95 protein-coding genes (2 of these 95 only partly in view) are annotated in these 112471 nt (G+C 64.7%); 31 read left to right on the top strand and 64 right to left on the bottom strand.

Annotated features, from left to right (window positions below):
* The 12 genes in view from MRBLMS1_RS25665 to MRBLMS1_RS25610 are tightly spaced (at most 16 nt apart) and all read right to left on the bottom strand, a layout consistent with a single transcriptional unit that may run on beyond the window.
* Window positions 1-418 carry the beginning of a glycosyltransferase gene (locus MRBLMS1_RS25665; RefSeq protein ID WP_485882974.1) on the bottom strand. The gene continues 2018 nt to the left of window position 1, outside the view, so only the first 418 of its 2436 coding nucleotides appear in the window; it begins with the start codon at window positions 416-418; its stop codon lies beyond the left edge, outside the window.
* Window positions 415-1632 (bottom strand): TIGR04063 family PEP-CTERM/XrtA system glycosyltransferase, encoded by a 1218-nt coding sequence (locus tag MRBLMS1_RS25660; RefSeq protein WP_485882972.1) that lies wholly within the window; start codon window positions 1630-1632, stop codon window positions 415-417. Before MRBLMS1_RS25660 ends, MRBLMS1_RS25665 begins: the two co-directional genes overlap by 4 nt.
* A 3-nt stretch (window positions 1633-1635) precedes the next feature.
* Complete coding sequence (locus MRBLMS1_RS25655; RefSeq protein ID WP_485882970.1) at window positions 1636-3597, bottom strand: XrtA/PEP-CTERM system amidotransferase; 1962 nt, start codon at window positions 3595-3597, stop codon at window positions 1636-1638.
* Window positions 3598-3607: 10 nt separating this feature from the next.
* Window positions 3608-4810 (bottom strand): TIGR03088 family PEP-CTERM/XrtA system glycosyltransferase, encoded by a 1203-nt coding sequence (locus tag MRBLMS1_RS25650; protein WP_485882968.1) that lies wholly within the window; start codon window positions 4808-4810, stop codon window positions 3608-3610.
* Window positions 4800-6371, bottom strand: coding sequence for an exosortase A (xrtA, locus tag MRBLMS1_RS25645; protein WP_485882966.1), 1572 nt, complete (start codon window positions 6369-6371; stop codon window positions 4800-4802). The genes MRBLMS1_RS25650 and xrtA overlap by 11 nt, the downstream gene beginning before the upstream one ends.
* Window positions 6368-7660: a TIGR03087 family PEP-CTERM/XrtA system glycosyltransferase gene (locus MRBLMS1_RS25640; RefSeq protein ID WP_485882964.1), complete on the bottom strand. Its 1293-nt coding sequence runs from the start codon at window positions 7658-7660 to the stop codon at window positions 6368-6370. Before MRBLMS1_RS25640 ends, xrtA begins: the two co-directional genes overlap by 4 nt.
* A 14-nt stretch (window positions 7661-7674) precedes the next feature.
* The gene (locus tag MRBLMS1_RS25635) at window positions 7675-8757 is read right to left on the bottom strand and encodes a FemAB family XrtA/PEP-CTERM system-associated protein (protein ID WP_485883336.1); all 1083 of its coding nucleotides are present in this window, start codon (window positions 8755-8757) and stop codon (window positions 7675-7677) included.
* Window positions 8757-9608, bottom strand: coding sequence for an XrtA system polysaccharide deacetylase (locus MRBLMS1_RS25630; RefSeq protein WP_485882962.1), 852 nt, complete (start codon window positions 9606-9608; stop codon window positions 8757-8759). Before MRBLMS1_RS25630 ends, MRBLMS1_RS25635 begins: the two co-directional genes overlap by 1 nt.
* Window positions 9605-10765 carry a non-hydrolyzing UDP-N-acetylglucosamine 2-epimerase gene (gene wecB / locus MRBLMS1_RS25625; protein ID WP_485882960.1) on the bottom strand — a complete coding sequence of 387 codons (1161 nt, stop codon included), beginning with the start codon at window positions 10763-10765 and terminating at the stop codon, window positions 9605-9607. Before wecB ends, MRBLMS1_RS25630 begins: the two co-directional genes overlap by 4 nt.
* A 9-nt stretch (window positions 10766-10774) precedes the next feature.
* Window positions 10775-12304 carry a TIGR03016 family PEP-CTERM system-associated outer membrane protein gene (locus MRBLMS1_RS25620; RefSeq protein ID WP_485882958.1) on the bottom strand — a complete coding sequence of 510 codons (1530 nt, stop codon included), beginning with the start codon at window positions 12302-12304 and terminating at the stop codon, window positions 10775-10777.
* A complete protein-coding gene (locus MRBLMS1_RS25615; protein WP_485882956.1) occupies window positions 12288-13121 on the bottom strand; it encodes an XrtA-associated tyrosine autokinase in 834 nt (277 codons plus the stop codon). The genes MRBLMS1_RS25620 and MRBLMS1_RS25615 overlap by 17 nt, the downstream gene beginning before the upstream one ends.
* A 16-nt stretch (window positions 13122-13137) precedes the next feature.
* Window positions 13138-14667 (bottom strand): XrtA system polysaccharide chain length determinant, encoded by a 1530-nt coding sequence (locus MRBLMS1_RS25610; RefSeq protein ID WP_128141549.1) that lies wholly within the window; start codon window positions 14665-14667, stop codon window positions 13138-13140.
* Between the two features lie 254 nt (window positions 14668-14921).
* Between MRBLMS1_RS25610 and MRBLMS1_RS25605 the strand changes: the two genes are divergently transcribed.
* Together MRBLMS1_RS25605 and MRBLMS1_RS25600 are read left to right on the top strand one after the other, a co-directional pair.
* On the top strand, window positions 14922-15545 hold the full coding sequence (locus MRBLMS1_RS25605; RefSeq protein WP_034748384.1) for an XrtA/PEP-CTERM system exopolysaccharide export protein: 624 nt from the start codon (window positions 14922-14924) through the stop codon (window positions 15543-15545).
* A gap of 201 nt (window positions 15546-15746) precedes the next feature.
* The gene (locus MRBLMS1_RS25600; RefSeq protein WP_485882953.1) at window positions 15747-16493 is read left to right on the top strand and encodes an N-acyl amino acid synthase FeeM domain-containing protein; all 747 of its coding nucleotides are present in this window, start codon (window positions 15747-15749) and stop codon (window positions 16491-16493) included.
* Window positions 16494-16497: 4 nt separating this feature from the next.
* Here the strand turns inward: MRBLMS1_RS25600 and MRBLMS1_RS25595 are convergent, their stop codons facing one another.
* Genes MRBLMS1_RS25595 through prsT form a run of 3 tightly spaced genes read right to left on the bottom strand, consistent with a single transcriptional unit; the run spans window position 16498 to window position 22535 of the window.
* Window positions 16498-17274 (bottom strand): S1 family peptidase, encoded by a 777-nt coding sequence (locus tag MRBLMS1_RS25595; RefSeq protein ID WP_485882951.1) that lies wholly within the window; start codon window positions 17272-17274, stop codon window positions 16498-16500.
* Window positions 17271-19748: a hypothetical protein gene (locus MRBLMS1_RS25590; RefSeq protein WP_485882949.1), complete on the bottom strand. Its 2478-nt coding sequence runs from the start codon at window positions 19746-19748 to the stop codon at window positions 17271-17273. Before MRBLMS1_RS25590 ends, MRBLMS1_RS25595 begins: the two co-directional genes overlap by 4 nt.
* Window positions 19749-19751: 3 nt before the next feature.
* Window positions 19752-22535: an XrtA/PEP-CTERM system TPR-repeat protein PrsT gene (gene prsT, locus MRBLMS1_RS25585; protein WP_485882947.1), complete on the bottom strand. Its 2784-nt coding sequence runs from the start codon at window positions 22533-22535 to the stop codon at window positions 19752-19754.
* Between the two features lie 241 nt (window positions 22536-22776).
* Here prsT and MRBLMS1_RS25580 point away from each other — a divergent pair, with 241 nt between their 5' ends.
* Together MRBLMS1_RS25580 and MRBLMS1_RS25575 are read left to right on the top strand one after the other, a co-directional pair.
* Entirely contained in the window at window positions 22777-24105 is a 1329-nt protein-coding gene (locus MRBLMS1_RS25580; protein ID WP_456150973.1) for a nucleotide sugar dehydrogenase, read from the top strand.
* On the top strand, window positions 24105-25391 hold the full coding sequence (locus MRBLMS1_RS25575) for an SDR family oxidoreductase (RefSeq protein WP_485882944.1): 1287 nt from the start codon (window positions 24105-24107) through the stop codon (window positions 25389-25391). Before MRBLMS1_RS25580 ends, MRBLMS1_RS25575 begins: the two co-directional genes overlap by 1 nt.
* Before the next feature lie 99 nt (window positions 25392-25490).
* Here MRBLMS1_RS25575 and MRBLMS1_RS25570 read toward each other — a convergent pair whose 3' ends face one another.
* From MRBLMS1_RS25570 to MRBLMS1_RS25560, 3 genes are read right to left on the bottom strand one after another with little or no spacing between them, the layout of a single operon-like run.
* Complete coding sequence (locus tag MRBLMS1_RS25570) at window positions 25491-26981, bottom strand: SpoVR family protein (protein WP_485882942.1); 1491 nt, start codon at window positions 26979-26981, stop codon at window positions 25491-25493.
* Window positions 26978-28195, bottom strand: coding sequence for a DUF444 family protein (locus tag MRBLMS1_RS25565; protein WP_485882940.1), 1218 nt, complete (start codon window positions 28193-28195; stop codon window positions 26978-26980). The genes MRBLMS1_RS25570 and MRBLMS1_RS25565 overlap by 4 nt, the downstream gene beginning before the upstream one ends.
* A gap of 2 nt (window positions 28196-28197) precedes the next feature.
* Complete coding sequence (locus tag MRBLMS1_RS25560) at window positions 28198-30153, bottom strand: serine protein kinase (RefSeq protein WP_485882938.1); 1956 nt, start codon at window positions 30151-30153, stop codon at window positions 28198-28200.
* 258 nt (window positions 30154-30411) lie between these two features.
* Here MRBLMS1_RS25560 and MRBLMS1_RS25555 point away from each other — a divergent pair, with 258 nt between their 5' ends.
* Window positions 30412-31593 (top strand): S1 family peptidase, encoded by a 1182-nt coding sequence (locus MRBLMS1_RS25555; RefSeq protein WP_257620420.1) that lies wholly within the window; start codon window positions 30412-30414, stop codon window positions 31591-31593.
* 167 nt (window positions 31594-31760) lie between these two features.
* Window positions 31761-32093, top strand: a complete 333-nt coding sequence (locus MRBLMS1_RS25550) for a hypothetical protein (RefSeq protein WP_139088933.1) — start codon at window positions 31761-31763, stop codon at window positions 32091-32093.
* Between the two features lie 83 nt (window positions 32094-32176).
* On the opposite strand, the gene MRBLMS1_RS25545 is transcribed toward MRBLMS1_RS25550, so the two are convergent.
* The 7 genes from MRBLMS1_RS25545 to MRBLMS1_RS25515 form a co-directional block, all read right to left on the bottom strand.
* Window positions 32177-33613 carry a catalase gene (locus tag MRBLMS1_RS25545; RefSeq protein ID WP_485882935.1) on the bottom strand — a complete coding sequence of 479 codons (1437 nt, stop codon included), beginning with the start codon at window positions 33611-33613 and terminating at the stop codon, window positions 32177-32179.
* A gap of 282 nt (window positions 33614-33895) precedes the next feature.
* Window positions 33896-34600 carry a tetratricopeptide repeat protein gene (locus tag MRBLMS1_RS25540; RefSeq protein ID WP_485882933.1) on the bottom strand — a complete coding sequence of 235 codons (705 nt, stop codon included), beginning with the start codon at window positions 34598-34600 and terminating at the stop codon, window positions 33896-33898.
* A 56-nt stretch (window positions 34601-34656) separates the two neighbouring features.
* Window positions 34657-36753: a bifunctional 2',3'-cyclic-nucleotide 2'-phosphodiesterase/3'-nucleotidase gene (locus tag MRBLMS1_RS25535; protein WP_485882931.1), complete on the bottom strand. Its 2097-nt coding sequence runs from the start codon at window positions 36751-36753 to the stop codon at window positions 34657-34659.
* Between the two features lie 89 nt (window positions 36754-36842).
* Window positions 36843-37292: a TlpA family protein disulfide reductase gene (locus MRBLMS1_RS25530; protein ID WP_485882929.1), complete on the bottom strand. Its 450-nt coding sequence runs from the start codon at window positions 37290-37292 to the stop codon at window positions 36843-36845.
* Window positions 37289-37756 carry a DUF3299 domain-containing protein gene (locus MRBLMS1_RS25525; protein ID WP_485882927.1) on the bottom strand — a complete coding sequence of 156 codons (468 nt, stop codon included), beginning with the start codon at window positions 37754-37756 and terminating at the stop codon, window positions 37289-37291. The genes MRBLMS1_RS25530 and MRBLMS1_RS25525 overlap by 4 nt, the downstream gene beginning before the upstream one ends.
* A gap of 12 nt (window positions 37757-37768) precedes the next feature.
* Complete coding sequence (locus MRBLMS1_RS25520; protein WP_485882925.1) at window positions 37769-38947, bottom strand: FtsX-like permease family protein; 1179 nt, start codon at window positions 38945-38947, stop codon at window positions 37769-37771.
* Window positions 38944-39606, bottom strand: coding sequence for an ABC transporter ATP-binding protein (locus MRBLMS1_RS25515; protein ID WP_485882923.1), 663 nt, complete (start codon window positions 39604-39606; stop codon window positions 38944-38946). Before MRBLMS1_RS25515 ends, MRBLMS1_RS25520 begins: the two co-directional genes overlap by 4 nt.
* Before the next feature lie 136 nt (window positions 39607-39742).
* Here MRBLMS1_RS25515 and MRBLMS1_RS25510 point away from each other — a divergent pair, with 136 nt between their 5' ends.
* Genes MRBLMS1_RS25510 through MRBLMS1_RS25495 form a run of 4 tightly spaced genes read left to right on the top strand, consistent with a single transcriptional unit; the run spans window position 39743 to window position 43335 of the window.
* Window positions 39743-40969, top strand: a complete 1227-nt coding sequence (locus MRBLMS1_RS25510) for a GTP-binding protein (protein ID WP_485882921.1) — start codon at window positions 39743-39745, stop codon at window positions 40967-40969.
* A 19-nt stretch (window positions 40970-40988) separates the two neighbouring features.
* On the top strand, window positions 40989-41987 hold the full coding sequence (locus MRBLMS1_RS25505; protein ID WP_456149710.1) for a CobW family GTP-binding protein: 999 nt from the start codon (window positions 40989-40991) through the stop codon (window positions 41985-41987).
* The gene (locus tag MRBLMS1_RS25500) at window positions 41984-42772 is read left to right on the top strand and encodes a HoxN/HupN/NixA family nickel/cobalt transporter (RefSeq protein ID WP_485882918.1); all 789 of its coding nucleotides are present in this window, start codon (window positions 41984-41986) and stop codon (window positions 42770-42772) included. Before MRBLMS1_RS25505 ends, MRBLMS1_RS25500 begins: the two co-directional genes overlap by 4 nt.
* 44 nt (window positions 42773-42816) lie before the next feature.
* A complete protein-coding gene (locus tag MRBLMS1_RS25495; protein WP_485882916.1) occupies window positions 42817-43335 on the top strand; it encodes a GNAT family N-acetyltransferase in 519 nt (172 codons plus the stop codon).
* 5 nt (window positions 43336-43340) lie between these two features.
* On the opposite strand, the gene MRBLMS1_RS25490 is transcribed toward MRBLMS1_RS25495, so the two are convergent.
* From MRBLMS1_RS25490 to MRBLMS1_RS25450, 9 genes are all read right to left on the bottom strand, one after another.
* The gene (locus tag MRBLMS1_RS25490; RefSeq protein ID WP_034787417.1) at window positions 43341-43766 is read right to left on the bottom strand and encodes a Fur family transcriptional regulator; all 426 of its coding nucleotides are present in this window, start codon (window positions 43764-43766) and stop codon (window positions 43341-43343) included.
* 103 nt (window positions 43767-43869) lie between these two features.
* The gene (locus MRBLMS1_RS25485; protein WP_485882914.1) at window positions 43870-45210 is read right to left on the bottom strand and encodes an alpha/beta hydrolase; all 1341 of its coding nucleotides are present in this window, start codon (window positions 45208-45210) and stop codon (window positions 43870-43872) included.
* 108 nt (window positions 45211-45318) lie between these two features.
* Window positions 45319-46197, bottom strand: coding sequence for a proteasome-type protease (locus MRBLMS1_RS25480; protein WP_034748331.1), 879 nt, complete (start codon window positions 46195-46197; stop codon window positions 45319-45321).
* Window positions 46198-46288: 91 nt separating this feature from the next.
* A complete protein-coding gene (locus MRBLMS1_RS25475; protein ID WP_128141526.1) occupies window positions 46289-47098 on the bottom strand; it encodes a transglutaminase family protein in 810 nt (269 codons plus the stop codon).
* On the bottom strand, window positions 47098-48042 hold the full coding sequence (locus tag MRBLMS1_RS25470) for an alpha-E domain-containing protein (RefSeq protein ID WP_034748325.1): 945 nt from the start codon (window positions 48040-48042) through the stop codon (window positions 47098-47100). The genes MRBLMS1_RS25475 and MRBLMS1_RS25470 overlap by 1 nt, the downstream gene beginning before the upstream one ends.
* A complete protein-coding gene (locus MRBLMS1_RS25465; protein WP_485882912.1) occupies window positions 48036-49490 on the bottom strand; it encodes a circularly permuted type 2 ATP-grasp protein in 1455 nt (484 codons plus the stop codon). The genes MRBLMS1_RS25470 and MRBLMS1_RS25465 overlap by 7 nt, the downstream gene beginning before the upstream one ends.
* Before the next feature lie 173 nt (window positions 49491-49663).
* On the bottom strand, window positions 49664-50791 hold the full coding sequence (locus MRBLMS1_RS25460) for a sensor histidine kinase (RefSeq protein ID WP_485882910.1): 1128 nt from the start codon (window positions 50789-50791) through the stop codon (window positions 49664-49666).
* Between the two features lie 82 nt (window positions 50792-50873).
* Window positions 50874-51749, bottom strand: a complete 876-nt coding sequence (locus MRBLMS1_RS25455) for a hypothetical protein (RefSeq protein WP_485882908.1) — start codon at window positions 51747-51749, stop codon at window positions 50874-50876.
* Window positions 51750-51848: 99 nt separating this feature from the next.
* The gene (locus tag MRBLMS1_RS25450) at window positions 51849-54056 is read right to left on the bottom strand and encodes a TonB-dependent receptor (RefSeq protein WP_485882906.1); all 2208 of its coding nucleotides are present in this window, start codon (window positions 54054-54056) and stop codon (window positions 51849-51851) included.
* Window positions 54057-54288: 232 nt separating this feature from the next.
* Between MRBLMS1_RS25450 and MRBLMS1_RS25445 the strand changes: the two genes are divergently transcribed.
* Both MRBLMS1_RS25445 and MRBLMS1_RS25440 read left to right on the top strand, forming a co-directional pair.
* Window positions 54289-54966, top strand: coding sequence for a hypothetical protein (locus MRBLMS1_RS25445; RefSeq protein WP_485882905.1), 678 nt, complete (start codon window positions 54289-54291; stop codon window positions 54964-54966).
* Between the two features lie 258 nt (window positions 54967-55224).
* Complete coding sequence (locus MRBLMS1_RS25440) at window positions 55225-56175, top strand: 2-hydroxyacid dehydrogenase (RefSeq protein WP_485882903.1); 951 nt, start codon at window positions 55225-55227, stop codon at window positions 56173-56175.
* Window positions 56176-56190: 15 nt separating this feature from the next.
* Here the strand turns inward: MRBLMS1_RS25440 and MRBLMS1_RS25435 are convergent, their stop codons facing one another.
* From MRBLMS1_RS25435 to MRBLMS1_RS25415, 5 genes are all read right to left on the bottom strand, one after another.
* Complete coding sequence (locus MRBLMS1_RS25435) at window positions 56191-66723, bottom strand: LysM peptidoglycan-binding domain-containing protein (RefSeq protein ID WP_485882901.1); 10533 nt, start codon at window positions 66721-66723, stop codon at window positions 56191-56193.
* A gap of 67 nt (window positions 66724-66790) precedes the next feature.
* Window positions 66791-68290 carry an endonuclease/exonuclease/phosphatase family protein gene (locus MRBLMS1_RS25430; RefSeq protein ID WP_485882899.1) on the bottom strand — a complete coding sequence of 500 codons (1500 nt, stop codon included), beginning with the start codon at window positions 68288-68290 and terminating at the stop codon, window positions 66791-66793.
* Complete coding sequence (locus MRBLMS1_RS25425; protein WP_485882897.1) at window positions 68287-71964, bottom strand: hypothetical protein; 3678 nt, start codon at window positions 71962-71964, stop codon at window positions 68287-68289. Before MRBLMS1_RS25425 ends, MRBLMS1_RS25430 begins: the two co-directional genes overlap by 4 nt.
* Window positions 71965-72145: 181 nt before the next feature.
* Entirely contained in the window at window positions 72146-72523 is a 378-nt protein-coding gene (locus MRBLMS1_RS25420; protein WP_456149721.1) for a hypothetical protein, read from the bottom strand.
* 458 nt (window positions 72524-72981) lie between these two features.
* Entirely contained in the window at window positions 72982-73527 is a 546-nt protein-coding gene (locus tag MRBLMS1_RS25415) for a hypothetical protein (RefSeq protein WP_485882895.1), read from the bottom strand.
* Window positions 73528-73608: 81 nt separating this feature from the next.
* On the opposite strand from MRBLMS1_RS25415, the gene MRBLMS1_RS25410 reads away from it, so the two are divergent.
* Window positions 73609-74799, top strand: a complete 1191-nt coding sequence (locus MRBLMS1_RS25410) for a low temperature requirement protein A (protein WP_485882893.1) — start codon at window positions 73609-73611, stop codon at window positions 74797-74799.
* 7 nt (window positions 74800-74806) lie between these two features.
* Here the strand turns inward: MRBLMS1_RS25410 and MRBLMS1_RS25405 are convergent, their stop codons facing one another.
* Window positions 74807-75337, bottom strand: coding sequence for a GNAT family N-acetyltransferase (locus MRBLMS1_RS25405; protein ID WP_485882891.1), 531 nt, complete (start codon window positions 75335-75337; stop codon window positions 74807-74809).
* Window positions 75338-75428: 91 nt separating this feature from the next.
* On the opposite strand from MRBLMS1_RS25405, the gene MRBLMS1_RS25400 reads away from it, so the two are divergent.
* Window positions 75429-75998 (top strand): helix-turn-helix domain-containing protein, encoded by a 570-nt coding sequence (locus MRBLMS1_RS25400; RefSeq protein WP_485882889.1) that lies wholly within the window; start codon window positions 75429-75431, stop codon window positions 75996-75998.
* A gap of 13 nt (window positions 75999-76011) precedes the next feature.
* Here MRBLMS1_RS25400 and MRBLMS1_RS25395 read toward each other — a convergent pair whose 3' ends face one another.
* Window positions 76012-76905 (bottom strand): LysR family transcriptional regulator, encoded by an 894-nt coding sequence (locus tag MRBLMS1_RS25395; protein WP_485882887.1) that lies wholly within the window; start codon window positions 76903-76905, stop codon window positions 76012-76014.
* A 63-nt stretch (window positions 76906-76968) separates the two neighbouring features.
* On the opposite strand from MRBLMS1_RS25395, the gene MRBLMS1_RS25390 reads away from it, so the two are divergent.
* The 3 genes from MRBLMS1_RS25390 (at window position 76969) to MRBLMS1_RS25380 (ending at window position 80476) form a co-directional block, all read left to right on the top strand.
* Window positions 76969-78465, top strand: a complete 1497-nt coding sequence (locus tag MRBLMS1_RS25390; RefSeq protein ID WP_485882885.1) for an MFS transporter — start codon at window positions 76969-76971, stop codon at window positions 78463-78465.
* Window positions 78466-78557: 92 nt separating this feature from the next.
* Complete coding sequence (locus tag MRBLMS1_RS25385; protein WP_485882884.1) at window positions 78558-80126, top strand: EAL domain-containing protein; 1569 nt, start codon at window positions 78558-78560, stop codon at window positions 80124-80126.
* Complete coding sequence (locus MRBLMS1_RS25380) at window positions 80123-80476, top strand: hypothetical protein (RefSeq protein ID WP_485882882.1); 354 nt, start codon at window positions 80123-80125, stop codon at window positions 80474-80476. The genes MRBLMS1_RS25385 and MRBLMS1_RS25380 overlap by 4 nt, the downstream gene beginning before the upstream one ends.
* Before the next feature lie 3 nt (window positions 80477-80479).
* Here the strand turns inward: MRBLMS1_RS25380 and MRBLMS1_RS25375 are convergent, their stop codons facing one another.
* Window positions 80480-81832: a serine hydrolase domain-containing protein gene (locus MRBLMS1_RS25375; RefSeq protein WP_485882880.1), complete on the bottom strand. Its 1353-nt coding sequence runs from the start codon at window positions 81830-81832 to the stop codon at window positions 80480-80482.
* A gap of 141 nt (window positions 81833-81973) precedes the next feature.
* The gene (locus MRBLMS1_RS25370) at window positions 81974-82897 is read right to left on the bottom strand and encodes a VirK/YbjX family protein (RefSeq protein WP_485882878.1); all 924 of its coding nucleotides are present in this window, start codon (window positions 82895-82897) and stop codon (window positions 81974-81976) included.
* A gap of 188 nt (window positions 82898-83085) precedes the next feature.
* Here MRBLMS1_RS25370 and MRBLMS1_RS25365 point away from each other — a divergent pair, with 188 nt between their 5' ends.
* The 5 genes from MRBLMS1_RS25365 to MRBLMS1_RS25345 are packed head-to-tail and all read left to right on the top strand — an operon-like array spanning window position 83086 to window position 85660.
* Window positions 83086-83694, top strand: coding sequence for a hypothetical protein (locus MRBLMS1_RS25365; RefSeq protein WP_485882876.1), 609 nt, complete (start codon window positions 83086-83088; stop codon window positions 83692-83694).
* Between the two features lie 30 nt (window positions 83695-83724).
* Window positions 83725-84159 carry a DUF1801 domain-containing protein gene (locus tag MRBLMS1_RS25360; protein ID WP_485882874.1) on the top strand — a complete coding sequence of 145 codons (435 nt, stop codon included), beginning with the start codon at window positions 83725-83727 and terminating at the stop codon, window positions 84157-84159.
* Window positions 84156-84707, top strand: coding sequence for a hypothetical protein (locus MRBLMS1_RS25355; RefSeq protein ID WP_485882872.1), 552 nt, complete (start codon window positions 84156-84158; stop codon window positions 84705-84707). Before MRBLMS1_RS25360 ends, MRBLMS1_RS25355 begins: the two co-directional genes overlap by 4 nt.
* A gap of 3 nt (window positions 84708-84710) precedes the next feature.
* Window positions 84711-85172 (top strand): GNAT family N-acetyltransferase, encoded by a 462-nt coding sequence (locus MRBLMS1_RS25350; RefSeq protein ID WP_485882870.1) that lies wholly within the window; start codon window positions 84711-84713, stop codon window positions 85170-85172.
* Window positions 85169-85660, top strand: a complete 492-nt coding sequence (locus MRBLMS1_RS25345) for a DUF3592 domain-containing protein (protein ID WP_485882868.1) — start codon at window positions 85169-85171, stop codon at window positions 85658-85660. The genes MRBLMS1_RS25350 and MRBLMS1_RS25345 overlap by 4 nt, the downstream gene beginning before the upstream one ends.
* A 269-nt stretch (window positions 85661-85929) precedes the next feature.
* On the opposite strand, the gene MRBLMS1_RS25340 is transcribed toward MRBLMS1_RS25345, so the two are convergent.
* The gene (locus MRBLMS1_RS25340) at window positions 85930-86946 is read right to left on the bottom strand and encodes a DNA-binding protein (RefSeq protein ID WP_485882866.1); all 1017 of its coding nucleotides are present in this window, start codon (window positions 86944-86946) and stop codon (window positions 85930-85932) included.
* A 221-nt stretch (window positions 86947-87167) separates the two neighbouring features.
* Here MRBLMS1_RS25340 and MRBLMS1_RS25335 point away from each other — a divergent pair, with 221 nt between their 5' ends.
* Window positions 87168-88187: a tyrosine-type recombinase/integrase gene (locus tag MRBLMS1_RS25335; RefSeq protein WP_485882864.1), complete on the top strand. Its 1020-nt coding sequence runs from the start codon at window positions 87168-87170 to the stop codon at window positions 88185-88187.
* Window positions 88188-88227: 40 nt separating this feature from the next.
* On the opposite strand, the gene MRBLMS1_RS25330 is transcribed toward MRBLMS1_RS25335, so the two are convergent.
* The 5 genes from MRBLMS1_RS25330 to MRBLMS1_RS25310 all read right to left on the bottom strand — a co-directional run bounded on the left by MRBLMS1_RS25330 (window position 88228) and on the right by MRBLMS1_RS25310 (window position 91550).
* Window positions 88228-88767: a hypothetical protein gene (locus MRBLMS1_RS25330; protein WP_485882862.1), complete on the bottom strand. Its 540-nt coding sequence runs from the start codon at window positions 88765-88767 to the stop codon at window positions 88228-88230.
* A gap of 162 nt (window positions 88768-88929) precedes the next feature.
* Window positions 88930-89355 carry a GNAT family N-acetyltransferase gene (locus MRBLMS1_RS25325; RefSeq protein ID WP_485882860.1) on the bottom strand — a complete coding sequence of 142 codons (426 nt, stop codon included), beginning with the start codon at window positions 89353-89355 and terminating at the stop codon, window positions 88930-88932.
* Window positions 89352-89804, bottom strand: a complete 453-nt coding sequence (locus MRBLMS1_RS25320; RefSeq protein ID WP_034748275.1) for a PaaI family thioesterase — start codon at window positions 89802-89804, stop codon at window positions 89352-89354. The genes MRBLMS1_RS25325 and MRBLMS1_RS25320 overlap by 4 nt, the downstream gene beginning before the upstream one ends.
* Window positions 89805-89837: 33 nt before the next feature.
* The gene (locus MRBLMS1_RS25315) at window positions 89838-90329 is read right to left on the bottom strand and encodes a MarR family winged helix-turn-helix transcriptional regulator (RefSeq protein WP_083292554.1); all 492 of its coding nucleotides are present in this window, start codon (window positions 90327-90329) and stop codon (window positions 89838-89840) included.
* A 45-nt stretch (window positions 90330-90374) separates the two neighbouring features.
* The gene (locus MRBLMS1_RS25310) at window positions 90375-91550 is read right to left on the bottom strand and encodes a citrate synthase family protein (RefSeq protein WP_485882857.1); all 1176 of its coding nucleotides are present in this window, start codon (window positions 91548-91550) and stop codon (window positions 90375-90377) included.
* A gap of 91 nt (window positions 91551-91641) precedes the next feature.
* Between MRBLMS1_RS25310 and MRBLMS1_RS25305 the strand changes: the two genes are divergently transcribed.
* Window positions 91642-92184, top strand: a complete 543-nt coding sequence (locus tag MRBLMS1_RS25305) for a GNAT family N-acetyltransferase (protein ID WP_485882855.1) — start codon at window positions 91642-91644, stop codon at window positions 92182-92184.
* Window positions 92185-92206: 22 nt separating this feature from the next.
* Window positions 92207-93262 (top strand): NAD(P)/FAD-dependent oxidoreductase, encoded by a 1056-nt coding sequence (locus MRBLMS1_RS25300; RefSeq protein ID WP_485882854.1) that lies wholly within the window; start codon window positions 92207-92209, stop codon window positions 93260-93262.
* Here the strand turns inward: MRBLMS1_RS25300 and MRBLMS1_RS25295 are convergent.
* The 4 genes from MRBLMS1_RS25295 to MRBLMS1_RS25280 all read right to left on the bottom strand — a co-directional run bounded on the left by MRBLMS1_RS25295 (window position 93218) and on the right by MRBLMS1_RS25280 (window position 96486).
* Window positions 93218-93724, bottom strand: a complete 507-nt coding sequence (locus tag MRBLMS1_RS25295) for a hypothetical protein (protein WP_485882852.1) — start codon at window positions 93722-93724, stop codon at window positions 93218-93220. The two genes, MRBLMS1_RS25300 and MRBLMS1_RS25295, sit on opposite strands and share 45 nt — an antisense overlap.
* Window positions 93725-93829: 105 nt before the next feature.
* Window positions 93830-94060, bottom strand: a complete 231-nt coding sequence (locus MRBLMS1_RS25290) for a DUF6434 domain-containing protein (protein WP_485882850.1) — start codon at window positions 94058-94060, stop codon at window positions 93830-93832.
* On the bottom strand, window positions 93996-95468 hold the full coding sequence (locus tag MRBLMS1_RS25285; protein WP_485882848.1) for a KAP family P-loop NTPase fold protein: 1473 nt from the start codon (window positions 95466-95468) through the stop codon (window positions 93996-93998). The genes MRBLMS1_RS25290 and MRBLMS1_RS25285 overlap by 65 nt, the downstream gene beginning before the upstream one ends.
* A gap of 136 nt (window positions 95469-95604) precedes the next feature.
* Window positions 95605-96486 carry a LysR family transcriptional regulator gene (locus MRBLMS1_RS25280; protein WP_485882846.1) on the bottom strand — a complete coding sequence of 294 codons (882 nt, stop codon included), beginning with the start codon at window positions 96484-96486 and terminating at the stop codon, window positions 95605-95607.
* Between the two features lie 97 nt (window positions 96487-96583).
* On the opposite strand from MRBLMS1_RS25280, the gene MRBLMS1_RS25275 reads away from it, so the two are divergent.
* Complete coding sequence (locus tag MRBLMS1_RS25275) at window positions 96584-97168, top strand: GNAT family N-acetyltransferase (RefSeq protein ID WP_485882844.1); 585 nt, start codon at window positions 96584-96586, stop codon at window positions 97166-97168.
* Window positions 97169-97296: 128 nt separating this feature from the next.
* On the top strand, window positions 97297-98787 hold the full coding sequence (locus tag MRBLMS1_RS25270; protein WP_485883334.1) for an MFS transporter: 1491 nt from the start codon (window positions 97297-97299) through the stop codon (window positions 98785-98787).
* Window positions 98788-98791: 4 nt separating this feature from the next.
* On the opposite strand, the gene MRBLMS1_RS25265 is transcribed toward MRBLMS1_RS25270, so the two are convergent.
* The 3 genes from MRBLMS1_RS25265 to MRBLMS1_RS25255 form a co-directional block, all read right to left on the bottom strand.
* A complete protein-coding gene (locus MRBLMS1_RS25265) occupies window positions 98792-99844 on the bottom strand; it encodes an alpha/beta hydrolase (RefSeq protein WP_485882842.1) in 1053 nt (350 codons plus the stop codon).
* A gap of 28 nt (window positions 99845-99872) precedes the next feature.
* The gene (locus tag MRBLMS1_RS25260; protein ID WP_485882840.1) at window positions 99873-101312 is read right to left on the bottom strand and encodes an alpha/beta fold hydrolase; all 1440 of its coding nucleotides are present in this window, start codon (window positions 101310-101312) and stop codon (window positions 99873-99875) included.
* 85 nt (window positions 101313-101397) lie between these two features.
* Window positions 101398-103695, bottom strand: coding sequence for a heavy metal translocating P-type ATPase (locus tag MRBLMS1_RS25255; protein WP_485882838.1), 2298 nt, complete (start codon window positions 103693-103695; stop codon window positions 101398-101400).
* 97 nt (window positions 103696-103792) lie between these two features.
* On the opposite strand from MRBLMS1_RS25255, the gene cadR reads away from it, so the two are divergent.
* The gene (cadR, locus tag MRBLMS1_RS25250; RefSeq protein WP_034748257.1) at window positions 103793-104224 is read left to right on the top strand and encodes a Cd(II)/Pb(II)-responsive transcriptional regulator; all 432 of its coding nucleotides are present in this window, start codon (window positions 103793-103795) and stop codon (window positions 104222-104224) included.
* Window positions 104225-104234: 10 nt separating this feature from the next.
* Window positions 104235-105317: a hypothetical protein gene (locus tag MRBLMS1_RS25245; RefSeq protein ID WP_485882835.1), complete on the top strand. Its 1083-nt coding sequence runs from the start codon at window positions 104235-104237 to the stop codon at window positions 105315-105317.
* Here the strand turns inward: MRBLMS1_RS25245 and MRBLMS1_RS25240 are convergent.
* The 7 genes from MRBLMS1_RS25240 to MRBLMS1_RS25210 all read right to left on the bottom strand — a co-directional run bounded on the left by MRBLMS1_RS25240 (window position 105311) and on the right by MRBLMS1_RS25210 (window position 110290).
* The gene (locus MRBLMS1_RS25240; protein WP_485882833.1) at window positions 105311-106864 is read right to left on the bottom strand and encodes a methyl-accepting chemotaxis protein; all 1554 of its coding nucleotides are present in this window, start codon (window positions 106862-106864) and stop codon (window positions 105311-105313) included. The genes MRBLMS1_RS25245 and MRBLMS1_RS25240 overlap by 7 nt on opposite strands.
* Before the next feature lie 69 nt (window positions 106865-106933).
* Complete coding sequence (locus MRBLMS1_RS25235; protein ID WP_485882831.1) at window positions 106934-107401, bottom strand: cache domain-containing protein; 468 nt, start codon at window positions 107399-107401, stop codon at window positions 106934-106936.
* A gap of 239 nt (window positions 107402-107640) precedes the next feature.
* Entirely contained in the window at window positions 107641-108078 is a 438-nt protein-coding gene (locus tag MRBLMS1_RS25230) for a hypothetical protein (RefSeq protein WP_485882829.1), read from the bottom strand.
* A gap of 7 nt (window positions 108079-108085) precedes the next feature.
* Window positions 108086-108472: a hypothetical protein gene (locus MRBLMS1_RS25225; protein WP_128141487.1), complete on the bottom strand. Its 387-nt coding sequence runs from the start codon at window positions 108470-108472 to the stop codon at window positions 108086-108088.
* Between the two features lie 111 nt (window positions 108473-108583).
* Window positions 108584-109135, bottom strand: coding sequence for a DUF4142 domain-containing protein (locus MRBLMS1_RS25220; protein ID WP_070301693.1), 552 nt, complete (start codon window positions 109133-109135; stop codon window positions 108584-108586).
* A 100-nt stretch (window positions 109136-109235) separates the two neighbouring features.
* On the bottom strand, window positions 109236-109889 hold the full coding sequence (locus MRBLMS1_RS25215; RefSeq protein ID WP_485882827.1) for an SMI1/KNR4 family protein: 654 nt from the start codon (window positions 109887-109889) through the stop codon (window positions 109236-109238).
* Window positions 109886-110290, bottom strand: a complete 405-nt coding sequence (locus tag MRBLMS1_RS25210) for a MerR family transcriptional regulator (protein WP_051990904.1) — start codon at window positions 110288-110290, stop codon at window positions 109886-109888. The genes MRBLMS1_RS25215 and MRBLMS1_RS25210 overlap by 4 nt, the downstream gene beginning before the upstream one ends.
* A 154-nt stretch (window positions 110291-110444) precedes the next feature.
* Between MRBLMS1_RS25210 and MRBLMS1_RS25205 the strand changes: the two genes are divergently transcribed.
* Window positions 110445-111239 (top strand): SDR family NAD(P)-dependent oxidoreductase, encoded by a 795-nt coding sequence (locus MRBLMS1_RS25205; RefSeq protein ID WP_456149751.1) that lies wholly within the window; start codon window positions 110445-110447, stop codon window positions 111237-111239.
* Window positions 111240-111242: 3 nt separating this feature from the next.
* Here the strand turns inward: MRBLMS1_RS25205 and MRBLMS1_RS25200 are convergent, their stop codons facing one another.
* Window positions 111243-112151 carry a LysR family transcriptional regulator gene (locus MRBLMS1_RS25200; protein WP_485882824.1) on the bottom strand — a complete coding sequence of 303 codons (909 nt, stop codon included), beginning with the start codon at window positions 112149-112151 and terminating at the stop codon, window positions 111243-111245.
* Window positions 112152-112252: 101 nt separating this feature from the next.
* Between MRBLMS1_RS25200 and MRBLMS1_RS25195 the strand changes: the two genes are divergently transcribed.
* Window positions 112253-112471, top strand: the start of a protein-coding gene (locus tag MRBLMS1_RS25195; protein ID WP_485882822.1) for an amidase. Its footprint extends 1221 nt past the window's final position; only the first 219 of its 1440 coding nucleotides appear in the window; its start codon is at window positions 112253-112255; its stop codon lies off the right edge, out of view.

The following is a 112471-nucleotide window of genomic DNA, read 5'->3' as shown; positions in this document are numbered from 1 at the left end:
TGGCACTGGCGCGGCGCAGGCTGAACGCCACCAGGCGCGGCGAGCGGGCCAGGAAGGCTGCCGCTTCGCCGCCCCGGTAGTTGAGCAAGGCAGGCTTGCCTTTCAGGCTGGCGATCCACAGCGCGGGCGCGGCCTGCAGATGCCAGGACCAGCCGGAATTGGCCATGATGTGGAACAGGTCGACCGTATTGGCCGTGCGCCACAAGCGCCACAGCAGCAGGGGCAGGCGCAGCGCGGCGCGCAGGTAGCGGATGCGCGCCAGCCACGGCGGCAGATGCGGACCGTTGACGGCCAGCAGCTGCACTTGTGCGCCGTCCTCACGCAGCTTGTGCGCCAGTTGCGCCGTTTGATTCGCCATGCCGCCGGCCGGCGGCGGCAGCGGACCGACCAGCGCGATGCGCAGCCCCGTAAAGATCATGGCGCCGCTCCCGCCGCTTCCGCCGACACTCGGGCATACACGGGCGCATAGCGGCCCACGCTGGCGCCCCAGCTGCGCTCCGTCTCGACAAACGCGCGCGCCTGCTGCCGCAACGCCGGCCAGCTGGCGGGCGCCTGCAGCAGGGCCAGTATGGCTTGCGCCAGCGCCTCGGTGTCGCCGGCGCGAAACAGCATGCCCGTCTTGCCATGGTCGACCAGTTCGCGGTGGCCGCCCACGTCGGACGCCACCACGAGACGGCCCTGCGCCATCGCCTCTAACGGTTTCAAGGGCGTCACAAGCTCCGTCAGGCGCATCGGCAGGCGCGGATACACGCAGATGTCGACCAGCTGATAATAGGCGGCCACCTGCGCATGCGGCACTCTGCCCGCGAACACCACGGCGTCGGCTATGCCCAGCTGCTCCGCCAGCGCCCGCAGCGCCGCATCCTGCGGTCCGCCGCCGGCCAGCAGCAGCCGCAATGCCGGCTGCGCCGCCAGCATCCGCGGCATGGCGCGCAGCAGCAGGGCCAGTCCCTCGTAGGCGTAGAACGAGCCGATGAAGCCGATGACAGGATGACCATCCAAGCCCAGCGTGTGGGCCAGTGCTGGATTATCAGAGACATTGAAATCGCCCGCATCGACGGCATTCGGAATCACGGTGATTTTATGCGCGGGCACGCCGCGCGCGCACAGCTCGCGCCGCAAGCCGTCGCAGATGGTGGTGACGGCGTCGGCGCGGCGCAGCGCGTAGGTTTCCAGCGCGCGCGTGAGCCGGTAGCGCAAGCCGCCGGGCCGGCTGCTGCCATGGTCGGCGGCCGCGTCTTCCCAGAAGGCGCGTACTTCATACACGACCGGGATGCCCAGCGCGCGGCCCGCGTTGAGGGCGGCGATGGCGTTCAGCGCGGGCGAATGCGCATGCAGGATGTCCGGTTTGAGGCGTTGCGCCAGCCGGCGCAAGCGCATGGCCAGGCCGATGATGACGGCCACTTGCCGCAGTACGGGCAGGCGCGCCCACCAGCGCGCATCGGGCGCCGTGCGGTAGAAATGCCAGCCGTCGACCAGCTGCTGCGCGCCATCGGACGGCCCCTGCTTGGCACTGGTGAGCTGCGTCGTGTGCCAGCCCAGCGCGCGCTGCTGCCGCAGGATGGCCAGGGTGCGAAACGTGTAGCCGCTGTGCAGGGGCAGCGAGTGGTCGAGGATGTGCAGGATGCGCATGGCTTAGCCTGGGACGGTGGCTGCTACCGGGACGGCTGGGGTCAGACCCGCCGGGTCTGACCCCTTTGCAACCTGGCGCAAAAACGCTTCGAACATCAGCAGCGACCATAACGGCGCGCTGTAGTCGCGCCGCCCGCTCGCGTGCTGATCGAGCAGCAGGCGCACGTAATCCATGTCGAACAGGCCGCATTGCGCCAGGGTGGGACCCAGCAGCCGCTGTTGCAGGCGCTGGCGCAGCGGACCGCGCAGCCAGTCGGCCAGCGGCACGGAAAAGCCCATCTTCTGGCGGTACAGCAGGGTATCGGGCAGCAGCGGGCGCAGGGCTTTTTTCAGCAGGTATTTGCCTTCGCCGCGCCGCAGCTTGAACTGCGGCGGCAAGCCCGACATCCACGCCACCAGTTCATGGTCGAGCAGGGGCGAACGCACTTCCAGCGCATGCGCCATGCTGGCCCGGTCGACTTTGGTGAGGATGTCGCCAGGCAGATAGGTTTTCAGGTCCAGGTACTGCACCTGCGACAGCGGATCTTGCGCGGGGCTGGCCAGCGCGTGGCGGCGCAGCACTTCCACGGCGCGGTAGCCTTGCAGGCTGCGTCGCAGTTCGGGGCTGAACAGGCGCGCGCGCATGGCGTCGCCCAGCAGGCTGACGCCGTGAAAATATGCGTCCGTCGTATCGCGCGCCAGGCCCTCGAACGTCGTCTTGGCGCGCAGGAAGCGGGGCGCCCAGTCGGCCTTCGGATACAGCCGCCCCAAGGTGCCGAACAGCGACTGGCGCAAGCCGGCCGGCAGCAGCGGGTCCATCGCCTTGCGCACTTTTTCCTCGCGCGTGTGCAGGCGGTAGCGCCGGTAGCCGGCCAGGCTTTCATCGCCGCCGTCGCCCGACAGGGCCACCGTGACGCGCTGGCGCGCCAGCTGGCAGACGCGGTAGGTGGGCATGGCGGAGCTGTCGGCGAACGGTTCGTCGTACAGATTGGCCAGCAAGTCGATCAGTTCGAAGTCGTCCTGCTCGACCTGGCGCGCGTGGTGCGCCGTGCCGTAACGGCGCGCCACGAGGTCGGCGTAGCGCGCCTCGTTGTATGCGGGGTCGCCGAACGAGATGGAACAGGTGTTGACGGGCGTGGTACTGACGCCGGCCATCAGCGCCACGACGGCGCTCGAATCGACGCCGCCCGACAGGAATGCGCCCAGCGGCACTTCGGCCACCATGCGGATGCGCACGGCTTCGCGCAGGCGTGCCAGCAGTTCGTCGGCCGCCTGCGCCTCGCTGGCGGGGGGATTCGGCACGAAGGGAATGTCCCAGTACGATTGCGGCGCGGGCAGCGGCTGGCCCGCGCGGATGGACAGGGTATGTCCGGGCGGCAGCTTGCGCGCGTGCTGGAAGATGCTGCGCGGCTCGGGCACGTAGCCGTAGGCGAAATACTCTTCCACCGCCAGCGGGTCGAGCGCGCGCGGCATGGCCGGATGTGCGAGCAGGGCTTTGAGTTCGGAGCCGAACAGCAGGGTGCCGTCCTGCGCCTCGCCGTAGTACAGCGGTTTGACGCCGAGGCGGTCGCGCGCGAGGAACAGCAGGTGGCGGCGGCGATCCCACAGGGCGAAGGCGAACATGCCGCGCAGGCGCTGCACGCATTGTTCGCCCCATTGTTCCCACGCGTGGACGATGACTTCCGTGTCGCTGCTGGTGCGGAACTGGTGGCCGAACTGTCGCAGTTCCGCCATCAGGTTGCGGTAGTTGTAGATTTCACCATTGAAGACGATGGCGATGCTGCGGTCGGCGTTGAACAGCGGCTGCTGGCCGCTGGCCAGGTCTATGACCGACAGGCGCCGGTGCGCCAGGCCCAGGCCCGGCTCGCGGTGCAATCCGCCTTCGTCCGGCCCACGGTGGCGCAGGCTGTGGTTCATGCGCGCCAGCAGCAGCACGTCGATGTCGCGCTGGCCCTGCAAATCAAAGATGCCGCTGATGCCGCACATGGAAGGCCTTTCAGGGAGTGGTGGACAGGGGAGAAGGCTGGCGCGCGCCCGTCAGGCGGTCGTACACGGCGAGGTAGGCGCCGGCCATGGCGGGCAGGCTGTGCTCGGCCAGCACCTGGCGCCGCCCGCGCGCGCCGTGACGGGGGCCCAGTTCGGGCATGCTGTAGTAGTCGAGCATGGCGTCGGCCAGCATCTCGGGCGAACCGGGCGGCACCAGGGTGCCGCTCCAGCCCGACTGCACCAGTTCCGCGTTGCCGCCCACCTGCGTGGCGACGATGGGCAGCCCCGTCGCCATCGCTTCGAGGATGGTGTTCGAGCTGCCTTCGGCCAGCGAGGGCAGCACGAACAGGTCCATCGTGCGCAGCAGTTGCGCCACGTCGTCGCGCGCGCCGGGCAGCCAGGCAAGGTGCGCCACGCCGGCTTGCTGCAGCAGCTCCAGGCAAGCCTGGCGGCACGGCCCGTCGCCGACGATGATCAGGCGCAGGCGCGCGCGGGCGCCCGGCTGCGCCAGCAACAGCAAGAACGCGCGCACCAGCGAGGCATGGTCCTTGACGGCCGCCATGCGGCCCACGCTGCCGATGACGAAGGCGCCGTTGCACAGGAAGCCGGGCGGGCCCACGGCAGCCGGCGGCCCCAGGCGGGGGTGGAATTGCACGCTGTCGACGCCGTTGCCGATGTGCGACACCTGCGCGGGCGCCGCGCCGATGGCGTCCACCAGCCAGTGGCCCAGGTCGGCGCTGACGGCAATGAAGTGCTGCACCAGCGGCAGCATCAATTTGCGCAGCAGCCGGTATTTGCGGCGGGTGCCGTGCAAGTCGCTCATGTCGCGCCCGTGTTCGCCATGCACGCGCAGGCGCACGCCGGCCAGGCAGGCCAGCAGCTGCGCCTCGAGACAGCCCAGGTTGCGCGTGTGCACCACTGCCGGCCGCAGCTGTTTCAGCACGCGGTACAGGTGCAGGTAGTGGCGCCAGTCCTTGCCTTCGCGCTTGTCCAGGCTGATCACATCGACACCGGGCGTGGTCAGGCGCAGGCGAAATGCGGTGGCGTTCTTCATGCAGACGATGGCGTGTCGGTAGCGCTCAGGCGGCAAATGGTTGATCAGGTTGACGAGGCCGTTTTCCAGCCCGCCCACGTCGAGCTGGTGGATCACGTGCACGATCAGGGGGGCGACGCTGGCCGCTTCCGTGTCGCAGGTATCGAAGTCAAGGGCCATGCGGCAGCTCCTGCAAGCGTTGTTCGATGACGGGCAGCGCCGCCTGCAGGAACGCTTGCAGGCGCGCGCGCGGCGGCGGCGCCAGCTCGTCGTAGGCGGCAAAGACGATGATGTCGGCGCCATCCTGGCGCCTGGCCAGCAGCTTGGCTTGCGCCAGCAGCAGTTTCACCAGCATGGGTCTGGCCGTGACGATGCCGCCCTGGCGGTAGACGCGCCACACGAGCAGCCGTTCGCCGCCATACGCCAGCACGCTTTCGCGCACGGCCTGCTCGCCGCTGGCCAGCTTGACGTGCCGCACGCGCTGCGCCAATGGCATCCAGCGGGGGCCATACGGCAAGGCCTGGTGCGTCAGCAGCTCGGCGTCGCGCGCCTGGCGCGCATACCAGTGCAGTTGCAATCCCACCGGCGCGTCGCCGTCCTGGCGCGCATAGGTGGCGGCAAACCGCGCGGGCGTGCCCGCATACGGTACTTGCCAGTCGGGTACCGCGTCGTGCAGGCGGTGCCAGGCGGGCGGATCGGGCAATGTCAGCACCATGGCAGGCAGCGTGGCGCCATCATCGCGCTGGCTGGCCAGCGCCAGTGCCGGCCACAGGGCCGCCAGCAGCAGGCAGGCGACGCCGGCGCGCACGACGGCGCGCGGGTTGGCCGCGCCGGTGCTCAGGCGCACGGGGCGAGCTGACGGCACGCCCCGTGGTGGCGGCAATTCGCGCCAGCGCGCGGCCAGCCAGAACAGCAGCAGCGCCACCAGGCCGAAGAACAGCCAGCCATAGATCAGGTGGTCGACACCGACGGCCAGGCGCATGTCGCTCAGGTGGCCCAGCATCACGATCAGGTAGGCGCGCACGCCATTGGCGAGGATGGGCACGAGCAGGGCGGCGGCCATGACGGCCACGCGCCGCCGCGTGCTGTGGCAGTTGACATGGGCGAACAGGGCACCCAGGGCCAGCGCGGCGATCAGATAGCGCAAGCCGCTGCACGCCTCGACCACCGACCAGTTGCCGGTGGGCAGAGAAAAATTGCTGCCATCGCGAAACACGGGCACGCCCGACCATTGCAGCGCGGTGACGGTGAAGGCGGCCGTGAAGTCGATCAGCGGCTCGATGAAGACTTCGCCAAACGGCACGGCGAGAAACAGATACGCCAGCGGAAATGCCAGCAGGCGCACGGCCGGCCAGCCGAGGATGGCCAGCACGCAGGCGGGCAGCATGGCCGTGGCCGCATATTGTTCCACCACGGGCACGTTGGCGGCGTCGGCCAGCAGCCAGGCCAGGCCCAGCACGCCCAGCAGCAGCAAGCCCTGGCGCGACGGCCGGGGTGCCAGCGCGGCCAGGCGGGCGCGCTGGCGCCAGGCCAGCCAGCAACTGATGGGCACGATCAGGAAACCGTGCGCGAACGTTTGCGAGCGGGCCCACAGTTCCGCCATCGACCAGAAAGTGGCGTGGTACAGCAGCACGACGGCGGCCAGGGACAGCAGCAGCGCCGCCAGCGCGGCCTGGCGCCGGTGCTGCGGCAAGACGGCCGCATCCGGCAAGCGGGCCAGCTGGTCGAGCTGCAAGCTCATGTGGACGGCTCCCGCACGGGCTGCAAAGGCGTGGCGGCGCTGGCGGCAGCCTCGGAATTGGCTTCGGCTGGCAGGCCCAGCATGGCGCCCAGGCCGCGCAGATTGCGTTCCCAGTCGTAATCCTGCAAGACCAGCTGGCGCGCCGCCGCGCCGATGGCCGCGCCGCTCCCCTCGGCCGCGCCACTTTGCGCATTGCGCAGCACGCGCGCCGCATGGTGGATGAATTCGGCGTCGTCGCGCGCCAGCAGCAATTCCAGACCCGGCTGGGCGGCGATGCCTTCGAGCGCCTGCGGCGTGGCCAGCACGATCTTGCCCATCGCCATCGCTTCGAGCACCTTGTTTTGCACGCCGCGGGCGATGCGCAGGGGCGCCACAGCCAGCGCCGCGCCGGCCAGGTAGGGACGGATATCGGGCACCTTGCCCGTCACCACCACACCAGCTACTTTGGCTAGCGCCGTCACGGCGGGCACGGGCGCGCTGCCGACGATATAGAACTGCAGCTGGGGAAACTGGCGCCGCAGGGCGGGCCAGACGTGGCGCACGAACCATTGCACGGCGTCGACGTTCGGCCAGTAATCCATGGCGCCCGTAAACACCAGCGCCTGCACGCCCGCCGGATACACGCCAGGCTGGGGCGGCATGGGCGTGAAATACGCCGTGTCGACGCCGTTGTTGAAGTAGCCCGTCTTGCGCCGCGCCATCGGGGCGCACTGGCGGAACAGGGCCGCCTCGGCCGGCGAGACGAAGCTGGAGGCCGTGAACTGCTGGGCGATATGGCGCTCGTACTGCAGCAGCAGCTGCGCTTCGCGCCGGTACAGCTGTGACATGGGCCAGGGCTTGCTGTCGCCGTACTGGCGCCATTTGTCGGAATCGACGTCGACGAAATCGATCACGCGGTGCAGGGCGCGGCCCGCGCTGCCGTCGATGTATTGCGCCATGGGCCCGGAAAAGGCCAGCGCATGGCGCACCTTGCCGCCGGACAGCAAGCCGTCGACCCATTGCAGCAGGCGCGCATCGCGGTAGTACTGCACGCTCATGGCCTGGCGCGACAGCAGCGCCTGCATGGCGCGCCAGCGGGCCGGGCCGCGCCGCAAGTCGATGAAGCGCGTGCTGGCGCACAGGGCGGCCACGGTTTTCGCGTGCTGCCAGTCGTCGTCATCGTCGATGAAGCAGCCCAGGTGCACGCGGAAGTGCCGGCTCAGGTATTGCAGCATGTGCCACGAGCGTATCTTGTCGCCCTTGTTGGGCGGATACGGCAGGCGGTGGGCGAGGAAGAGCAGTTCGCGCATGGTGGGTCCTTTGCTTAGCCCAGTTGCCGCACGATGTGCGGCCCCAGCAGGTTGGCCAACGGCAGCGGCAGGCGGCGCCAGGCGCGGATGAACAGCGCGTATTTCGGATTCAGGGGATTGACTTCCGGCAAGGCCTTCGCGCGCACGAGTTTGTAGGCATATGGCAGCGGCTGCGGCGCAAAGCCCCAGTTCTTCTTGAAGTCGTAGGCCCCGGTTCCCAGCTTGCTGCGGCCGAAATCGAACAGGCGGTAGCCGCGCGCGCAGGCGCGGCGCATCGTTTCCCAGTACATGAAATCGTTGGCGCCCGTGCTGCGCGCCAGCACGCTGCCGCCGCCGTAATATGGCAGCACTTCATCGCGGAAATAGAACAGCAGCACGCTCGCTTGCGCCTGCTGGCCGTGGTAGACGGTGAGGATGTCGCAGGCGTCACCAAACACCGTGCGCAGCAGGGAAAAATGGCGGCGCGCGAAGACGGGCGTGCCCAGCCGGTGCACGCTGGCTGCGTAGATCGGGTAGAAACGGCTGATGTCATAGTCGATGGCGCTGTGCAGGCCGGCCGCCATGGCCTTGCGCACGACGGCGCGCTGCTTGCGGGGAATCGCCAGCAGATTCTGTTCCGCGTCGGGGAGCAAGGGGCGGCGGAAGGTCGCGTACAGGGGTTTCTGCCGCCAGGAATCGTCCAGCTTTTCCTGCACCTCACGCCAGCGGTATTCCAGATGCCCCACGCCGAGGCGCCGGGCCAGTGCCAGCGCGGCACTGTCGAGCGCCTGGCGCACGGCCGCGCTGCCGCCGGCGATGCCGCCGTACACGCAAAAGGGCAGCGACACGAGCGCGGAGCCGAACACGCGGCTGCGCAAATGCGCCAGCGGCAGCACGCCGGCGATGCGGCCATCCTGTTCCGCGTACAGGAAATAGCTGTCGTGTTTGAAACCTTGCTCCATGATGGTTTGCCAGCCGGCCCGGTGAAAGAAGGTCGCTTCCGGACACGTGTCGACAAAGGCGTCCCAGCGCGCATGCTCGTGCGGCTGCAGAGGCAGCACGGCGATGGCGGTGCTGGTGGACTGTGCCTGGTCGGGAGCAAGGCTGGCCTCGTGCATCATGTGCTTTCCAGAAAAATACGGTCCATGCGGTCCCAGGCGAAGTCGCCCGTCAAACGCCCCAGCCGTGCTTCCATGCGCCCCAGGTTCAGATAGTGGCGAAAGCGCGTCCTGGCGCTGAGGCCTGGCGGGCGTGGCTGGCCGGGATCGAGTTCCCAGGGATGAAAATAGAATATGCCAGCTTGCCCGTCGCGCGAATTGATGCGTCGCAAAAGCCAGCGCGACAGTGCATACGGCATCAATCTGAAGTAGCCTCCGCCGCCGGCCGGCAAGTTGCGCCCGCGCAGGCGCACGGTGCTGACGGGCAATTCCAGCACGCCGTGCGGGCCCCGTGGCCGCCAGGCGAAGCGGGGCGCATCGGGCATGCCGTAGTGGTCGTGGCGGATTGGGTAGATGCTGGAACTGTAGCGGTAGCCCGCTTCCTGCAGCACGTCGAAAGCCCACAGGTTGGCCGCGCCGATGGAAAAGCTGGGCGCCCGGTAGCCGCGCACGGCCAACCCAGTCAATTGCTCGAGGATGCTCTTGCTGCGGCGCACGTCGTCGGCGAACTGCGCGGCCGACTGGTCGCTGGCGCGCAGGTGCGCATAGCCGTGGCTGGCCACTTCGTGCCCGGCGTCGGCCACGCGGCGCAGCATGGCCGGATAGCGCTCGGCGATCCATCCCAGGGTAAAGAAGGTGGCGTGGATGCGCCGGCTGTCGAGCAGCAGCAGGATGCGCTCGATATTTGCCTCGACCCGGCATTCCAGGCGGGGCCAGTCGGCGCGCGCGATGTGCGGCGCGAAGGCGGACACCTGAAAGTAATCTTCCACGTCGATGGTGAGCGCGTTGCGCAATATCAGTGGCGGCGTCACGGCGTGCCCCGGCGCGCCGCCAGCCAGGGCGCGATGACGGCGGCGATGCGCGTGGCCGCGTGGCCGTCCCACAGCGGCGGAATGCGGCCCTGCTTGCCGCCAGTCTCCAGGATGTCCCGCGCCAGCGCCAAAATGGTGGCCGGGTCCGTGCCTGCCAGCGTGTTCGTGCCTTCGGTCACGGTGACGGGCCGCTCCGTATTGTCGCGCAGGGTCAAGCAGGGCACGCCCAGGGCCGTGCTTTCTTCCTGCACGCCGCCCGAATCCGTCAGCACCAGGCGCGCGTCCTGCATCAGTCCCAGCATTTCCAGGTAGCCCAGCGGCGGCAGGCAGACGATGGCATGGCGCGCCAGCAGCGGTTCCAGGCCCGCCAGACGCAAGCCGGCCAGGGTGCGCGGGTGGATGGGAAACAGCAGTGGCAGTTGCTGCGACAATTGCCCCAGCGCCCGCAGCAGCGCTTCCAGTTGCCCCGGCGCATCCACATTCGATGGCCGGTGCAGGGTCAACAGGCCATACGCGGCCGGGCAGGCGTGGCCGTGGGCGCGCAGGGTGGCGGCAGGCGGTACGGCGCGCGGCAGTTGCCGCCGCAGGCTGTCGATCATGACGTTGCCCGTGAAATGGATGCGTTCGGGGGCGATGCCTTCGCGCAGCAGGTTGGCGCGCGCGCCTGCCTCGCTGGTCAGCAGCAGGTCTGACAGCTGGTCCGTCAGCACCCGGTTGATTTCCTCGGGCATGCGCCGGTCGCCGCTGCGCAAACCCGCCTCGACGTGGATCACGGGCATGCCGCGCTTGGCCGCCACCAGCGCGCAAGCCAAGGTGGAATTGACGTCGCCCACCACCAGCACGGCATCGGGCGCCAGCGGCGGGTGCGCGTCGAGCACGGCGTCGAAGCGGCGCATGATCTCGGCCGTCTGCTGCGCGTGGTTGCCGGAACCGACGTCGAGGCAGATGTCGGGCGGGCGCAGGTCCAGGTCCGCAAACAGCTGGCCATTCATGGCCGTGTCGTAATGCTGGCCCGTATGCAGCAAGGTCACGCGCACGGCGGGCGCCTGGCGTGCCAGGGCGGCCAGGATGGGCGCCATCTTCATCAGGTTGGGGCGCGCGGCCACCACGCACAGCAGGTGCGCCGGCGCGGCGGACGCAAGAGAGGGGTCGGACATGCGGGCTCCTTAGAATTGCATGGTGAGCGTGGCGCTGACGCCGTTTTCGCGGTAGTCGCCGCCGCGGTTGCTGGCGTGCCGCGTATGGCGCACGTCGATGCTGGCCGTCATGTTCTGCTGCAGGATGCGCGTGTAGCCGGCCGTCATGGTGATGTTGTTGTCGCGCCGGGGCACGCTCAGCGAGCGCACGCTGGCGTAGCCGGCATTGACATTCACGCTGGTGCGCGAACTGGCTTGCCAGCTCCAGCCCACATTGCCGCTGATCTGGCGCGTACGGTCTTCGCTGCCGAATTCCACGCCGGGCAGCAAGCCGCTGTCGATGCCGCTGGCCGTTTGCGCCGTGCGGTCGACGGCCGTGATGCCGGCGATCATCGTGCTTTTCGCCGTGGCGCGCGCCATCGTCAGCTTCAGCTGCTTTTGCAGGAAATAGCGATGGCTGAAGTAATTGATGGCGCCCCGTTCCGGCCCCAGGCTGTTGGCGTAGCGCAGGAAGGCATCGATGCGCAGGCGCCGGTCGCGCGCATTGGGAAAGATGCCGCGCCACAATTGATCGAGCAACTGGCCCGCGTCGCGGTTGCCCAGGCGCGAAAACTGCGTCGGCATGGTGGTGATGTTTTCGCTGTAGTTCAGCTGCCAGTTGGTATGGCGTTGCAGGAACGTGGCGTCCAGGCTGTAGGTGGTGCCAAAGAAGCGCTTGCCGGTGCTGAAGGCGACGCTGGTGCGCGGCGACGGCGTCCACACGCCGCCCAGCGACCAGAAGCGGCCCTCGGGCGCCTTGCCGCTGGCCGAGATATAGCCTTCCTTTTCCATGCCGCCGCTGGCCGTGGCCGACCATTTGCTGCTGAACGGATAGCGCAGACCCACGCTGCTGCGCTGCATGCGCACGGGCGCCAGCTTGCTGTCCTGCGTGCGGCGCACGTCGTGGCTGGCGTTCCAGGTCCAGCCGGAGCCGCGCGGCTCGCCGCTGAGCAGCAATTCCATTTCATCGCTGTGCACGGACAGCAAGTCGCCGCCGCTGTCGACCGTGTTGCGCGTGTAGCGCAACTCGGCCGTGGCCAGGTCGCGGAAACGGTGGCGCAGATACGGGCTGATGCCCGTGGTGCGCACGGTGCTGGCATTTTCCGTGTCGGGCAGGTCGTCGATCAATTGGGGGCCGAACGGCGAGATGTTGCGCCGGCTTACGCTGGCGTTGGCATCGATGAAGAACCAGTCCTTGACCAGTTCGGCGTCGGCCGAGGCCTGCAGTTCGTGGTTGTCGGTATCGGCCCGTTGTCCGGACAGGTATTTATGCCAGCTGTAATCGAGGTGCACGCGCAGGCGGGGGCCCGTGCCGATGAGGGCGATGGCGGGCGCGATTTCCGTGATGAAGTCCGATTGCGCCTTGCCGGGCGGCGCGCGCAAGGCATTGTCCGTATAGCTTTCGCGCAGGCGCAGCGACGGTTTTGCCAGCCAGTCGATGGCACTGGCCGGCATGGGTAGCAGCAGGGACAGCAGCAGCGGCAGTGGCAGCGCCCTGCGGCGGCTACTCGTAATGGCCATAGCCGTAGTAGTCGTTGCCGGGGAACGATTTGGTCTTGTTGTAGATCAAATGAATGTGTTCGCACGACTCGATCTGCCGCAGCGCTTCCTTGACGGCGTGCTGGGTCGTCGTTTCCGCTTCGACCACCATCACCACTTGGCCCATTTGCCCCACCAGCGCGTGCGCTTCGCTGGTGATCAGCAGGGGCGGCGAATCGAAGACGACGATGCGGTCGCCATAGCGGCTGGCGATCTCGGCCAGCAAGCGGCTCATGGCGCGGCTGGCCAGCAATTCCGTCGCGTGCTTGTTGCTGCGCCCGGCGGGCAGGATGCTCAGATTGGCCACGTTGGTTTTCAGGATCACGTCGGCCATGGCCAGTTGCGGGTCGAGCAGCACGTCCATCAGCCCCGGCTCCGGCGGCAGGCCCAGCACTTTCAGCACGGACGGGCGCGCCACGTCGGCATCGACCAGCAGCACCGTGATATCGAGTTCCATGGCGATGCTCATGGCCAGGTTGACGGCGCAGTAGGTCTTGCCTTCGCCCGGCATGGCGCTGGTGACGACGATCAGGTTGCCGTGGTGGATGGCGTCGCTGCCGCTGGCGCGCGCCTGGCGCAGCAGCGGGCGCTTGATGATGCGGAAATCCTCGGCCACGGCGCTGCGCCCGCCATCGTGCGTGAGCATGCCTTGCTCGGTCAGGCGGGCCAGGTTCAGGGCGCGGTAGCGGGGCGACCGGGCCGCGTCCGCGCCATCCGTACCGTTCACCTTATAAGGCACGCTGGCCTCGGCCACGCCGAGGATCGTGGGTTCGTGCTTGCCGCTGTCCTTGCTGCTCATCGTCGCTCCCTTGGATCTAGAATTTCAGCAGCGCGGCCGTCATGACCCCGCCGTACAGGACGAACAGGCTGCCCAGGCAGGCGCCAAAGCCATAGCGGGCGCGGCGGCGGCGTACCTGCTGCAGCGGCGTCCAGTTCATCGATACCGTGCCCAGCACGTTCAAGCCCGTGGCATCGCGCAGTTCGGAGGGGCTGAGGAAGGTGGGGCGCACCTGGCTGATGAGCAAGGCCGTGGCGACGCCGGCCACCAGGGCCGCGCCCAGCGCCGCGCTGAACAGCAGCGGGCGGTTCGGGCCGACGGGCGCATATTGCACCGTGGGCGGGTCGATGATCTTGAAGGCCATCATGTCGGTGGTGGAACTGAGTTCACCCGACAGCTTGGCCGCTTCGCGCCGGCCGATCAGCTTTTCATAGTTTTCCTTGTTGATGATGTAGTCGCGGTTGAGCTGTGCCAGCTGCGATTCCACCTCGGGCACGGCATTGCTTTGCGCCAGCAGCCGCTCGTTGCGCGCGCTGTATTCCTGTACGCGGGCGCGGATGGCGGCCACCTTGGCGTCCGCATCCGTCAGCGCCACCTTCAGCTGCTGCAGCATGGGGCTGTAGTTCTTGCCCGGGTCGCCGGACGCCGCTTTCAGCTTGTTTTCCTCGATCTTGCGTTCTTCCAGCTGGGCCACGAGGCGTTTCGAGGCGATGATGTCGGGATGCAGTTCCGTAAATTGCATGCGCAGGTTGTCGAGGTTCTTGTTGATCGAGGCGATGCGCTCGTCGAGTTCGGGATTCGTGATGGCTGACGCGCTTGGCTCCAGGTCGAGCACGGGCTCGTCGCCCTCGATCTGGCTCTGGATGGCCTTGCGCGATTGTTCCGCCTCGATCAGTTCCAGCTTGGCATTGTTCAGGCTATCGGACGACATCAGCAGCTGGCTGCCATAGTCGATGCCCTGGCGCGGCAGCAGCAGGTTGTTGCGGATCTTGAATTCCTTCACCAGGTTTTCCGCCGCGCTCAGCTTGTCTTCGTAATTCTTGATCTGCTCGTCGATGAACTGCACCGCCTTCTGCGAATCGCCCTTTTTACCCTGGAAACTGCCTTCGACAAAGATGGTCAGCAGGCTTTGCACGACGTCGCGCACGAGCTTGGGGTCGCGCCCGCTGTAGCTGATGGTGTAGATGTCATACGCGTTGGTGCCCGTGATCTTGATGCGGCTCATCAAGTTATCCAGCTGGGCTTCGTGCTCGCGCACGGTCTTCGAGTCCAGGTCGAGGTCGACCATGCGCATGACGCGCTCCACGTTCGGGCGGCTGAGCAGGGTGCGGCTCATGATGGCCACCTGCTGTTCCGTGTTCGGCACGCTGGTCATGCCGGCCATCAGCGGCTTGAGGATGGTTTGCGTATCGACAAACACGCGCGCCGACGTCTGGTAGTCGTCGGGCAGGGTGATCACCTTGATGAAGCCGCCGATGGCCACCAGCCACGCCACCAGCACCGCATGCCAGCGGTACTTCCAGATGCCTTTCAAGCCGGAAAGCAGTTGCTGTATCAATTCTTCCATGTCGCTTCCTTCAGGTAACGGTGCTGCCCGGTAGATGGGTTGGCGGCGCGGACAACGACGGCGTCTTGCAAGAAATACTTGCTTGTTGAGTAAGCAAAGTATAGGGCGGCTGTGGAGCAAGATTTCCCAAGATGATTGCTTCTTGATACGCCTCAAGGTTCACTTGCCGGGTTTTAATAATCATAGGAAGTTCGCGGCCCAGGCTGGTTCTGCGGGGCCGGCCATGGACGCGCATCGACTCGAAGAGGCTCCGCATGAATCCATTTCGCCGTGCATTTGTCTGCAACACGCTGGTTCTGGCGGGCGCCGCCAGCCTGCTGGGCGCCTGCCGCACGCGCCATCCGCTGGCGCCGTCCGACGACAGCGCCCCCATGCACGATTACCTGATCGGCCCGGGCGACTCCGTCAACATCATCGTCTGGCGCAATCCGGAAGTGTCGCTGACGGTGGCCGTGCGGCCGGACGGCAAGATCACCACGCCGCTGGTCGAGGATTTGCCCGCCAGCGGCAAGACATCGACCCAGCTGGCGCGCGACATCGAGCAAGCCTTGAGCAAGTTCATCCAGCAGCCCGTGGTGACGGTCATCGTCACCAATTTCTCGGGGCCGTATGGCGAGCAGATCCGCGTCATCGGCGAGGCGGCCAAGCCGCAGGCGCTGCCGTACCGGCTGGGCATGTCGCTGATGGACGTGCTCATCGCCGTGGGCGGCATCACCGATTTCGCGGCCGGCAACAAGGCCAGCATCATCCGCGTGCGCGAAGGCAACCAGCAGCAGCTGCGGGTGCGGCTCGACGATTTGCTGAAGGAAGGCGATATTTCCGCCAACGTCATGATGCGGCCGGGCGACGTGTTATTGATACCGGAAAGCTTTTTTTAACAGCAAGCTCGTCAATATCAAAACAGCAATTATATTTGCCATTTTGTACTTATAGACAAATTTCATCGTGTTATTTTGCTATCCCAAGGTAAATTTCTTCTGTTTTTTTTAGCTATTGCTGGGAACTTCTCCAGTTTTTCTCTTGTCACAAGGCATTGGCTTCAGTCCGTCTCGACGGCTGCCGATGAACGTGAGGACAAGATGAGCTTTGAAGATGAACCCATAATTTCCTTCGACACGCCAGGCACCTTCAGTGACCTGGTGGTGGGCGAGGGGCAGATCGACCCGGCCATGGAGCACGAGCTCGACCTGCAGCGCTTTCATATCCGCATGGCCAATTCGCGTGGCCGGCGCGAAGCGGCCAGTTTGCTGATCCGCAAGATGTACGGCTGGCGCGGCTATGCCGTCGATCCCTGCACCGCGCATGCGCTGAATAAAATCACGCTGTTCGCGGAAACGGCCGGCACCACCGTCGGCACCATGACCTTGTGCCTCGACAATGACGAGACGGGCTTGCCCGCCGATGAAAACTTCCGCGACAAGCTCGACGTCCTGCGCGCGCAGGGCCGGCGCCTGTGCGAACCGTCGCGCCTGGCCATCGACAAGGGCGTGAGCAAGCGCGTGTTTGCGGCGCTGATTCATATTTCTTATATCTATGCCCACAATATTCACTGCTTTACGGATTACGTGATCGAAGTCAACCCGCGCCACGTGGTGTTTTACAAGCGCATGCTGGGTTTCCAGGACTTCGGCGGCGAGCGCGAGTGCACGCGCGTGGGGGCGCCGGCCGTGCTGCTACGGCTGGACCTCGATTACATGGGGGCCCAGATCCGTAAATTCGGTGGCCTGATGGAACAGCATGGGGGTGAACGGTCGTTTTACCCCTTTTTTTTTCCGACATGGGATGAGCCCGGCATTACCGGCCGGCTGAGGCAGGGGCGCAACTGAGCATTCATTTATTCTTCAGCAAGATCGCCTGCATGTGGCTGCCCGGAATCGCGTAAGTGATGCCACTGGGCGCGCTGATGGCTGCCTCTTTGAGGCCCTTGACGTACACCATGTTGACGATGCCGTAGACGAGACCGGTCTCGGGATCGAACAAGGGACTGCCGCTGCTGCCCGGATACGCCGTCGCGTCTAGCTGGAACACGGTGTACGGCGCCTTTTGCAGCTGCGCCAGGCGCCGGACGTCGAGGCGCTGCGCGTTTTCGCTGGGCATGACCACGGGTGTCAGCGATGACACGGTGGCGCGGTGCGTCACGTGGCGCAGCCCGAGCAAGGTACCCAGCGGAAATCCCGTAAAGGCCATGGCCTGGCCTTCGCGCACCGTGGCCGCGTCGCCCAGCGCCAGGGCGGGCAGGGGCGCGCCCGCCAGGCGCAGCAAGGCCAGGTCGTGTTCCGTGTCCAGCGCCTGGACCTTGGCGGGGCGAAATTGCGTTACCTCGCCCTGGCCCGTGAGTATGCCGATGACCTCGTTCGGATTGGCGTCGAGCAGTTTCTGAATCACATGGGCGCAAGTGAGCACGCTCAGGCCGTCACCGGTCACGAAACCCGTGCCGATGAAATTCATCGGCGGCGTGCGCGTTTTTTGCAGGTTGCCCACGCCGACGATCGATGGTTTGATGCGCGCGATGGTTTGCGCCAGCGGCGCATCGGCGCGGCACGGCGCGCTGGCCAAGACCAGGCAAAACACGAGGGCGGACAAGCATGTAAACGGCAGGGCTTTCATAACGGCGCACTTTCAACGTGAGGAGGTGGCACGGGCTGCAGCAGCGCGCACAGCAGCATCAGGTAGCACAGCAGGGCGATGCGCGGCACGTCGAGCAGGCTGTCGAACAGGCCGACGACGAGAAAACCCAGCAGGGCGGCGGCGCACGCCAGCGCGCCTGCATCGCCGCGCGCGGCCTGGCGCAGCAGGCGTTGGCCGGCCAGAACCAGCAGGGCCAGCATTGACAGGGCGCCGCACCAGCCCGTTTCTATCAGTAAATGCAAGGCCATGCTCTTGATATGCCAGGGCAAGTGGTGGTGGTCGCTGCTGAAAAACCAGTAATTGTTGGCTTGCGTAAAGCTCCCGTTGGCGATCAGTTCCTCGCCGCCCGGCGCGCGCAAGCTCAGATTGTCGACTTCGAGCACCGACGAGGTGGCCGTGCCGCTGGCCGCCAGCTCCAGCTGCACGGGCGGACGCAGCAGCCAGGCACCGGCGCCCAGCCAGGCGCTGTCGAACGGCACTTCATAGTGTTGCCAACCGCCGGGCTGCGTGCCAGGCGGCACAGGCCGCAGGCGCAGCGGAACGTTCACGCAGCCCTGCGCGTACAGCAATTGCCGCTGGCACAGGCGCACCAGCAGCACGGGCATGGGTCCCGTGCGCCGCACGTCGAGCGCCAACGTGTAGTGCGTGGCGGGCTGCACGGGCAGCCGCTGCAGCAGCCGCAGCAATTCGCCATAGCCGGCGCTGTAGCCGGGACTGGCCAGGCGCACATACCGGTTTTCCCCGTCTTCCGCATACGCGATGCTGGCCGGCACCTCGCGCTGGGGATTGTGCCAGTAATACGTGGCGGGAAAGCTGCCGCTACCCATGCCGAACAGGCGATCGCCCCAGTCGGACGGCTGCATGGCCAGCGCCTGCCGCCAATGGCGCAAGCGGCCTTGCATGTCGAAGGCCGTGGTGGCGAAACGTTCGGTGGCGTAGTAGCTGGCCGACACGGGTATGGCCAGCAGCAGCAGGATGCCGGCCGCGCCCACGATGCTGAGGCTGGCGCGGTCCAGCCGCCACAACGGCGGGCGCAGGCGTCCATTGCACAGCATCAGCATGGCCAGCAGCACGACCAGGCCGGCCGGCAGCAGGGCCGGCGGTCCCGCCCAGTGCCAGCCTATCCAGGCGAGATTGCATGCCAGCATGGTCCACGCCATCATCGCCAGCCCCAGCCTGGCGGGTTCCTTGCCGCCGGTGCCGCTGGACGACAGGGGGCCGGGCAGCAGCACGGCCGTCAGCAGCACGGCCGCCAGCAGGAACAGGAAATACGGGCCTTTCAGCCAGCCGGCTGCCTGGTGGCCGGACGGTTCCGGCCACCAGGCAGCCAGCAAGCCTTGCAGGCACAGAGCGCACAGCAGGCTGGCAGGCGCCAGGCGCCACGGCAAGGGCCGCGCCGCCAGCACGAAGCTGGCCGCGAACAGGACGACGGCGGCCAGCAAGCCCCGGTAGCCGGCCAGGCTGAACATGTACACGAGCAGGACGGTGCCCAGGCCCGCCAGCAGCAGCCTCAGCAGCACTCCGCGCAATGGCGAATGGGAAGGGGCGCGCCGCGCCGCGCCGGGCGCCGTCCGCAGGGTTTGCCAGAATCCCAGCAGCATGGCCGCGGCCAGGGCCGCGTACAAGCCCCGCGAAAAGGTCGTGAACGCCGCGTGCAGGGCCAGGGCCAGCAGCAGCATGGCCAGCACCGCCTGCCAGCGGCTGCTGGCGCGCGCCAGCCACAGTGCGGCAAACGGCAGGCTCAGGGCCAGGTAGCCGTCCAGTGCGGCGCCACCCGTGTGCATGGCGGAAAACGGCGCCGTGATGCGGTAGTCGCTGGACAAGTTCGACAGACCGGGAAACACGGCCCGTTCCCACAGGGCGAACAGCGACACCATGGCCAGCCCGGCCAGCATGCCCGGCAGCGCGTAGCGGCGCAAGGCGGCAGGGTCCGCGTCGCGCAGCAGCAGCGGCAACAGCAGCATGCTCCAGGCCCAGGCCTTGCCCAGCCGCAAGCTGTTGTAGGGGCTCAGGTAGTTATCCCAGGCATTCAGTTCGAGCGGCGCCAGCGGCAGGACGCCGCGCAGCAGCGCCGCCAGCCAGGCCAGGCTGCACAGCAGCAAACAGGCGCGGGCGGCGGGCGAGAGCCGCGCCGCTGCCGGGTGGGCCGGTCCGCCCAGGCGCCAATAGCCGCAGGCCACGGTCAGCAACAGCAGCACGTCGATTTCTTCGAGGAAGAACCAGCCCGTCCACGGTGCCAGGTCCAGCACGGGCAGCAGGGCGGGCACGCAGAACAGCCAGCAGGCGGGACGCCAGCACAGCAGCAGGAAATACGCGGGCAGCAGGGCGGCAAACAGCAGGCCGGGCCAGCCGTGGCCCAGCGGATAGTGGCGCAAGGCCAGCATGCAGGCCGCGCCCGCCAGCAGGGCCAGCGGCCGCGCTGCCAGGCCAGGCATGGCAGCGTGCACAGCCATGGCCTACAGCTGGGTCAGCAAGGCCTGCGCCTCGGCCCGCTGCGGAAAGTCCTTGTTGGCGGCCAGCAGTTGTTCCAGCTGCTTGCGCGCGCCGCCCTTGTCGCCCGATTTCGCCAGGGCCGCGCCCAGGTGGTACTGCACTTCGGGCGACTTCGGCGCCAGGTCCGCCGCCTTGCGCAGCAGGGCCGTGGCGCGCTTGACGTCGCCTTGCTGCAACACGATCCAGCCCAGGGTGTCGAGCACGGCGGGATTGCCGGGGGCCAGCTTCAGTGCCTGCTCGGCCGTGGCCTGCGCGCGCGGATCTTTTTCCTGCTGATACGCCCACGCCAGGTCGTTCAGCGCCACCACGTTATCCGTGTCCTTGGCAACGACATACTGGAAGTGCTCGATGGCGGCGCGGTATTGCTTGGCCGCCAGCCGGGTGCCCGCCAGGTAGGTGCGCGTCGGCAAGTCTTCCGGATGCTCCTTCAGCCAGGTGGCCATGCGCGCATCGGCTTCGCGCTCTTGCCCGGAAGCCTGCAAGGCGCGGTACAGCTGCACCTGCAACGGGCCGATGGGGCTGATGCCGAACGCGTGCTGGTACAGCTTGACGGCTTGCTGCGGCAGCTTTTGCTCCATCAGCACGTCGCCCTCGAGCTTGTAGCCGGCCGCCAGCTTCGGCTGCTGTTCCTGCACTTGCCGCGCCACGGCCAGCGCCTCGCGCTGGCGGTTCAGGTTCAGCAGCAGTGCCACTTCGACGACGCGCGCTTCGAGCAGGGTCGGGTCAATCACTTGCGCCCGCTTGACGGCTTGCAGCGCATTCTGGTGGTCGCCCAGCGCCAGATGCAGGCTGGCGATGCGCATCTGCAAGGGCGCGGACGTGGTCTGTATGCTGGCCAGCTTGTTGTAGCTGTCGAGCGCTGCCGGCGCCAGGCCGGCGCTGTATTCCACCTGGGCGCGCAGGGCCAGCGCATCGGCGTCGCCCGGGTGGCCTGTTTGCAAGGTGCGCGCCAGTTCCAGCGCCTTGTCGGGCGCGCCCGTCTTCAGGTAAAAGTTACTGAGCAGCAGGGCTGGCGCGACGGCATCGGGATTGTCGCGGTGGCCCCGTTCGAGCCAGCGCCGCGCCTCTTCCGTCTTGCCTTGCGACGCGGCCAGCTTGGCCAGCGCTGCGCACAGGTCGGCATTTTTCGGCGCTTTCGCCAGCGCTTTCTCGAAGCGCTGTTTTGCCTGCTCCGGCTTTTTCTCGGCCAGGTCGATCTGCGCCAGGTTGTTCAAGGCGGGCAGGTAGACGGGGTCCATGCTCAGCGCCTGCTCGAAACTGGCGCGCGCGGCAGGCAAGTCGCGCAAGGCCAGGTAGACGCCGCCTTTCAGGTTCAGCAGCAAAGGATTCGTACCTTTCTGCTGCTCTTCCATCATCTTGACGCTGGCCAGGGCCTTGTCGTTCTGCTTGTTGCGCAGCAAGGTCATCACCAGCATGGTGCCTGCTTGCGGCGTGCTCTTGTCGAGCATGCTGGCGCGTTCCAGTTCATTGATGGCGCGGCTGTTTTCGCCCATGCCCAGGCGGCTGATGCCCAGGGCCGCATGCAGCCTGGCCGTGTCCGGCGCCAAAGTACTCGCCTGTTCGAAATACGCGGTTGCCTTGTCGTACTGGCGCGCGCGCAAGTGGGCTTCGCCAGCCAGCGACAGCAATTCCACGTCTTCCGGGAAGGCGGCCAGCATCGGTTGCAGCAAGTCGATGGCGGCGTCGGTCTTGCCACGCATCAATTCGATCGACGCCATCATCTTGACGGCATACAAATGCCTGGGATACACGGCCAGGAAGCGCCGCAGATAGTTTTCCGCCTGTGGCGGCGAGCCGAGCGCCAGCTGCACGGCGCCGGCCAGCAGGATGGACGGCATGTGGTCGGGCGCCGCCTTGAGCACCAGCTGCAAGGCTTGCAAGGCCGCCTTGTTCTTGCCCTGGCGAAAATCGAGCAGGGCCTGGGCTTGCAGCAAGCCGAGGCTGTTGGGTGCCGTCTTGCGCGCCGTGGCCAGCTGGGCCGACGCTTCCGCATAGCGGTTTTCCACGATATCGAGGTTGGCCAGGTCGATGTGCGCCTGGGTATTGTCCGGTTTTATCTTGAGTATCTGCATGTAGGCGAGCCGCGCCGGGCCGTTCTTGCCTTGCAGGCGCAGCAGGTCGCCCTGCAGGCGCAAGGCGTCGAGGTTGGCGGGCGCGCTTTTCAAGGCTTGCGCCAGCAGCAGCTCGGCCGCCGGCACCTGGTGGTCGAGCGCCGACAGACGCGCCAGGCCCAGCAAGGCTTCGACCTGGTCGGGATGGGCTTCGAGCAGGCGCGAGTACAGGGCGTGCGCCTCGTCCTGGCGGCCCAGGGCCAGCAAGGCGTCGCCGCGCAGGGCCAGCACGCTGGCGGGCTGCGCCGCATCGTCGGCGATCTCGGCCAGCACCTTGTCGAACTGGCCCAGCATCAGCCAGGCCTTGCCCAGCAGGGGCATCACTTGCTGCGGCGCCAGGCCCAGCGATTTTGCCTTGCGTAATTCCTTCTCGGCCGACAGCGCTTCGCCCGTGTCGATATAGATGCTGCCCAGCAGCAAGCGCGCGGCCGCGTTGTCCGGTTCCTTTTGCAGCAGGTTCTTCAACTGGATGATGGCGGCCCGCGCCTCGCCTTTCTGCCGGTATTGCTGCGCGTCGGCCAGCAGGGATGCACTGCTCTGCGTGCCATGGCAAGCCGTCAGCAGGGGCAGCAGCAGGGTGCAGCACAGCGCGGCGGCCGGCAGGCCAGGGAAGGGGCGGGGCAGGGAACGGGCCATGGAAGTCTCCGGTAACGGCGTGCGTGGTCGATTAGCCGATTCGCGATGAGCGATGGGCATGGCCTAGCTTAAAAAGATGGCCGCCGGACTCCTTGATTGCGCTCAACAAGCCGCTGATTGTCCGCGTGCATGCCGGCCGCCGGCCCGTGTTTCTTGTTCCCGCTCAAGAATGGCCCGATTGGCAACCGTAGAATTTCCCGGACGGCGATGCTCGTGCCGCAACCATTCGGAGCACATGCATATGGACAGCAAGGTGGAGAGCAATGTGAATAGCAAGGCGATTGGCAAGGGCGGCGTGGTGGCGGTGGTGGGGCTCGGTTACGTGGGCTTGCAGCTGGCCGTGGCGTTTGGCATGCGCCAGCGCACGATCGGCTTTGACTTGTCGGCACGCAAGGTGGAAAGCTACCGTAGCCATGTCGATCCGACCGGTGAAGTGAGCACGGAACAGCTGCGCGCCGCGCAATGGCTGAGCGTCGGCTGCGATCCGGCCGAGCTGGAACTGGCCGATTTCATCGTCGTTGCCGTGCCCACGCCCGTCGACAGCGCGCACAATCCCGATTTCTCGGCCCTGGCCGGCGCCAGCGCGGCCGTCGGACGGCACATGCGGCGCGGCGCCATCGTCATCTACGAGTCCACCGTGTACCCGGGCGCGACCGAGGAAATCTGCATCCCCATCCTCGAACAGCATTCGGGCCTGCGCTGGAAGGAAGACTTTCATGTGGGCTTTTCGCCCGAGCGCATCAACCCCGGCGACAAGGACCACACCCTGCACAGCATCCGCAAGGTGGTCTCGGGCGACGACGACGCCACCCTGGACCAGGTGGCCGCCCTGTATGAAGGCGTGGTCGAGGCGGGCGTGCACCGGGCGTCGAGCATCAAGGTGGCCGAGGCGGCCAAGGTGATCGAAAACACGCAGCGCGACCTGAACATTGCGCTGATGAACGAGCTGGCCATCATCTTCGACCGCATCGGCATCGACACCCTGGAAGTGCTGCAGGCGGCGGGCACGAAATGGAATTTCCTGCCGTTCCGGCCCGGCCTGGTGGGCGGCCACTGCATCGGCGTCGACCCATACTATTTGACGCACAAGGCGGAAATGCTCGGCTACCACCCGCACGTGATCCTGGCCGGGCGCCGCATCAACGACGGCATGGCCAAGTTCGTGGCGGAAAAAACCATCAAGGAAATGGTGCGTGCCGGCTTCAAATTGAAAGGCTCGCACGTGAACGTGCTGGGCCTGACCTTCAAGGAAAATTGCCCGGACCTGCGCAACTCGAAAGTGGTCGACATGATCCACGAACTGCAATCGTACGGCGTGCAGGTGCACGTGCACGACCCCGTCGCCGATGGCCGCGAAGCGCTGGAAGAATACGGTTTATTGCTGGAAAGCTGGGAACAGCTGCCGCAGGCCGAGGCCATCATCAGCGCCGTCTCGCACCAGGCCTTGCTGGCCCGTCCGCTGGCCGACTTCCAGGCCAAGGTGCTGGAAAACGGCTGTTTCATCGATATCAAATCGCATTTCGACCCCCGCCCGCTGGAAGACGGCGGCCTGCACGTGTGGCGGCTGTGATGGCGGCCGAGACCTTCGATCGGGCCGCAAACGCGGCGCGAAACGCCACCGCTGGCGATCCTGCTGCCGGCGCTTATGCGCAAGCCTGCGCACAGCTGGCCAAGGAACCTCGGCGCTGGCTGGTGACGGGCGTGGCCGGCTTCATCGGTTCGCACCTGCTGGAAACCCTGCTGAAGCTGGGACAGGAAGTGCGCGGTCTCGACAATTTCATGACGGGCCACCGCCACAACCTGGAACAGGTGCGCGCCAGCGTGGGCGAGCAGGCGTGGCAGCGCTTCACCTTCATCGAAGGCGATATCCGCGATCCGCAAGTGTGCGCGCGTGCATGCGGCACGCCTGCGCAGGCCGCCAGCCAGGCCGACAGCCAGGCCGCCAGCGCAGGCGCAGGCGATGGCGATGGCGAGGCAGACGGCGAGACAGATCCGGCCGATGGTGGCAGTGGCCGTGGCAGCGGCAGCGGCGACTACAGCTTGGGCGAGCGCGCCCGTGCCGGTGCGGGCGGCCCCGTCGCCGACGCCGCCGTCGATTTTGTGCTGCACCAGGCGGCGCTCGGTTCCGTCTCGCGTTCGCTGGAAGACCCGCTGCTGTGCCACGCCGTCAATGTCAGCGGCTTCCTGAACATGTTGGCCGCGGCGCGCGATGCGGGCGTGCGGCGCTTCGTATATGCGGCCTCGAGCGCCACGTATGGCGACCACCCGGCCTTGCCGAAAGTGGAACAGCACATCGGCGCGCCGCTGTCGCCATATGCCTTGAGTAAATATGTCAACGAGCTGTATGCGCAAGTGTACGCGCGCTGCTACGCCATGCAGACGGTGGGGCTGCGCTATTTCAATGTCTTCGGTCCGCGCCAGGACCCGCTGGGCGCCTACGCGGCCGTCATTCCCCGCTGGATCGCCGCCATGCTGGACAAGCAGGCCGTACACATCCATGGCGACGGCGCCACCAGCCGCGACTTCTGTTTCGTGCACAACGCCGTGCAAGCCAATATCCTCGCCGCCACGCGCGCCGACCCGGCAGCTGTCAACCAGGTCTACAACGTGGCCGTCAACGCCCGCACCAGCCTGACGCAGCTGCACGCCACCATGCAGCAGATGCTGCTGGCCGCCCGCCCGCAGCACGTGCCGCTGGCGCCGCACTATGGCGAATTTCGCGCCGGCGACGTGCGCCATTCGCAGGCGGACATTGCCAAGGCGGGCCGCCTGCTCGGTTATGTTCCCACGCACAATCTGGCGCAAGGCTTGCGGCAGACCATCGCCTGGTATGTGGAACAGGCTGAAGGGGCTTGAATGGCAAGCTTGCCACGCGCGAGGCATATGCTGGCAAGGTACATCCTGATATCCGCCCGACCGCCTGCCGTTCAGTGTTCAGTGTTCAGTGTTCAGTGTTCAGTGTTGCGCAGGCGGCGCTGCCGGCATGGTTGACGCAGGCGGCGCGGGCGGTTCCGGTACGCCATCGATCTTGCTGCGCAGAACCCGGGGCGTGCCGCGGAAATCGGCCGTATGCAGGGTGACGGGACGGCGCCAGACGCGGGCGATGTAGGCCAGCACCTGTTCCGCCCGCTCCAGGTCGAGGCCGCGCCCGTCGCGCTGGTGATCGTGGCGCAGTACCAGGCTGCCGTCGTCGTTGAGCAGGGTGGCGGCGATGCATGGCGCGCCATAGTTGTATTTGGGGGCCAGGATGGCTTCGCGGATGGCCAGCAAGTCGCGGCTGGCCAGGCGCGCTTCGCCGTCGCGGTGGCTTTCATGCACGAACAGGCCCAGGCGGTCTGCCAGTTCGCCATCCAGATAGTTGCGAATGAAGCTGCAGTCGTCATCGTCGCGGCAAATCTGGCGCGCCCGCGCCAGTCCTTGGCGCTCGATGATGTGTTCCCACATGCAAAAACCCAGGTGATAGGGGTTGACCGCCAGCGCCTGCTGGTGCTCGCCCGCATAAGGGCGCACCACGTCCGAATGCGACTTGATGGCGGACAGGTACAGGGCCGGCGGCAGGAAGTCGGCTTCGCGCAACAGCCGCGCATGCCAGTACGAGGCCCAGCCTTCGTTCATGATCTGGCAGGCGTACACGGGATAAAAGTAAAACGACTCTTCGCGCACGGCCAGGAAAATGTCGCGCTCCCAGTCGGCCAGTTCCGGCCCATAGTGCGCAATGAACCAGAGTAAATCGTATTCGGGCTGCGGCGGCACGAGGGGACGCTGTGCCAGCCGTGCCCGCGCCGCCTCTTGCGCCGCCAGCGCGGCCGCTTCACCGGGCAAGCGCTGGTAACGCCGCGTAAAAGGATCCGCAAAAGGATCGTTTGCGCCAGCCCCGTCTTGCGTGCCGGCCACACCGGCTGGCCCGGATGGCGTGGCATAGGGCGGGCGGTGCAGCTCGGCGTGGATGTCCACGTGCTGTTCCAGCGCCAGTGCCGCGTCGAGCACGGCTTCCACCTGCTCCTGTCCGTGCCGTTGCAGCGCCATTTCGAGACGCTGCGCCCGCGCCGCGCTTTGTTCCAGGATGTGCTGGCCCGCCATGGCGCCGAAACGCAGAAACAGGGCATTACGGCTGGCGAAGTCGGCGTGGCCCAGCACATGGGCCGTGACGAGGGTGTTTTCGGCCACGGAATTGTGCTCGGCCATGTAGGCATGGCAAGGATCGCCGGGAAACATGACTTCGAACATATGCGAGTTGCCCATCTTTTGATGCACGAGCTGGTGGATGTAGCGCACGCCGAACGACCAGTGGCGCATGCGCACGGGCAAGCCATAGATGGCGATCTCGGCCATGAAGCTGTCCGGCACCAGTTCGAACTCGACGGGCGCAAACTCCAGTCCCATTTCCCGCGCCAGCGCTTCGATGCGCGCCGCGTAGCCGTCCAAGTTGGCTGTATCAGGCGTCATGCCGTGTCCTCCGTATCGGCCGCCTCGTGCTGGAAAAAGGTGCGGATGGCAGCCCAGATATCGTCATTCCTGCTGAGGATGCTGCTGTGCAAGGGCAAGCCGCGCCGTTCCTGCTCGGCAAACAAGCTGTGCATTTCCGTTTCCAGGCTGCGCGGCACGCCGGGCACGGTTTCCACATAGCCCATATAGTTGAGCAAGGCGGCCAGTTCGCCCAGGGCCAGGCTGGTCGCCCCCCGGTCTTCGCTGAAGTTCTCGCCATCGGAGGCATAGAACAGGTAGGCGTTGTAGCGGCCCGGCGCGTAATGTTCCTGCAGCAGTTCGCGGCTCAGGCGAAAGGCGGTGGAAGCCATGGTGCCGCCCATGCCATTGACCTGGAAAAACTCGGCTTCGGAAAATTCCCAGGCCCGCGTCGTATGGGCGATGAAGCGCGTTTCCACGCGCGCATACCTGCGGCGCAAGCCCTGCAAGGCAAAGAAAAAGAAGGATTTGGCCAGCTTGCGCTCGGTCTGCGCCATGCTGGCCGACACGTCCAGCACGAAAAACACGACGGCATTCGTGCTGGGCCGGGGCAGTGGCTGCACCTGGCGGTAGCGCAGGTCTTCATTGGTGAAAGGCACGGGTTGCGCTTGCAGGGCGCGCCGCTTGATCGCTTCCTTGGCGGTGCGCCGTCGGTCCAGCCGCGAACGGGCGCCATGTCGGTCCAGGCCGCTACGCACGAGCCGTACATCGTCGATCGCGCCCGGGTGGCGCGGTTTCAGGTGCGGCAGCTCGAAAGCTTCCCACAGCCAGTCGAGTATATCGTCGATGGTAAACTCGAGCAGCAGGCGCACGGCCCCCTCGCCATTGCCGCCTTCGCCTTGCGTTCCGTCCCCGCCCGTGGCGGCGGGACGGGCCGCCCGCAGGATATCGCCGGGCTGGCCGTCACCCTGGCCCGCGCCCACGCTGTTGCGCGCGGGTGCCAGGCGGAAACGCGCATGTTCGAGCAGATGCATGGGTACTTGCACCGTGCGCTGCTGCGGCCCGCCGATCAGGTCAGGCGTGGCGATCAGCTCGGGCAAGTGCGCCTGCACGGCGTCGCGCACTTTCTGGTTGTGGCGCAGCCAGTCGCGCGCGCCGCGCGAGAACAGCCCGTACCAGGGTTGGGCCAGGCCCGGCGCGGACGATCCCACAGGGTTATCGTGCTTGCCGCTGCCTGGCGAGGTCGTGGCGGCCATGGTTATTCCTGCGCCAGCAAGGTGGTCACGTAATTGAGCGCTTCGCGCGCGCTGTGGGCGTCATAGCCATATTCGTCGACCAGGCGCTGCTCGACGGCGGAGATCCTGGCCCGCACGTCGTCATCGGGCCGCTTGGCCGAGCCCACCAGGCGCAGCACGTCGCGCCGCTGTTCGAACAGATATTGCTGGACGGCGTCGTGCAGTTGCGCATGGCTGCCCAGGCCAAACGCCTCGCCCCGCTTGAAGGCGCTCATGGCCTTGCGTACCACTTCTTGGCGGAACGATTGCTTGCCCGAGTCGCTGATGTGGATTTTCTCTTCCACGGCGCGCAGGAAGCGCTCGTCGGGACGGCGTTCTTCGCTGGTGATGGGGTCGCGGATCTGGCGATTGTCGAGCATGGCTTCGACTTCATCGAGATATTTGTTCAGCAAGTCTTGCGCTTCCTGCTCGAACGACACGAACAGGGCCTTGTGCACGTCGGCCTTGACCCAGCGGTTATAAAAATCCTTGCGCGTGAGCACCAGGTAATCGACCCACTTGCGCTTGCGCCGCGGTTCGATGCGCGCATCGCTTTCGATGCCATCTTTCAGGGCCAGCAGCACGTCCATGGTGGACAGGCTGTTGCGCTGGGCGGAAATGATGGCGTGCGACAGGGCATTGATGACGAAACGGGGCGACACGCCCGACAGGCCTTCGTCGGGCGCCTTGTCGCGCTCGCGCACGCGGCGGATATCGGCATGCTGCAAGTCGTCGACGTCTTCGTCGGCATACACGCGCAGTTTCTTGACCAGCTCGGCCTCCTTGTCTTCGCCCTCGGGCAAGCGGCTGAGGATGGCAAACACGGCCGCCGCATGCAGCACGTGCGGATCGAGGTGCACATCGCGGAAGGCGGGCGCGGCCGCCTGGATCAGCTTGCGGTAAATGCGCGCTTCTTCGCGGTAATTGAGCGTGTACGGCACTTGCACGATGACCATGCGGTCGAGCAAGGCCTCGTTTTCGCTTTCTTGCAGGAATTTGCGAAATTCGGCCAGATTCGTGTGCGCGAGGATGGTCTCGTCGAGGTAAATCAGGGGAAAGCGCGACACCTTGACATTCTTTTCCTGCGTCAGGGTTAGTAGTAAATAGAGGAATTCCCGCTTGACCTTGAGGATCTCGATCATTTCCAGCATGCCGCGGCTGGCCGCATACACGGCGCCGGACCACGACCAGGCGCGCGGGTCGCCTTCGTCGCCGTACTGCGCCACTTTCGACAGGTCGACGGAACCCACGAGGTCGGCCAGGTCGGCCGTGGTGGGATCGTGCGGCGCATACGTGCCGATGCCGCAGCGGTCCGCCTCGGACAGGTGGATGCGCTCGACGGGCATGCGCAGGAAGTCGCCCGCGTACTGTTCTTCCAGGCGGGCGCGGCAATGGGGACACAGTTCGCCGTGCAGCTCGGCATCATAGCTGGCGCGAAAGTCGGCGCGCATGCTGTGCGGCACCAGATGCAGCGGCGATTCGTGCACGGGGCAGCCGGCGATGCCGTACAGCGCGCCTTCGCTGCTATGGCTGTATTCTTCCAGCCCCCGCTTGAGCAGGATTACCATGGTCGACTTGCCGCCCGACGGCGGGCCCAGCAACAGCAGCATGCGCCGGCCCACTTCCGAGCCGGCGGCGGCCGCCTTGAAATAGGCGGCGACCCGGTCGATCGCCTCGTCGATGCCGAACAGCTCGTCGTCGAACAGGCGGCAGCGGAAACGTCCGGCACCGTCCGTCTGGCCGTTCCAGCGCATCATGTCCCACAGGTACTGGTGCGCGCTGCGTGTCAACAGGGCCGCGCGGCCGGGCAGGATTTGCTCGATGAAGTCGGCAAAACTGCCGCGCCAGGGACTGATGCGGTGTTTTTCCGCCCAGGCCGCCATGCCGTGCATAAAACCGGCATGCTGGTCCGCAGGCGCGTCGTCGGATTGGCGTGTCATACCAGGGCTCGTCATTGTTCCCCCATCCATACCGTTGCTGCCGTGGAGCAGGCCCAATTCCAGCCTGCCAGCCAAGTATACGGCGCCGCCTCTGCCCGCACGCCTGATCTCGCTCAACCTTGACGATGGAACTATTTTTATCCTCGCTGCCCCCCCGTTGGGCCAAGGCAGCCGCGTGTCAGCGCGATTCAATCCAGATCAATACCGGTCTGCGCAGCCAGCCCACACTGGTGTTTCGGAACGACCCACGAGGAGAGCATGATGATCGGCAACGAGAATGGTTTCAGCGCCCCGCCTGGCGGCAGCGGCAGGGGACAAAGCGCGGACGATGAAGAGGCCGTCGGCCAATTTGCCGCCCCCGGCGAAGACGACAATACGATCGAGAGCGCGTCCGTCTCGGACATGCCCGACGCCTTGAGCGGCGTCAGCATGGAATTGCTGGAAATCAAGCGCAGCATCGAAGACGGCATGCGCCAGTCCATCTCCCAGGCGGCCGGCGTGCGCGCGGCCGATGCCTTCAGCGACGGCGGCAATATCCAGGGCGTGTCCATCGGCCTGGGCGAGGGCGCCAGCGACAGCTCGTCCGGCGAGCCGGGCTTGCCGGCCCTGACCCTGTACGTGGCCGAGCCCACTTCCGTCGACCGCGCCAAGGCCGCCATCGTGGGCGCCATGGGCGTGCGCGCCGTGTCCAGCGACAGGGTGCCCGTCAATATCGTCGTCACGGGCGTGATCGACGCGCAGCCGCACCGTTTCCGCTTGCGCCCGGCGCCGGGCGGCGTGTCGGTCGGGCATTTCCGCATCACGGCCGGCACCATCGGCTGCCTGGCCGTCGGGCGCAGCGCGCCGCGCAACAGCCGCCTCATGATTCTTAGCAATAATCACGTGCTGGCCAATTCCAACGGCGGCGTGTTCAACGACTGCATCGTGCAGCCTGGCCCCATCGACGGCGGCCGCTGCCCGCAAGACCAGGTGGCCGTGCTCGAACGTTTCGTGCCCATCAATTTCAGCGGCGGCGTCAATTTCGTCGATTGCGCCACCGGCTGGGCCTGGCCAGACAGGGTGCGTCCCGAACTGGTCTATCTGAGCGGCGGCGTGCCTGCGTACTTCCGCATCAGCAATGCGCTGGTGGCGCCCGCGCTGGGCATGATGGTCGGCAAGTCGGGCCGCACGACGCAATTGACGCAAGGCCGCATCACGGGCCTGGGCGCCACCATCAACGTCAATTACGGCGGAGGCAGGATCGCGCTGTTCCAGGACCAGATCGCCATCACGGGCGTGAGCGGGGCGTTCAGCGCGGGCGGCGATTCCGGCTCGTCCATCTGGACCTGGAACCAGCAGCGCAATCCCGTCGGCCTGCTGTTTGCTGGCGGCAATAACATCACCTTTGCCAACCAGATGCGGCGGGTGGTGGTGGCGCTCGACATCAATTTGTACACTTGAACGCTCGAGGGGACGGCGCGGCGCTGGTGTTGCGCCGCCTCGTCCTTGTATAAGGCTGTTTTTTGCACGATGATGATGGTATGAGCGGCAGCCGCCATGTGCCCGGCGAACGGCGCTGCGGCGCCCGATGGCCGGGTGTATCATGGAAGGCATCAGGAGGGTGTGCCATGTCAAACAGTAAATTCGCACAATCGCCGTATGGCGTCTTCGAGGACGCCGCCATGCCGTATTTGCCGGATGAGACGCCTGGACAGGGCATGGGGCAATATGCTCCTGCCGCGCCCCAGGGCCGGCTGGAAGCGGCAAAGCGGCGCAACGAGCGGGCGCTGATGGCCATCGACGGCGTGGAAGGCGTCAGCGTGGGGCAGACAGCCGTGGGCAAGGATGCGCTCGTCGTGTATCTGCGCGACTCGTCCGTCAAGCGGCGCGTGCCGTCGCAGGTCGAGGGTTATCCGGTGGAAACGAGCATCACGGGCCAGATCGATATCCAGCGCTGGTAGACAGCAAGTGGGCCTCGCCTTGCCGTGGATCGCTGCGGCGGAAGGCCTGTTGCCAGGTCTTCCGCATCGTTTATCAGCTTGCCTTACTTGCTCAGGCGGCCGATCGCTTCGGCCACGCCCGCGCCATAGGCGGGGTCGCACAGGGTGCAGTTGCCGATGTGGCGTTGTTTGACTTGCTCCGACGCGCCCGAGATGGCGCGCGCCGTGTTGTCGAACAAGGCTTGCTGCTGCGCCGCGGTCATCAGGCGGAACAGGGCGCGCGGCTGCGAATAGTAATCCTCGTCAACGCGGTGGTTCCAGTGGTCGGCCGCACCTTCCAGGCTCAATGGCGGCTCGCGGAAGTCGGGCTGCTCGGCCCATTCCTGCTCGCTGTTCGGTTCATAGCCCAGGGTGCCGCCCATGTTGCCGTCGACCCGCATCTGGCCGTCGCGGTGGTAGCTGTGGAACGGGCATTTCGGCGCGTTGACAGGGATATGGCTGTGGTTGACGCCAAGCCGGTAGCGCTGCGCGTCGCCATACGAGAACAAGCGGCCTTGCAGCATCTTGTCTGGAGAAAAGCTGATGCCGGGCACCACGTTGGCCGGGTTGAAGGCCGCCTGTTCCACTTCCGCAAAATGGTTGTCGGCATTGCGGTTCAGCTCCAGCACGCCCACTTCGATCAGCGGATAGTCGCCGTGCGGCCATACTTTCGACAGGTCGAACGGATTGAGGTGATACGTGCCTGCCTCTTTTTCCGGCATGATCTGCACGTACAGGGTCCAGCGGGGGAAATCCTTGTTTTCGATGCTGTCGTACAGGTCGCGGTGCGAGCTTTCGCGGTCCTTGCCGACCAGTTCTTCCGCTTCGGCGTCCGTCAGGTTTTGAATTCCTTGCTGGGTTTTCAAGGTGAACTTGACCCAGAAACGCTCGTTTTGCGCATTCAGGAAGCTGAAAGTATGGCTGCCGAAGCCGTGCATGTGGCGGAAGCTGCGCGGCAAGCCACGGTCGCTCATCACCACCGTGACCTGGTGCAGGGCTTCGGGCAGCGAAGTCCAGAAATCCCAGTTGCTGTTGGCGCTGCGCAAGCCCGTGCGCGGGTCACGCTTGATGGCGTGATTCAGATCGGGAAATTTCAAGGGGTCGCGCATGAAGAAGACGGGCGTGTTGTTGCCGACCAGGTCCCAGTTGCCTTCTTCCGTGTAGAACTTCAGGGCGAAGCCGCGGATGTCGCGTTCCGCGTCCGCCGCGCCCCGTTCGCCGGCCACCGTGGAAAAGCGCGCGAACATCGGCGTTTTCTTGCCCACTTCTCCAAAGATTTTAGCCCGCGTGTAGCGCGTGATGTCGTGCGTGACGGTAAACGTGCCGTACGCGCCGGAACCCTTGGCATGCATGCGGCGCTCGGGGATGACTTCGCGGTCGAAGTGGGCCAGCTTTTCCAGGAACCACACATCTTGCAGCAGGGCGGGGCCGCGCGGGCCGGCCGTCTGGATGTTCTGGTTGTCGACGACAGGCGCGCCAAAGGCGGTGGTCAGCTTTTTCATTGGACTCTTTCTTTCATGGCTAGGCAGAGCAATGGACGCACCGGCGCTACTCAAACACTGGCTGGGTTGAATGAACACTCACCGGGGCTGGTCCAGAGTAAAATTTCTAAAATGCAAACCAGTGTAAACTTTTTTATGCGGGATGGCTTGCCGCGCCGCCCGAGCAAGCTCAGGCGGCGTCCTTGCATCATAAGCGCTGAATAGCTGCCGCTCCCGCACGCTTGCAAGTTGCAAGTATATAAAGGCTGGTTACGATCACGCCACTGGCCTTTTGCCCAGTGTTTAAAACTTGTTCCAGTTGTTATGCCGGTGCTCCGTCGCTTCCTTCATCAGGTGGCCGGCGCGCAGGGCATCGTCCGCCTGCACCGTCATGGCCAGTTCCTGGATGGCGGGCGGATATTCGTGGTGGGCCGCTTCTTCCAGCAGCGCATGGCCCTTGGCCAGGTCGCGCGGCACGCCGCGGCCCTCGCGGTAGGCGTTGTACAGCAAAAACATGGCGTGCGGATTGCCCAGCTCGCTTGACCTGGCCAGCCAGTGCGCGGCTATCACGGGGTCTTTGGGCACGCCTTCGCCATTCGCCGCCAGCAAGCCCAGCATCAGGGCCGCCTTCGCATGGCCTTGCTGGGCCGCTTGCCGGTACCACAGCCACGCCTGGCCCGGTGTGGCGGCGCGCAGCATCTGACCCAGCTCGAAGGCCGCTTCCGTGTCGCCCGCGCGGGCCGCCTGTTCGAACAGGCTCAAGGCATCGGCGCGGCGCTCGGGCCGGGCCTGGTAAATCAGCGCCAGTTCGCGTTCGGCGACGGGCATGTCCTTGCTGGCCCAGCTGCGTACCTTACGTTCGGCCTGGTGGTCGCCTGCCTGGCGCGCATGCATGGCGACGGCTTCGATTTCGGCCGCCGTGGGCGGTGGCGACGACTGGCAGGCGGCCAGTATAGTGGCCAGGACGGTGGCCAGCACGACGGCGGGCAGGGAGAGTGCGTGTTTCATCTGGATCAGCTTTCATCAAGACAGGCCGGAACCACCGCAGTCCCGGCCCATGGACCTTATTTGCTCAGGTCGATGCGGTACTTGGCGAAACCGCTGGCGTCGAGTCCGCCTTCGGCCGCCACGTTGGTGATGCCGCTGCCTTGCGCCAGTGCCAGATGGCCCGGCGCCGAGCGCAGGATCACGGGACCTGCCGTGGCCGTCTTGACGAAGCTCCAGCTGCGCGCGCTGCCATTGGCCGCCAGGGTCACCTTGCCGCCCTTGGTGCTCAGCGACGCCAGGTAGTTGCTGACCACGGCCTGGTTCGCATCGGGCGACTTGATGATGGTCTTGCTGCCGTCGATGCCGGGCACGGCGCCGCCGCCACCGGCGCGGTAGTCGTTGGTGGCAACGATGAAGTCATCGCCGTCGGCCACGGGCGCACCCTTGTATGTGAGGTTGACGATGCGGCTGCCCGGTTTTTTCGTCACGTTGATCTGGTACGTCAGCGCATTGTTTTCCGCGTAGAACACGTCATAGTTATAGATCGTGCCATACGTCGGCACCAGGTCCTGCTCGGCGCTGCTGGCCGGGTCGATCTGGGCAAATTGCTTGGCCGACGTTTCCAGCCAGGCCTTCAAGTCCGATCCCTTGATCTTGACGGCTTGCAGATTGTTATTGCTATACAAATACAAGTCGCCCGGATTGCGCACCTGCAAGCCGATCGGTGCGGCCGGCGTCGCACCCGCGGCCACGTCCGTGAAGTCGGACGGTCCGTTGCGGCCCGCCTTGAACGGCGCGCTGCACGAGATGACGGGGATATTCTTGTAGCTGGCCAAGGTGGCATCCGTGCTGGTGGCGATGAAGTTCTTCACGTAGTCGAGCTGCGCCTGGTTCACCAGCTGGATGGCGCTCACGTCGCCCACCAGCGCGAAATAGGCCGACATCTCGAAATCCGTGCTGATGCCCAGCGGCTGCTTGGCGTAGGCGATGGTGGCCGCGTGCTCGGTGGCAACGAGCGGCGCGATGGCCGGGTCGGCTTTCACGAGAGTCGTGCCATCCGTGTACTTGAAGCCGCGCGATTCCACCGTCGTCTTGGCCGGCTGCACTACCCACTTGCCGCTTTGATACACCATCGTCAGCTTGATGATGCCCAAGCGGCGGCCCCAGCTTTGCGCCATGACGGTCGGTACGCCGTTCACAAAGCCGTTGACGGCGTCGATCTTGGCGCTGGCCGGGAAGGCGGCAAACGAGGCGTCCAGCGCGGCCGCGCCCACTTCCTTGCCTTTCGGGAAGATCAGGTGCGAATGGCCAATCATCAGCGCATCGATGCCCGTGGTGGTCAAATGATAGCTGCCGTTTTCCATCTTCGGGCTGTAGGCGCTCGTGTCCAGGCCGCCATGCGACAGGGCCACGACGAGGTCGGCGCCCTTGCTGCGCAATTCCGGCACGTACTGTTTCGCCGCTTCCTGCACGCCCGTCACGCTGACCTTGCCAGCGAGCACTTTCTGATCCCATTCGAGGATTTGCGGCGGTACAAAGCTCAGCACGCCCACATTGATTTTCACGCTCAGCTTGCTGCCATCGGGTGCCGTGGCGGCGAATTCGCGCGGCAGCACCGTGTAGGGCTGGAAAATCGGCTTGCCGCTGGCCACGCCGACGACATTGCTCAGCACGGAAGGGAAGGCGGGCGCACCGCACGTGCCCGTCGGCTTGGCCACGCCGGGAATGCCGAAATCCGTGTTGGTGATCTGGCTCAGGTATGGCAAGCCGTAGTTGAACTCATGGTTGCCCATGCCGCCCGCGTCGTATTTCAGCGCATTCATGGCCTTGTGCACGGCCAGCGTGCCGCTGCACGGAACGGGTGCGGCCACGGCCTGCAGGTCGGCCAGCAAGGTGCCCTGGATGACGTCGCCATCGTCGAGCAGCACATTGTTCGGATTTTCCGCGCGCGCCGCCTGGATCAGGGTCGACGTGCGTTCCAGGCCCAGGCTCGTGTCTTCGGCCAGCGCATAGTAGTTATAGCTCAACACGTTCGAGTGGATATCGGTGGTTTCCAGCAATGCCACGGTGACCGTCGTGCCTTCGGGAATGGCCGGCGCCGTGTTTGAACTGCCGTTGCAAGCAACGAGACCCGCACTTGCCAGCGCCGCCAGCATGACCCTATTTGTTTTCATTACCGCCCTCGCAGAGATTCAAAGGACGCGACTGTAACGCCGCCATGTGACGCGGCGATGACAGCCGTGCAAGGCGCATGGATACAGGCTTACGCGCAGGCGGCCACGGCCTTGGCCAGCCAGGCCGCATCGACGGGCCCCAGGCGCCGCGTGCAGATCCGATGTTGAGAAGTTAGAATGACTGTGTACGGCAAGCCCTTGATTTTATTGCCAAAGATGGGCAGCAAGGCGGGTGAGGCCAGGGCCTGGGGATAGCTGGCCCGGTGCTGCCGCAGGAACGCTTGCGCGGCCGCTCGCATGTCGATGGCGATGCCAATGAAGGGCAAACCGGGCTGGCTGGCGGCGTGGGCATGCAATATCGGCAGCTCCCGGATGCACGGCAGGCAGTTGCTGGCCCAGAAGTTCAGCACCACTGGCTGGTTCTGGAACTGGCTGAGTTTCAGCCGGCCATCGCCATCGAGCCGGCTCAAGTCGAAGGATAGCGGCGCGGCAGCCGCATGGCCGGCAAGCAACAGCAATAGCGCCGGCCAGCGCGTCATTGCGGCACCACGGCCGCGTCCGTCATGCGGTAATACAAGCCCATGGGATCGCTGGCCAGCACTTTCAGCTTGCCTTGCACGATGAACGGCGCATAGCTGAATTTCACGGGCGTCCTGCTCTTGATCTCCACCACGCCTTCCGGACCGGCCGGCAGGCAGAAGGGGCAACTGGCCGAGGTGACGGTCAGCAGGAAGTGTTTCTGCTTTTGCCCCGGTTCCAAGGGCATCATGAAGCCTTGCACTTTCACGTCCGTACTGTCGAGCGCACTGATTTCCGGCGTGTATTTCGGCACCATGCGGCCTTTTTTCGCCTTGACCGTGGTGGCCTTGCCCAGCAGTTTCCACGACACGACGCCGGGCAAGTCCGTCAAGGGCGCGAAGAACGACGGCGGTTCGTCGGCGGGCGCGGCGCAGGCACTGCCGGCCAACAGCAGTCCAACGCTCAATAGCATGATTTTCAGCATGTTCGTTTCCTTTCAGGGACGCGCTAGGGTGGCGGCGATATCGGTGCGGTAGGCGCGAATGGCGGGCAGGGCGGCGGCCAGCAAGCCCACCGCCACGGCAATGACGGGCAGCCACGCCTCGCCGGGCGCGATGCGCCACGCTTGCAGATTCAGTTGCTGCATCGATTCCAGCAAGCCAACACCGGCATGGCCCAGCAGCCAGCCCAGCGCCGCGCCCGTCAATGACAACAGCAAGCCTTGCGCCAGCAGCAAACGCAGCAGCTTGCCGGGCGAGGCGCCCAGGGTGCGCAGGATGGCCAGGTCTGTCTTGCGCTCTTCCAGCGCGCCATACAGCGCCACGAACAGCGACAGGGCCGCCACCAGCAGCACGCCGGCGGCAATCGCTCGCAACACATCGATGCCCACGCCCAAGAGATTGAATAGCCGTGCCGATTCGAAAGCGGGCTGGGCCGCCTGCAGGCGCGGCTGGCCATTCACCCAGCGCGGCAGGCTGATGGCGGCCAGGGGCGATGCGTACCGCACCAGCACGGCCGTCAGTTCGCGCTGGGGCGCAGTTGCCGCTGGTTCGTCGGGGTCCGTTTCGTGCACTTGCCACACGGAAGCGACGGGCGTGATGATCAAGCGGTCGAGTACGGTACCCGTGGGCGCCAGAATGCCCGCCACCGTGTAGGGCGCATGGTCGTGCACTTCGCCGCCGGCCGCCAGACCGTGCGAGCCGGCAAAGCGGGCGCCCAGGGTGGCGCCTGTTTCGCGCGCCGCCTGTGCGCCGAACACGGCTTGCATCGGCAGCGTGAACAGTTTTCCTTGCGCCAGGCGCGCGCCGTAATGGTCGAGCAGTGCCGTGGTGGTGCCGACGATGCGGAAACCGTGGAAATTGTCGCCCAGCGCGAGCGGGATCGCGGATTTGACCAGCGGCTGCGCGGCCAGCGCGGCCAGCGCGCTGTCGGGAATATTGCCGGTCGGAATATCGGCGTGATACACGGACGACAGGATCAGCTGCAGCGGTGAACCCTTGGCGCCCACCACCAGGTCAATGCCCTGGGCATCGCGTTCGGCGTGCTCTTCCAGTTGGCTTGATACGCCGAGAATGAACGTCATCATGGCGATGCCGATGGCCACCAGCAGCAGATTCAGGCTGGACGCCAGCGGCTTGTGGCGCAGGGCCCGCCAGGCCAGGGTGGCCGCGTTCATGCCACCACTCTGGAGCTGGAGCGGGGCAGGCGCAGCACGAGCGCGTCGGGCATGGCGGCCAGCACCCTGGCGTCGTGGCTGGCAATCACCAGCGAGGCGCCAACTTGCGCAGCCTGGGTGGCCATCAGCTTGACGACGGCAGCGCAGGCGTCGTCGTCGAGGTTGTCCGTCGGCTCGTCGGCCAGGATCAGCCGCGGGCGCATGACGACGGCGCGCGCGATGGCGGCCCGTTGCCGTTCGCCGCCGCTCAAGGCATGCGGGTAAGCGTTGAGCTTGTTGGCCAGGCCCAACTGGCCCAGCAAGCTGGCCGCGCGGACCGGATCGGCGCGCTGGCCACTGGCGTAGGCGGGCAGCAAGACATTGTCGAGTACGTTCAAGCTGGGCACCAGCGCCAGTTGCTGGGGCAGCAAGCCGATGGTGCGGCCGCGCCAGCTGTCGCGCTGGCGCGGGGTGAGGCCGGGCAGGGACCGGCCCGCCACTTCAAGGCGGCCCGCCTGGGGCGCCAGGATGCCCGCCAGCAAATGCAACAAGGTCGATTTGCCGGAGCCGGACGGCCCCAGCAGCAGTGCGTGCTGCCCGGCGGGCAAGTGGAAGGCGTCGATATCGAGCACGGGGCTGGCATGGTCATAGCCATAGGTCAAAGAGGCGAGGTGGAGCATGGAATTCTTTCGGAAGTCAGGCCGGCAAAGATTGCCGCACAAATGCAACTGAGCTGCATTATAATTCAAACGCAATAGACTTGCATTTAAAATCCAAGGTCCATTGCCTCCTTAATTGCCCATCTGAAAGATACCCATGACCCAGCGCAAACTCCCCGTCACCGTCCTGTCCGGCTTTCTCGGCGCCGGCAAGACCACCTTGCTCAACCACATACTGCGCAACCGCGAAGGCAAGCGCGTGGCCGTCATCGTCAACGACATGAGCGAAGTCAATATCGATGCCTCGCTCGTGAAAGACAGTGCCGAAGCGGCCGGCGCGGCCCTGTCGCGCACGGAAGAAAAACTCGTGGAAATGTCGAACGGCTGCATCTGCTGCACCCTGCGCGACGATCTGTTGCTGGAGGTGCGGCGCCTGGCCGCGGAAGACCGCTTCGATTATTTGCTGATCGAATCGACGGGTGTGGGCGAGCCGATGCCCGTCGCCGCCACCTTCGACTTCGAAGACGAGCACGGCGACAGCCTGAACGACGTGGCGCAGATCGACTGCATGGTCACCGTCGTCGATTGCGCCAACTTGCTCAACGATTTCCACAGCGAAGACAGCCTGGAACAGCGCGGCGAGATCGCGGGTGAGGGCGACGACCGTCAGCTGGCCAATTTGCTGACGGAACAGATCGAGTTTGCCAATGTCATCGTCCTCAACAAGGTTGACATGGTCGATGCGGGCGAGCGCCTGCGCGTGCTGGCCGTCATCAAGGCGTTGAATCCTGGCGCGCGCATCATCGAAACCAACCAGTCCGTCGTGCCGCTCGACGCCATCCTGGGCACGAATCTGTTCAACTTGGAACAGGCGGCCAGCATGCCGGGCTGGGCGCAGGAGCTGGCCGGCGTGCACACGCCGGAAACGGACACCTATGGCATCAGCAGTTTTGTGTACCGGTCGAAGGAGCCATTCCACGCGCAGCGCCTGCATGACTACATTGCCCAGCCGATCAAGGGCGTGGTGCGCAGCAAGGGATATTTCTGGCTGGCCAGCCGCCCCGAATGGGTAGCCAGCCTGTCCGGCGCGGGCAAGCTGATGAATATCGAACCCGTGGGCCTGTGGCGGGCGTCCGTGCCGAAGGAGCGCTGGCCAACGGATGCGGCCTCGCTGGCGGAAGTTAAAGCGGGCTGGAGCGAAACGTATGGCGACCGCTACCAGGAACTCGTCTTCATCGGCCAGGACATGGACCAGGCCGCCATCGAGGCGGACTTGAAGAAATGTCAACTCAACTACACGGAAACGCGCCGGGGCATGGCCGCCTGGCGCAAGCTGCCCGACCCGTTCCCGCAATGGCAGCGCATGGAAGAACTCGAAGATTAACCACCGACAGGAAAGCAATATGACAGAACTGATCCCCGTTACCATCATCACGGGTTTTCTCGGCAGCGGGAAAACCACCTTGCTCAAGCGCATATTGCAGGGCGATCACGGCGTGCGCATCGCCGTGATCGAAAACGAATTCGCCGCCGAAAGCATCGATCACGGTTTGCTGGTGCAAGATAGCGACGAGCAGATCGTGGAAATGAACAATGGCTGCATCTGCTGCAGCGTGCGCGGCGACTTGATCCGCATCCTCGGTGAACTGCAGGCCAGGCGCGCGGCAGGAACCATTGCCTTCGACCACGTGATCATCGAAACGACGGGCCTGGCCGCGCCTGGGCCCGTGGCGCAAACCTTCTTCGCGGAACCCTCCGTCAGCGAGTACTACATGCTCGACGCCATCCTGACGGTGGTCGATGCGCGCCACGCGCAGCAGCAATTGACGGCGCACAAGGAAGCGCAGGAGCAGGTGGGTTTTGCCGACCGCATCCTGTTGTCGAAGACGGACCTGGTCAGCAAGGAAGAGCTGGCCGCGTTGCGCCAGCGCCTGGTCGCCATCAATGGCCGCGCCAGCATACAGAAAGTGCGCTTTGGCAATGTGCCGCTGCGCGACATCCTGAATATTCGCGGCTTCAACTTGAACGCCATCGTCGAGCTGGAGCCGGATTTCCTGGGGGAGCTGGGCCACCGCCATGGCGACGGCGTGCAATCGTTCGTCTATCACCAGTCCCAGCCCCTCGATCTGCTGCAGGTGGAAAATTTTCTCGATGCCGTGGTGCAGCTGTTCGGTACCCAGCTGATGCGCTACAAGGGCATTTTGTACGTGGCCGACCTGGATTGCCGCGCCGTGTTCCAGGGCGTGCACATGCTGATGGGCTCGGAGCTGGGCGCGCCGTGGCGCGACGGCGAGACGCGCGCCAGCAAGATCATCTTTATCGGCCGCGACTTGCCGCAGGATATGTTGATACGCGGTCTGGACCGCTGCGTGACGGCCAGCGTAAGCGAGGTGGCGGCATGAGCGTGGAAGCGGGCTTGCCCGCCCTGGCGTTGATCTTTCTCCTCGGCATGCGGCATGGGCTGGAACCCGATCATCTGGCCGCCGTCGATGGATTGACCTTGCGCAGCCAGGCCGCCGCGCCGCGCTGGGCGCCATGGATGGGCGCGCTGTTTGCGCTGGGCCATGGCGTCACCGTGCTGGCCATCGTCGCTGTCGCCGCTGTCGCGTCGCAGCAATTTACACCGTCGGAGGCCGTGTTCGGCTGGCTGGAATGGCTGCCCATTGCCTTGCTGCTGTTGATCGCCGGCATGAATGCGCGCAGCTTGCTGGCCGGCGCGCAACTGGCCGAGGTGCGCGGCCGGCTGCTGCCGCGGGCGCTGCGAGGCGCTTCGGGACCGCTCGCCGCCATCCTCGTCGGCATGCTGTTCGCGCTCGTCTTCGACACGGCCCTGCAGGCGGCCGCCTGGGGCTACGCGGCCGTCGCGCTGGGCGGCATGCAGCCGGCCTTGCTCACCGGCCTCGTGTTTGCCGTGGGCATGGGCGTGACGGATACCTTCGATGGCTGGGTCACGGCAAAGGTTATGCGCACCGGCAAGATGGACATCGTGCGCGCCTTCCGGCGCCGCCTGGGCTGGCCCATCGTCGCCATCTGCGTGGTCATGGCTGGATACATGGTGGCCGGCAAGTTTGACGCCGCGTGGTCGCTGCCGGAAAGCTGGACGGCGGCACTGGGCGCGGCCATGGTGCTGCTGATGGCGGCCCTGTACGGCTGGACTTTGCTGGATTTGCGCCGCGTGCGTGCCTGAGGCGGGGGCGTGGGTATAATGGAAAAAAACTGCCGGATTCCAACATGCCCGCACCCGATATCGTCATCCGCCTGCTGACGCCAGCCGACACCCCTGCTTTTTGCGCGCTGCGCCTGCGCGCCATCCTCGATTCGCCCAGCTCGTTTTCTTCGTCGCGTGAAGACGAGCTGGCGCGCACGCCGGAAGAACATGCGCAGCGCATTGCCGGCGGCGCCTTTCAACGCGGCTTTGGCGCCTTCGATGGCGATCGTCTCGTCGGTTTTGCCGGATTGCAGCGCGAAACGATGCGCCAGTTGTCGCACAAGGCCTTGCTGTGGGGCGTGTTTGTCGACGTGACGCAGCGGGGCAAGGGCGTGGCGCGGCGCCTCGTCAACGCCTGCATCGAACAGGCCGAACGCGACCCTGCCATCATGCAAGTGCATTTGAGCGTGAATGCGGAAAACAATGCCGCCTTGGGCCTGTATGAATCGCTGGGATTTATCGCGTATGGCACGGAGCCGCGCTCGATGCACGTCGGTGAGCTGTTCTATGACGAGCATCACCTGGCCTTGCTGCTGAAGTGACACCGCTATTTGCAGCGCGGGCACAGGCCCTTGATCAGGTAATCGACTTCTCCGCCGCTGAAGCCTTCCGGTAACAGCACGGGCGGCGGCAGCTTGACTTCATTGAAACAGGTGACGTTCGCGCATTTGGTGCACTGGAAGTGCGCGTGCTCGTGCGCCTGATGGCCGGCGCCCGCGCTGAAGCGCCACACCTGGTCGGCGCCCGCGATGCGGTGCACGAGTTCATTTTCCGTCAGCCATTCCAGTACCCGGTACAGGGTGACGGAATCGATATCGCTGTCCTGCGACAGCGCCTGCTGGATTTCATGGTGGGTCAGCGAACGGCTTTGCGCCATTAAAAAGTCGAGCACCTTCACGCGCGTCTTGGTGACGCGGGCGTTGGTGTTGCGGATCAGCGATTCGGCTTGCGGTGTAGAAGATGATGTCAACATGATAGGCCTGCTTGCGGGGGATAGGCTGGCGGCGTCATCGCCGTGCCCGTTGCCACCCTCTGGGCCGTATCTTAGCATGCGTGCCGCTCCGGATGGAACGGCGTCACGGTTTGAACGTCCAATAGCGGCCGGCCACCGTGTCGACGGGGTCGAGAAAGCGCTGGTCGGCGCGCGCATGGTTGCGTATCAGATAAAACATGTCGGACAGGGCGGAGCGCTTTTCCGCGAAATACGTGTGTTTCATGAAACTCGTGTCGACCCCGCTGGCGTCGATGGTTTCCACGCCAGCCACGATCAGCATGCCGGCGCCGCTGTCGCCCGCGCGCGCGTAGCCGTGCACGGCTTTCGAGGCGGCCAGGGCCAGGTCTTGCGACGAGGCATACAAGGTGACGGGGTTGCGCGCGCCGGCCAGTTTCGGTGCGATGTCGTGCTTGAAGATGGCCGCGTCGATATCGGGTGCGGACAGGATGATTTCCGTGATCTTTTGCGCCAGCTGCGGCTGCGCGGCCAGCAAGTCGGCCACGGCCCGCGCCAGGCCTCGGCTGCCCATGCTGTGGCCCACCAGATAGACTTGCGCCGCCTCCGTGCTGGCGAGAAAGTCGGCCAGGAAGGCCGTAAGGTGGGGCGTGCTCCATTCGATATTGTTTTCATCGATGGTGTAGCCGGCCACGCCGCCGCGCGACGGCCAGCTGTAGAACACGGGCGCGCCGTTGAAACCGAGGTCGTAGGCCATCTGTCCCGTGCGCCGCGCCGCATCCTCGAAACTCACGTTGTAGCCGTGCACGAAGAGAAAGGCGCTTTTATCGGCCGAGGCGCGGATCTGGGTTTTGAGTGCGGCAAAGAAGTTGTCGCGGTCCTGCACCTCGGCGGACAGCACCACCACGTGCTTGGCCGGGTCGTCGCGAAATTCCAGGCGCCACAGCGATGGCGATTCCAGCTGGCCCATGCGATGGTCGCGGGGGATGCTGATGTCGCAGCTGCCATAGCTGAGAGGGCCATTGCCGCCCAGGATGTTGCGTTCGCCGCTGAAGCGCTGGGCCGGCGGCTTGCCCACGTCGCGCTGGCGGTCCGTGGCGAAATACACTTTGACGACGGCATAATTCGACACGACGGCGCTTTTATCGGCCGGGGCGGGTACGGCTTCCACGTCGGGTGCCTGGGGCAAAGGCCGCTGCACCGCGTCGAGCAAGCCTTGCGCGGCAAACAGGGTCTCCATGTCGTCCGGCACTTTCGCGCTGGACAGGGCGGCCGACAGGGCCAGTTGCAGCTGGTTATTGGCAGGCTCGGCTTCCAGTGCGGCGATGGCGGCCAGGATGGCGGCGGCGCTGTCGAACTTGGCGATGGCCTGCTTGAGCCGCTCATAATGGCTGGCGATGGCTTCGGCCGCATGGCCGGGAGCGCCATGCCCGATGGCCGCCACCACAGCGGAAGTGATCAAGTCCATGCGCCACCTGCCTTTCAGGTCAATCTGGATTAAATATCAACCCATATTGCCATAAAAGCACGCGAAAAGCGACTTGTCCAGCACCGCGCGCAGCCGGTGCGCGGCAGATCAATGCTGCTTGTCGTCGCTGAACTGCTGCGCCAACGATTGCAGCGGCGCCACGGTCAGGCCGCCGCGGCTCACGTGCTCGGGAATGGCCACGCGCACGGGCTTGCTGTGCATGTTGGCGGACGACAGCACGTTCGTCGTCGTCTCGGGCGCCGCATTCCACACGGGATCGACGATGCCTTCGAACACCTGTTTCAATTGTTCGCCCCACGTGTCGCGGATCATGCGGAAATACTGGTTCTTTTCATCAATGGTGACAAAGCGCGTGACGGCCAGGCTGCCTGTCTCGTAGACGAGCAGGTCGAGCGGCAAGCCGACGGAAATGTTCGAACGCAGAGTCGAATCCATGGAGATCAGCGCGCACTTGGCCGCCTCGTCCAGGCGCGTGAACGGGTTGACGACCCTGTCGATGATGGGCTTGCCATACTTGGCTTCGCCGATCTGGAAATATGTGTTTTCATCGTGCGATTCGATGAAATTGCCGGCCGAATACACCTGGAACAATCGGCAGCGCTCGGCGCCTATCTGTCCGCCCAGAATGATGCTGACGTTGAAATCGATGCCGCAGTCGGCCAGGGCCTTCGCTTCGCGCAAGTGCACGGTGCGCACGGCTTCGCCCACGATACGTGCCGCATCGTACATGCTGGCCACGTTCCAGATGCTGCGGCCATCCGCATCGACGTGTTCGGAAACGATCTGGCGGATCGCCTGCGAGATCGACAAATTGCCGGCCGTCATCAGGACCAGCATGCGGTCGCCCGGGTTTTCAAACACGCTCATCTTGCGGAAGGTGCCTACCTGGTCCACGCCGGCGTTGGTGCGGGAGTCGGACAGGAAGACCAGGCCTTCGTTCAGGCGCATGCCTATGCAATAAGTCATCGTCGTAAATCAAATCAAAAGGGGAAGCATTTTACACCAGCCGGGCCCGGCATACCGCTGGCAAGGCCCGGCCAGCCTCATTCCTGCCTGTTTACACGGGCACGATCTGCACATCGACTCTTAAGGTTTCCGTGCCGCCACCCTGGCGCACGCCGCGCACGGGGGCCGCCGAATCGTAGTCGCGCCCGATGGCCAGGCGGCAATACGCATCCGTCATCAGCCGCGCATGCGTGACGTCGATGCTGACCCAGCCCGCGAAATCCCTGTCTTCGGCCCAGGCGTCGACCCAGGCATGGCTGGCCGCGTGGCCCGTCGTGCCCGGATCGATATAGCCGGATACATAGCGGGCCGGGATGCCCCAGGCGTGGCAGCAGGCCAGGAACAGGTGAGCGTGGTCCTGGCACACGCCGCGTCCCAGGGCCAGGGCGTCGCCGGCCGTGGTGGTGACCATGGTGGCGCCGCTTTCATACGCGACCTTGCCGACGATGTGCTCGGCCAGGCGCAGCAGATGGCCAGTGCCCGCCGTCACGCTCCGGTCCGGCAAGCTGGCGGCCGCCAGGTCGAGAATGGCGGGATCGGCCTGCGTCAGCGGCGTCGGCATGGTAAACAACAGGGGCGACAAGGTATCGATCAGGTTCAGACGTCCCTTGTGCGGGTAGATGGTTTCCACCACGCCATGCGCCACCAGGCTCAGGGAGTGATGGCTGCCGTTGATCGTCAGCATGTGCGACAAGTTGCCGTAGGCATCCGTGTAGGCGTGGCACTGGCCCGGCGTCGTGATTTGCCAGGACAGGGCCCGCTGCTGCGGCTCGATACGCGGCGTCAGGTGCAGCTGCTGGATGGTGTAGGCCAGCGGCGCACTGTAGGCGTAATGGGTTTCGTGGCGGATGGTGAGCTGCATCAGGCCGCCAAGGGAACGAGGAAATCGCGGCTGACCCGGTTGCCCAGGTCGTAGATGTTTTCCAGAAACTCCGTCAAAGTCAGGTGCAAGCCCGCCTTCATAATGTCGTCGATATGGCCGAATTTCAATTCCGCGTGCAATTTGCCGGCAAACCGTTCCGTATCGGCCGATACATCGTTGCGGATGTGCTTGAGGTTTTCCACCACGTCATCCATGCAGGCAAGCAGGGACCTGGGCATGTCGCCGCGCAGCATCAGCAATTCCGCCACCCGTGCCGGGGTGATCACGTCGCGGTAGACCTTGCGGTAGATCTCGAAGCCGGAGACGGAGCGCAGCAGGGCCGCCCAGTAGTAAAAATCGCGCTGGGTGATATCTTTCGACGTGTCGCGCGCGCCGTGGAATTTTACGTCCAGGATGCGCGCCGTGTTGTCGGCCCGCTCGAGGAAGGTGCCGAGGCGGATGAAATGGATGGCCTCGTCCTTGAGCATGGTGCCTAAAGTGACGCCGCGCGACAGGTGCGAGCGGTACTTGACCCATTCGAAGAACTGGCTGGGGTCCGTTTCCAGCAGATTGCTCTTCAAGCGCTTCTGCATGTCGAGCCAGGTGGCGTTCTGGATTTCCCACACTTCCGTCGTCAGGGTACCGCGCACGGCGCGGGCGTTTTCGCGCGCACCCGTCAGGCAGGCCAGGATGGACGATGGGTTGTTCGGGTCACGCACCATGAAGTCGAGCACGTCGCGTGTATGAAAACGGCCATATTTATGGTCGTACGCACTTTGCAGCTCGGAAATCCCCAGGGTGGCGCGCCAGCCTTGCTCCGCGTCCTGTTCGGACTGGGGCAGCATCGAGGTCTGCATGTTGACGTCGAGCATGCGGGCCGTGTTTTCCGCCCGCTCCGTGTAGCGGGCCATCCAGAACAAATGATCGGCGGTGCGGCTCAGCATGTTTTCTCTCCTGCAAAAGCGGATGTGGCTTCCAGTACCCAGGTATCCTTGGTGCCGCCCCCTTGCGAGGAGTTGACCACGAGCGAGCCTTCGCCGAGCGCGACGCGGGTCAGGCCGCCGGGCACCATGGAAATCGTCTTGCCGGACAGCACGAACGGGCGCAAATCGATGTGGCGCGGCGCGATGCCGGCCTCGACATACGTGGGGCAGGCGGACAGGGCCAGGGTCGGCTGGGCGATGTAGCCGCCCGGATTGGCCAGCAGGCGCTGGCGGAAGTCCTCGATCTGCGCGGCGCTGGACGCCGGTCCCACCAGCATGCCGTAGCCGCCCGCGCCATGCACTTCCTTGACGACGAGTTTCGCCAGGTTCGCCAGCACGTAGGACAAATCGGCGCTCTTGCGGCACTGGTACGTCGGTACGTTGTTGAGTATTGGTTCTTGCGACAGGTAAAACTTGATCATGTCGGGCACAAACGGGTAGATCGACTTGTCGTCGGCCACGCCCGTGCCGATGGCGTTCGCCAGGGTCACCCGGCCGGCGCGATACACGGACAGCAGGCCGGGCACGCCCAGCGAGGAATCGGAGCGGAAAGCCAGCGGGTCGAGGAAATCGTCGTCCACGCGGCGATAAATCACGTCGACTCTCTTGGGGCCGCGCGTGGTGCGCATGTACACCGAGTTGTCGTTGACGAACAGATCCTTGCCTTCGACCAGTTCCACACCCATCTGCTGGGCCAGGAACGCGTGTTCGAAGTAGGCGGAGTTGTACATGCCCGGCGTCATGACGACGACCGTGGGGTCATCGACGCCCATGGGGGCGACGGAGCGCAGGTTGTCGAGCAGCATGTCCGGGTAATGGTCGACGGGCGCGATGCGGTTGCGCGCGAACAGTTCCGGGAACAGCCGCATCATCATCTTGCGGTCTTCCAGCATGTAGGACACGCCGGAGGGCACGCGCAGGTTGTCTTCCAGCACATAGAATTCGCCCTGGCCCGCGCGCACGATGTCGACGCCGGCGATGTGGGCGTAAATGTCGGAGGCGACGGAAATGCCCTGCATTTCCGGGCGGTACTGGGCATTCTTGTATATCTGCTCGGCAGGAATGATGCCCGCCTTGATGATGTTTTGCTCATGATAAATATCATGGATGAACATGTTCAAGGCTTGCACGCGCTGCACCAGGCCCGTCTGCATCTGCGCCCATTCGGCGGCGGGGATGATGCGGGGGATGGTGTCGAACGGAATCAGGCGTTCCGTGCCGGCATCGTCGCCATAGACGGCGAACGTGATGCCGACCCGGCGGAACGTCAGGTCGGCTTCGGCCCGCTTGCGGGCGATGGTCTCGGGGGATTGCTGCTCCAGCCAGTTGCTGAATTCACGATAGTGTTCACGTACCTTGTTGTCCGTACCCACGTCATTTGCAGTCATTTCATTGAAAAAATTTGCCATGTTGTGATTTCCCTTGAGCCGTGTCTGACTATAGCTCAGCAGAAATCGTGCCAGTGCCGCGCAGCCGAAAGTATGTAAAAAATGACCATTTTTGTGGCGTAAAACCGTCATCCGCACCGTATTGGTGCGTTACTGCGCGGAAAATGCCGGTGTTGGGGCAGGTGGCGGCGAGGTCAGGCGTCCGGCGTGACAAAGGGCCGGCAATCGATGGGCAGGTCGATGGTAAACGTGGTGCCCGTTTCCGGCGCGCTGTCGACCAGCGCGCTGCCGCCGTGGCTTTCCGCCACGTTTTGCACGAAGGGCAGGCCGATGCCCCAGCCGGGCGCGCTGCCCTGGTGTTCGCGGCGCAGGTATTCAAAGATGCGCTCGGTCTGCTCCGGGGCGATAGTGCTGCCCGTGTTGTGCACGGTAAGTATCATGCGTTCGCGCAGGGTGTTGATGTGGATATGGATGGGGCCGTCGTCGCCATACTTGAGGGCGTTGCCCACGAGGTTTTCCAGGGCGCGGCGCAGCGAATTTTCGCACCACCAGCCGGTGACGGACGCGCCCGTGACCTCGCACTTGCCCGGATGGCCCGTATTCACGCTGTCGGCCACCTGCCTTGCCAGCGGCAGGATATCGAAGCGATGCAAGACCAGCGGCAGCTTTTGCCCCCGATGGTAGCTGAGCGTATCGAGCAATTCCTGGATCATGTCGTCGAGGCGTTTGCCGTGTTCGATGATTTTCGATGCCAGGGCCGGTACGTCGAGCTGCTGCGCGCGCCGCTGCAGCAGCTGGGCGCTGTTGAGCATGACGGAGAGGGGATTGCGCATGTCGTGCGACAGGCCGGCCGCGATGCGCCGCTGGAAGCTTTCATGCATGGCAGTAAATTCCAGGATGGCTTCGCGGATGCCCGTATCGATCGAGGCATTGATCACCTTCCAGTCGCGGCGCCGCAGCGGCACGCCCGCTTCGAGGGCCGCATCGGCGAAACAGTCGCGGAAGATCTGGTATTCCTGGATCACTTGCTCCGGGCCATAGCTGGTCATGCGCGCCCGTTCGTTGCCGTGCACGGCAGGGGCATTGGTATGGCTGGTGGCATTGTCGCGCGGATATCCTGGTGTCAGCGCTTCAGCCAGGTTGTCGAAGAAGGCGGGCAAGGTATTGATCAATATCGGTGTCAGCAAGGCATCGGCGCCGCGCACCTTGGCGCGCACCTCGTGTTCCCATTGCGTCAGCACGGCATCGCGCATGCTGAAGATGCGCCGCGTGCGCGCGGGCATGTCCAGTACATGCATTTTCTGGTCAGAGGCATAGGTCATCGCAGCTCCCCATCGACAGCACGGCACCCGCGCGGTAAAAAGCGGGAGGTACAGTATCCCCCAAATCGGCTTGCAGTGATACTCAATTCGGCGTGTGGGCGCCTGTCATGACTGCGCTCAAATGGCTGAGGGCCGTATCCCATTGCTCCAGCGAAAAGTTCTGCGGATCGTCATGACCATTCGCAAAGCCCGTATCGAGCACGGCGTGGAAGGCGGGGATCAGCCACGTGCCCTTGCGCACGCTGGCGGCGATGTACAGCAGGGCCAGGCGCTCGTATTGCGCAGGCGTAAAACCGGGATCGGGCGCCAGCCCGTCGTTGCCTTTGCCGCCGCCGGGTACGGAGTTGCGCGGCTGCACCAGTTCCACGTGCAGGAACAGGCCCGTCAGCGACGGCTTGTCCTTCTCCAGTTTGCTGGCGTAGCTGGCCGTGCCGAAGTCGCGCACTTGCAGCGAGCCGCCCAGGCGGTTCACGTACACGTGGCCTTTCGGACCGCCGCCCAGCGCCGGATTGCGCAAGGTAAAGTCGTTGAAATCCCAGCTGGCGTCGTTGATGTGATCGGGAATGCTTTTCAATAAGAAATTCGGGAAGCTGGTGTCGTGGATGACGAAATAGCGGGCCATGGGCGCGGCCAGCCGGCCCACGGCGCGCGACAGCGGTGCATCGACGGCGCCGCCCACGTCGGCTTCGGCGATGCCTTGCTCGGCAAGCCAGGTGCGCAGCCTGGCAGGCGCGATGCCCGTGCGCTGGCCGATGCGGGCGGCAAGAAACTCGGGCAGCGGCACGCTGTCGCCCAGGCGCGCATACAGTTTCACAGGACGCAGCAAACAAGTGGCTTGCGCCCGCGCATCGCCCTTGAAGCCGCTTTTCCAGGCGGCATACGGGCAGGCCGCTTGCTTTTGGGCAGCGGCAGGCAGGGACAGGCAAAGCAAGAGCAGCAGGGCAGGGTATCGTTTCATGCGGGCATTGTCGCCGAAGCGCCGCTTGCGGCACAGGCGTACACGCGAAAAAAAAGCTGCCCGAAGGCAGCTTTCGTGACGGCATGGACTGCCAGCTATTTAAAACGCCACGCTGCCCGACACGACGAAGGTGCGCGGCGCGGCCAGCACCAGGCTGCCGGCGTCGAACGAGGAGACGGCCGAGGCCCAGTAGCTGCGGTCGGCCACGTTGTCGATGCGCGCGCGCAAGGTCACGTCATGCCCGGCCACCTGCGTCAGGTAGCGTGCACCGATGTCGACGCGGGTCCACGATGGCAGTTGCTTGCTGTTGGCCAGGTCAGCATACTGTGTCGACGTGTAGACAGTGCGGGCATTCAGGCTTAAGCCGGGCGCACCGGGTACGTCCCATTCGCCGCCCACGCTGAGCTGTGTTTTTGGCGCGCCGATGGCATGCTTTCCATTGTTGGCCGGCTTGTCCGTCTTGCGCTGTTCCGTATCAAGCCAGGTCAGGCCTCCCAGCAGGCGCACGCCCGCCATCGGCGTGCCGAAGATGGACAGTTCCAGGCCCTGGTTGCGCTGTTCGCCCGACAGGGTGGCGCGCGAGTCGACCACGGCAGGCAAAGGCTTGGCCGTGGAAAACAGGGCGGCGCTCATGCCCAGTTTGCCGCCGTCGTACTTGACGCCGATTTCCTTCTGCTTCGACTTGTAGGGCGAGAAGACTTCGCCCTTGTTGCTCAGCGGCACGTCGTTCTGGCCATCAAAATAGGTGCCGCTGGCAACGGGACCCTTGACCAGCGCCTCGATGTAGTTGGCGTACAGCGACACGTTCTTGCTGGCCTTGAAGACAATGCCGGCCACAGGCGTCGTGGCGCTCTTGTCATAGCTGGAATATTGCACGGCCGTGCCGTAGGCATATGCCGCGTCGCGGATCTGCTGGCGGCGCAGGCCCACGGTCAGCAGCAGCCGGTCGTCGAGAAAGGCCATGGTGTCGGCCACGGCGTAGCTGCTGAGGATGGTTTTTTGCGTCAGGCGCGGGTCGCTCATCACGCCGCCCGAGTTGTCGGGCAGGGTGGGCGGCATGGCCACGTCCAGCGGACGGTAGATATTCGTCGGCAAGCCCGCATAGTCGCTGATCGCATACGCATTCTTCGCCTCGTTCCAGTGCCCGGACCAGCTGGCCACCAGGGTGTGCTTGACGGCGCCCGTCGTGAGCTTGCCGCGGATGCCCAGTTCGCCCGTGCGGATTTCCTGCTTGCGGGCATTGTCGAAACGGTACACGCTGGCATCGCCATTGAGCGAGCTCAACGTCGGTTGGGCCAGGCTGTTCGATTCCTTCGTCGAACGGCTGCCGAACGCGGCCCAGGCCACGACATCCTTGGCCAGGTCCACTTCGGCGCGCGCTGTGCCGAACACATCGTGCTCCTTCGAATAGCTCCACGGCTGGGCAAAGTTCTTCGATGCATCGGGCGCGCCAGGCAAGGCCGTCAGGCTGCCCGTGTTGACGGAGGGACGCGGCGCCGTCAGATCGAAATTCTGGTAGCCGGCATCGGCCGACAGGCGGTAGCCGCGGCCGCGGTAGTCGAGACCGACGGAAAACATGCCCACGTCGTGGTCTTCGCGCTTGATGCTGGTCTCGCCCTGGCGCTTGGCGGCGTTCACGCGCACGCCAAATTCCTTGTTCTCGCCAAAGCGGCGCGCCACGTCGATGGCGGCATAGGCGTGGCCGCCCGATTCCACGCCCACCGTCAATTCCGTCAATGGCGTGTTGCCGGCGCGCTTGGGCATCAGGTTGATGGCGCCGCCGATGCCGCTGCCGCCCGGCGCCGCGCCGTTGAGGAAGGCGCTGGCGCCACGGAACACTTCCACGCGCTCGATCAATTCCGGCGATACATATTGACGCGGCAGCACGCCATACAGGCCGTTATACGCCACGTCGTCCGAATCAAGGGCGAAGCCGCGGATTACATATACTTCCTGGAAATTGCCATAGCCGCGCGACATGCGCACGGCCGCATCGCTCTGCAGCAAGTCGCCCACGCTGCGCGCCTGCTGGTCGGTAATGAATTGCTGCGTATAACTGGTGCTGCCGAATGGCGAGTCCATCATGTCCACGGACCCCAGGATGCCCATGCGCCCGCCGCGCGCCACCTGGCCGCCCGCATACGCCTTCGACAAGCCTTCCGCCGACGCATCGGCCGAGGCATTAACGACAACGGTCGGCATGGTTTGCGCGTCGCCAGCCGGCGTGGTCTGGGCATGGGCGGCGGCGCTGGCCAGCAGGAAGGCGGCCAGGGCGAACGGGGTAGGGACGAGGTGGAAGGAGCGCATGGTGTTGTCTGGATATTAATGAGAATGATTATCATTATATTCCAGCGTGGCGCACAGCGTGGAAAAGTGTGAGAAAGCGATCAAAAAGTCGTCATTTGTACAACACCGGGCAAGCCAGGCACTGGAATCTGGAGAAAAAAGGCGCGCCAGACGGTACCTTGTGGATTTATTAATGCCTATGGTCAAGTTTCGCTAGAATGGGCCATCGCGCCCGGCGCCCACAGGAAACCGCATGCCATTGCTCCGCCATCTACCGTCCGCTTCCATGCGCCTGCGCATACGGCGGGGCTTGAGCCTGAAAGGCGCGGCCGTCGCGCTGATCCTGGCCATGCATGCGCTGGGTCTGTATTTCCTGCTGCTGCCGGCGCGGCAACTGAAGCAATACACGGAAGTGGCGTTCATGACCCTGCTGCCGCCTCGGCCAGCGCCGCAGGCGCCACCGCTGGCCTTGCCGCTGCCGGTGCCGGTTCCCATGCCGCGCGCGCGGGCTACAGCGCCGTCCGCAATTGCCGCGCCGCCCGCCGTGGCAGCGGAAGTCATCACCGTACCCGCCGAGGAATTGCCTGCGGCACCCTCCACGATACCGTCCACCACAGACTTGCGCACGCGCGCCCGGCTGGCTGCCGGGGCCGCCGACAAGGCCTTGCGCGGCGAAACCAGGCAAGACAAGCCCTGGCTGGCCACGACCGAACTCAAGAGCGACAGCACCTTCCAGAAGCTGGTCGCCTCGGCCTGGCGCGGCGGCCCCGTCATCCGCGTGGAGGAATACCTGACGGCCGACGGCCGCCCCGCCACGCGCGTCGTCAGCGCCGGCGGCGCCACATGCTTTGGGCTCGACGCAAACCCGGGCGCGGGCGCCGACCCGTTCAAGACGGGCGGCAAGGTGAAAAGAGTGCCTTGCCCGGGTTGAGTCGGATGGAAGGTTGTGCAGCTCAGATTAGCTGTAGGTCAGATTAGCGCAGCGTAATCTGACAATCTTTGTGGCGGCGCTTGTCGGCTTACGCCCGTTGGGCTAAGCCGACCTACGATTGGATGGGGTAGCCCCACGCGGGAAAAGACCGCGCGCCGGGCAGGGTTTCAGGGACGGTAATAGGGTTGTCATCCCTGCCATGGTCTGAAATATGCTAAGTTGCGTCTGCAAATCTTGTCGACACGACCCAGGACGCCCATGCCCCCCGACCTCCTCATCCTTGCTCCCAGCCCTTCGGCTGCCGTCAACGCGCAGCTGGAACAGCAATACACCTGTCATCACGCCTGGCAAGTGCCGGCGGACGAACGCGACGCCTGGCTGGCCGAGCGCGCGCCGCGCATCCGCGCCGTCGTCACGACGGGCGCGCTGGGCTTGAGCGCCGCCGACATGGGCTTGCTGCCCGCGCTGGAAATCATCGCCGTCAATGGCGTGGGTCTCGATGGCGTGGCGCTCGACGTGGCGCGCGAACGGGGTATCGCCGTCACCACCACGCCGAACGTGCTGACGGACGACGTGGCCGACGTGGCGCTGGCCCTGCTGCTGGCCAGCGCGCGGCATATCGTGGCGCTCGACCGTTTCGTGCGCGACGGCGGCTGGGAACGCCGCGAGGCCATCGCCCCCGCGTCCAGCCTGCGCGGCAAGACGGCCGGCATCTTCGGTTTCGGCCAGATCGGCCAGGCCATTGCGCTGCGCCTGGCCGCTTTCGGCATCCACGTGCGCTACTTCCAGCCGCGCGCCATTGCGGAGACTCCTGTGCCGCGCGCGGAATCGCTGCTGGCCCTGGCGCAGGAAAGCGATTATCTGATCGTCTGCGCGCCGGGCACGCCGGCCACGCGCAAGATCGTCGACCGCAGCGTTCTCGACGCGCTCGGCCCGCAAGGCACCCTGATCAATATCGCCCGTGGCGCGCTGATCGACGAAGACGCGCTGATCGCCGCCTTGCAGGACGGCCATCTGGGCGCGGCCGGCCTCGACGTGTTTGCCGACGAGCCGCGTGTGCCGGCCGCCTTGTGCGCCTTGCCCAACGTCGTGCTCACGCCGCACGTGGGCAGCCTGACCGTGGAAACGCGGCATGCGATGGGCCAGCTGGTGGTCGATAACCTGCATGCCCACTTTGCCGGCTTGCCGCTGCCCACGCCCGTGTCCTGACCTTGCGCCGCCGCGTCAGGGCCGCACCACCCAGCGCACGTCTTCGAGCGACAGCAGCAGTTGCTCGGGCGCGCCGTCCGTAAAGAAGTTCAGGCGGAAATCCATGGCGGCGCCGCCATCCGTGGTCGGCTGCTGCGTGTCATACCATTGCTGCACCTGGGCCACCAGCGCCATGGGCGCGGCGGGAGGCTGGGCCGCATCGATGGGTGCGAGCACGGCCGGCAGCAGGCTGACCGGCAGCGAGGTGCGGGGAAAGCCCGCCACAGCCGGCATCACGCTGTAGGAATAGCTGCCATCCATGGCGATGCGCACGCTGCCCGAGGCGCCCGTGAAGAGGGCGTTGAAGAAGCCTCGCATGTAGGCCGCCACGTCGCTGCCGCCCACCGGTACGACTTGCCGCAAATCATAGCCTTGCCAGCTCAGGCGCGGCAGGATGGGGTCACTGAACTTGACGACCGGCGTCTGGTACAGGAAGGCGGGCATGGTCGACACCTGCGTCTGGCTGGGCGGGCACAGGTAGCGGTTGCGCTGCACGTACAGCGAGGCCTGGGCGTTCTTGTACACCATCACGTTCAGCCCCGGCATGCGCACCTCGCGGCCGGTATTGGCCAGTGCGGCGGCAAACGACAGGTCGGGCGCGCCGGCGGCGATGGCCGCGTAGCGGTAGGCCAGCAGCGCATCGGGCGGCGTGGGCGTGGCCGGCGTGGCCCGGTACTGCTGCGCATCGATGTCGAGCACGGGCACAGGCACGCTGACGGCGCCGTTGCTCAGGGTGCCGGCCAGCGGGTCGTAGATGGCGGGCGCGCCGCCAACGGTGACGTTGAGCAGCGCATACCAGGCGTCGCCGCCATGGTCTTCCAGGCGCGCGTCGAATTCCACGGCCACGCTGGCCTCGCCTTGCGCCGCCGCCAGCCGCGCCGCGCCGAAATGCTCGCCATAGCTGGCGGCCACCTGGGTCACCAGCTGCTGGAAGGCGGTGGTGGCCAGTGTTGCCTTGGCGATACTATCGGCCGTATCCTGCTTGCCATCGAGGGGCGCGAGGAACGCGTCGAGGTCCGCCGAGATGAGCGGATAGTTGCTGACGAAGGCGGCCAGCGCCGTGAACAGGTCGGGCCCCGTCGCCGCGGACAGTCTGGCCGCCTGCTGCGGCACGTTGAGCACAATGCTGACGTGCACGGCATCCTGCGCCGCCTGGCGATAGGTATAGCTGAAGCCGTAATCCCACTGGGCCAGCTGGGCCGGCTGCAAGCCGTCGGCGGCCAGGCGCATGCGGCCGGCCTGCGGCGTGGCGGACGCGGTGGCGGTCTGCCGGTTGACCGTGGGCGGCACGGGCAGGGCGCGGTTCAGCACGGGGATATATTGCGTGCCATTGCCCAGCGCTACCTCGAACGGACCGGTGATGAACAGCAGCCACTGGCTTTGCGTGTAGTTTTCGATGCCGGGCACGAATTGCTGGTCGAATTCCATGTGCGTGATCTGATAGCGCAAGTCCAGCGGCACATAGGCCTGGCCTTCGACATTCTTCGAGATGAAGTTGAATGACAGCCGGCTCTGGTCTGGCGCGGCCGTGCCCAGCAAAGGCAGCCGGGTCGGGAACAAGGTGTAGTTCTGGTTGGCGTCGCCGGCCGCGCCGTCCGCAGTGCCGTCGGCTGTGTTCGCGCCGGCGGGCTGGCCGTACAGCGCAGGCGGCCCGGCCGGGTAGACGCCGTCCACGCCCGTGAGCTGGTCCACGCCGTACACGACCACGGCGCCGGCGGCAAAGGCGGGCCCCAGGGTGGTCAGCAACTGCTGCCGCATGGTGGCGGCCGCGCTGACGCGTGTGGCGTCGTCCGTGGCGCTGCTGCTGAGCACGGGGCTGACCGTGGCGCTGATGGCGTCGGCCAGCGTCTGTTTCGCCTGGAGTACGAGGCCCAGCTGGCCGCTTTGCAGCGGATCGGCGATGCCGTTGAGGCGATCGAGGATGTAGGCGGGCGGCGCATAGGTGGCCGAGAGGAACTTGTCGATGGCGTCGAGACAGCTTTGCAGCCACAGGTTCAGGTCGACGCTGTTGAGCGTCAGCGCATGCGGCGTATTGGCCGGATAGGCGTCGATGCTGACCGTGCGGCTTTCCAGCGAATTGGCGACGGGCAGCGGCGCGTAGTAGCTGGCCTGCTGGCCCAGGCGGAAATGGATGCCCAGTCCGGGCGTGTCGCTGAAGCGCACGGCGAACAACTGCTGCGTCTGCTGGCCGGCGCTGCCCACGCGCGTCAGGCCCGCGCCCGCGCGCATCGACCATTGCGGCGTCTTCAGGCACGCTTCGAGCGCCTTGGCAAACGTGGTGTAGCTGGATGCGCCGCCATCCGTGTCGGCCTGCGGCAGCACGGCGCTGACCACGCTGGCGCCGTCCGGCAGGGCCGCCAGCACGGGATCGAGCAGGATGGCCTGGCGCGTCAGCACCAGTGCCACGTCGAGCGCGATGCGGTTGGCGCTGGCCAGTTGCGCCAGCGGCACCGGCACCGACAGCGTGGCGGCGGGCGCCGTGGCGCTGCCGCCATCAACCAGTGCCTGCAGATAGATGGCGCAGGCGGCGACGAAGTCGCGCACCTGCCGCGACCGGGCCTCGTCCAGCGGCTGCAGCGGCGTGGCCAGCAGGGAGTTGTTGAGGGCGATGCTCACCGCATTGCCGCTCAGTCCGGGCACGCCCAGGCCCGTATAGTCCTGATGCAGCTGGAAGTACAGGCGCTGGTAGGCGGGCAAGTCTTGCGCCGCATCGGCTGGCGTGGCGTAGGCCAGGCCATCCATGCGCAAGGTCAGCAGCAGCGCGGGCGCGCCGCCCGCATCCATGCCATACAGGTAGCTGGCCTGGACTTTCGGCCAGGCGGACAGGCCCAGCAGGCGATCCGTGTAGCGCAGCGCGGCGGGGGCCTGGTCCAGCGCACCCGTGTAGCCGGCTGGCGGCGCCTCGAACGGCGTGACGGTGGTGTTGCCGAACAGGTCTTGCCAGCGCAGGGCCAACGACGCATGGCCGCCCACGCCCAGGTAAGGATTGTCGGCGGCGGGCGGCAGGCCGGCCGGCGGATTGGCCGGCGCCGCATTGAGCAGGGCGAACGGCAGTCCCTTGCTGTTGTTGCCCAGGTAGCCCAGCGCCTGGCGGTAGTCGTAATCGGCCAGGGCCGCGGCCGCATAGCGCCGGCGGTGGGCTTCGCCATCGTCGCCGCCGCCGTCGCTGTCGTTCGCATGGTCCTGCGGTCCGAAGGGCAGGCTGTAGGGGCTGGGCAGGAAATACGGGTTGGCGCCCAGGCCGGCCGACAGCGTGTTGTACAGCGCAGACAGGGTCGCTTGCGCATAGAGCTGCTGTTGCTGCGGCGTGGGATCGGGCGGCAGCACGGGCACGCCGTCGTTGCTTCGCTTGAGCTGGAACGACAGGTTGCCCGGCGCCAAGGTCGCTTGCGCATCGAGGGCCAGGCTGTCGACGTCGAGCACGGCGCCATCGGCGTACAGGCCTTCGGTGTCGGCCGCGCCCAGGGCCAGGGCGTCCACCGACAAGCCATAGTAGGCGGCCAGGGCGGCGAAGGTATTGCCGGGAGCGTCAAAAGTGGCTGGCACGCGATAGACGAGCGGCGGAATACGCATGGTCGCGCCCAGCGCCACCGTCACGCCCGGATTGTAGGCGGCGATCTGCGCCGCGCTCAGCGGGGTCGCGCCGGCCGAGTAATACGCGGCCAGCTGCTCGAGCGCTTGCCCGGGCGCGGCCATGTCTTGCTGGTTCAGCTGGTGCAGAATGCCGGCCACGGGCACGCTGGCGCCGGCGCGCAGCGGCCGCACGGCGTTTTGCCGCGCCAGCTGTCCCACGCCCATGCCATACGTGGCGGACAGCGCCGTCAGGGTGCTCGTGGCGGCCCGGGCCAACGGCTGGGTCTTGGCCGGCTTGCTCAGCGATTCGAACACCAGCACGTCCTGCTGCGGGTCGATCGCTTGCGTCGTCAGCAGGGCGTTGACGAAGTTCGGCACGGTGTCGGCGGCGCCCGCCTGGCGCGCCAGCGGAACCACCAGGGTCAGCGTGGCCGTGCCCGTGGCGTCGAAGACGGATGGGGGCAGGCCGGCGCCCGACACCATGTCCTCGAAATACAGATAGTAGCCGCCGCCGCGCACCACCGATTGCTCCCACAGCAGCTTGATGAATTGCGAGGGGCTGTTGGCTATGCCGCTCGGCAAAGCCGTCTCCGCCGCGTCCAGCAGCATGCGGCTGGCCGGCGGATGGCTTTCCGTGGACAGATTGGTTTGCGTCAGGAAGCACAGGTAGTCGGCATCGGCCTGGCCCGTCAGCGCCACCTGGTCGCTTCCGCCTTCGCTGTACAGCAGGAACAGGCCGGCCACCAGGGTTTCGCCCACGGCGGCCATGCCGCTCAGCAGGTATTGCAGGCGCTGGGCATCGGCGGCCGACGGTCCCACAAGCTCGTAGACGTGGGCCAGGGTGGCGGCGCTGGCCAGCGCGGTGCCGCTGGCGTCGTTGGTGGCCACGGTGGCGGCCGGCATGCGCGTGATCTGGAAGTCCACGCGCGTGGCGTAGGCATAGCCGCTCATGTCCTGAAACACCGTGCTGCTGCTGTTTGGTGGCGTGTTGCCGATGCGGGGACGATAGGCGGGCATCAGGGCCAGCATGTCCGCGTATTGCGCCTCGGTGTACAGCGCCTGCAGCGTATCCTGGCGCCGGGCGATGCTGGCCAGCATGGCGTCGGGCAATTGCCACAGATACGGCGCGGGCGTGGCCTGGCTGGCGGTGGCGAACGCCGCTGAAGCGTCGCCTGACGTCACGGCCGCCAGGCGCGCCAGGTCGGCGGTGATCCAGGCGGCGTAGCCTGCCGCAGGGAACTGCCGCGGCTGCAAGGAAGCCAGAGGCAGGATGTGCAGCGCGGGCGACGGCACGAAGCTGCCCGCCTGCGCATACGCCAGCACGCCTGACAGCAAGCCGTACGCGGCGTCCAGGTCGATGGGCAGGCTGGTGCCGGGCGCGCCGGCGAAGGTGATGAAATCGAGGGCGACGCCATGCGAAATGGCATTGCGTCCCAGGCCGATGCGGTAGCCGCCGGCTGCGCTGGCGGGCGTGGGGAATTGCTGGCCCGTCAGCTGGTACAGCGCGTAGTCGGTCTGCGTCTTGCTGTACAGGAAGGATGGCGACAGGCTCAGGCCGGGCGCCACCGGCAGGCGCAAGCCATAGGTGATGAAGCGCGCGACCTGGCCGGCGGCCTGGGCCACGGCGCCGCTCGCCTGCACGCCGCTCCACAGCTGCTCCAGCGGCAAGGCGTCGAGGCGGGCGATGGCCAGCCGGCCCGGCGCTGCGGCGAACAGATTGGCGACGCCGGCATTGTCGCGCCCCAGCCCGGCGACCGTGGCGGCGAAGCGGCTGGCGATGCCGGCCAGGGTATCGCCGGCGGCCGATGCGTAGGCCAGCGGCGGCACGGCGAGGATGGCCGTCGGCAGCAGCAGGTCGGCGCGCGCATACAGCGATGCCTGCTGCGCCAGAGCGGCCAGCGGCACGCCCAGCGCGGCGGCGATGGCGCCGAAGCTGTCGCCTGGCGCGGTGACGTGGCTGACGGCGCCGGCGCCGAAGTCGAAGACCAGCGTCACGCCCGTGCGCAGCGCGCGCGGCGCCGCATTCGCGCCGATCAGCTGGGCCGCGGTGGTTTGCCAGCGCCCGCCAGCGCCGGCCGGATCCGTGTAGCGGGCGGCGATGGCCGCCAGCGTATCGCCGGTCTGGATCACGGCGGACAGGCCGCCGACCTGCAGCGGCAGCGCGCCGTTCAGCGGATACGCGGCGTTCGGCAGCGACACGTCGTCCGCGTCGATGGCGTTGCCGGCCCCGTTGAAGGCGGCGACGATGCCGGCGATGCTGTCGCCTGGCTGCAGCGCATAGCTGTAATTGTCGAAGGCATCGATGGCCGATTGCAGCAGCGCGCGGCCGATCAGGCTGAAGACGTCGACGAAGATGAAGGCCGCCATCGATTCGGCGTCAGCGTCGTCCTGCGCCAGCAGCGCGGGCCTGGCGGGCGCCTTGCCCACCTTGGCGGCCACCTGGCGCAGCACGCCGGCCACCGTGCTGCGGTACTGTTCCGTCGCCGTCGCGTAGGTCTCGAGGTCGATCGCTTGCGTGCCGGCGCCGCCTTGCGGGTCGGGGACGTCGAGCCGCAGTCCGTCGAACAGCGGGAATAGCGTGGCGCCGTCCATATTGGCACCCGGCGCGCTGATGTTCACGATGAAGCTGTCGGCGAGAAATTGCAGCAGGTCGCCCATGCTGAATGGCTGCATGGCGGGATCGGCCAGCACCTGGATGCCCGCCACCAGCTGCGCCAGCGTGACGCTGGCAGTCGCGGCGGCAGCCAGGTCCAGCGCCGCCCCGTCGGCCCGCGCCGCCGGCTGCAAGGCATCGAGCAGCCACGGGAAATACGCCTTGCACAGCAGGTCGAACGAGGTCGTGCCTGTTCCCGCGCCGCCGGCGGCCGGGTCCGGCGCATCCATGGCGAACAGGCAGACGAACGCGCCTTGCTGCGCGCTGCTGGCGGTGGCGCCCTGCGGCGCCAGCACCGTGAATTGCGGCGCCGTCACCAGTTGCAGCACCGGTTTGGCGTCGGTGCGCAGCACGCGTCGCGGCTGGCGGCGCGGCCCGGCGCGCAGCATGGCGGCCTGCAGTTCCATCGGCAAGGTGCGCGCGCGGCCGCGTGCCAGGCTGTCCAGGCGCAGCGCGCCGCCGCCATCCCACGGCGCGCGGCTGTCGCTGCCGATGCGGAATTGCGCGCTGACGGTGGCGGAAAAGCCGACGGAAATGGTGAAGCTGAAGATGCCCAGGTCGATCTTGACGCGCAGGCTGATGCGCACCGAGGCCGTCACCGACAGGGGGATGGCGCGGTAGGATTCGTAGCCGATCTGCACCGACACGGTGATATTGACGAGCAGCGAAGCGCTGATGATCTTCAAGTCCACTTCACCGTACAGCATGCCGATCACGCCGAACGTGCCCGTCAGCTTGAAGTAGCTGCTTTCCTGTACGCTGCCGGACGCGCCGGCGTTGGCCAGCGCGACGGCGTTGCTGCTGTCGTACGGATGGTAGGTGGCGATCACGCCTTCGATGATGCCGAACACGGTCAGCGCGAAGCCGGCTTTCAGCGGCCCCTTGACGAAGTTGTAGCCCAGGCCCAGCTGCAGGCCCAGGCCGAAGACGATGACGGGATTGAAATACCCGAGATCGGTTTTCGGCACCTGCGTCGCCGTCGCGCTCGACAGCTTGCCGAAATACACGCCGCCCGAACCCAGCACTGGCACGCCGTAGACGATGGCGCTGAAGCTGAACGAGCGCGTAAAGTCCATATTGTAGGGAAAGCCGATGTCGATCAGGAAATCGCCATTCGTGTAGATCTTGATGCCTATCATCGGCAGCACCACGCTGACGGCGCCGAAGTTCAGGTTGCGTATGCTGTCGGGGAAGGTGAAATCGATCTGGAACAGTCCCACGTCGTCGCTGATTTTCTTGTACAGGATATCGACCACCAGGCCGGCCAGGCCGCCCATCTTGGGGCTGCCCAGGGTCAGGCGCAAGCCGTACAGGTTGGGATCGTTGAAGACGATCTGTACGTCGACGGCCCACACGCCGGCTGTCTGCAGCACGCCGAAATGCGCGGCGATCAGCCAGTTGCTGTCCGGCTGGTAATACGGTTGGCCCTGCACGCCGCTGCCCGGGTTGACGGGATTGTTCTTGCCCGTGGTGGACGGCACGCCGGCCAGCGCGTCGATGACGGCCTTGGTCGAGCTGAAATCGGACGCGCCGTTGATGGCCACGCGCTGGCCCAGCATCAGCAGGAAGACCTTGAAATAGCTGGAACCGGCGCCCGGCACGCTGGGCATCTGTTCCACGTCCTGTCCCTTGTTCGGGTCCAGCAAGTCGCCCATGCTGCCTTTGAGCAATGGCGGCACGGTGGCGTCCAGCGCCAGGGTCACCTTGCCGTCCGTATTGCGCTTGAAGACGATGCTGCGGATGACGATGAAGCCGAGGTTGAGCGGTGAACTGAGCGTGTAGGTGGCGCTGAGGCGGTTCTTTTCGCCGCTTTTCAGCGACACGTTGATGGACAGGCCGTCCAGCGTGACCTGGTTCAGCACGTCCCACGGCGACGGCAGCACGAAATACGGATCGCCCAACGTGCGCACGAGCGCCTGGATCAGGCTGCCCAGAGACCAGCCCGCCAGGGTGAAGCTGAGCATCTCGTTGCCGCTGGTATAGGTTGCCGTGAAGCCTTCCCAGCTCACGTACAGCGTGTGGTTCGGCCCCTTGTCCGTCGGCTGGAACGCATAGCCGAAGCCCAGTTTCAGATTGATGGCGGTATAGATCCATACGGCATCGGCCTTGCCCGAAAATTGCTGCGCAGCCGGCTTGGCGCCGTCATACTGCACCGAGAGCGTGGCTTTCTGCAAGCCGATCTCTTGCTGGCCAAGCATGAACAACCAGGTAAAGGTGGTGTCGACCGTGTAGCTGGTGGCCAGGTCCGCGCTGGGCTTGCCGCTGGGAATGACCGCTTCGATGGCGAACGCGGAAATCTTCAGGTTACCCGGCAAGAAGACCGGGAAATCATAGAGGCCGCCGGCGGCAAAGAATTGCTTGATCATCTCGCCCACGTCGAGTTCTTGCGCGAGCGAGGCCGAGAGGGTCCAGCGGGGTGGCGTTTCCTGGCTGCTGTAGGCCACGCTGACGGCCGCCTGCAGGCTGGCGCCCACGCCCAGCAAGCCGGAAATGGAACCGGCCCAGGCCGTGCCGGCGCCCGCCTTGCCGGCCTCGACAAGGGCCAGCGCGCCTTCCTGCTTGTCCGCGGCCACCGTGGCGCTGATGCCCGACAGGCTGATCTGGCCTTCCGAAATGCTCAGGATGGGCGCGCCGCCCACCGTCAGGAAGGACAGGCTGATGGCGTAGTCGCTGGAAAACGCGAAGGACTGGGCCGCGCCGTCGATGCTCAGCACGATATTCGACACTTCGGCCTCGATGCTGTCGGGCAGGCTGACGATGCCGTTCGAGACGACGGACAGGAAGTCCGACAGCCTGGCCTTGCCGGGAAAGCTGGCCTGGAACAGCTGCGCCGAGTTGAACTGCACCTCGAATTCGCCGCCCGGCGTGCCGTCGAGGTTGCGAAATACCGTGGGCAACAGGGTGAAGGTGGTGCCGAACAGGTATTCATAGCGCGACTTCCCGCTGGCCTTGCTCGCCAGCGGCTGGTAAGCCGTCCAGTCGAGGAAGAACGAGGTGATGGTAAAGCTGAGCTCGGGCGTGGGCGCCGGGATGGGCTGCCAGCTGAGATCGCGCACGCTGCGCAGCTGCAGCGTGACCTGGTCCACCGTGGGCGCCGCCTTGGGCGGGATGCTGCCGCTGATGGTCATGCCGCCGAGGCCGAACGACGTCAGGAACTCCTGCAGCACGGCCGGCGTGGCGCGGAAATAGCTGGCGCCCCCGCCGATCAGGCTGATGGCGGCGCCGGGACTGAGGGGCTGCCCGTCGCTGCCTGCTTCCAGGCTGACCGCGTAGTTGCCGTCGCCGTTGGCGTTTGATGGCTGCAGCAGCAGCGACAGCGTGTAGTCGGTGGCGCCTGCGCCTTCCACGCTGAGCGTGGCTGTCAGGGCCAGCGTGGCGGCCTGGTCGCCGTCGGCCGCTTCCTCGTCGGCCAGTTCGCCGCCGCCGCGCAGCAGCAGCAGCTGCATGCCGTCGTCGAGCAGCAGGGCGTCGGGCGGCGGCGCATCGACGGGCGGCGGGATCGTCACGGTCAGGCTGGGCGCAGCCACGCGCAGGTAGCCGGCGAACGTGCAGTCAAGCTCGCTGAGCGTGGCCGACAGCACGCCGCTGGGCATCAGGCCGCCCAGTTCGAACGTCTTGCCGTCGTACAGCGCCATGTCCAGGTAGCCGCCGATCCGCAGCTTGCCCGGCGGCGCCGCCAGGTCGGAAAACAGTTCCAGAAATGGCGTCACGAAGGCGGGCAGGGCCACACTGGCGCTGAGGTTCTGCCTGGCGCCGCCCGTGACGGACAGCGCGCCGTCGCCGCCCCATGGATAGACGCCGTCGGCGCTGGAAAACACCAGCAGCGCGTCCGACAGCGGCAACTCGCTGAACGGCCAGCCGCCCATGAAGGGAAAGCTGCTGTCCCAGTTCCAGTCGGCGGGACTGGCCGCCACCTGCACCACCAGCACGGCCGCGTCATCGCCGTCGTCGCCCGACGTGCGCGCGGCGGCAGGCTGCGTGGAAAACACCAGCGTGGCCGGGGTGTGCAGCAGGCCGCCGATGAAGGGCAGGCTTGCCTTGCTGACCGTAAAGACGCCGTCGCTCACGGCGCCCACGTCGGCTGCCGCGCAGCTGACCAGCAACTGCGCCGCGTCGATCTGGAATGCCTGGCCGATGACGGCGTCGAATTTTTCGGGCGGCGCGACGTCCGGGTCGGCCAGGCCCGCTTCCAGGAAGGCGGCATCGAGGGCGAACGGGCCTTTGCCGGCGGCGTTGACGATGGCTTGCTGCAGGTTTTCCAGCGCGGTATCGGTGGTGGCCATACGGACTTGCTCCTTGAATCAGTCATGATGTCCAGGGCGGACGCTCGCACCCGCCCGGACGCTCTGTCTACAGCACGGCAAACAGCGCCAGGTGGTCGCTGGTGCTGCGCAGGTAGCCGTAATTGGCCCAGCCGTTCAGCGTGCGCGCCTGGCCTACGGCATACACGGCCGCCGGTGATTGCGGCCAGGCCATGCCGGCAGGCAAGTTCGTAAATTGCGCGGCCAGCGGGCGCGTGCCGATGGGCACGCCCGCTGGCATGGCGCCCGCCACCGTGAACGGCGTGCCCGACACGGGATTCATCACCGTGAACTGGTAGTTATTCGCCGGCACCAGCGGATTGACGAGCATATTGTCGATCGAGAAAAAGTTGCTCACCATATCGCTGCCGATATAGTTATAGCCCGGATACGGCGCCGCCAGCAGCGGGCCGCCGGCCGTATTGTCGGACCACAGGAAGCGCGATTGCTGCGTCAGCTGCTGCTTGGTGCGCTTGGGGCGGATATGCGTGGCCAGGTAGCCCTGATACGCGTCCAGCGTCAGGTTCGCTGCCACCGGCATGGCAAGCGGAGGGTCCAGCAGCGGTATGTAGTTGATCCCGCGCAACTGATCGTAGGCCGTGGTTCGCCCGCCCACCCCGGGCGGCAGCGCGTGGATGGCGTTCAGGTTGAAGTCGCCGCAGATCAGCTTGATTTCATTGTGCGGCGCGCCGGCGGGCGCCGCTACCACGTCGAGCAGGCCGCGCAGCAGGATATTGATGAAATTGGTGGCGCCGCCGTGGTTGGGCGGCGCATGCACGGCAAACAGGGTCAGGTTGCGCGTGATGACGTTGGCCTGGTTGGTTTCCACGAAACTGACCATGAAGGGCTGGCGCAAGCCGTTGAAATTGACCAGACCGCCAACGACGGGCGGCGCGGCCGGCGCCGGCGCGGGCGCGAAGGCGATGCGCGCCGCCGCCATGCCCTCGGCCAGGCCGCCGTTGTACTGCGCGCCGGCCGGGATGATACGCGCCGGCTGGCCTGGCGGGTTGAGAAAATCCTGGATGTTGGGCGCGCCGGCGCCCCCGGCCGGGTAGGCGGCGGGCACGGCGCCGGCCGCCACAGCCGACACGCCGCCGCCCGTCCACACGTTCGGCCCCGTGAAATAGCGCCGCACTTCCGTGGCCGTACCGGCCGTGCCCGATATGCCGCGGTACAGCACGGCGACCGATTCCGTGCGCCCGTCCGTGCCCACTTTGAGCGGCGGCACCATGCGCCAGGCAGCGCGGTTGGGGTCGGTGGCGTCGTTGCGCAGCAGTTGCAACAGGAAGATCGCACCCTGCAGGCCGCCCGTGGCGGGCGCCAGGTCGCCGGCGCCGGCCGCGCTGGCCGATACCTCGATCAGGACGAAAATGTCGGGCTGCGTTGCGCGCAGGATGGCCAGGATGTGGTTGCGGCGCTGCAGCGCGGCCACGGCCGGCAGGTTGCCGCCGCAGCGGCCGCCTTCGCCATAGCGGGGCCGCTTGCGGCTGGGATTGTTGACCTTGTTGATGCCGAAGTTCTCGATATTCCAGTACACGACGTTGGTCATGCTGCGCCCCCCGCTGAAATGGTATGCAATGGCAGCGCGGCCTGCTCCTGCTTCGGCTCCTGCCGGGCGGCCGCATCGGCGATGTACGCGGCATACCAACCCAGGCTGCCCGTATTCTTCGGGTCGCCAAACAGGAAGAACTGGATGTTCGCGTCGGGCGGCAGTTTGGCGATGCCGAGGAACTTGATGGCGATATTGTCGAGCCGCAGGCAATAATAATAGTAGGCGTCGCTGCCAGGCACTTTCTGGCGCATCAGCCCGATATTGTCGATGGCCAGCTTGAAGATGCCTTGCAGGCTGATCATCCTGGCGCCCGGCGCGGCGCCGGGCAGCGACAGACCGATGAAGACGGCTTGCTCGTCGTCGCCGGCGGTGCTGGCGGGCGACCAGGCCAGCAGCAGGGTCGAATGGAAGCCGGCGGCCGAGACCAGCGCACCCGGTCCGCCCATGGTGACGTCGTACACGACGCCGTGCCAGGGCCCGTCGAGCGTGCCCAGGTTCAGCGCCGTGCTGACGGGCAGGAAGCCGAAATCGGCCGGCTTTTGCCCGTCGGCGGCGGCGATAAAGCCCGACAGTTCCAGGCCGAAGCCCTTGAACAGGCTGTCCGGCCTGGCCTGGCTGGCGTCGAGGTCGTAGGCCAGGTTGGTCGTCACCTCGTCGAAGCGCACGGCCGACGGCGTCGTCTGCGGATAGCGCATGTCGATCACCAGGTTGGAAAAGGCCAGGCCTGCGCCGTCCGGCGGCAGGTCCGGCGCCAGCGCGCCGAATGATAGCAGGTCCAGCACGGCGCCCGTGCGGTCGTCCAGGCTGGCGAAGTCCAGCGTGCCCCAGACGGAAAAACGGTTCAGCACGGTCGCGCCCGCATCGGTGGTGCCCAGGCAGTTGAACTGGATGCGCTGGAAAGCCACGTGGCGCAGCAGGTTGCTGTCGAGGCTGAATATCGACGGCGTGGCTTGCTCGAAGATGTAGATGCCGGTGCCATTCTGGTCGATATAGCTGCCGTCGAGTACCACGCCGTTGTTCGGCATCGCATTGCCGCCGAAGGTGGTGGCCGTCACGCGCGAGCCGAGCAGGCCGTTGACGGCCAGCTGCACGTAGCTCTTGAAGGTCTTGATGGCGGCATTGTCGAACAGCACCTGCAATTGCAGCACGCGGAACGCATAGTTGTCGGTGTCGGGCAGGGCGATCGGCGTATCGGGCGGCAAGCCGTTGCGCTGGCCTGCGGCGAAGGCCGGGTCCTGGTAGTCGACCAGGCCGAAGGTGCTGGAATTGCCGTCGAGGGTGATGCTGCCGTCGCCGTGCACCGTCACGCGGCTGGCCGTGAAGCCGAAATGGTGGGCGACGAAGCGCGTCAGGTCGAGGCCGGCCGCGATGCCCTGCAGGCCGGCCGGCAGACTGGACGGATCCAGGTCCGCCTGCAGCACCAGCACGCCCGTCCAGGCGGGATCGCTGACCAGTTCCAGGAAATGCCGGTACGGCGATTCGGGATTCTCCGCCGCCAGCACCTCGGCCGCTTCGATGAGGTCCTGCAGCCACTGCGACAGTCCCGTGTAGGCGATGCCCTGGACGCTGGGGCCGGCGTCGGCGGCCAGCGAAAAATCGGGTGCGCCCGACCACGCGTTCGGATTGGCGACGCGTTCCCTGACACTGCCGCTGCAATACTTGAGCAGCATCACGTTGCGGTAGGACGTGGGCGTTACGCCCACGCCCACCTGCGCTTGCATGGTCCAGCCCGCGATGCCCACGGTATTGTCGAAGAGTGCGCCGCCGTCCGACAGGTGGGCCGCGTTGACGGCCACCAGGAACAGCTGGTTGGTCTGCAAGGCGTCCTGCAAGATAGCGTCGGGGAAGCGGAAACCGAACGGCAAGACCTGGCCGCCGGCGCCCAAGGTCTGGCCCAGGGTCACCGACAGGAAGGCGTCCTGGTCCTGCGCCTGGCTGGACACGGTGGCGACAGCGCCCTGCGGCGTGGTGCGGTAGTGCGGCGCTTCCGCCACCGCTTCGCCGGCGGCCAGTCCGCGCACGCGGCGGCTGGCGGCCGCGCGCGCCTGCCAGGTGGCGCTGGCGCCGCCGGAAATGACGGCCTTGCGCGTGGCGGCCACGATGCTGCTTTCAAAGCTCGACAGCAGGGAGGCGCTGATATCGAGCGGGCCGCCGCTGACGGCGCCGCCATACGGCAGCAGGGGAAAGGCGTGCGCGGCGCCCTGCGGCACGGGCAGCGCGGGCGGGGCCGAAGCGAGCACGGTATCGGCGGCCACGGCGCGCAGCAAGGCGGCCGCCCGGGCGGAAGGTGGCAAGCCGTACATGGGACTGCCCGCCGGCTCCGCATGGTATTGCGGCATGGCCGCGCCGCCCTTGAGCACGCTGGCCCAGCAACTGAGGTAATCAGCCGTCAGCGGCGTGGCCACGTTACCGGAATCGGGCAAGTCCAGGGTCGCGGCCTGGAACGGGAAGACGGCCGCGTAGGCGGGCGAGGCGGGCACGAAAAGCAGGCTGTCATTTTCCGGCGCGGCGCCATCATAGGTGGTCATGCTCAGCTGTTCCGAACCGAAGATGCCGCATAACAAGTTTGTCGGCGTCCCGGCAGCCTGGCCGCTGGCGTTCAGGCCGAAGCGCCCGGCCGGCGTCAGCAAGGCCTTGCTGGTGGCGGGCTGAGACGGGGATGGCGCGGCGCAGCCAAAGGCCAGGGCGCCCGACTGCAGGCCGACCACGGGCGGCTGTCCGCTGGTGGCGCCCAGCGGCAGCAAGGCCATCGCATGGCCCAGGGCCGTGCGGTAGGTGGACGGCAAGGCGGGCTGGCCGGCCGGCAGCAAGCCGCAGCGCAATACGCCTTCCAGCCTGGCCTTGGCGGACAGCTTCTGATTGTAGGGATCGAGCGGGTCGACCGTGCCGACCCAGGCCAGGCTGGCCGGCAGCGCGGCGGGCGCGCTCAGCGCCGGGTAGAACAGCTGCTGCAGCTGGCCGCTGGCCGTGTCGCGCGCGCTCAGGGGGAAGCCGACGGCCAGGCCGCGGGGGCCGAAGGTGACGGCAGGGTTGACGGTGGCCGTAAAGGTCAGGCAGCCCGCATTCGCGCCTGCCAGCGGCACGAAAGTGCGGATCGTGTTGCCGCTGCCCGTGACTCTTATGCCGATATCGCTGGCGTTGCGCTGGAAGGCCAGCGCCGGCGGCGTCGCCAGCGGCGCGGACAGCCGCAGACTGCCGCTGGTGGCGTCGATGGACAGGCCGACGCCGGACAGCACGTTGAACAGCAGATCCTGTCCCAGCAGGAAATTGACATTGGTACTGGTGGCAAAGCCCTTGGTCAGCGGGTTATAGCTATAGCTGCAGCCGTAGTTCTTGAAGGGATCGGCCGGCACTGCATCGGTGTCGCGCAGCCACAGCAGTGCGTTCAGGTTCAGCCCCGGGGACGACGACTGCCCGTCGATGTAGGCGGCGAGGGCGGCGATGAAGGGGCCGGGCGCCGCGTCCAGCGCCGCCGGGCGGGCGCTGGCAAACACGTAGCTGCCCATGCGCTGCGGCGACAGGCTGTCGGCATAGCTGATGCTGTCCGGAGGCGTGGCCGGCGGCGCGACAGGCGGCAGCAGGTAGCCGGCCCAGGCATGGTCCGCCTGCAGCGGCGATTCATACAGGCTGACCTTGCTGGCCGGATCGGTGGCGACGAAGCTGAAACCCATGACAACCTCCACTCAAGACGCGACTCGGGCTGCGATGCGGCGGCATGGCGCGCCGCGCGGCATCGCAATCGTTTACAACGGGTGGGCCCGGAAGGGCGTCGGATGGCCAGGCTGGCTGCCTGGATGCGTTGGCGGGCGGCCATCCAGAGCGCCCGCCCGCAGGCGGGCGCGGAACCGCCGCTTACTGCGAGTTCGAGGTAAAGGTGGCCAGCACGAAGCCCGTGTAGGAATACACGGTGCCGCCGTCGACGATGTCGCCGTCGAGCAGCACGTTATACAGCCCCGTGCTTTGCGGCGAGTAGCTGACCGTCAGGCCGGCTTTCCACGTGACGACGCCATTGCCCGTGTCGCGTGCCAGCTTGGCCGTGGTGAAACCGGTGCTGACGCTGGGATTCCAGTACGTGGTGCGGCCCTGGAACTGGAAGGCGATGCCGGTCTGGTTGTTGCTGTCGCTGCTGGCGATGGACAGCGCGATGCTGTTCGGCGTGGTGTTGGTGGTGACGCTTTGGCCGGCGGCCAGCGTATGGTTGGTGACTTCGACGCGAGGTAAGTTGGACATGACATTCTCCATGAGGTGATATCGGCCTGCACTTGCGGTGGGCGCCCCGTGGCCGACAGGTCCGGGGCAGTTGGGTAAGTCGGTGGAAAAGGTATTGCAACAGCTTGGCGGCCATGCCATAAAAATGTGGCAGGACAATATGCCATTTCAAATAAAGGCAAGACATTTGATATTAATCAATCCGAAATTGATTAATATATTTTTTTATTTTCTTATTTGAAAAATGGTTTCCGGCCATTCGGAATATAACCATGCCGGCTCTTGCGCATCACGAGTAGCGATTCTATGCTTATTTTTTTGCGCGATTCTCTCGAATTGTCGCAAAGGCAGCAATGGTGCGGCATCCGGGCGCGGCGCGCGAATGCACCGCCGGCAATTTCGCGGCGACAGGCAAATCGGACAGGGAATGTAATTGAATATAAACGGTTTATTGAATTAAATAGATGCCATGCGCCGCTTTATTGCGCGGCCGGCGCGGGCAGGACCGGGCAGCGTTCAAAAACGGCTATTACCTTGCCAGTCAGCGTGTACTGCGTGCCGTCATCGAGGATGGGGCCATCGATGAGGATTTGATATTGCTGCGGACCGAGCGCCTGGAAACGCAGGGTCAGTCCTTTCTGGAACGTCACGATGGTATCGCCGCGGTCGGCATCCAGCTGCAGCAGGATAGTCGCTGTCGACAATAAAACCGTCCAGTACGCGGTGCCGTTGGCGCGCAGCGCCACCAGGGTGTTGTCGTTGATATCGTTGCTGGCAGTGGCGATGGCGTCGCTGTTGACCGTCAGCGCCATGGTTTGCGGCGCCCGGCACGCCGGTGCCGGTTCGGCCAGCTGGCGCGCCAGCACCGGGGCGTCGCCACCGAGCGATAGCAGCAGCACGGCAGCCAGCCAGGGGCCGCGCCAATTCAGCTGATACATGGTGGAGGTGGTGTCCCGCGCATGCGGCCCATCGTAGCGAAATTCGGCCGGAAGAGCAAACGCATGCCAGCCGCAGCGCATCGCCATGGCCGCCATCCCCATCTGCTATCATCGTGCCGTTTTGGCCGGCGCCGCGGGCGCCGCTCCGGTTTTTATGCAAGGAAAAAAATGAATAATCGCATTTCCCTGCTGCGCCAGCGCGGCGTGCAGGACAGCGGCAAGGTGGGCATGATCGAGCTGTTCTTCGATCTCGTGTTCGTGTTTGCCGTCACACAACTGTCGCACGGCTTGCTGGCCCACCTGAGCGCCATGGGCTGGCTGCAGACTGGCTTGCTGCTGATGGCCGTCTGGTGGGTGTGGATCTTCACGTCGTGGATCACCAACTGGCTCGACCCCGAGCGCATTCCCGTGCGCATCTGCCTGTTCGCGCTGATGCTGGGCGGCCTGATCATGTCGGCCTCGATCCCCGAAGCGTTCGGCACGCGGGGCCTGGCTTTTGCGGGCGCCTACGTCGCCATGCAGGTGGGGCGGCCCCTGTTTGCCTGGTGGGCCGTGCGCCATGAAGCGCTGTCGCGCCGCCGCAATTTCCAGCGCATCGCCTTGTGGGCCGTGTTGTCCGGCATCTTCTGGATCGCCGGCGGCATCGCGTCGCCCGAACAGCGCATCTTCTGGTGGGTGCTGGCACTGGCGATCGACCTGGCCGGCCCTTGGATGCAGTTCGGCTTGCCCGGCCTGGGCCGCTCGACGACGGCCGACTGGGACGTCGATGGCAGCCACATGGCCGAACGTTGCGGCCTGTTCGTCATCATCGCTCTCGGTGAATCCCTGCTGGTGACGGGCGCCACGTTCGCGGGCCTGGAATGGACGGCCGCCAACTGGCTGGGCTTCCTGTCGGCCCTGATCGGCAGCATCGCCATGTGGTGGATTTATTTCGATACAGGCGCCGAGGCGGGCCACCACCGTATCGCCCACTCGAAAGACCCGGGCCGCATCGCCCGCAAGGCCTACACGTATATCCACGTGCTGATCGTGGGCGGCGTGATCGTCAGCGCCGTGGCCGATGAACTGGCCCTCGTGCATCCGGACGAAGCGAGCTTCGCCGGCATCAGCGCCTTGCTGGGCGGCCCGATCCTGTATTTGCTGGGCAATGCGCTGTTCAAATGGGTCAGCAGCGAGCGCGCCGCGCCGCCGCTGTCGCATCTGCTGGGCATCTTGATCATCCTGGCGCTGATCCCGATGGCCTACGGCCGCCTGTATTCACCGTTGACCCTGGCCTGCATCACCAGCTGCGTGCTGGTACTGGTGGCCGTGTGGGAACATATGGCGCTGCGCCGTCCACCGCCGGACATCGATCCCTGATGCCAGCTTAGCCGGGCGGCGCGATGCCGTCCGGATCGCTGCGCGTATCGAGCTGCAGCTGCAGGAATGCCAGGTCCAGCCAGGCGCCGAACTTGGTGCCCACCTGGCGCATCAATCCCACTTCCTCGAAGCCTAGTTGCTTGTGCAGGGTGATCGAGCCGGCATTGCCCGCCTCGATGCCCGCCACCATCACGTGCTTGCGCAAGCCGCGCGCCCGCGCTATCAATTCCACCATCAGGGCCTTGCCGACGCCGGCACCCCGGCGATCAGCGCGCACATACACGGAATGCTCGACCGTATGGCGGAAACCCTCGAACGGGCGCCAGTCGCCGAACGAGGCGTAGCCAGCGACAGTTCCTTCCGCATCGATGGCGACGAGCACCGGATAGCCGGCCCGCTGGCGGTCGGCCAGCCAGGCGGCGCGGTTGGCCGCATCGACCGTGCGTTCATTCCAGATGGCCAGGGTGTTGCTGACGGCATCGTTGTAGATGGCCAGTATGGCCTCGATATCGCCCGCATGGGCGTCGCGTATCTGCATGTTGCTCTCCTCGTCAAGCGTCTACTATAATGGACAAATCATAGATTGCCGCTCACCGCTTGTCCAATAAAATCCGAATGGAAGCCGATACATGTCCACTAAACCAGACGAATTGAATCAGCGCATCGGCGCCAGGGTGCGCCTCGAGCGGGAAAACCTGGGCTGGTCGCTGACGGACCTGGCGGCCCGCTCGGGCGTATCGCGCGCGATGGTGCACAAGGTGGAGCGGGGCGACTGCAGCCCCACGGCCACCTTGCTGGCCCGGCTGTCGGGCGCTTTCGACCTGAGCATGTCCGAACTGATCGCCCGCGCCGAGATGCGCGCGGGGCGTTTGCTGCGCAAGGCGGAACAACCGGTGTGGACCGACCCGCAGAGCGGCTATCTGCGGCGGCACGTGTCGCCCGCGTCCGACATGCCGCTCGACCTCGTGCATATTACCTTGCCGCCGGGCGCCGTGGTGGCCATGCCGGCCGCCGCCTATGTGTCGCGGCGACAACTCATATGGTCGCTCAGCGGCAGCCTCGTCTTCATCGAAGGAGACACGCGTCACGTGCTGGACGAGGGCGATTGCCTGGAACTGGGTCCGCCCGCCGACTGCGTGTTCAAGAATGAAACGGCCACCGCCTGCACCTACGCCGTGGCGGTATTGAAGAACAGCTGAGCTTAAACCAGCGTTACAGCGCTACCGCGCGCAACTGGGCAATGAAGGCGCGCGCGGCGGGCGCCTGTTCGTGGCGGCGGAAGGCCACGGCGATTTCCGAGCTGATCTGCGGCCCTGCCAGCTCGCGGAACACCACGCCCGGCAATTGCACGCTGGCCATCACGGAATGGGGCACGATGGCGCAGCCGACCCCCAGCGATACTTCCGTCAGCACGGCCACCAGGCTGCCCGGGCGCGACACCACTTGCGCCGCAAAGCCGCCGCGCCGGCTCACTTCCAACGTTCCCAATTCCTGTTCCGGCACGATGAACGCCTGCTGTGCCAGCGCGGCCGGCGCCGCCGGGTCAGACAAAGCCAGCAGGCTGTCCGCCTGCACGGCCAGCACGAAGCGGTCGCGCAGCAAGACCACGCTGTCCAGTCCGTCCGGCAAGTGCAGGGGCGGGCGCACGAACGCCAGGTCGACCCGGCCCTGGTCCAGCAAGCCGGGCAGGGTATCCATCGCGTATTCGCGCGCGCCGATGTGGATGCCGGGATGGCTGGCACGAAAGCGGGCAAACTGGTCCTGCAGCACGCCGGAATAGGCGGCCGAAGCCACGTAGCCGATTTCCAGCCGTCCCAGTTCGCCCCGCCCGGCGCGCCGCGCCACTTCCTGCGCCTGCGCCAGTTGCCCCAGCGCCCGCGACGCTTCCAGCACGAACAGTTCGCCTGCCGCCGTCAGGGACACGGTGCGCTTGCTGCGCTGGAACAGCCGCGTGCCCAGAAGCTGCTCCGTTTCCTGCACCTGCTTGGTCAGCGCGGGCGGCGAAATACCGAGTTCCACGGCGGCCCGCGCGAAGTGCAGGCTGTGCGCGACGGCCAGCACGCAGCGGAAATGCCGCAGTTCCATGTCTTTGTCTGTATTCACCATGGGTAAATTATAAGGCGCTTGTCTTATAACAGGAAATAATACAAGCGTGCTTACAATCGGGACATGAAAAATACCAACTGGACTTTATATACGTGCTCGGGCGTCTGCGCGCTGATCATGCTCGACACCAACGTCGTGGCCGTCTCCCTGCCGTCGATCGCCCGCTCGCTCAACGCCAGCTTCGTCGACGTGGAATGGGTGGTCAGCGCCTACATGCTGGCGTTCGCCTCGTTCCTGCTGCCGGCCGGCAGCATCGCCGACCGCCTGGGCCGGCGCAGGGTGATGCTGTTTGGCCTGGCCGTGTTCGCGCTGGCGTCGCTGCTGTGCGGCCTGGCGTGGACGCCGTTCGTGCTCAACGTGGCGCGCGCCATCAAGGGACTCGGTGCCGCGCTGCTGCTGACGTCCGCCTTGGCCGTCATCGGCCACACCTTCCATGCGGAAAAGGAGCGGGCGCGCGCCTGGTCCGTGTGGGGCGCGGCCATGGGTGTGGCCATGACGGTGGCACCCCTCTTGGGCGGCCTGATCACGAGCGCCATCAACTGGCGCTGGATTTTCTACCTGAACCTGCCTGTCGTTGCCATCCTGATGTGCCTGGTAGGCAAGCACGTGGACGAATCGAAAGATGCGTCCAACGCCAGTTTCGACCCGCTTGGCGCGGCATTCTTCTCCGCCGGCCTGTTCGCCATCATCTGGGGCTTGATCGACGCCAGCGTGGCGGGCTGGGCCAGTCGCGCCACCGTGCTGCGCTTTGTGGCCGGTGCGGCCCTGCTGGCCGTGTTCGTGCTGGTGGAACGGCGCCAGCGCGCACCCATGGTCGATCTGTCGCTGTTTGGCCGCCGCGTGTTCGTCGGCGCCGTGCTGGGCATGTTCGGCTATGCGATCGCCGCGCAGGTGATGATGACCTTCCTGCCGCTGTACCTGCAGAACGCCTTCGGCTTTTCCGCCGTGCTGGCCGGCTGCGCCATGCTGCCGTTTGCCGTCGCCATGGTGGTGCTGTCCCGTCTGGCGCCGCGCGCCATGCGCCATCTGGACGACCGCGGCATCTTAGTGACGGGCTTGCTGATCGTCGCTGTCGGCAACGTGGCCACGGCGCTGGCCGCCGACAGCCTGCAGTATGGCTGGGTGGCGGCGGGCATGATCGTCACGGGCGCGGGAGCGGGATTGCTCAACGGCACCACGCAAAAAGCCATCCTTGCCTGCATCCCGCGCGAGCGCACGGGCATGGGCTCGGGCATCAGCACGACGACGCGCTTTGTCGGCATCGTGCTGGCCGTGGGCGCCTTGGGCGCCGTGCTGGCCATGCGCACGGCCGCTTCGTTCGACAAATTGGCGTGGCTGCACGGCTTGAAGGCCTCGCCCGAAATGATAGGACGCATCGTCGCCGGCAACGCGGCCGACGCTTTCGGCCAGCTACCGCCCGCGATGCAGGCCGTGGCGCAGGAAGCGGCGCGCCACGCCTTCATCGACGGTTTTGCCAGCGTGCTGTACCTGGCTGGCGGACTGGCGGCCGTGGTGGCGGCGCTTGTATTCGTGCTGGCGCGGCCGCTGGAAAAAGTGTAACTGTTCAGCAATATCCGCGTGTGCAGCCTGCACTTGTAATATGATGCCAGCGAGCAATACATGGCAATCATATAACTACCGCAGGTAATCACATGCGCAGAAAACGGATCATTATTACCAGCGTGCTGGTGGCAGTCATCGGCGTGGCCGCCCCCCTGAGCCTGGCCTTCTATCTGTCGTCCGTGCGCGCGGAGCAGGGCGAACAGGAACGCCTGCGCCTGCTGGCCGGCTACGCGCTCGAGCGCGCCCACCGTTCGATCGCTTCGGCCAGCATGGCCTTGCGCAGCGCCGATGCGCTGGACCTGGCGCCGTGCTCGGAAGCGCATGTCCAGCAATTGCGCCGCATCACCATCACCACGCGCAGCATCGACGATATCGGTTATGTGGAAAACGGCTTGCTCAAATGCACGTCGAACGGCATCGAGGAAGCGCGCATCGCCGTCACGCCCGCCGACTTTACCCTCGACAATGGCATGGGCCTCGATTTCAACCTGCGTCCCGTCGTCAGTGGCGGCAAGCGCATGGTGGGCTTATCCTACCGCGCCTATAAGGTGCTGATCGATCCCGTGCGCTTTTCCGACGTCATCGTCGACAACGACATCCAGATGGCCGTGGCCATCGGCAAGGGCGGCGTGCTCGACACCTTGCACCATCCGGACCCGGCACTGGTCAAGACCCTGCTTGACGGCAAGGAAGCGATGGGCAACCTTGCCCACGAGGACAGCATCCATGCGATGCTGTACCGCGATGGCTTGACGGCCGTCATGATCGAGCCGCGCAGCAAGCTCAGCGAGAGGCTGCGGCGCGAACAGTTGCTGCTCTTGCCGCTGGGCCTGCTGATGGCCGCCTTCATCGTCGGCATCGTCGTGTGGCTGTCGCGCCGCCGGCTGTCGCTGCGCGGCGAACTGGAAACGGCCGTCGAGCGGCGTGAATTCTTTGTCCACTATCAGCCGATCATCGCGCTCGATACGGGCGTGTGCGTGGGCGCCGAGGCGCTGATACGCTGGCGCCGTCCCGACGGCAGCATGATACGGCCCGACCTGTTCATCCCCGTGGCCGAAGAAGCCGAACTGATACTGCCCATCACGGACCAGGTCATCGCTTGCGTGATCGCCGACATGCGCGCCGCGCTGCTGGCTGACCGCGAGCTGCATATCGCCATCAACCTGTGCGCCAGCGATATCGAAACGGGGCGGGTGCTCGACGTGCTGGAACGCGCGCTGGCCGGCACGGGCATCGAGGCGCAGCAGATCTGGCTGGAAGCAACCGAGCGGGGCTTCATCAACGTGGAAGCGGCCCGCGCCACCATCGAAAAGGCCAGGGCACGGGGCCATGCAGTGGCCATCGACGACTTCGGCACCGGTTATTCCAGCCTGTCGAGCCTGCAAAACCTGCCGCTCGACGCCTTGAAAATCGATAAATCCTTCGTCGACACCATCGGCACGGACGCGGCCACCAGTAGCGTCACGCCGCACATCATCGCCATGGCCCGCACCTTGAACATGCTGATCGTGGCCGAAGGCATCGAAACGCAGCAGCAAGCCGATTATCTGCTGGAACGCAAGGTAGAATTCGGCCAGGGCTGGCTGTTTGCGAAAGCGTTGCCGGCCGCGGAATTCCTCACATTTTACCGGGCGCGCCGCGCGCCATCGTCCACATGAAACAGCCACGCTTTCCCTATCCCTTGCAGCCGCTGCGCGTCCCCGGCGGCTGGCACATCACCGTCAACACCCTGTTCGAAGTGGAGCCTGGCCCTGATACCATGCAATGGTTCAGCAGCGCATTGCTGCTGTGGGGCAGCTGCCGCGACACCGGTTACTGCTTCAATTCGCATTTTGAACCGGAGGACGATCCGCAGGGCGAATTCGTGCTGGAGATGGGCAAGGTGGCATACGACCGCCACGGCAAGATCGTCCAGGGCAGCGATGCCTTCCTCGGCGAGTTTCGCACGCGCAGCAAGGCGGCGTTTGTCGCCCGGGTCGAGCAATTCATGCGGGACCCGGCAGCTTGATTTTTACGGCTTGCGCGGCAAGACCACGTCCTGTCCACCTTGCTTGAGCACGGCGCCGGCGATCTTGCCCGCGGCATCGCGTGTAAATGCCAGTTCCGCCTCGATGGCGCGGAAGAAAAACTGATCCTTGGCGCTGGCAAACAAGGGGGCTGATCCGAGACCCGTGCCGGCCGCCTCCAGGCCGTGCTTGCCCAAGGTCACCGACAACGTGAATTCCTCGCCCAGCGGATACTCGCCCACGTACTCGGCCAATGCTGCGCGCGGCAGCGCGATGGCGGCCAGCGGCTTTTTCAGCGGCGGCAACGGTGTGCCGGGCAGCAGGGCGGCCAAGCCCAGCGCATCGACCTCGCGCACCGTGTTGGTCAGCACTATCACACCCCGCTTGCCGTCCGTTGTGAACGCCGCATAGCTGGCATAGCCGCCGGTCTGGCCGTTGTGCCAGGCGTAGGTCTGACCCTGTTGCTGTTCCAGCAGCCAGGCCAGTCCGATTTTCGAGCCGCTGTCGGGCGCCAGCGGACGCTGAGGCTGGATCGCCAGCGCATACGGGCGCAGCGGCTTGAACATATACGCTTGCAAGTAGGAAATCATGTCGCGCGCGCTCGAATACACGCCACCGGCCGGCGCCACCACGTTCATATTCCATGCCGGCGTCAGTTCGCCCGACAGCAAATGGCCGGGCGCCAGGCGCGCCAGCATGCCGTGCGTGGGCTTGTTCGAGGTGGAACGCATGCCCAGCGGCACGGCGATGCGCTTTTGCAGCAGCGCCTCAAAGCTGGTACCGGCCTGTGCCGCCAGGGCCGTACCCAGCACGGCGTAGCCGATATTGGAGTATTCAAGTTTCGTGCCCGGCGCGTACGGCAGATGATAGGCGGCGAGAAACTGCCGCTGTTTGGCTTCCGTGTAGTCCGCATACGGATTGGCCGGGTCCTTCGGCGCGAAGTTGTCGGGCAGGCGCGGCAGCGAGGAGTAGTGCGTGGCCAGGTCGAGCAGGCTGATCGTCTTGCCCTCGAACGCAGGCACCGTATAGCCGGGCAATAATGCCGCTACCGGCTCGTCGAGTTTGACCTTGTTTTGGACGACGGCGTCGGCCAGCAGCAAGCCCGTCATGGTCTTGGTGACGGAACCGATCTGGTAGACGGTATCGGCGCCCGGCTTGATGTTCTTGCCGGCATGTACGCTGCCAAAGCCGTACACGGCGCTGTCCTTGCCATCGATGATGGCGATGACGATGCTCGCGTGCATGCCCGTGCGCGTCAGCTCTTCCGCGCGCTGGCGCACGGCGTCGTCCAGTACGGGAGCGGCCAGTGCGGCGCTGCCGAGCAGGCAAAGGGGGAGAAAAGTGAAAGCGGGTGTCATGGGAGCCTTGTCCTGGGTGGGCCGAATGCACGCCAGTGCCTCGATAAGATGTCTGGCATGTCAAGTGAAGGATACGGCGCCAACATGAAGGTCGCCTGAGTTTTATGGCATGCTTATCGGCTTGGCAATGCTTGTGCCTGCTCAATTGTCAGCCGCCGGCGCTTCCAGAAAATCCGCCAGCTGCGCGCGCATGCCGTCGACCATGTCTTGCAGCAATTCGCCGCGCCGCCGCGCATCGGCGCGCTTTCTCGATGGCACGCCGGCCAGATCGGGCGCACGGTAAGGCGCGCAGGGCAAGTGATAATTGCCGTCGCGCATACGCAAGGCGTGCAACTCCTGCCAGGCCAGGTCGTAGTCGGCGGCGATATGGCGTCGGCGCCGCGCATTCAGGGCGATGCGGTTGTCATTGCTGATCAAGAACAGGTTATTGCAGGCAAAAAAATCGCCGAAATCGCGCAAGGCCGCGACCATCAGGTTTTTCGGGCGGCAACCGTGCAGCGCCCGCGTGGCTTCCTTGACGGCCAGCTTGCCCGCCTCCGAGCGCAAGCCTTGCAGCGCGCCCAGCTGCAGCGAAACGCCATCGGCGCGCGGCACGAACAAAAAACTGGCCAGGTACAGGGGCTGGCCGTCGCGCGTCAGGCGCAGGCACAGTTCGCCTTCACGGTAGCTGTCGTGGATAGCCGTCAGTTGCAAGCGGTACGGCGCCCCATCCTTGCCTTCAAACGCTGCCAGCACCACGGGCCCGCGAGCGGCCCGCTCGACCAGCGCGCGGGCGCCCGCTTGCCACAGGAAACGGTAATGTCCCTCCAGCAAGGCCAGGCGATCCGCGCAACCGAGCTGGCGCGAGGCGTAAGGGCGGTAAATCTTGAAGCGCAGGCAAGGATGCAGCTGCGCCAGCGAGTGCAGGCCCGGCATGCTGCCCAGGAAAGCTTGCCAGCGCGAGCGCTGGCGGGGAAAGAAGAGGGCGCCCAGCGCCGCTTTCAGGCGGTGGCCGCTGGCGGTAGGTGGTATCACTGCGGGTAGCACGGCGGCACCGTGGCGCAGGGTTAAAGCGATGTCATTCATGGTTCTGCCGGTAAAGAGCAGGCGCTGCACAATGAGAGCCTTGCCAACATCAATGCTACGTGGGCCGGGTGAAGTTCATATTAAGAAGCTATCCCATGGGTATTTAGAGGATGGCAACTAAACATTTGCCTTCTGGCAATGTGGACGGTTATGCTCGCCGCACCTTGACTCGATGACTGACGCCTTTCATGAACCACCGCCATTTGCTTGCCATCCCCGTATTGCTCGCGACACTGGGCGCCCACGCGCAAGACCGCACGGCCGATCCTTTGGCGCCCTTGGCGCAATGCATCAACCGCAGCCAGTTCCAGTTCAGGACGCAGGACCGGCTGCCAGCCGGTGCGACCACGCGCATCGTCAAGATGGCGGCGGGGGATAGGCAGATATCGACGGCCGATGGCTATCGGCTGATGCTGTTCCGCAAGAGCAGCTTGCCTTTCGTGAATCTGAAGATCGAACGCAGCGCCGAAGGCCAGTTCGCGGCCGACCGCGAGACCATCGTGGCGCAGATGCGGGAAATGGCCGCCAGGGGCAAGCTGCCGCACCAACTGCCGCTGGAAACGGACGCGCGCGATGGCGTGGAAGTGCTAGGATTGAATAACGCCAGTATCGCGCAAGCGCAGGGCATCATCAGTTTGTATACCCTGCTGCACGCCGCCAGCGGCACGGTCGCCACCGCCTACCTGCTGAACCAGCCGGCCGATCCGCGCGACTTTGCGACGGATGCGCAATACCAGGCACTGCGCACCCAATTGATTGCCTCGCTTGTCAGCTGCATGGCCGACCCTGCGCAGTAAGGCAAGCGGGCAGGGAAGGAAATGTCAGCCATGAAAAAAACAGTACCGGGCACGGCGCCCGATAATGACGCCGAAAACGCCGAGCCCGCCGCCAGCCGGATCGACGCGAAGATCGCCTCGCTGGCGGACTGGCGCGGCAAAATCCTGGCCAATGTGCGGACGCTGATCCGCCAGGCGGACCCGGAGGTGGTCGAGGAAGTCAAATGGCGCGGCGTGCCCGTCTGGTCGCACGCGGGCATGATCTGCACGGGCGAAACCTACAAATCGGCCGTGAAACTCACCTTCGCCAAGGGCGCCGCCTTGCCCGATCCGGCCGGCCTGTTCAATGCCAGCCTGGACGGCAACACGCGCCGGGCCATCGATATCCACGAAGGCGCGCATCTCGATGCCACGGCGTTCAAGGCGCTGATACGCGCCGCCGTGGCCGCAAATACGGCGCCAAAATCAAAACGGACTTCTACTTGAGACATTATCTGTATATCTGGCACGACCCTGCGGAGCGCATGCTCGTCGCTTCCGGCATCGAATTCAACGATTGTATTGCTGCCCTCGGCGAAGCGGACGGCATCGTGCTGCGCAAGGGCAGCGCCGGCACAATCAAAAAACCTGCCGCCTTCCATACCTTGGCGCGGCAACAACTACCAGCCCTGGTGCTCGAAGACATGCACGCCTGGGGCAGCCATGCCTGGGCAGATTGGCAGGGAGCCCCGCCGGCTTCCCTCAATGCGGATGTGGCCGCGATGCTCGACCATCGCGGCGGGCTCACGCCGCTGCCTGCCTTGCGGGGCCGCTTTCTTGCCTTTGCCCATGACGACGGCTGGTATCTGAAACTGTTTTATGGGGAATGGGGCGACGTAGCGGCCTTGCTCGCTAGCGTCATCCCGCCAGCCCTGGGCACGCTCGATCTGGCGGCACTGCAGCAGGGAGGTGACGGCTACTGGTTGCAGGACGGCACAGTCCAGGCGGAACTGAAAACCCACGCTATCGACAGCGTGCTGAACCGCCGCCTGTAAGGAATGGATAACGCGCCAGCCATGTGCCTGATTCGACCTTTCGCCAGCGGGGACACGCAGTCCTGCACCGCCATCCTGGCCCTGGCCGGGCGCGACGCCTTCGGCCCCGTCGCCGGCAGTGCTACTTTTACGGCGGCGACGCAGGGCGAAGCCATCCTCGTTGCCGAACGCGGCGGCATCGTCGCCGGCTTTGCCGCCGTGTACACGGGCGATGCCCCCGATTACTTCCTGCACCACCTGTATGTGCACCCGGCACACGGCGGCTCGGGCATCGGCAGGCAACTGCTGGCGGCCGTCGTGGCGCGCTTCGGCCCCCGCCTGAGTCTGAAAACGCAGCTGAGCAATACGGGCGCGCGGCGCTTTTATGCGCGCGCGGGCTGGGTCGAAGATGCGGCGGACAGCGGCGTGGACGCCATCGGCGCGTGGATACGGGTGCGCTACCAGGCCGGGGCACGTGTGCGATGAAGGATCCTGGTGCGATGGACCCGGCCCTGGCGAGAATGATGGGCTGGTTCCTGATCCTGCTCGCCATTTCGGCAGGCTATTTTTCCTTCTGGCGCGCGTACGACAAGCTCACGTCGCCCACATGGCCCGTGGCCAGCGCCGAAATCGTACGCAGCAGCATGTATCAGCGTACGGGCAAGTCGCAGGATTGGTGCGTCAAACTAAGCTACCGCTACAGCGTGGATGGCAAGGTTTACCGCAGTTCGCGCATCGGTGTTTCGCGCATCGGCAACACCGGCTGCCACCGCAACCAGTCCGTCACGGCCTGGCGCCTGGCCAGCATGGCGCCAGGCGCGCACATCCGCGTGCATTTCCGGCCGAGCGACCCGGGCGATACCGCCGTCTTCCTTGCTGGCCTAGACATCCTCGATTATTTCGGCGCAGGCCTGGCGCTCCTCCTGTTCGTGGTGGGCGTGTCGGAAGCCCGCAAGCGAGCGCCCCCAGCCTGATCCGCTCCGCCAAACGTGGCATCCATGGTCCGACATCCATGCCCCGGTCGTCATATGGGAAAACGATGACCGCACATTGCCGAAATCCGTTGCGAGCGCGCACCAGCGCGCGTATTACAGCCTGCTTTTCCGCAGTTCAAATGGCACGCTGAGATAACATACTCGTCCCCGCCGGCCGTCATGGGGCAGGCGAAATAGTGGGGCACGCCCTGGAAACTGGCGCTGCCCGTCCTGGGGCCATCATATAGATCCCAGACCATGTAACTGGTTCAAGCATCGCGCTGCTCCTTGTCGTGCAGCGCCAGGCGCGCCGCCATGCCGGCATTATCGCGCAGCAAGCCGTCGCGCTCCTGCGCCAATGCCTTCATTTTCTGCTGCGATAGTTGCCCGTTCTCTGCCAGCATGTCGAGCTGCCGGTCTTGCGCCGCCAACGCTACTTTGGCGTCGTTCAGCGCCAGCAAGGCCGTATCGAGCTTGGCCAGCAAGGCGTCGGCCGAGGCGGCCGCCTGCAAGTACTGGAATTCGAACTGGTCGCGCTCGGGACGTACGGTAGCCAGCGCTGCGCGGTCGGCGGCCGCTTCATCAGCCAGGCGCGTGTGCTCCGCCTGCAGCTGTGCCAGCCGCATGTCCTGCTGCACCAGGGTCGCTTGCTGGCCTTGCAGGCGCTGCTGCAGCTGGGCGTTCTCCTGCTCCAGGCGGCTCTCTCGTTGCTGCGCCTGGGCCCGTTCTTCGTTGCGCTGGGCGGCGGCCGCTTCCTGGTAATGGTCGAACTGCGAGCGCACTTGCGCCAGCTGGCGGTTCAGGGCCGCGATTTCCTCGCCCCGGTCGGCCAGGCGTTGCGTCAGGCCGGCATTGTCGCTGTGCAAGGTGGCCAGGGTGACGGCGCGAAAATGGTGCTCTTCCTTCAGTTGCGCCAGCGCGTGCTGGGTGGCGCGCAATTCCTGGGTGAGGGCGGCGCGCGCCTCCGTCAGTTTCAACCGCTCCGTTTCCGTCTTCTTCAGTTTTTCCAGCGCCGCGTCGAGTTCGGCGCGGTTCTGCTGCATGCCCGTTTCCAGCTGCTGCGCCACGTCGCGCTGCTGCTTTTCATAGACGCCGCGCATCGCTTCCATCAGCTCGGCCGGCAAGCCCGCTTCCGTTTTCACGGCGCCCGCGCCCTGGAACTCTTCCTTCCAGCGTTTCAACAGGGGCGCGATGGTGCTCTTGCTGCCCGTGCTGCCCAGCGCTTCGCGCACGCTGTCGACCGTAGGATTGCGCCCATCGGCAGCGACGATTTGGGCTGCTTTCATAACATCAGAGTACAGAATGCCGGTGCGGGCCATAAAACCACCTATGAGCGAAATTTAGTAACGTATTACATGATACGTAATATTGGATAATATTACGATATAAATTTTCGTGATTTTTGAAAAATATAAGTCGCGATAAGATCGCTTATCGCGTGTTATGGGGGTGCTTTGCATGCTATTCTGCGTATCTCCCAGTACAAAACCGCGATTTCGCCGCCGCCATGCCCGATTTGCCCCTCTCGAAACGACGTATTGCCGCGTCCAAAAGCACCACCATCGCCACTGCGCCATTACACGGCACCCTGATCGACGCGGAGCTGGCCGCGCGCCACCAGGCGTTTCTCGCCGCCGCCACCTCGGACAACACGCGCCGCACCTACCGTTCCGCCATCCGCCACTTCCAGGCCTGGGGCGGGGCGCTGCCCGCCGACGAGTCCACCGTCATCCGCTACCTGATGGCGTATGCGGACAGCCTGAACGCCCGCACCCTGGCCCTGCGCCTGACGGCCCTGTCGCAATGGCATGTGTACCAGGCCTTTACCGACCCCGCGTCCACGCCCACCGTGCGCAAGACCCTGGCCGGCATCGCCCGCCTGCACGGCAAGCCAAAAAAGAAGGCCAAGGCCCTGCCTCTGGAAGACTTGGAACTGATCGTTGCCAAACTGGCCGCGCTAGGCACCAACAAGGCCTTGCGCGACAGCGCCTTGCTGCAACTGGGCTTTTTTGGCGGTTTCCGGCGCAGCGAACTGGTGGGATTGACCGTGGAAGACGTGAACTGGGAGCCGCAAGGCATGGTGATCACCTTGCCCCGCTCGAAAACGGACCAACTGGGGGAGGGCATCGTCAAGGCGATTCCGTTCGGCGACGGCGTCTGCTGCCCGGCCACGGCCTTGCGCGCCTGGCTGGCATCGGCGCACATCCGCACGGGGCCGCTCTTGCGCACGGTGAACCAGTGGGGACACGTGGGCGCGAAGGGACTGCACGCGAGCAGCATCAATACGATATTGGAAGCTTGCGCCAGGCTGGCGGCGCTCGATTACGTGCCGGAACTATCGAGCCACAGCCTGCGCCGCGGCATGGCCACCAGCGCGCACCGGGCCGGCGCCGATTTCCAGGCCATCAAGCGCCAGGGCGGCTGGCGCCACGACGGCACCGTGCATGGCTATATAGAAGAGGCGGGGCGCTTCGAGGAAAATGCGGCGGGGAGTTTGTTGAAGGGGAAGAAGAAGGCGGCGGGCTGAGGGCACGCGCCAGCGCGTCCGGCTGAATGACTGGCTGGGCTTATTCCGGCAACTCCGCGATCAGCAGAAGATCGAAATATTGCTCGCGGAGCTTGGCGAGCCGCGCCATCTGCGGCGGAACAGGACGCATCTGCAAAGCCTCCCGCATGTATTCGAGACGAGACTCTGCATCGTCCCGGTGTTCCTCATCGGGTTTTATAAAATAATCGATTGCCTCCTCCTCTTGATATACCAACTGCTCCAGAGAGTACCAGCCGACGTAGTAGCCCAAATTAAAGAATTCCTCAAAGGACTCGGCGATCACTACGTTGTTTTCGTCCGCGCTTGGCAGAGTCATTATGATGGGTAAAGTTCCGTTAGCGGATACAAAGTCTTTGAGATAACTGTAATGGACACCGTCCCCGCCTGTGCTTGCAAAGGTAACGACGTTAGCAGGGGTGCACCAGTATTGCTGTTCCATTTGAGGCGTTTCCAGGATAAGGCCACAAGGCTCGAAGACCATATCGGCGGAAGTTTCAAACTGAATTGCGGCGGCATCAGCGACTTGATGCAGTTTTTCAAGCTGAACGGGTAGTTTCATTTTTTAGACCCAACGTGTTCTACATTGCAAAACGACGAGTTAACATGGGCGCCTGCGATATAGCATCTCATGCTGTCGATTCAGGGACACAGCATGGTTTAGTGTATGGCATTGTTGATTATCTGGCAAGCAAGAGATAAACAAGCGGCTTTACGAAGCGCGCTAAAGCAAGGACTTGATAAAGTGAATGCGCTCCCTGGCCGTGTCGCCAAAGTGCTCCACCAGCCGGATCTGGTATCCATTGCGGATCAGCAAACGCAGCATGGCGGGATAGCGGTTCATCGATTTCACCGTGACCGCCGCAAAACCGTGTGCGCTGGCCCAGGCTTCCTGGTCTTCCAGCAGGCGCTGCGCCAGGCCCGACTTGCGGTGCGCGGGCAGTACGCCGCCGAGCCAGCTATACAGGGAGCCATCCTCGGCGGCATAGCCCAGCTTGAAGCCGACGGGCTGGCCGTCCGCTTCCGCGATCAGCACCAGCGCATCGGTGGGCAACCGCTCCTGCAACTGCGCCAGGCTGCGCCGCTGGTCGAACTCGGGTATCGCCTGCAGCACGTGCCAGGCTTCCTCGATGGTGCCGGGCCGTATCATGCGGCCGCTTGTTCCCGGGGGCGGATGATCATGCAGGTGGCCGTCGCGTGCGCGTACACCTTACCGGCTTCGTCGCGGATCGTGCCTTCGGAAATGACCAGGTTGCGTCCCGCATTGATGACTTTGCCTTCGGCGTAGACGGTCACGTTGAAGGGCAGGGGACGGCACATCTTGATGTTCAGGTCCGTCGTGCCGTAGCTTTCGCCGGCCGGCAAGACCGTGTGCGTAGCGCAGCCCGTGACCGTGTCGAGCACGGTGGCCGCGAAACCGCCGTGCACGCCGCCCATGGGATTGGTGTGCGTTTCATTTGCCGTCGCCGTGAAAATGACACGGCCGTGTTCTACCGTGTGCGCATCCATGGGCATGGTCTTGGAAATGCCGGGCCGGGGAAACAGGCCTTGCGCGAAAGCTTGCATCAGTTGCAAGCCGGTCATGTCGTTCGGGTGCATGGGTAACTCCTGTGGTGGTGATGTGGGGATGGGTCAGACGTCTTGCGCAAAACGCAGGCGCGAGGCGTGCAGCAGGAAGCGGGCGACGACGGCCAGTTCTTCCTCGCTGAAACCTTGCTTCAATTGTTCATTCAGACTGTCGAGCAGGGGCAGCGCGGCGGCCAGCACCTCGCCGCCCCTGGGCGACATGTGCAGGGTGCCGGCGCGCGCATCGAGCGCCGACTGGCCGCGCACGATCAGGCCGTTTTCTTCCATGCGCGCAACCAGCCCCGTGACGGCCGAGTTTTTCAGCTGCAGTGCCCGCCCCAGATCCTTCAATTGGCAGCCTTCCTCGCCCTTCAGGGCAAACAGGGCGACCACTTGTGTGCCGGAAAAACCCAGTTCGCTGGTGAAGACGGCATCGGCCGAACGAAACAGATTCTGGCGCGCCAGGTTGAGCAGATTGAACAGCCGCGGCGAACGCTCGCCCAGCGGGCAGGCTACGGCATCGGGAACGTCTGGAGTAGGGGAGGTATTGGTACGCATGCGAAGCATACTACTACGTATGCGTAATAAATCAAGCGGATATTGTCAGTCGCGCTGGTGGCGGCCGATATAGCGTGCGCGGGGACGTATCAGGGCCGCGCTGGCAGCTTGCTCGTTGACATGCGCGATCCAGCCGGCCGAGCGGGCCAGCGCAAACACGCTCAATGCTGCGCCCTCGGGCCAACCGAACGCCAGTTCCATGGCGGCCAGCGCCAGGTCGGCATTTGGCTTCGCATCGAGCAACTCTCCTGCCATGGCACAGACGGACAGGATGGCGCCCAGCCGGGGGTACTTGTGCGACAGCGCCGACAGGCCGTCCATCAGATACGCGGCGCGCGGGTCGCCTTGCGGATACAGCGGGTGGCCAAAGCCGGCGAATTCCGGCGCGATGGTCTTGTAAAAGGCGCCGATGGCGTCCCTGGCGTCCGGCGCGGCCAGCGCATCCCTCAACATGCACCTGGCCGCCGCGCTGCCGCCGCCGTGCCTGTCTCCGGACAAGGCCGCCAGCCCGGCGCCCAGCGCGGCGGGCAGGCTGGCGCCCGTCGAGGCGACGCAGCGCACGGCAAAGGTGGACGCATTCAACTCATGGTCGGCCAGCAGCACGAGGGCCGCGCGCAGCAATTCAGCCTGGTCCGTGTCGGCCTGCCACGCCTGGGCCAGTTGCCGGTGCAGCGGCAAGGCGGACGGCGCCGTCTGCAGCAGGGTGGCGGCCAGGATGCGCATCAAGGCGGGGCCGGACTGCAGCATGTCCACAGGCGCAGGCAGGGACGACAGCATGGCCATGGCCAGCATGGCGCGTGCCAGCGGCGTCGCACCCGGCGCGCTGGCCAGCCCCTGCGGCAGATCTGGAGCATCTTGCTGGAAATAGTCGCGCGCGTTATCGTCCCACAGCAGGCTGGCGGCCGCCTCCAGCGTCGCGGACACGGCCAATGTCGTCGCATTGCGGCCCCGATACAGCAGCCGGCCATCGAGAATCTGGGAAATCTTTGTTTCCAGTACGGGCAAGCCCCAGTGCATGGCGGCCACCGCCGTCTGGCCGCCGCGCTTGGCGTCATTCTTGCGGGCCGCCAGGCGCAGCACGTCTTCCTGAGGATAGCGCTTGCGGCGCGATTCTCCATTGCTGACGGAGGCCAGCAGACCCCGGCTCACATAGGAATACAGGGTGGGCAGGCTGACGCCCAGCAGGCGCGCTGCCTCAAGGGCGGATAAGTCGTTTTTCATGGCGGCGATTGTATCTGTATATTGATTCATGGAATCAAGATTGACGGGCCGCGTGGCGCTTCACTAGACTCATGCCTTTCCAGGAGTCTCCATGAGTACACACACGATACGCACCCTGCGCCCCGACGATGCCGCGCCCTTGCTGGCCTTCGAACTCGCCAACCGGGCCTGGTTTGAGCGCCATATCGACCGGCGTCCGGACGCTTTTTACAGCATCGAAGGCGTCCAGGCGCACCTCGCGCAATTCCTGGATGAGCACGCACAGGGGCGTATGCACCCCTGCGTCATCGTCGATGAGCGCGGCGAGCTGATCGGCCGCGCCAACCTCAAGGATATCGACGGGCAGACCGGAACGGCCGAAGTCGGCTACCGCATCGGCGAACAGCAAGCTGGCAAGGGCCTGGCCACAGCCGCACTGCGTTATCTGATCGACTTGGCGCAAGACGAATGGCGGCTGGCCAGCCTGTGCGCCTACGCCATCGATGGCAATGCGGCCTCGATCCGCGTACTGGAACGCTGCGGTTTCGTGCAGGGAACGGCCGTGCCCGATATTGCCATGGTGGAAGGGAACGTTGTCGATGGCCATGCCTATGCGCTGGATTTGCGGGCGGCTGGGGTAGACTCTGCCCTGTGATAAATAAACAAAATTGCTAGATATGAATCATGATGACCCAAAACGCATCGTCGTCATTGGCGCCGGCATCGTCGGCGCGTCGCTCGCCTACCACCTGGCCAGCAAGGGTACAAAAGTCACCGTGGTCGAGGCGGGCGGCATCGCGTCCGGCGTGACGGGCACCTCGTTTGCGTGGATTAACACGTCCTTTGCCGGAATTGATCCCATTGCGGCCCTGCGCGGCGGCGCCATCGCGGCCTGGCGCCGGCTGGAAACGCAGGTGCCCGGATTGAAAGTGCGCTGGCATGGCGCCTTGTCATACGGCACGCAGGATGGGCGGGTGTCGCCCGAATCCATATTGCTGGACCGCTCGCGCAGCGTCCAGCTTGAACCGCAGTTGCGGCAGCCGCCGGAACAAGCGCTGTACGAACCGGAGCAGGGCGCCCTCGACGCCGTTGCCGCCACACACGCCTTGCTGGCAGCGGCCCAGGCGCTGGGTGCGACGGTCCGCACGCACACGCCCGTGCTGGGCTTTACCGTCCAGGGTGCGAAGGTGACTGGCGTGGAAACGGCCGCTGGCCTCATCGAAGCGGACGTGGTCGTGCTGGCGGCAGGCACGGGAACTGCTGCGCTGGCGCAGATGCTGGGCGCCAGCCTGCCCATCCACGCCTCGCCCGCCATTTTCATGCGTTACCAGGCGCCGCCCGGCTTGGTGCGCGGCATTATTTCCAGCCATGCAATGGAGGTGCGGCAAGAAGAAGATGGCACCATGCTGGCGGCGGAAGACTACGTGGACGACGCGCCGGACAACCAGCCTGCCGCCATCGCGCAGCGCACGGCCAGCGCGATCCGCAACGAACTTGCGGACGCCGAGCTCATCGCGCCGGCATTCGCCTGCATCGGCCTGCGCCCCATGCCCTTTGATGGCGTGCCCATCATCGGCTATTTGTCGCAGGTGGGAGGCGTGTACGTGTGCGCCATGCATCCGGGCGTCGTGCTGGCGGCCATTGTGGGACAACTTGCCAGCGAGGAAATCGTCACTGGCCAGCCCGTGTCAGCCCTCCAGGCTTGCCGGCCCGCGCGCTTCCTGGCGTGCTGATTCCTGGGGCACAGGCACGACAAACACGGTCAGGACGAACGGCGCTTGCTGGTGCTCATCGCCTTGCTCCGACGGGGCCTGCATATAATGTTCGTTGCGCCAGTCTCCGTTCACCACGCGATCGGCGATCAGCGCCAGATCCTGCGTTTCGTGCAACTCGCAGCGAAACGGCAACCGCCCATGCGAGCGCGACACCAGGCTGAAGCGCAACTGCCGGCATTGCGCATCGTGCCAGCAATAGAACAGCATGTCCTCGCCAACAAGCGCGCTGCTGCGTGCCGCGATCACCTGGCCGATGAATTCAACGATATCGGCCGCATGAATCTGCGGCGTTTCCTCGTCCGTGGGCGAAAAGCTCCACATATTGGTGATTGCTTCGTGATTGATGTTATCCGGATCAATCTCTACGGCATCGTCTTTCGCTATGGCGAACCAATTGTTGAGGACAGTTGAGTGAATCATGTAAAGCTTTCAATACTTACCAATATCTGTTTACTCACGCATTGATATGCCTTGCTAGGGCAGGGCTACATTATCTTTCCTCTCGATTTATCTGCCAACCGGCATTTAAGTGGTCTGTCCATGTCGACGCATCCACTCATCCGAGACATCGCCTATGTTTTTGACTACGCTGGCGTATATCCATGCCATGAAATTACGGTTAAACTTGAATTTCGGTTTGTGAAAAATGTCACGCAGTAAGCCCCCCTTAAAATATTTACAGATTTTTATTCTAAATAGAAGCGCTATCTGAAAAGGCCCCAGCGGAACGGACAATATTAAAATACTCACTAACATAGTGACTTTTAAAGTTTTCTTGATAGCTATCTCTAATAATTGTACTTTTTAAAAATCCTGGAAAAGCATTAATGTCATCATCTAACCTACTCAAAATAGAGGAGGTTTGAAAAATAACATCTAGATACGTTCTGGCCACATCTGCGGGGGAAATATTTCTTGTTGTGGCAACCCCATTTTCCACAAATCTTATTTTAAATCCGATGTTTTCCATTTTTGATATAATGGTAGAATAATTGTGGAAATTATGAAAACTTCGTGACCTAAATAGTTCCTCATAGATTGGCGGGGATCGTTGATATAGCATGCACAAATATATCAAGAAATGAACATGTATTTTTTTGTCTTTAACAGAATACAATGCCGCCTCAAATATTTTCATAGCCTGAAATTGATCTCTCAATCCACACCCAAAATAATCGGCGTATACTGAAAACATATATGGCAAAAAACTGTGGCCCTCAAAGGCTAAACTTCCATTAAATGTTACAAAATTTCCGACATCTGGCAATGTTACATTTACGAAAAGTGATTCTGAAAATTTTTTTGAGTCAGGCAATGGTAAAAAATACTCCATGTCAAAAAAACGTTTCAAGTATCTGTGCCCATCAAACCCTGAGCCATATATTGCCTTGGTTGACTCTCCGAGTTGTTGCATATTGGTAGCAACAATAAAATATACTCCGGGCACTCCAAACAAATGCTTGATTCCTTCTAGCAACTCAATGGCGTAATCAGGGCGGCACCGATCGAGTTCATCCACGAATATAAATAGTGGCAAACTCAGCTGATTATCCTCGGATAAAACACTTACAAGAGAAGCTAGTTTATCTTTAAAAGAAGATACTGCCACCTTCGTGTTTTTATGCTGCTTAAGTGCGGCATCAACAGCTGAACTAACATTTTTTTCAATATCAGCCATACTCGGCATTATTTCTCTTACCTCGATACTACTTTCCGCGCCAGAGGCTTCAGATAATAATTTCATAGCACCATCCGAAGAGAGGCCAAGTGCGTGTTTCGCGACACTAAATCCTGCTGCCTTCATAGCTGGCTTTAAAACCTGTTTGGCACTCTTCATCACATCTCTAAAAATTTTTCGGGCCCGAGGAATTTTCTTGAAAAATAATGAAAGACCATCATCTATTTCAGAAATGAAAGCTACCAATGGTTCCGGCGTAAAATCATTTTTCCATGCGTCAAAATAAACTGCTGGATAACCGGCTGCGAGTAAATCGTCCTTCCAGCAACGCAACATAAAAGTCTTCCCAAACCCCCATTCTGCATTAATGGCCAGAACAAAACCTTCTTCTTCCCTTCTCGCCAAGTATCGCTGAGTTAAATACTGCCGCAAGTAGTCAGCGTTTTTTTTGCGACCAAGAACGTCTTTAGCCCAAATATCGTCCATTATTGCAATCCTATAACTTATTAATTATTATGAAGGGTTTGGTAATCAACATTGCAAAAGAAGTAACGATACTTTACCATCTAATGGCCTCATCTCAAAAGAATGCCTAATATTCTCGACATCGACTATATACGACTCACCCCCGCGGCCCATCCAGCAACAACTCCGCCAGCCTGTCCGTCAACCACAAACTCGTCTCGCTCAGTTTCTTGCCATGTATCGATAGCCGCCGCACAGGCAGGCGCGACAAGGCCAGCGCAGGGCAGGGCACTTCCTGCAGATAGCCCTTGTAATTGTCGTAATTGGCGATGTTCAGCGGCAGAATCGCCCAGCCCAGCCCGTCCGCGACCATCTCGGCAATACTGTAGAAGCTGTCGGAGAACCAGACGGCCGGGCTGAACGCGTGTTCGCGGTTGAGCTCGGAATCCATGATCAGCTGGCGGTAGCGGGTCAGCTCGTTGCGGCTCACTTCCTGGCCGTGGGCCATGGCGTGGCCTTTGGCCACGAACACGCCTTGCGCCACGCTGCCGATGTGCTGTTGCTCCAGCACGGGCGAGATCGGGCCGCGGTCGAAGTGGAAGGCCACGTCGGCTTGCTGCTGCTCCACGTATTGCGCCACCTCGGAAGCCGTGGCGTTGAGCATCACCAGTTCCAGGGCCGGGTAGCGCGCCGCCAGTTCTTTCACCAAAGTGCCGATGGCCAGGTAGGGCAGGGCTTCGTCCAGGGCCAGGGTCAGCTGGGCTTCGGGAGCGGCACTCAGCAGTTGCGCGCGCAGCTGCAAGCGCTCGGCCTGGCGCAGCAGTTCGCATGCTTCCAGGTGCATCACCTTGCCCGCTTCCGTCAGCACGGCGCTGCGGCGTGAGCGGTCGAACAGTTCCACGCCGAATTCCGCTTCCAGCAGTCCGATCGAGGTACTGACCACCGATTGCGCGCGGCCCAGCCGGCGCGCCGCGCCCGAGAAAGAACCGGCCGCGACGGCCGCTTCAAAGTAGCGCATTTGTTCCAAAGTCCATTGCATGGCATCCACCTATCTGTTTTACAGATGGATTTTAACTTGAATGCCATTCAGGGGCGACATAAAATGTCTTTACATTTTCAACAATACGAGATCCGCCATGAAAAACGCTCAAGCCAATTCACCCGCCATCAGCTTCAGCTGGTGCCACGACGCCACCGCCGAAGACACCTTGTGCAAGCTCTACCTCGACAACGTCAGCGCCGACTATATCTCCCATTCGGAACTGCAGGGCGAACGCGCCGATGCGCCCGGCAACTGGCGCGCGGACTTGCCTGAGGTGATCCGTGGCGAAATCCGCGCCGCCCTGTCGCATGACTGGGTGCATGGCGATTCGACCCTGCTGGCTGTCGCCACGTCGGGCGAGGCCATCGTCGGCATGGCTCTCGTTTCCATCGACACGCGCCAGCGCGCCTCGAAATCGTTCGCAGCGCTCGATGACCTGGTTTTGCTGCCTTCCGTGCGCGGCAGCGGCATCGGCAGCGAATTGGTGGAGTGGGTGGCAAGCGAGCTGCACAGTCACGGCATCGCCCGGCTGTTCCTCGAATGCGGCGCGCACAACCTGACGGCGCAAAAATTCTTCCAGGGCCGTGGCTTCAAGCAAGTGTCCGTCGTCATGCTGCGCGAACTCGACGTGCCGGCAGTAACGGCTGCCGTGGATGACAAGGATGGCGACCGTGGCTGACGCCCGCCGCCCCCGACAAGCCCAGGCCCGTGGCAGCCTGGAACGTAAATATTTGCGCAGCACCCGCTTTATCCATACCGATAGTTGTTAAAAGTTACACTAAAATCCATGAGTTGTTTATGCATCCAATGAAAAAATGGCTGACGCTGGCCATCGTCTCCAGCGCCTTGTTCCTCATCGTGGTCGACATGACCGTGCTCTACACCGCCTTGCCCGCGCTGACGCGCGACTTGCAGGCCTCCTCCTCGCAAAAACTGTGGATCATCAACGTCTACGCGCTGGTCGTCTCCGGTCTGTTGCCCGGCTTCGGTACCCTCGGTGACCGTCTGAGCCACAAACCCGTTTTCCTTGCCGGCCTGGCTGTGTTCGGCATCGCTTCGCTGTGCGCCGCGTTTTCGCCCGCGCCCGAATGGCTGATCTTTGCCCGCGTGCTGCTGGCCATCGGTGCAGCCTTGATGATGCCTGCCACCTTGTCCATCATCCGCCTGACCTTTACGGATAACCGCGAGCGCTCGTTCGCCATCGGCGTGTGGGCAGCGATTGCTTCCGGTGGTGCCGCGTTCGGTCCCGTGCTCGGCGGTTTCCTGATGGAACATTACTGGTGGGGTTCCGTGTTCCTGATCAACGTGCCCATCGTGCTGCTGACCCTGGTGCTGGCCGCCGTCGTCCTGCCAAAACGGGCCGGTAACCGCGACAAGCCGTGGGATCTGGTGGGCTCGCTGCAAATCATGATGGGCCTGCTTGGTGGCGTGTATGCGATCAAGGAGCTGGGCAAGTCGCAGCCGTCGTATGCGCTGGCTGCCTTTGCTTTCGCCGTGGGCGCCTTCTTCATGCTGAAATTCGTGCGTCGCCAGAAGCGGCAAGCCAAGCCGCTGATCGATTTCGCCCTGTTCCGCGAACTGCCGTTTTCCAGCGCCGTGGCCGCCGCCATGGTGGCGTCCGCCGCCCTGATCGGCATGGAACTGGCGCTGAGCCAGCACATGCAGCTGGTGCGGGAATTGTCGCCGCTGGAAGCGGGTCTGCTGCTGTTGCCGCTGCCGCTGGCGTCCGTGTTTGCGGGCCCATTGACGGGTTTCATGCTGCCGCGCGCCGACAAGGCCAAGGTATTGTGGGGTTCGCTGCTGCTGTCCGGTATCGGCATGGCATCGTATCTGGTGCTGCATGACGCCGCCGTCTCGGCGCAAGTGGCCAGCCTGGTGATCCTGGGCCTGGGCCTGGGTGCCGTCATGACGGCCGCGTCCAGCGCCGTGATGTTGAACGTGGCGCCGCAGCAAGCGGGCATGGCCGCCTCGATCGAGGAAGTGTCGTATGAGCTTGGCGCCGTCATCGGCGTGACGGTGCTGGGCACGATTATGTCGGCCGTCTACAGCGCCACCCTGGTGATCCCGGAAAGCGCGGGCCTGTTGCCCAACGCCCATGACACCCTCGATGCCGCGCTGCTGGCCGCCGAACAATTGCCGGCCGAACTGGGCCTGCAAGTGTCGGAACTGGCCCGTTCCGCTTTCGACAAGGCGTTTATTGTCGTGCTGGCCACGGCTTCCGCCATCCTGATGGCGGCTGCTGCCACCATCCGCCACCTGCATCTGCGGGCGCGCCGGGCGATCTCGATCTCGGTCTGATGGATCAGCGCTTCAGCAGCGGTGCCACCTTGTCGCGCAAGACCGTCCATTGGGCGTCGAGCACGGCCTGGTTGGGGTCGTGTCCGGCCCTTTTCACCACGGTAAAATCCTTGGCCGGGGCCGTGATGCTGTCGAAGTAGGTGCGCGCGATGACGGGCGAGGTCAGCAAGTCCGCTTCGCCCATGATGAAAAACACCGGCAAGTCAAAGCGCGTGCCCAGCGCGGGCAGGTCGACCTTGGCGAACATGCCGTCGCCGCGCAGGCCGATGAACTGGATGTACGAATAGTCATCGGCTGCCTCGGCATCGGCCAGGGCTTGCGGCGTGGCATAGAACGGTGCCGGCTGCCACCAGTGTTTCGGTGGCGGATCGGTTGCCAATCCTTCATATTTGCGGTCGAAGCGGCGCAAGATGCCGAAGTTGCGCGGATCGCGCCATGGCGGCGCACCGAGCGCCGTCAGCTTGTCCACTGTGGCGGTATCGCCGGCCGCTTGCGCCAGCGCCATCACTTCGCGGTACATGCCTGTCTCATTGTCCCGCGCATTGACCACCTGCGCCGTGCCGATATACGCGTGGAACAGGTCGGGGCGCGCCTTGGCCATGTGCACGCCCAGTATGGATCCCCAGGAACTGCCCATCAAAATGACTTTCTGCTGGCCCAGATGCTGTTCAATATAGCGGGCCACGGCGATGCCGTCGTCGCGCATCTGTTCCACCGTCAAGGGCACGTCTTCCGCGGGCCGCTGCTTTGCATACGTCATGCCGGCGCCGCGCTGATCCCATTGCACCAGAGTGTAGTGGCGTTCCCAGCCGGCGTAGATGGCGTCCGCATACGGACTGAGCGCGTTGCCGGGACCGCCATGAATGAACAGAATCACGGGATTGCCGCAGGCGGCGCCCGTGACCGTGATCCATTGCTCGATGCCATTGATGGGCACATAGCCTTGTTCGCGGATCGGCTGTGCGGGCGAGGCGCAGATGGACGGGGAGGCGGGCGGCGCCGCTTGCGCTACGCCGTAACAAGATAACAGCAGCAATGCCAGGCCTGTGATGCGCATTTCGTCCTCTTTTAACTAGTTGGTGGAACTACAGCGTGCAATCGTGCGCCGGCTTGCCGGCAATAAAGCGCTTGCTGGCCTGTTCAAAGCAGGCGGGCGCCGTCCATAAAATGAAATGCGGGGCGTTGTGCACGCTGGACAGGGCCACCTTGCCGGCCTTGCTCTGTGTAAAAGCCTGCACTTGCGCCTGTGCGCCCGCGTATGGCGTCTTCGGATCCAGCGTTCCCTGCAGTACCAAAGTTGGCGGCATTTTCTCCGGCAAGACGCCGAAATAGACGTCGCGCGGGTAGGTGGGCAAGCCGCCGCCCAGCAGGATGCGGGGCAGGGGACTGGTAAACAGCAAGTCCGCCTCGTCGCGGGCGATGTCGGCGGCCGTCCAGCCGGGGCGCAACGACGGCTGCAGATTGTTTTCCGAATTGCTGATGATGCTGACCAGCGGAATCGACAGCGGAGATTGGGGATAGCTGCCCAGGCTGGCGGCCGCGTCCGTCAACGTGGCGCGCACGGACGCCAGTTCCGCTTCGCCGCCCCGGTCCAGGTCTTGCAGCAGATACGGAATGCGGGCGCGGGCGTTTGGCACGTCAAGCATGCCGCCCAGGAAGTTTTTCAGGTTCTTGCCGGGAATGGTCGCCAGCAGGGCCGGGTCCGCTTGCGCCTTGTCCAGCACGCGGCGGTACAGGGTTGCGGCCGGCTCGCCCAGTGCTGAATGACAAGCCGCATCCGCATCGCAGCGGGCCAGTGCCTGCATGCCGACCGTGTTGACCACGTGCGAACGCTGGCTCAAGTCCCAGCGCGCATCCGTTTGCGGCGGCACCAAGGAGTCGAGGATGACGCCCTGGACGGGCAGCGGCCCCAGCTGCAAGGTGCGCAAGACCAGCTGCGTGCCATACGACACGCTGTATACATACACGGGCGGCTTCTTCTTGCCTTGTTCGCCTTCGATCAGGCCTTTCAAGTCGCGCGCCGCCATGGTGATGGAAAACTGGCCCGCGTATTCCGGCACCAGGTTGATGCCGGCAAAGCAGCTGCCCCATTCGACCCCGGCCAGGGCGCGACCGCCCGGGCTTTGTTCGGACTCTTCCACCTTGCACAGGCGCGAAGAATGGCCCGTGCCCCGGTGGTCGGGAATCAGGAATTCAAAGCCGGGAAAGCTGCGGCGCAAGGTGGGCAGCAAGCTGTAGAACGCGGCGCCCGATTCGCCGGGACCGCCCGCCACCAGCCACAGAGTGCCTTTGGCCGGCTTGCCGGCAGGCACATCGGCGGCAAACTTGCGCACGAAGACGTGCATGGCATCCGCGTCGCCGATGGCACGGCCCTGGGCATCGTAGCTGCCGGGCACGTTCAAGCCCGAGCACAGGCTGCCGGGGGCGGCCGTATCGGAGCAGGGTGTGAAAACGAGGGGTTCGGCATGCAGGCAGGTACTGGCAAGCAAGGTAGACAGCAAGGTCAGGCGGGGCAGGAAGGTCATCGGCTACTTTGGCGGCGTTGGAGGTCAGTCGCCAAAGTAGCGTTTTTTACAGCAATTGTCCAGATGGAAATATTTCTGCTAGGGACTATGCTTGCTGGCTCTTGCGCAGCAAGCGCAGGCCGTTCGCCACCACGAGCAGGCTGGCGCCCACGTCGGCGAACACGGCCATCCACAGGGTTGCCATGCTGGCCAGGGCCAGGCCGAAGAACACGGCCTTGATGCCGATGGCAAAGCTGATGTTTTGCACGAGGATGCTGCGTGTGCGCTGGCTCAGGCTGATGAATTCAGGCAATTTGCCCAGTTCATCATCCATCAGGGCCACGTCCGCCGTTTCGATGGCCGTGTCGCTGCCGGCCGCGCCCATGGCAAAGCCGATGTCGGCCTGCGCCAGGGCCGGGGCGTCGTTGACGCCGTCACCGAGCATGGCCACCACGCCGAACTGCTGCTGCAAGGCCTTGATTTCATCGAGTTTGTTTTCCGGCAGCAACTCCGCCTTGACCAGGCTGACACCGACTTCGGCGCCGATGCGCTGTGCCGTCAGCGCATTGTCTCCCGTCAGCATGACGGTGGTGACGCCCAGCGCATTCAACTTGGCGATGGCGGACGCCGCCGTCGGGCGCAGCACGTCGGCCACGGCGATCACGCCCAGCGCGCCGGCTGAGGTGGCCAGCACCATGGCCGTGTACGCCTGCTGTTCCAGCCCCGCCAGGATGGCTTGCAGTGCGGGCGTCAGAACCTTCAATTCCGTCATCAGGCGGGCATTGCCCAGGTAATACGTCTGGCCAGCGATCGTGCCTTGCACGCCGCGGCCATGCAGGGCGGCAAACTGGGTCACGGGCAAGTGGCTGCCGGCGGGCGGACCTGCCTTGACGATGGCGGCGGCCAGGGGGTGGGCCGAGTTCGCATCAAGGCTGGCAGCCAGCAGCAGGATGGTGTCGCGGCTGCCGCCATCGAGCGCCACCACGTCCGTGACCGCTGGTTTGCCCATGGTCAAGGTACCTGTCTTGTCGACGGCGATGGCCTTGATCCGGTAGCCCGTTTCCAGGAATTGCCCGCCTTTGACCAGGATGCCGCGCCGCGCCGCCGCCGTCAGGCCACTGACGACCGTGACAGGCGTGGAGATGACGAGCGCGCACGGGCAGGCGATCACCAGCATCACCAGCGCCTTGTAGACCCAGGCCATGAATGGCTGGCCCAGCAGCAGTGGCGGCAGCACGGCCACGAGGATGGCGAAGACGACGACGGCCGGCGTGTAGTAACGGGCGAAATTGTCGACAAAGCGCTGCGTGGGCGCCTGTTTGCCCTGGGTTTCCTCGATCACCTTGACGATTTTCGCCAGCGTGCTGTTGCCGCTGTTGGCTGTCACCGTGACGTCGAGCAAGCCCCGTTCATTGATGGTGCCCGCATACACGACGTCGCCCACGGCCTTGTCCACGGGCATGCTTTCACCGGTGATCGGCGCCTGGTTGACGGACGATTCGCCGCTGGCCACCACGCCATCGAGTGCGATGCGTTCGCCCGGCTTGACGCGCATCAAGGCGCCGATGGCCACCGTGGCGACGGATACCTGCTGCCAGGCGCCGCGCGCGTCGGCGACCGTGGCCGTGTCGGGTGCCAGCTGCATCAGGCTGTGCACGGCGTTGCGTGCGCGGTTCAGGGACAAGCCTTCGATCAGTTCGGCGATAGCGAACAGGAAGATGACCATGGCCGCTTCCGGCCACTGGCCGATGGCGACGGCGCCGAACACTGCCAGGCTCATCAGGAAATTGATGTTCAGGGTGAATGTTTTCAGGGCAATCCAGCCTTTTTTCAGGGTCGGCCAGCCGCCCGTGGCAATCGACAGCAGGGCCAGGGCGATGACGAGGGGCGAACTGTCTTCATGCGTGGTCCAGGCCAGCGCTTCGGCGGCCGCGGCAGCCAGGCCGGAGACGACCAGCAAGCCTTTTTGCAGGCCGCTCAGGCTGCCTTCGTTCGGATCCCGCGCGACAGTGGCGTTTGCTTCCATGGGAATGGCCTGCATGCCGATGCCGTGCAGGGCCGCTTCCACCGTGGCCAGCGAGGGCAGGGTGTGATGCACGTCGAGCACACGGTTCATCAGGTTGAAATCGAGGCCCACGACGCCGGCCATATTGCTCAGCTTGTTGCGGATCAGCCGTTCTTCCGTGGGGCAATCCATGTTGGCGATGCGGTATTTGGCCGTGTTCGCGCCGGCAATGGCGGTGCTGGGGAGGGCCGGGCCAGACGGGGCGGCAGGCGTGGACGAGCACGCATGCTGGCTGGAACAGCAGCTGACCGCCTTGGGCGCGTGGTCATGCTTGTGGTCGTGCTTGTGCTCATGGTCGTGCGCATGGGTGTGGTCGTGATCGTGGCTATCGTGTGGCATCGCATCGTCCTTCCGGTTTCGTGTATGCTTCCATTAGAAACCCTGTAGCCGCTACAGGGTCAAGCGCAATTTGCGCGAAAGAATGAAAGGGGATGCCATGCGTATCGGAGAACTGGCCAAACGGACAGATTGTGACGTGGAAACCGTGCGTTATTATGAAAAGGCGGGCTTGCTGCAGGAACCTGGCCGCAACAGCGCCGGCTACCGCGAATACCGCGAAGAACACCAGGAACGGCTGCAATTCATCCGCCATTGCCGCTCCCTGCAGATCGGCTTGACCGATATCCGCGCCTTGCTGGAGTTCAAGAATAATCCGGCAGAAGGCTGCCAGAGCGTCAATGAATTGCTCGACCACCATATCTTGCGCATTGCCGAACAGATGGCGAATTTGCAAATATTGCAGCAGCAACTCGTGACCCTGCGCCACCAGTGCGACCAGCCGCAGCCGTCGCAAGACTGCGCGATCCTGCAAAACCTGTCCGAAGCAGCCAGCGGCCACGACTGCGCCTGCCACACTGAACTTCATTGACGATTGCTGCATGCTGAAACTGACACCTGGAAGAACTTTACTGGCTTTATCCCTGCTATCGCCGCTCAGCCATGCCGCCGATGCGCCTGCGGCAGCCGGCCACTACCTGACCCTGTACGCCGCGCCCGGCGTGCCGCAGGACGATGACCCGTATACGTGGAGCACGGCTGGCGGCACGCAGCTGGCGAAAGGCGTGACGAAGGCCGACGGGCGCGCCTATGTCAAAGGGGAGGAGGGCGAAGACACGTATATTCTGAAAACCGTCAGCATGCGCTGGCAGCTGAAGGTGCCCTCCGCATGCTGGCAGGGTGCGCCAGACGCCTTCCAGCAATGCATGCAACTGGCCAAGACCACGAGCCGCTATGACGAGGAGCAAGAGGCGCGCAAGCTGGCGGAGCAGCAGAAAGAAGCCAAGATGCAGGCCAGGATCGCCGCTTATGCGGTGCAGGCCCGCGCCAACGACGATGATCTGGCATGGCTGGGACGCTTGCCTTCGAGCTGGACTCTGGAAAGCTATGGCAAGCGCCTGTTGGGCAGCGGCGACAAGGTCGCCAAACAGCTTGGCGAGGCGCTGGGGGATGGCGGACCCGATGCGCGCCAGTTCGTCTGCCGCGCGCCCGCTGATTATGGCCCTGTGCCGGAACAGGCCTCAGTCGAGGCGTGGATGGCATTGCCGGGCGATGTGCGCAAGGTGCACGCCGGCCCCGCCTGGGATGCGCTGGTGGCGGCCGGCGAAAAAGGCAACTGGATGGCCCGATTGGAACTGTATTACGCATTGTCCAGCGTCAATGTTCACGCACTGAGCTTGCTGGAACAGTACCGCATCGTGCAATTGATGGAATGGTTGCACAAGAAACAGGTGGGCGGCCTGTATGGCTACTTCAGCATCGGCATACCTGTCACCCCCGGCAATCTCCCCAGCGCCACCTGGCGCAAGCAGGACCAGGCCTCGCTGTATGCGGCCATGCTGGGCAGTTACGAGGATCAGAACAGCCGGGGCAGCGCCTTGCAGACGGACCCGGACCCCGCGCTGGCCGAGGCGGGCAGGAAAATGCTGGCCTGCGCCAAGGCTGCCATGCCGCAACGTTACTGACGCGGCAGCAACGGCGGGCCGCCATCGCCCAGGCGGAAGGCGTCAACCACGCGCAGCAAATCATGCGCCTGGTCTTGCATGCTTTGCGCGGCGGCGGCCGATTGTTCGACGAGGGCGGCATTGCGCTGGGTCAATTCGTCCATTTCCGTGATGGCATTGTTGACTTCCTCGATGCCCTTGCTCTGGCGCTGGCTGGCCGCCGTGATGTCGTTCATGATCTCCGTCACCTGCTGGACGGAGGCAACGATATCTCCCATGGTGCGCCCGGCGCTGTCGGCCAGCTCGCTGCCTGTTTCTATCCTGGCCACGGAATCCTCGATCAGTTGCTTGATTTCACGCGCCGCCGTGGCCGAACGCTGGGCCAGGCCCCGCACCTCGGTGGCGACGACGGCAAAGCCGCGCCCCTGTTCGCCCGCGCGCGCCGCTTCCACGGCCGCGTTCAGGGCGAGGATATTTGTCTGGAACGCGATGCCGTCGATGACGGCGATGATGTCGACGATGCGTCCGGAACTGGCCTTGATCGAACCCATCGTCTCGACCACCTGGCCCACGACGCGCCCGCCCTCGAGCGCCACATTCGACGTCGACAACACCATCTGGTTGGCCTGGTGCGCATGGCTGGCATTCTCGCGCACGGTATCCGTCAAGGCATGCATGGACGACGCCGTTTCTTGCAGGGAATGGGCTTGCGACTCGGTACGGGCCGACAAGTCCGCATTGCCCAGCGCGATTTCACTCGCTTCCACCGTGATGGTGGAGCCCGCCTGACGTATGTCGCCCAATAAAGTGTTCCAGTTCTTCAGCACGGTGGCCAGGGCCCGGGTCAGCTTGCCCACCTCGTCGTCGCCCTGGGCTTCGATGCGCGTGGTCAGGTCGCCTGCGGCCAGGCTTTCGGCGGCGCGGCAGGCGTCATCGATAGGCCCGACCACGGAGCGCGCCACCCATGTGGCGATCAGGGCCAGCAAGGCAAAGCCGACAGCCATGGCGCCCAGCGACAGCCAGCCGGCGCGTTGGCCCGCATTTTTTGTTTCCTGCAAGGCTACAACCGTGCGCTGGTCGAGGTTGAGCAGTACCTGGCGCAGCTGCCCGCGCACTTGCTGATAGTGTCCGGCGGCATTTTGCATCGCGGCCACGCCCGTATTCGGGTCCATGGACGCCAGGTCCAGCGCCTGCGCCACGCTGGCACGGTAGCGCTCGACACCGGGCAAGGCCTGGCCCGCTTCCGTGGCGGCGCCCGAGAATTTCTGCAGCTCCTTCAATCCTTGCGCGATGGCGTTCAACTGGCCATCCGTTTGCGCGCCGAATTGCTTGAACTGCTCTTCGGACAGGCTGGCCGCGATGGCGATCTTCGCGTACACGTCGGCATGTACCTGGCCCAGGGCAATAGCTTGCTGGTTCGCAAGCCGTTCGGCCGTCAGGGTGACGTCTTTCAGTTCGCGCATGCGCTGCTCATTCTGCTGCATGGCGAAGTAGGACAAGGCACCCATGGCCAGCAGGCAAGCCAGCGCGACCACCGGGACGATCAACATCTTCTGTGCGATTTTCATTGAGGCCCGTAGCGTTGAAAAATTCGTTGAGAGATCGGTGTGCCATCCCGGCGCTGGCCGCGCGGCCGGCTACAGGTAGATGCCGCCGCAGACGACGGAATCGGCCAGTTTCTCGCAGTACATCACTTTTGGCTCGATCTTCTTGGTTTCCGGGTTCGTGAATTTGTATTCCTGCCAGAACGTCCCCTTGCTCTTGGCCAGGTCGACTCGTTCCTTGACGAAGGCCTTGCCGTCGATATCCTTCAGCTCGATCAAGTTCTTGCCGACCATTTTCGGGTTGGCGCCATGCGCGGCGACGGTGCCATCGAGTTTATACACGACCAGGTACAGGTCGTGCAGGATGAATTGGGGCGACTTGGCCGTGATCTCGCCATACGCCTTGGCGTCGCCGGTGCTCTTGATATAGGCCACGCCTTTCTTGACCATGGCTTCTGCGTCGGCGCGCGTGGCGCCGCCTTCGGCAGCGCTGGCGATACCGGGCAGGGTTGCGGCGGCAAGCATGGCCGACAGGCAAATGGCGGGGGTGAACTTGGGCATGAGAATCTCCTTCACATTGCGGCAGGGGAAAGCCGGCGGGGAACCGGTGCGGTGAGGCGGCGCCTATCGAAGTGCCGACGTTTCATAGTAGCGCGATGCCAGCAGACATGCGCTGGTGCAACAGTATTTTTTTGAGTGGGGCGTTTTTGCAACGTCGCGTGCAGGTGGCCGCAATCGTGTTGACAGAGGGAAAAAGCGGCTGGAAGCTATCGTATCGATAGTGTGGCGGCCGCGCCGCGCTACCAGCTGGCCGGGTCTTCCGCCGCAGCGCGCGCCAGGTCGGCGCGCCAGTCCTGCTGTGCCAGCCGGTAAATATCCGCGAAAAAGGCGCGCGGATCGTCCATTTCATCCCACAAGGCGGGCAGGGCGTTCGTGCTTTCGGGGTCGTGCTCGAGGATGGCCTGGAAATCGAAAGCGGGGTCTTGCAGCGCCTGCGCCAGCACGGCCACCAGTACATGACGGTGGCGGTAGCTGAGTTCCTTGTATTGCGACGTGATGTCGCGCCGTATCAGCGCCGCGCGCTGGACCGGGTTGTTCATGTTCCAGGTGTCGAGCTCCACGCCCAGGGTGTGTTCTCGGTCGTACACGTCGAAGGGACCAAGGAAATGGTAAAGCGTGGGCTCATATGGCACGTCGACCCAGGGGCTGCGCAGGCCCTTTGGTCTTTGCGTGCTCATCGACCGTTCACGCGCATACAGGCAAGGTCCAGCCTTCGTCACCGAGGTCGGTCGGATAGATGGCGCGGGTCTGGTTCTCGCCCCAGCGTGCGTGGTCGAGGATGCCGTCTTCATGCATGTCGAGCACCCATTCCGTGCTTTCCAGCAAGGTGCCATCCTTGTGGTACACGCGGAAGAAGGTGGATGTGCTCAGCGCGCGCACGATGTTCTGCGGCACGCCGTTGCCGTAGTGCGGCACATAGGTCTTGATCACGCACGTGCCCTGGTTGTTCCACTGCTGTGCATACACGGTGGCATTGCGCGCCGCGCTGACTTTGATGAAAAGCCAGCCTGCCAGCAGGAAGATGAGCAGGAAGGCGGCGGCGATCAGGCCGGTTTTCTTGAGTAGCTGCATGAGGTCATGGCATGGCCGAAAACGAAGTTGCCGCATTGTATGTCAAGAGCAGACATGCTTGCCGTACGGCACGTACAGCAAGCATGTCCCCGCTAATTGCCGTCAACTTGGCTATTTGCCCACGGCCGCATGCAAGGTATTCGCCATTTCCAGGTGATGTTGCAACGCTGGCAAGGTCTTCGCGGCAAAGGCCTTGATCTCGGGATCGCTGGCCTTTTGGCTGGCATCCGTAAACAGTTTCACGGCGTCCTTGTGCGCCGCCACGCCGATGGTGGCTGCATATTCCTTGTCGAACTGCGCACCTTCCAGGCGGCTCAGCTTGTCGATCTGCGCCTGGTGTTTCTTGCCGGGCTGGTCGCTGACCTCGATCTGCTTGCTGCTGGCCAGCTGTTTCAGCTCGTCAGCCACTTTCGTGTGGTCCGTGACCATGGCATCGGCGAATTTCTTCACTTCCGCATTGGTGCTCTTGCTTTGCGCTACTTTGCTTGCGGCAATTTCCGTGCTGCCCGCGTCTGCGGCCTTGCTGAGGAATTGCTTGTCGTACGCGCCCGGTGCGGCAGCGGCGATGCTGTTGATGGCGATGCCGCTCAATAAGGCCACGGCGGCGCCGATGGCCACGCTTTTCAGGGAGGGGGTACGGGAACTGGTGGTAGGGATAGGCATGGCAAATCCTTTCGAGTGTGGTTTTTTCTACAAGCTGATGACAATGTTAAGCCAGCAGCCCGCGCACACCCATAGGACAGTCGCGATTATGCCCGTAGGACTAGTCCTGTTCGTTACCGCACAATTCGACTTGTTTCAGAGCAAACAAAGCGGTGATGCCGGCATCACGGCGCCAGGCGGGCATGCCGATATCGAGCCATTCCGCCATCGCGTCCAGGTGCGATGGTTCCGAAACGCTGTGTTCGAGTTCATCGAGCACCGTGTCGCGGTCGATGTACAGCCTGTCCAGCCAGGCGTCGAACGAGGGGGCCAGTTCCATCAGGCCGTGGGCGCGCTTGCCCGTCCAGTCCGGCAATTCCTGCACATAGGCCAGTACGCGGCCGCCGCCTTCCTCCGTCAGGTCCAGGTAGACCATGGAATTGCCGCCATCGCGGGCGAAGGGCAGGATGCGCACGGGCATGTCCGTGTGCTTGCGCGCGGCGCGGATTTCACCGACCAGTGTTTCATCGCAGAAATCGCCTTCATCCGCGCTGAAGAAGGTATTAAAGCCCATTTTTTCCACGCCGCCATTGCCGTCAGGCACATCAGTGGTGTAGTCAAAACAGGCGCCGTTGGCCACTTTCAAGAACGCCAGGAAGGCGGGCGGCAAGGGCGCTTCCAGCAAGGCCTCGATGGCGGCGATCTGCCGCGCTGTGGGCGCGGGCTTGGCGTCCTCGATCGCCAGGTGGCGGTAGCGCGTGTAATAGTTGCTCATTGATTATCCTTGTATTTATTCTTGTATTCCACTGGCGCCACATCGTTGCAGCCCGTCTCCACCTTGGCCAGCGCATCGACGAGGCCCGCGCGCAGCACGGCCATCGAGCGGGCCTTGTCATCGATCTGGGCAATTTTCGTTTCCAGCATAGCTCGTTTGGTCTGCGCATCGAGCGCGTTTTCCTGCCAGACGGCAATCACGTCGGCGATTTCCTTCAAGGTAAAACCCAGCGCCTTGGCATGGCCGATCAGCTCGATGCGCCGCAAGGCTTGCGCCGAATATTCCTTGTAGTTATTCGTCAGGCCCGGCTGCGGGGCTTCATCCAGCAGCCCCTGGCGCTCGTAAAAGCGCACCGTATCCTTGCTGACGCCCGTCAGGCGGGTGATTTCTCCGATACGCATGGTTTTTTGACTTTCTACTAATTTGCGGAACGCGAAAAATGTGCAGGGCAAGCCTATGCAACGCAGCCATGTGCACTTTTTTGCATTCCACGCTTGACCGTGGACTAAAGTCTACAGTTTACATTGAAAACTTCATCTACTCCACACCACTGCCATGACCGCTTTCAACTATACCAACCAGACCGTGCTGATCACGGGTGCCTCGTCCGGCATCGGCCGTGTATTTGCGGAAACCCTGGCCGCGCGCGGCGCCCATTTGCTGTTGCTGGCCCGTTCCGGCGCCGTGCTCGACAGCCTGGCCAGGGAACTTTCCCAGCGCCACGGTATCCGCGCCCATGCGCTGGTGGCCGACTTGAGCCAACCCGGCGCCGCTGCACAAGCTTATGCGCAAGCGTGGTCGCTGGGCATGGCGCCCGACGTACTGATCAATAACGCGGGATTCGCCACGCATGGCCGCTTCGAAAGCATCGACCTGGCGCGCCAGGCGGCTGAAGTGACCGTCAATTGCACGGCGCTCATGGAAATGACGCACTGCGCCTTACCGCACATGCTGACCAAAGGCCGCGGCGCCATCATCAACGTGGCCTCCACGGCGGCGCTGCAGCCCGATCCCTACATGGCCGTGTATGGCGCCAGCAAGGCTTTCGTGCTGTCGTTTTCGGAAGCGCTGTGGGCGGAAAACCGCAGCCGCGGCGTGCGCGTGCTGGCCCTGTGCCCGGGCGCCACGGAGACTGCCTTCTTCGACGTGGTGGCCGCGCCCGAAGCAGCCGTGGGCAAGCGCATGGATCCGCAAGCCGTCGTCGATGAAGCGCTGCGCGCGCTGGACCAGGGCCGCAGCAGCCATGTGGCGGGCAGGCCGAACCGGCTGCTGGCGTGGCTGCCGCGCTTGTTGCCGCGCCAGACCGTGCTGGGTATCGTGGAAGGCATGCTCAAACCGAAGGCAGCCTAGGGTTCAGAAGGCCATGATGCGTTCGCGCAACCAGCGGTGCGCCGGGTCCAGGTGCATGCGCTCGTGCCAGACCATGGCCATCTCGTAATCGGGCAGGCTGACGGGCGGTTCCCACGTGCGCAGGCCGCCCAGCGCGTTTTTCAGCAGGCGCGACGGCAGCAGGGCCACCATGTCGGACGCTGCCAGCAAGGGCGGGACGATGAGGAAATGCGGCACGGACAGCACCACCTTGCGCGTCCGGCCCAGCAATTCCAGCGCCGTATCAACGTTGCTGCGGAAACCGCCGCCGTTGGGCGAGACGACGATGAATTCCAGCGCGCAAAATTGATCGACGTCGGGAGCCGTTTGCAGCAGCGTATGGTCGCGGCGGCCCGCCAGCACGTAGTGCTCGGTAAACAAGGTGCGGTGGCGCAAGCCAGGTGGCGCTTCTTCCTGCGCCAGAAAGCCCAGGTCGACCTGGCCATTTTCCAGGTCTTGCGCCATGCGCGCAGGCACGGCCTCGAAGACGGCCATGCGCGACAACGGCGCCTGCGCGCGCAGGGTCGGCAGCATGGGCAGCAGGATCGCATATTCGGTGGCGTCGGCCGCCGCCAGGTTCCAGCGTACCTCGGCCGTGGCCGGATCGAACGCCTGTTCCGGCTGCAAGACTTGCTCCAGCTGAGCCAGCACGGCTTGCAACGGTGCAAACAGGGCCAGCGCCCGCGCCGTGGGCAGCATGCCGCGCGGACCGGGCAAGAGCAGCGGATCGTCGAAAGCGGCGCGCAACTTGCCCAGCTGCACGCTGACGGAAGGCTGGCTCAGGTGCAGCCGCGCGGCCGCCCGCGTCACGTTGCGCTCGATCAACAAGGCATTCAGGGTCAGCAGCAGGTTCAAGTCCAGCTTGTGCAAATCCAACTTATGCAGATTGTTCATGACTATACCTTGTATATCAACTATTCATTTCCACTATGATAGCGCAAGCCCTACAGTAGTTCCTGTGCTTCTCACTCTTCATCTTTTACAGGAACTAACTGATGCAACTCCATGAATATACAAGCTTTGACGGACTGGGGCTGGCCCAGCTAGTGCGCGATGGCGCCGTCTCTGCGGCGGAATTGCACGATGCGGCCGTGCGCGCCTGCGCCGCCGTCAACCCGCACATCAACGCCGTGGTCGAGCTGTGGCCGGCGGATGTGGGCGCCATCGACCACGCGGCGCCGTTCGCCGGCGTGCCATTTTTGATCAAGGATGTG

The sequence above is a fragment of the Massilia sp. LMS1-1-1.1 genome (assembly GCF_040815535.1).
Lineage (GTDB): Bacteria > Pseudomonadota > Gammaproteobacteria > Burkholderiales > Burkholderiaceae_D > Janthinobacterium > Janthinobacterium aestuarii.
The sequence above is the reverse complement of the archived record's forward strand: the minus strand, read 5'-3'. Positions and strand labels throughout refer to the sequence as shown.

Excerpts from the sequence above, each read along its gene's own strand:
- MRBLMS1_RS25660 (WP_485882972.1), bottom strand. The coding sequence starts at position 1,632 with ATGCGCATCCTGCACATCCTCGACCACTCGCTGCCCCTGCACAGCGGC.
- MRBLMS1_RS25655 (WP_485882970.1), bottom strand. The coding sequence starts at position 3,597 with ATGTGCGGCATCAGCGGCATCTTTGATTTGCAGGGCCAGCGCGACATC.
- MRBLMS1_RS25650 (WP_485882968.1), bottom strand. The coding sequence starts at position 4,810 with ATGGCCCTTGACTTCGATACCTGCGACACGGAAGCGGCCAGCGTCGCC.
- xrtA (WP_485882966.1), bottom strand. The coding sequence starts at position 6,371 with ATGAGCTTGCAGCTCGACCAGCTGGCCCGCTTGCCGGATGCGGCCGTC.
- MRBLMS1_RS25640 (WP_485882964.1), bottom strand. The coding sequence starts at position 7,660 with ATGCGCGAACTGCTCTTCCTCGCCCACCGCCTGCCGTATCCGCCCAAC.
- MRBLMS1_RS25635 (WP_485883336.1), bottom strand. The coding sequence starts at position 8,757 with ATGCACGAGGCCAGCCTTGCTCCCGACCAGGCACAGTCCACCAGCACC.
- wecB (WP_485882960.1), bottom strand. The coding sequence starts at position 10,765 with ATGTCCGACCCCTCTCTTGCGTCCGCCGCGCCGGCGCACCTGCTGTGC.
- MRBLMS1_RS25620 (WP_485882958.1), bottom strand. The coding sequence starts at position 12,304 with ATGGCCATTACGAGTAGCCGCCGCAGGGCGCTGCCACTGCCGCTGCTG.
- MRBLMS1_RS25615 (WP_485882956.1), bottom strand. The coding sequence starts at position 13,121 with ATGAGCAGCAAGGACAGCGGCAAGCACGAACCCACGATCCTCGGCGTG.
- MRBLMS1_RS25610 (WP_128141549.1), bottom strand. The coding sequence starts at position 14,667 with ATGGAAGAATTGATACAGCAACTGCTTTCCGGCTTGAAAGGCATCTGG.
- MRBLMS1_RS25605 (WP_034748384.1), top strand. The coding sequence starts at position 14,922 with ATGAATCCATTTCGCCGTGCATTTGTCTGCAACACGCTGGTTCTGGCG.
- MRBLMS1_RS25600 (WP_485882953.1), top strand. The coding sequence starts at position 15,747 with ATGAGCTTTGAAGATGAACCCATAATTTCCTTCGACACGCCAGGCACC.
- MRBLMS1_RS25595 (WP_485882951.1), bottom strand. The coding sequence starts at position 17,274 with ATGAAAGCCCTGCCGTTTACATGCTTGTCCGCCCTCGTGTTTTGCCTG.
- MRBLMS1_RS25590 (WP_485882949.1), bottom strand. The coding sequence starts at position 19,748 with ATGGCTGTGCACGCTGCCATGCCTGGCCTGGCAGCGCGGCCGCTGGCC.
- prsT (WP_485882947.1), bottom strand. The coding sequence starts at position 22,535 with ATGGCCCGTTCCCTGCCCCGCCCCTTCCCTGGCCTGCCGGCCGCCGCG.
- MRBLMS1_RS25580 (WP_456150973.1), top strand. The coding sequence starts at position 22,777 with ATGGACAGCAAGGTGGAGAGCAATGTGAATAGCAAGGCGATTGGCAAG.
- MRBLMS1_RS25575 (WP_485882944.1), top strand. The coding sequence starts at position 24,105 with ATGGCGGCCGAGACCTTCGATCGGGCCGCAAACGCGGCGCGAAACGCC.
- MRBLMS1_RS25570 (WP_485882942.1), bottom strand. The coding sequence starts at position 26,981 with ATGACGCCTGATACAGCCAACTTGGACGGCTACGCGGCGCGCATCGAA.
- MRBLMS1_RS25565 (WP_485882940.1), bottom strand. The coding sequence starts at position 28,195 with ATGGCCGCCACGACCTCGCCAGGCAGCGGCAAGCACGATAACCCTGTG.
- MRBLMS1_RS25560 (WP_485882938.1), bottom strand. The coding sequence starts at position 30,153 with ATGACACGCCAATCCGACGACGCGCCTGCGGACCAGCATGCCGGTTTT.
- MRBLMS1_RS25555 (WP_257620420.1), top strand. The coding sequence starts at position 30,412 with ATGATGATCGGCAACGAGAATGGTTTCAGCGCCCCGCCTGGCGGCAGC.
- MRBLMS1_RS25550 (WP_139088933.1), top strand. The coding sequence starts at position 31,761 with ATGTCAAACAGTAAATTCGCACAATCGCCGTATGGCGTCTTCGAGGAC.
- MRBLMS1_RS25545 (WP_485882935.1), bottom strand. The coding sequence starts at position 33,613 with ATGAAAAAGCTGACCACCGCCTTTGGCGCGCCTGTCGTCGACAACCAG.
- MRBLMS1_RS25540 (WP_485882933.1), bottom strand. The coding sequence starts at position 34,600 with ATGAAACACGCACTCTCCCTGCCCGCCGTCGTGCTGGCCACCGTCCTG.
- MRBLMS1_RS25535 (WP_485882931.1), bottom strand. The coding sequence starts at position 36,753 with ATGAAAACAAATAGGGTCATGCTGGCGGCGCTGGCAAGTGCGGGTCTC.
- MRBLMS1_RS25530 (WP_485882929.1), bottom strand. The coding sequence starts at position 37,292 with ATGACGCGCTGGCCGGCGCTATTGCTGTTGCTTGCCGGCCATGCGGCT.
- MRBLMS1_RS25525 (WP_485882927.1), bottom strand. The coding sequence starts at position 37,756 with ATGCTGAAAATCATGCTATTGAGCGTTGGACTGCTGTTGGCCGGCAGT.
- MRBLMS1_RS25520 (WP_485882925.1), bottom strand. The coding sequence starts at position 38,947 with ATGAACGCGGCCACCCTGGCCTGGCGGGCCCTGCGCCACAAGCCGCTG.
- MRBLMS1_RS25515 (WP_485882923.1), bottom strand. The coding sequence starts at position 39,606 with ATGCTCCACCTCGCCTCTTTGACCTATGGCTATGACCATGCCAGCCCC.
- MRBLMS1_RS25510 (WP_485882921.1), top strand. The coding sequence starts at position 39,743 with ATGACCCAGCGCAAACTCCCCGTCACCGTCCTGTCCGGCTTTCTCGGC.
- MRBLMS1_RS25505 (WP_456149710.1), top strand. The coding sequence starts at position 40,989 with ATGACAGAACTGATCCCCGTTACCATCATCACGGGTTTTCTCGGCAGC.
- MRBLMS1_RS25500 (WP_485882918.1), top strand. The coding sequence starts at position 41,984 with ATGAGCGTGGAAGCGGGCTTGCCCGCCCTGGCGTTGATCTTTCTCCTC.
- MRBLMS1_RS25495 (WP_485882916.1), top strand. The coding sequence starts at position 42,817 with ATGCCCGCACCCGATATCGTCATCCGCCTGCTGACGCCAGCCGACACC.
- MRBLMS1_RS25490 (WP_034787417.1), bottom strand. The coding sequence starts at position 43,766 with ATGTTGACATCATCTTCTACACCGCAAGCCGAATCGCTGATCCGCAAC.
- MRBLMS1_RS25485 (WP_485882914.1), bottom strand. The coding sequence starts at position 45,210 with ATGGACTTGATCACTTCCGCTGTGGTGGCGGCCATCGGGCATGGCGCT.
- MRBLMS1_RS25480 (WP_034748331.1), bottom strand. The coding sequence starts at position 46,197 with ATGACTTATTGCATAGGCATGCGCCTGAACGAAGGCCTGGTCTTCCTG.
- MRBLMS1_RS25475 (WP_128141526.1), bottom strand. The coding sequence starts at position 47,098 with ATGCAGCTCACCATCCGCCACGAAACCCATTACGCCTACAGTGCGCCG.
- MRBLMS1_RS25470 (WP_034748325.1), bottom strand. The coding sequence starts at position 48,042 with ATGCTGAGCCGCACCGCCGATCATTTGTTCTGGATGGCCCGCTACACG.
- MRBLMS1_RS25465 (WP_485882912.1), bottom strand. The coding sequence starts at position 49,490 with ATGGCAAATTTTTTCAATGAAATGACTGCAAATGACGTGGGTACGGAC.
- MRBLMS1_RS25460 (WP_485882910.1), bottom strand. The coding sequence starts at position 50,791 with ATGACCTATGCCTCTGACCAGAAAATGCATGTACTGGACATGCCCGCG.
- MRBLMS1_RS25455 (WP_485882908.1), bottom strand. The coding sequence starts at position 51,749 with ATGAAACGATACCCTGCCCTGCTGCTCTTGCTTTGCCTGTCCCTGCCT.
- MRBLMS1_RS25450 (WP_485882906.1), bottom strand. The coding sequence starts at position 54,056 with ATGCGCTCCTTCCACCTCGTCCCTACCCCGTTCGCCCTGGCCGCCTTC.
- MRBLMS1_RS25445 (WP_485882905.1), top strand. The coding sequence starts at position 54,289 with ATGCCATTGCTCCGCCATCTACCGTCCGCTTCCATGCGCCTGCGCATA.
- MRBLMS1_RS25440 (WP_485882903.1), top strand. The coding sequence starts at position 55,225 with ATGCCCCCCGACCTCCTCATCCTTGCTCCCAGCCCTTCGGCTGCCGTC.
- MRBLMS1_RS25435 (WP_485882901.1), bottom strand. The coding sequence starts at position 66,723 with ATGGCCACCACCGATACCGCGCTGGAAAACCTGCAGCAAGCCATCGTC.
- MRBLMS1_RS25430 (WP_485882899.1), bottom strand. The coding sequence starts at position 68,290 with ATGACCAACGTCGTGTACTGGAATATCGAGAACTTCGGCATCAACAAG.
- MRBLMS1_RS25425 (WP_485882897.1), bottom strand. The coding sequence starts at position 71,964 with ATGGGTTTCAGCTTCGTCGCCACCGATCCGGCCAGCAAGGTCAGCCTG.
- MRBLMS1_RS25420 (WP_456149721.1), bottom strand. The coding sequence starts at position 72,523 with ATGTCCAACTTACCTCGCGTCGAAGTCACCAACCATACGCTGGCCGCC.
- MRBLMS1_RS25415 (WP_485882895.1), bottom strand. The coding sequence starts at position 73,527 with ATGGCGATGCGCTGCGGCTGGCATGCGTTTGCTCTTCCGGCCGAATTT.
- MRBLMS1_RS25410 (WP_485882893.1), top strand. The coding sequence starts at position 73,609 with ATGAATAATCGCATTTCCCTGCTGCGCCAGCGCGGCGTGCAGGACAGC.
- MRBLMS1_RS25405 (WP_485882891.1), bottom strand. The coding sequence starts at position 75,337 with ATGCAGATACGCGACGCCCATGCGGGCGATATCGAGGCCATACTGGCC.
- MRBLMS1_RS25400 (WP_485882889.1), top strand. The coding sequence starts at position 75,429 with ATGTCCACTAAACCAGACGAATTGAATCAGCGCATCGGCGCCAGGGTG.
- MRBLMS1_RS25395 (WP_485882887.1), bottom strand. The coding sequence starts at position 76,905 with ATGGTGAATACAGACAAAGACATGGAACTGCGGCATTTCCGCTGCGTG.
- MRBLMS1_RS25390 (WP_485882885.1), top strand. The coding sequence starts at position 76,969 with ATGAAAAATACCAACTGGACTTTATATACGTGCTCGGGCGTCTGCGCG.
- MRBLMS1_RS25385 (WP_485882884.1), top strand. The coding sequence starts at position 78,558 with ATGCGCAGAAAACGGATCATTATTACCAGCGTGCTGGTGGCAGTCATC.
- MRBLMS1_RS25380 (WP_485882882.1), top strand. The coding sequence starts at position 80,123 with ATGAAACAGCCACGCTTTCCCTATCCCTTGCAGCCGCTGCGCGTCCCC.
- MRBLMS1_RS25375 (WP_485882880.1), bottom strand. The coding sequence starts at position 81,832 with ATGACACCCGCTTTCACTTTTCTCCCCCTTTGCCTGCTCGGCAGCGCC.
- MRBLMS1_RS25370 (WP_485882878.1), bottom strand. The coding sequence starts at position 82,897 with ATGAATGACATCGCTTTAACCCTGCGCCACGGTGCCGCCGTGCTACCC.
- MRBLMS1_RS25365 (WP_485882876.1), top strand. The coding sequence starts at position 83,086 with ATGAACCACCGCCATTTGCTTGCCATCCCCGTATTGCTCGCGACACTG.
- MRBLMS1_RS25360 (WP_485882874.1), top strand. The coding sequence starts at position 83,725 with ATGAAAAAAACAGTACCGGGCACGGCGCCCGATAATGACGCCGAAAAC.
- MRBLMS1_RS25350 (WP_485882870.1), top strand. The coding sequence starts at position 84,711 with ATGGATAACGCGCCAGCCATGTGCCTGATTCGACCTTTCGCCAGCGGG.
- MRBLMS1_RS25345 (WP_485882868.1), top strand. The coding sequence starts at position 85,169 with ATGAAGGATCCTGGTGCGATGGACCCGGCCCTGGCGAGAATGATGGGC.
- MRBLMS1_RS25340 (WP_485882866.1), bottom strand. The coding sequence starts at position 86,946 with ATGAAAGCAGCCCAAATCGTCGCTGCCGATGGGCGCAATCCTACGGTC.
- MRBLMS1_RS25335 (WP_485882864.1), top strand. The coding sequence starts at position 87,168 with ATGCCCGATTTGCCCCTCTCGAAACGACGTATTGCCGCGTCCAAAAGC.
- MRBLMS1_RS25330 (WP_485882862.1), bottom strand. The coding sequence starts at position 88,767 with ATGAAACTACCCGTTCAGCTTGAAAAACTGCATCAAGTCGCTGATGCC.
- MRBLMS1_RS25325 (WP_485882860.1), bottom strand. The coding sequence starts at position 89,355 with ATGATACGGCCCGGCACCATCGAGGAAGCCTGGCACGTGCTGCAGGCG.
- MRBLMS1_RS25320 (WP_034748275.1), bottom strand. The coding sequence starts at position 89,804 with ATGCACCCGAACGACATGACCGGCTTGCAACTGATGCAAGCTTTCGCG.
- MRBLMS1_RS25315 (WP_083292554.1), bottom strand. The coding sequence starts at position 90,329 with ATGCGTACCAATACCTCCCCTACTCCAGACGTTCCCGATGCCGTAGCC.
- MRBLMS1_RS25310 (WP_485882857.1), bottom strand. The coding sequence starts at position 91,550 with ATGAAAAACGACTTATCCGCCCTTGAGGCAGCGCGCCTGCTGGGCGTC.
- MRBLMS1_RS25305 (WP_485882855.1), top strand. The coding sequence starts at position 91,642 with ATGAGTACACACACGATACGCACCCTGCGCCCCGACGATGCCGCGCCC.
- MRBLMS1_RS25300 (WP_485882854.1), top strand. The coding sequence starts at position 92,207 with ATGAATCATGATGACCCAAAACGCATCGTCGTCATTGGCGCCGGCATC.
- MRBLMS1_RS25295 (WP_485882852.1), bottom strand. The coding sequence starts at position 93,724 with ATGATTCACTCAACTGTCCTCAACAATTGGTTCGCCATAGCGAAAGAC.
- MRBLMS1_RS25290 (WP_485882850.1), bottom strand. The coding sequence starts at position 94,060 with ATGTTAGTGAGTATTTTAATATTGTCCGTTCCGCTGGGGCCTTTTCAG.
- MRBLMS1_RS25285 (WP_485882848.1), bottom strand. The coding sequence starts at position 95,468 with ATGGACGATATTTGGGCTAAAGACGTTCTTGGTCGCAAAAAAAACGCT.
- MRBLMS1_RS25280 (WP_485882846.1), bottom strand. The coding sequence starts at position 96,486 with ATGCAATGGACTTTGGAACAAATGCGCTACTTTGAAGCGGCCGTCGCG.
- MRBLMS1_RS25275 (WP_485882844.1), top strand. The coding sequence starts at position 96,584 with ATGAAAAACGCTCAAGCCAATTCACCCGCCATCAGCTTCAGCTGGTGC.
- MRBLMS1_RS25270 (WP_485883334.1), top strand. The coding sequence starts at position 97,297 with ATGAAAAAATGGCTGACGCTGGCCATCGTCTCCAGCGCCTTGTTCCTC.
- MRBLMS1_RS25265 (WP_485882842.1), bottom strand. The coding sequence starts at position 99,844 with ATGCGCATCACAGGCCTGGCATTGCTGCTGTTATCTTGTTACGGCGTA.
- MRBLMS1_RS25260 (WP_485882840.1), bottom strand. The coding sequence starts at position 101,312 with ATGACCTTCCTGCCCCGCCTGACCTTGCTGTCTACCTTGCTTGCCAGT.
- MRBLMS1_RS25255 (WP_485882838.1), bottom strand. The coding sequence starts at position 103,695 with ATGCCACACGATAGCCACGATCACGACCACACCCATGCGCACGACCAT.
- cadR (WP_034748257.1), top strand. The coding sequence starts at position 103,793 with ATGCGTATCGGAGAACTGGCCAAACGGACAGATTGTGACGTGGAAACC.
- MRBLMS1_RS25245 (WP_485882835.1), top strand. The coding sequence starts at position 104,235 with ATGCTGAAACTGACACCTGGAAGAACTTTACTGGCTTTATCCCTGCTA.
- MRBLMS1_RS25240 (WP_485882833.1), bottom strand. The coding sequence starts at position 106,864 with ATGAAAATCGCACAGAAGATGTTGATCGTCCCGGTGGTCGCGCTGGCT.
- MRBLMS1_RS25235 (WP_485882831.1), bottom strand. The coding sequence starts at position 107,401 with ATGCCCAAGTTCACCCCCGCCATTTGCCTGTCGGCCATGCTTGCCGCC.
- MRBLMS1_RS25230 (WP_485882829.1), bottom strand. The coding sequence starts at position 108,078 with ATGAGCACGCAAAGACCAAAGGGCCTGCGCAGCCCCTGGGTCGACGTG.
- MRBLMS1_RS25225 (WP_128141487.1), bottom strand. The coding sequence starts at position 108,472 with ATGCAGCTACTCAAGAAAACCGGCCTGATCGCCGCCGCCTTCCTGCTC.
- MRBLMS1_RS25220 (WP_070301693.1), bottom strand. The coding sequence starts at position 109,135 with ATGCCTATCCCTACCACCAGTTCCCGTACCCCCTCCCTGAAAAGCGTG.
- MRBLMS1_RS25215 (WP_485882827.1), bottom strand. The coding sequence starts at position 109,889 with ATGAGCAACTATTACACGCGCTACCGCCACCTGGCGATCGAGGACGCC.
- MRBLMS1_RS25210 (WP_051990904.1), bottom strand. The coding sequence starts at position 110,290 with ATGCGTATCGGAGAAATCACCCGCCTGACGGGCGTCAGCAAGGATACG.
- MRBLMS1_RS25205 (WP_456149751.1), top strand. The coding sequence starts at position 110,445 with ATGACCGCTTTCAACTATACCAACCAGACCGTGCTGATCACGGGTGCC.
- MRBLMS1_RS25200 (WP_485882824.1), bottom strand. The coding sequence starts at position 112,151 with ATGAACAATCTGCATAAGTTGGATTTGCACAAGCTGGACTTGAACCTG.